The sequence below is a fragment of the Paenibacillus sp. sgz302115 genome (assembly GCF_056120445.1).
In genome coordinates, this window is sequence record NZ_JBVYOK010000019.1 from 1 (window position 1) to 109,941 (window position 109,941).

The 109,941-nt window shown below is 52.6% G+C and carries 89 protein-coding genes, 1 riboswitch and 1 other annotated feature; of the genes, 16 read left to right on the forward strand and 73 right to left on the reverse strand.

Translation table 11 applies throughout. The features are described 5' to 3' along the window. The coding region (locus AC0LWN_RS25665) for a hypothetical protein (RefSeq protein WP_474670405.1) at positions 1-204 on the forward strand (204 nt) is incomplete at its 5' end. On the opposite strand, the gene AC0LWN_RS25670 is transcribed toward AC0LWN_RS25665, so the two are convergent. The 10 genes from AC0LWN_RS25670 to AC0LWN_RS25715 all read right to left on the reverse strand — a co-directional run bounded on the left by AC0LWN_RS25670 (position 201) and on the right by AC0LWN_RS25715 (position 12,249). Beyond that, the gene (locus AC0LWN_RS25670) at positions 201-1,523 is read right to left on the reverse strand and encodes an amidohydrolase family protein (RefSeq protein WP_474670407.1); all 1,323 of its coding nucleotides are present in this window, start codon (positions 1,521-1,523) and stop codon (positions 201-203) included. The two genes, AC0LWN_RS25665 and AC0LWN_RS25670, sit on opposite strands and share 4 nt — an antisense overlap. A 12-nt stretch (positions 1,524-1,535) precedes the next feature. After that, positions 1,536-2,957: a Zn-dependent hydrolase gene (locus tag AC0LWN_RS25675; RefSeq protein WP_474670409.1), complete on the reverse strand. Its 1,422-nt coding sequence runs from the start codon at positions 2,955-2,957 to the stop codon at positions 1,536-1,538. Continuing rightward, on the reverse strand, positions 2,954-4,231 hold the full coding sequence (hutI, locus tag AC0LWN_RS25680) for an imidazolonepropionase (RefSeq protein ID WP_474670411.1): 1,278 nt from the start codon (positions 4,229-4,231) through the stop codon (positions 2,954-2,956). The genes AC0LWN_RS25675 and hutI overlap by 4 nt, the downstream gene beginning before the upstream one ends. Before the next feature lies 1 nt (position 4,232). After that, the gene (hutU, locus tag AC0LWN_RS25685; RefSeq protein WP_474670413.1) at positions 4,233-5,912 is read right to left on the reverse strand and encodes a urocanate hydratase; all 1,680 of its coding nucleotides are present in this window, start codon (positions 5,910-5,912) and stop codon (positions 4,233-4,235) included. A gap of 230 nt (positions 5,913-6,142) precedes the next feature. Beyond that, entirely contained in the window at positions 6,143-7,696 is a 1,554-nt protein-coding gene (gene hutH / locus AC0LWN_RS25690) for a histidine ammonia-lyase (protein ID WP_474670415.1), read from the reverse strand. Between the two features lie 126 nt (positions 7,697-7,822). Next, positions 7,823-8,284, reverse strand: coding sequence for a histidine utilization transcription antiterminator HutP (gene hutP, locus AC0LWN_RS25695; RefSeq protein ID WP_474670417.1), 462 nt, complete (start codon positions 8,282-8,284; stop codon positions 7,823-7,825). A gap of 238 nt (positions 8,285-8,522) precedes the next feature. Beyond that, positions 8,523-9,542, reverse strand: coding sequence for a TolB-like translocation protein (locus AC0LWN_RS25700; RefSeq protein ID WP_474670419.1), 1,020 nt, complete (start codon positions 9,540-9,542; stop codon positions 8,523-8,525). A gap of 108 nt (positions 9,543-9,650) precedes the next feature. Beyond that, positions 9,651-10,604 (reverse strand): peptide-methionine (S)-S-oxide reductase MsrA, encoded by a 954-nt coding sequence (gene msrA, locus AC0LWN_RS25705; RefSeq protein WP_474670557.1) that lies wholly within the window; start codon positions 10,602-10,604, stop codon positions 9,651-9,653. Between the two features lie 29 nt (positions 10,605-10,633). Next, positions 10,634-11,920: a cellulase-like family protein gene (locus AC0LWN_RS25710; protein ID WP_474670421.1), complete on the reverse strand. Its 1,287-nt coding sequence runs from the start codon at positions 11,918-11,920 to the stop codon at positions 10,634-10,636. Positions 11,921-12,063: 143 nt separating this feature from the next. Then, on the reverse strand, positions 12,064-12,249 hold the full coding sequence (locus tag AC0LWN_RS25715; protein WP_474670423.1) for a hypothetical protein: 186 nt from the start codon (positions 12,247-12,249) through the stop codon (positions 12,064-12,066). Between the two features lie 173 nt (positions 12,250-12,422). Between AC0LWN_RS25715 and AC0LWN_RS25720 the strand changes: the two genes are divergently transcribed. Next, positions 12,423-12,830, forward strand: coding sequence for a hypothetical protein (locus tag AC0LWN_RS25720; protein ID WP_474670425.1), 408 nt, complete (start codon positions 12,423-12,425; stop codon positions 12,828-12,830). 2 nt (positions 12,831-12,832) lie between these two features. Next, entirely contained in the window at positions 12,833-14,119 is a 1,287-nt protein-coding gene (locus tag AC0LWN_RS25725) for an ammonium transporter (RefSeq protein ID WP_474670427.1), read from the forward strand. A gap of 59 nt (positions 14,120-14,178) precedes the next feature. Here AC0LWN_RS25725 and AC0LWN_RS25730 read toward each other — a convergent pair whose 3' ends face one another. The 9 genes from AC0LWN_RS25730 to AC0LWN_RS25770 form a co-directional block, all read right to left on the reverse strand. Continuing rightward, positions 14,179-14,739: a hypothetical protein gene (locus AC0LWN_RS25730; RefSeq protein ID WP_474670429.1), complete on the reverse strand. Its 561-nt coding sequence runs from the start codon at positions 14,737-14,739 to the stop codon at positions 14,179-14,181. A gap of 35 nt (positions 14,740-14,774) precedes the next feature. Beyond that, positions 14,775-15,371 (reverse strand): DUF1643 domain-containing protein, encoded by a 597-nt coding sequence (locus tag AC0LWN_RS25735; RefSeq protein ID WP_474670431.1) that lies wholly within the window; start codon positions 15,369-15,371, stop codon positions 14,775-14,777. A 127-nt stretch (positions 15,372-15,498) separates the two neighbouring features. Further along, entirely contained in the window at positions 15,499-17,130 is a 1,632-nt protein-coding gene (groL, locus tag AC0LWN_RS25740) for a chaperonin GroEL (protein WP_474670433.1), read from the reverse strand. Positions 17,131-17,255: 125 nt separating this feature from the next. Continuing rightward, positions 17,256-17,537: a co-chaperone GroES gene (gene groES, locus AC0LWN_RS25745; protein WP_019913211.1), complete on the reverse strand. Its 282-nt coding sequence runs from the start codon at positions 17,535-17,537 to the stop codon at positions 17,256-17,258. A 291-nt stretch (positions 17,538-17,828) separates the two neighbouring features. After that, positions 17,829-18,602: a twin-arginine translocase subunit TatC gene (gene tatC, locus AC0LWN_RS25750; protein ID WP_474670435.1), complete on the reverse strand. Its 774-nt coding sequence runs from the start codon at positions 18,600-18,602 to the stop codon at positions 17,829-17,831. 122 nt (positions 18,603-18,724) lie between these two features. Further along, positions 18,725-18,967 (reverse strand): twin-arginine translocase TatA/TatE family subunit, encoded by a 243-nt coding sequence (gene tatA, locus AC0LWN_RS25755; protein ID WP_474670437.1) that lies wholly within the window; start codon positions 18,965-18,967, stop codon positions 18,725-18,727. Positions 18,968-19,101: 134 nt separating this feature from the next. Next, positions 19,102-19,587 carry a MogA/MoaB family molybdenum cofactor biosynthesis protein gene (locus tag AC0LWN_RS25760; protein WP_458966111.1) on the reverse strand — a complete coding sequence of 162 codons (486 nt, stop codon included), beginning with the start codon at positions 19,585-19,587 and terminating at the stop codon, positions 19,102-19,104. Positions 19,588-19,674: 87 nt separating this feature from the next. Further along, complete coding sequence (gene moaC, locus AC0LWN_RS25765; RefSeq protein ID WP_474670439.1) at positions 19,675-20,148, reverse strand: cyclic pyranopterin monophosphate synthase MoaC; 474 nt, start codon at positions 20,146-20,148, stop codon at positions 19,675-19,677. Beyond that, a complete protein-coding gene (locus AC0LWN_RS25770) occupies positions 20,148-20,786 on the reverse strand; it encodes a 5-formyltetrahydrofolate cyclo-ligase (RefSeq protein ID WP_474670441.1) in 639 nt (212 codons plus the stop codon). The genes moaC and AC0LWN_RS25770 overlap by 1 nt, the downstream gene beginning before the upstream one ends. 345 nt (positions 20,787-21,131) lie before the next feature. Here AC0LWN_RS25770 and AC0LWN_RS25775 point away from each other — a divergent pair, with 345 nt between their 5' ends. Then, positions 21,132-23,087 carry an ABC-F family ATP-binding cassette domain-containing protein gene (locus AC0LWN_RS25775; protein ID WP_474670443.1) on the forward strand — a complete coding sequence of 652 codons (1,956 nt, stop codon included), beginning with the start codon at positions 21,132-21,134 and terminating at the stop codon, positions 23,085-23,087. Between the two features lie 544 nt (positions 23,088-23,631). Here AC0LWN_RS25775 and AC0LWN_RS25780 read toward each other — a convergent pair. The 8 genes from AC0LWN_RS25780 to AC0LWN_RS25815 form a co-directional block, all read right to left on the reverse strand. After that, on the reverse strand, positions 23,632-25,188 hold the full coding sequence (locus AC0LWN_RS25780; RefSeq protein ID WP_474670445.1) for a 2-isopropylmalate synthase: 1,557 nt from the start codon (positions 25,186-25,188) through the stop codon (positions 23,632-23,634). Between the two features lie 234 nt (positions 25,189-25,422). Then, positions 25,423-25,713: a binding site (T-box leader), on the reverse strand. A gap of 436 nt (positions 25,714-26,149) precedes the next feature. Beyond that, on the reverse strand, positions 26,150-27,199 hold the full coding sequence (gene tsaD, locus AC0LWN_RS25785) for a tRNA (adenosine(37)-N6)-threonylcarbamoyltransferase complex transferase subunit TsaD (RefSeq protein WP_474670447.1): 1,050 nt from the start codon (positions 27,197-27,199) through the stop codon (positions 26,150-26,152). After that, positions 27,196-27,720 carry a ribosomal protein S18-alanine N-acetyltransferase gene (gene rimI / locus AC0LWN_RS25790; RefSeq protein WP_474670449.1) on the reverse strand — a complete coding sequence of 175 codons (525 nt, stop codon included), beginning with the start codon at positions 27,718-27,720 and terminating at the stop codon, positions 27,196-27,198. Before rimI ends, tsaD begins: the two co-directional genes overlap by 4 nt. Further along, entirely contained in the window at positions 27,717-28,550 is an 834-nt protein-coding gene (gene tsaB, locus AC0LWN_RS25795) for a tRNA (adenosine(37)-N6)-threonylcarbamoyltransferase complex dimerization subunit type 1 TsaB (protein ID WP_474670451.1), read from the reverse strand. The genes rimI and tsaB overlap by 4 nt, the downstream gene beginning before the upstream one ends. Next, positions 28,534-29,037: a tRNA (adenosine(37)-N6)-threonylcarbamoyltransferase complex ATPase subunit type 1 TsaE gene (gene tsaE / locus AC0LWN_RS25800; RefSeq protein WP_474670453.1), complete on the reverse strand. Its 504-nt coding sequence runs from the start codon at positions 29,035-29,037 to the stop codon at positions 28,534-28,536. Before tsaE ends, tsaB begins: the two co-directional genes overlap by 17 nt. 311 nt (positions 29,038-29,348) lie before the next feature. Then, complete coding sequence (locus AC0LWN_RS25805) at positions 29,349-30,344, reverse strand: DMT family transporter (RefSeq protein ID WP_474670559.1); 996 nt, start codon at positions 30,342-30,344, stop codon at positions 29,349-29,351. A 462-nt stretch (positions 30,345-30,806) separates the two neighbouring features. Beyond that, positions 30,807-30,992 (reverse strand): H-type small acid-soluble spore protein, encoded by a 186-nt coding sequence (locus AC0LWN_RS25810; protein WP_019913235.1) that lies wholly within the window; start codon positions 30,990-30,992, stop codon positions 30,807-30,809. A 236-nt stretch (positions 30,993-31,228) separates the two neighbouring features. Beyond that, a complete protein-coding gene (locus AC0LWN_RS25815) occupies positions 31,229-31,402 on the reverse strand; it encodes a hypothetical protein (protein ID WP_474670455.1) in 174 nt (57 codons plus the stop codon). 166 nt (positions 31,403-31,568) lie between these two features. Here AC0LWN_RS25815 and ku point away from each other — a divergent pair, with 166 nt between their 5' ends. Then, positions 31,569-32,543 (forward strand): non-homologous end joining protein Ku, encoded by a 975-nt coding sequence (ku, locus tag AC0LWN_RS25820; protein WP_474670457.1) that lies wholly within the window; start codon positions 31,569-31,571, stop codon positions 32,541-32,543. 409 nt (positions 32,544-32,952) lie between these two features. Here the strand turns inward: ku and AC0LWN_RS25825 are convergent, their stop codons facing one another. The 5 genes from AC0LWN_RS25825 to AC0LWN_RS25845 are packed head-to-tail and all read right to left on the reverse strand — an operon-like array spanning position 32,953 to position 39,623. Next, a complete protein-coding gene (locus AC0LWN_RS25825; protein WP_474670459.1) occupies positions 32,953-34,710 on the reverse strand; it encodes an alpha/beta hydrolase in 1,758 nt (585 codons plus the stop codon). Between the two features lie 47 nt (positions 34,711-34,757). Then, positions 34,758-35,804, reverse strand: coding sequence for a FecCD family ABC transporter permease (locus AC0LWN_RS25830; RefSeq protein WP_474670461.1), 1,047 nt, complete (start codon positions 35,802-35,804; stop codon positions 34,758-34,760). Then, positions 35,801-36,844: a FecCD family ABC transporter permease gene (locus tag AC0LWN_RS25835; RefSeq protein ID WP_474670463.1), complete on the reverse strand. Its 1,044-nt coding sequence runs from the start codon at positions 36,842-36,844 to the stop codon at positions 35,801-35,803. Before AC0LWN_RS25835 ends, AC0LWN_RS25830 begins: the two co-directional genes overlap by 4 nt. 22 nt (positions 36,845-36,866) lie before the next feature. Next, complete coding sequence (locus AC0LWN_RS25840) at positions 36,867-37,886, reverse strand: ABC transporter substrate-binding protein (RefSeq protein WP_474670465.1); 1,020 nt, start codon at positions 37,884-37,886, stop codon at positions 36,867-36,869. 42 nt (positions 37,887-37,928) lie between these two features. Then, entirely contained in the window at positions 37,929-39,623 is a 1,695-nt protein-coding gene (locus tag AC0LWN_RS25845; RefSeq protein ID WP_474670467.1) for a helix-turn-helix domain-containing protein, read from the reverse strand. A gap of 154 nt (positions 39,624-39,777) precedes the next feature. Here AC0LWN_RS25845 and AC0LWN_RS25850 point away from each other — a divergent pair, with 154 nt between their 5' ends. Next, positions 39,778-40,782: an ATP-dependent DNA ligase gene (locus AC0LWN_RS25850; protein ID WP_474670469.1), complete on the forward strand. Its 1,005-nt coding sequence runs from the start codon at positions 39,778-39,780 to the stop codon at positions 40,780-40,782. Beyond that, positions 40,749-41,633: a non-homologous end-joining DNA ligase gene (gene ligD, locus AC0LWN_RS25855; RefSeq protein ID WP_474670471.1), complete on the forward strand. Its 885-nt coding sequence runs from the start codon at positions 40,749-40,751 to the stop codon at positions 41,631-41,633. Before AC0LWN_RS25850 ends, ligD begins: the two co-directional genes overlap by 34 nt. A 195-nt stretch (positions 41,634-41,828) precedes the next feature. Here ligD and AC0LWN_RS25860 read toward each other — a convergent pair whose 3' ends face one another. Then, positions 41,829-42,656 (reverse strand): YitT family protein, encoded by an 828-nt coding sequence (locus AC0LWN_RS25860; RefSeq protein WP_474670561.1) that lies wholly within the window; start codon positions 42,654-42,656, stop codon positions 41,829-41,831. Positions 42,657-42,858: 202 nt separating this feature from the next. After that, positions 42,859-44,289 carry a cardiolipin synthase gene (gene cls, locus AC0LWN_RS25865; protein ID WP_474670473.1) on the reverse strand — a complete coding sequence of 477 codons (1,431 nt, stop codon included), beginning with the start codon at positions 44,287-44,289 and terminating at the stop codon, positions 42,859-42,861. Positions 44,290-44,491: 202 nt separating this feature from the next. Here cls and AC0LWN_RS25870 point away from each other — a divergent pair, with 202 nt between their 5' ends. Continuing rightward, the gene (locus tag AC0LWN_RS25870; protein ID WP_474670475.1) at positions 44,492-45,697 is read left to right on the forward strand and encodes a peptidoglycan DD-metalloendopeptidase family protein; all 1,206 of its coding nucleotides are present in this window, start codon (positions 44,492-44,494) and stop codon (positions 45,695-45,697) included. 48 nt (positions 45,698-45,745) lie between these two features. Further along, complete coding sequence (locus tag AC0LWN_RS25875) at positions 45,746-46,195, forward strand: bactofilin family protein (protein ID WP_474670477.1); 450 nt, start codon at positions 45,746-45,748, stop codon at positions 46,193-46,195. A 15-nt stretch (positions 46,196-46,210) separates the two neighbouring features. On the opposite strand, the gene AC0LWN_RS25880 is transcribed toward AC0LWN_RS25875, so the two are convergent. From AC0LWN_RS25880 to AC0LWN_RS25900, 5 genes are all read right to left on the reverse strand, one after another. Next, positions 46,211-46,996 (reverse strand): ABC transporter permease, encoded by a 786-nt coding sequence (locus AC0LWN_RS25880; RefSeq protein WP_474670479.1) that lies wholly within the window; start codon positions 46,994-46,996, stop codon positions 46,211-46,213. Next, positions 46,989-47,915, reverse strand: coding sequence for an ABC transporter ATP-binding protein (locus tag AC0LWN_RS25885; protein ID WP_474670481.1), 927 nt, complete (start codon positions 47,913-47,915; stop codon positions 46,989-46,991). The genes AC0LWN_RS25880 and AC0LWN_RS25885 overlap by 8 nt, the downstream gene beginning before the upstream one ends. A gap of 359 nt (positions 47,916-48,274) precedes the next feature. Beyond that, positions 48,275-52,870: a glutamate synthase large subunit gene (gene gltB, locus AC0LWN_RS25890; RefSeq protein WP_474670483.1), complete on the reverse strand. Its 4,596-nt coding sequence runs from the start codon at positions 52,868-52,870 to the stop codon at positions 48,275-48,277. 382 nt (positions 52,871-53,252) lie between these two features. Beyond that, on the reverse strand, positions 53,253-55,607 hold the full coding sequence (locus AC0LWN_RS25895; protein WP_474670485.1) for a YhgE/Pip family protein: 2,355 nt from the start codon (positions 55,605-55,607) through the stop codon (positions 53,253-53,255). Between the two features lie 181 nt (positions 55,608-55,788). Continuing rightward, entirely contained in the window at positions 55,789-56,364 is a 576-nt protein-coding gene (locus tag AC0LWN_RS25900; protein WP_458966131.1) for a TetR/AcrR family transcriptional regulator, read from the reverse strand. A gap of 258 nt (positions 56,365-56,622) precedes the next feature. Here AC0LWN_RS25900 and AC0LWN_RS25905 point away from each other — a divergent pair, with 258 nt between their 5' ends. Next, positions 56,623-57,819, forward strand: coding sequence for an MGDG synthase family glycosyltransferase (locus AC0LWN_RS25905; RefSeq protein WP_474670487.1), 1,197 nt, complete (start codon positions 56,623-56,625; stop codon positions 57,817-57,819). 326 nt (positions 57,820-58,145) lie between these two features. Here AC0LWN_RS25905 and AC0LWN_RS25910 read toward each other — a convergent pair whose 3' ends face one another. Both AC0LWN_RS25910 and thpR read right to left on the reverse strand, forming a co-directional pair. Next, entirely contained in the window at positions 58,146-59,045 is a 900-nt protein-coding gene (locus AC0LWN_RS25910; protein WP_474670489.1) for a cell wall hydrolase, read from the reverse strand. Positions 59,046-59,123: 78 nt separating this feature from the next. Continuing rightward, positions 59,124-59,732, reverse strand: coding sequence for an RNA 2',3'-cyclic phosphodiesterase (thpR, locus tag AC0LWN_RS25915; RefSeq protein ID WP_474670491.1), 609 nt, complete (start codon positions 59,730-59,732; stop codon positions 59,124-59,126). A gap of 232 nt (positions 59,733-59,964) precedes the next feature. Between thpR and AC0LWN_RS25920 the strand changes: the two genes are divergently transcribed. Next, positions 59,965-60,921: a D-2-hydroxyacid dehydrogenase gene (locus AC0LWN_RS25920; RefSeq protein WP_474670493.1), complete on the forward strand. Its 957-nt coding sequence runs from the start codon at positions 59,965-59,967 to the stop codon at positions 60,919-60,921. Positions 60,922-61,853: 932 nt separating this feature from the next. Here AC0LWN_RS25920 and AC0LWN_RS25925 read toward each other — a convergent pair. The 3 genes from AC0LWN_RS25925 to AC0LWN_RS25935 all read right to left on the reverse strand — a co-directional run bounded on the left by AC0LWN_RS25925 (position 61,854) and on the right by AC0LWN_RS25935 (position 70,505). Continuing rightward, positions 61,854-63,629 carry a methyl-accepting chemotaxis protein gene (locus tag AC0LWN_RS25925; protein WP_474670495.1) on the reverse strand — a complete coding sequence of 592 codons (1,776 nt, stop codon included), beginning with the start codon at positions 63,627-63,629 and terminating at the stop codon, positions 61,854-61,856. A gap of 269 nt (positions 63,630-63,898) precedes the next feature. Further along, positions 63,899-68,695: a glycosyl hydrolase gene (locus AC0LWN_RS25930; RefSeq protein WP_474670497.1), complete on the reverse strand. Its 4,797-nt coding sequence runs from the start codon at positions 68,693-68,695 to the stop codon at positions 63,899-63,901. 400 nt (positions 68,696-69,095) lie between these two features. Further along, entirely contained in the window at positions 69,096-70,505 is a 1,410-nt protein-coding gene (locus tag AC0LWN_RS25935) for a deoxyguanosinetriphosphate triphosphohydrolase family protein (RefSeq protein WP_474670499.1), read from the reverse strand. Positions 70,506-70,679: 174 nt separating this feature from the next. Here AC0LWN_RS25935 and AC0LWN_RS25940 point away from each other — a divergent pair, with 174 nt between their 5' ends. Both AC0LWN_RS25940 and AC0LWN_RS25945 read left to right on the forward strand, forming a co-directional pair. Further along, positions 70,680-71,435, forward strand: a complete 756-nt coding sequence (locus AC0LWN_RS25940; protein WP_474670501.1) for a polysaccharide deacetylase family protein — start codon at positions 70,680-70,682, stop codon at positions 71,433-71,435. A gap of 143 nt (positions 71,436-71,578) precedes the next feature. Continuing rightward, positions 71,579-72,559, forward strand: a complete 981-nt coding sequence (locus AC0LWN_RS25945) for a helix-turn-helix transcriptional regulator (protein WP_474670503.1) — start codon at positions 71,579-71,581, stop codon at positions 72,557-72,559. A 104-nt stretch (positions 72,560-72,663) separates the two neighbouring features. Here AC0LWN_RS25945 and modB read toward each other — a convergent pair whose 3' ends face one another. The 10 genes from modB to AC0LWN_RS25995 all read right to left on the reverse strand — a co-directional run bounded on the left by modB (position 72,664) and on the right by AC0LWN_RS25995 (position 83,267). Next, positions 72,664-73,320 carry a molybdate ABC transporter permease subunit gene (modB, locus tag AC0LWN_RS25950; RefSeq protein ID WP_474670563.1) on the reverse strand — a complete coding sequence of 219 codons (657 nt, stop codon included), beginning with the start codon at positions 73,318-73,320 and terminating at the stop codon, positions 72,664-72,666. Positions 73,321-73,518: 198 nt separating this feature from the next. Next, positions 73,519-74,298, reverse strand: a complete 780-nt coding sequence (gene modA / locus AC0LWN_RS25955) for a molybdate ABC transporter substrate-binding protein (protein ID WP_474670505.1) — start codon at positions 74,296-74,298, stop codon at positions 73,519-73,521. Between the two features lie 212 nt (positions 74,299-74,510). Continuing rightward, a complete protein-coding gene (gene nikC, locus AC0LWN_RS25960; RefSeq protein ID WP_474670507.1) occupies positions 74,511-75,404 on the reverse strand; it encodes a nickel transporter permease in 894 nt (297 codons plus the stop codon). Between the two features lie 11 nt (positions 75,405-75,415). After that, the gene (locus AC0LWN_RS25965) at positions 75,416-76,420 is read right to left on the reverse strand and encodes an ABC transporter permease (RefSeq protein WP_474670509.1); all 1,005 of its coding nucleotides are present in this window, start codon (positions 76,418-76,420) and stop codon (positions 75,416-75,418) included. 79 nt (positions 76,421-76,499) lie between these two features. After that, positions 76,500-78,164, reverse strand: a complete 1,665-nt coding sequence (locus tag AC0LWN_RS25970) for an ABC transporter substrate-binding protein (RefSeq protein ID WP_474670511.1) — start codon at positions 78,162-78,164, stop codon at positions 76,500-76,502. 121 nt (positions 78,165-78,285) lie between these two features. After that, on the reverse strand, positions 78,286-79,278 hold the full coding sequence (locus AC0LWN_RS25975; RefSeq protein ID WP_474670513.1) for an ABC transporter ATP-binding protein: 993 nt from the start codon (positions 79,276-79,278) through the stop codon (positions 78,286-78,288). After that, positions 79,275-80,264 carry an ABC transporter ATP-binding protein gene (locus AC0LWN_RS25980; RefSeq protein WP_474670515.1) on the reverse strand — a complete coding sequence of 330 codons (990 nt, stop codon included), beginning with the start codon at positions 80,262-80,264 and terminating at the stop codon, positions 79,275-79,277. The genes AC0LWN_RS25975 and AC0LWN_RS25980 overlap by 4 nt, the downstream gene beginning before the upstream one ends. A 251-nt stretch (positions 80,265-80,515) precedes the next feature. Continuing rightward, the gene (locus AC0LWN_RS25985; RefSeq protein WP_474670517.1) at positions 80,516-81,481 is read right to left on the reverse strand and encodes a helix-turn-helix transcriptional regulator; all 966 of its coding nucleotides are present in this window, start codon (positions 81,479-81,481) and stop codon (positions 80,516-80,518) included. 228 nt (positions 81,482-81,709) lie between these two features. Then, the gene (locus AC0LWN_RS25990) at positions 81,710-82,396 is read right to left on the reverse strand and encodes a hypothetical protein (RefSeq protein WP_474670519.1); all 687 of its coding nucleotides are present in this window, start codon (positions 82,394-82,396) and stop codon (positions 81,710-81,712) included. Positions 82,397-82,577: 181 nt separating this feature from the next. Beyond that, entirely contained in the window at positions 82,578-83,267 is a 690-nt protein-coding gene (locus AC0LWN_RS25995; protein ID WP_474670565.1) for a M50 family metallopeptidase, read from the reverse strand. A gap of 241 nt (positions 83,268-83,508) precedes the next feature. Between AC0LWN_RS25995 and AC0LWN_RS26000 the strand changes: the two genes are divergently transcribed. Next, positions 83,509-83,994 carry a hypothetical protein gene (locus tag AC0LWN_RS26000; protein ID WP_458966149.1) on the forward strand — a complete coding sequence of 162 codons (486 nt, stop codon included), beginning with the start codon at positions 83,509-83,511 and terminating at the stop codon, positions 83,992-83,994. Positions 83,995-84,019: 25 nt separating this feature from the next. Next, positions 84,020-84,724, forward strand: a complete 705-nt coding sequence (locus tag AC0LWN_RS26005; RefSeq protein ID WP_474670521.1) for an AIM24 family protein — start codon at positions 84,020-84,022, stop codon at positions 84,722-84,724. A gap of 100 nt (positions 84,725-84,824) precedes the next feature. Here the strand turns inward: AC0LWN_RS26005 and AC0LWN_RS26010 are convergent, their stop codons facing one another. From AC0LWN_RS26010 to AC0LWN_RS26100, 19 genes are all read right to left on the reverse strand, one after another. Further along, on the reverse strand, positions 84,825-85,280 hold the full coding sequence (locus AC0LWN_RS26010) for a Dps family protein (RefSeq protein WP_474670523.1): 456 nt from the start codon (positions 85,278-85,280) through the stop codon (positions 84,825-84,827). Positions 85,281-85,425: 145 nt separating this feature from the next. Continuing rightward, on the reverse strand, positions 85,426-87,999 hold the full coding sequence (locus tag AC0LWN_RS26015; protein ID WP_474670525.1) for a discoidin domain-containing protein: 2,574 nt from the start codon (positions 87,997-87,999) through the stop codon (positions 85,426-85,428). A gap of 182 nt (positions 88,000-88,181) precedes the next feature. Then, the gene (locus tag AC0LWN_RS26020) at positions 88,182-89,702 is read right to left on the reverse strand and encodes a glycosyl hydrolase (protein ID WP_474670527.1); all 1,521 of its coding nucleotides are present in this window, start codon (positions 89,700-89,702) and stop codon (positions 88,182-88,184) included. Positions 89,703-89,896: 194 nt separating this feature from the next. Continuing rightward, entirely contained in the window at positions 89,897-92,263 is a 2,367-nt protein-coding gene (locus AC0LWN_RS26025) for a PA14 domain-containing protein (RefSeq protein ID WP_474670529.1), read from the reverse strand. 13 nt (positions 92,264-92,276) lie between these two features. Then, positions 92,277-92,356, reverse strand: a riboswitch (cyclic di-GMP riboswitch). A gap of 135 nt (positions 92,357-92,491) precedes the next feature. Further along, positions 92,492-93,865, reverse strand: a complete 1,374-nt coding sequence (locus AC0LWN_RS26030) for a sugar phosphate nucleotidyltransferase (protein WP_474670531.1) — start codon at positions 93,863-93,865, stop codon at positions 92,492-92,494. A 522-nt stretch (positions 93,866-94,387) separates the two neighbouring features. Continuing rightward, positions 94,388-95,728, reverse strand: coding sequence for a UDP-glucose dehydrogenase family protein (locus AC0LWN_RS26035; protein WP_474670533.1), 1,341 nt, complete (start codon positions 95,726-95,728; stop codon positions 94,388-94,390). 4 nt (positions 95,729-95,732) lie between these two features. Beyond that, entirely contained in the window at positions 95,733-96,833 is a 1,101-nt protein-coding gene (locus AC0LWN_RS26040) for a glycosyltransferase (RefSeq protein ID WP_474670535.1), read from the reverse strand. A gap of 99 nt (positions 96,834-96,932) precedes the next feature. Next, a complete protein-coding gene (locus tag AC0LWN_RS26045; protein ID WP_474670537.1) occupies positions 96,933-98,072 on the reverse strand; it encodes a glycosyltransferase family 4 protein in 1,140 nt (379 codons plus the stop codon). Beyond that, positions 98,066-99,259, reverse strand: a complete 1,194-nt coding sequence (locus AC0LWN_RS26050; protein ID WP_474670539.1) for a glycosyltransferase family 4 protein — start codon at positions 99,257-99,259, stop codon at positions 98,066-98,068. Before AC0LWN_RS26050 ends, AC0LWN_RS26045 begins: the two co-directional genes overlap by 7 nt. Next, positions 99,246-100,100, reverse strand: coding sequence for a glycosyltransferase family 2 protein (locus AC0LWN_RS26055; RefSeq protein WP_474670541.1), 855 nt, complete (start codon positions 100,098-100,100; stop codon positions 99,246-99,248). The genes AC0LWN_RS26050 and AC0LWN_RS26055 overlap by 14 nt, the downstream gene beginning before the upstream one ends. A 248-nt stretch (positions 100,101-100,348) precedes the next feature. Further along, positions 100,349-101,734 carry a lipopolysaccharide biosynthesis protein gene (locus AC0LWN_RS26060; protein ID WP_474670543.1) on the reverse strand — a complete coding sequence of 462 codons (1,386 nt, stop codon included), beginning with the start codon at positions 101,732-101,734 and terminating at the stop codon, positions 100,349-100,351. Further along, entirely contained in the window at positions 101,700-103,166 is a 1,467-nt protein-coding gene (locus tag AC0LWN_RS26065) for an O-antigen ligase family protein (protein WP_474670545.1), read from the reverse strand. The genes AC0LWN_RS26060 and AC0LWN_RS26065 overlap by 35 nt, the downstream gene beginning before the upstream one ends. Beyond that, complete coding sequence (locus tag AC0LWN_RS26070) at positions 103,163-103,936, reverse strand: WecB/TagA/CpsF family glycosyltransferase (protein WP_458966163.1); 774 nt, start codon at positions 103,934-103,936, stop codon at positions 103,163-103,165. The genes AC0LWN_RS26065 and AC0LWN_RS26070 overlap by 4 nt, the downstream gene beginning before the upstream one ends. Beyond that, a complete protein-coding gene (locus AC0LWN_RS26075) occupies positions 103,933-105,273 on the reverse strand; it encodes an O-antigen ligase family protein (RefSeq protein ID WP_474670548.1) in 1,341 nt (446 codons plus the stop codon). Before AC0LWN_RS26075 ends, AC0LWN_RS26070 begins: the two co-directional genes overlap by 4 nt. Positions 105,274-105,281: 8 nt before the next feature. Next, positions 105,282-106,217 carry a glycosyltransferase gene (locus tag AC0LWN_RS26080; RefSeq protein ID WP_458966165.1) on the reverse strand — a complete coding sequence of 312 codons (936 nt, stop codon included), beginning with the start codon at positions 106,215-106,217 and terminating at the stop codon, positions 105,282-105,284. A 25-nt stretch (positions 106,218-106,242) separates the two neighbouring features. Further along, positions 106,243-106,935, reverse strand: a complete 693-nt coding sequence (locus tag AC0LWN_RS26085) for a sugar transferase (RefSeq protein WP_458966166.1) — start codon at positions 106,933-106,935, stop codon at positions 106,243-106,245. 88 nt (positions 106,936-107,023) lie between these two features. Continuing rightward, complete coding sequence (gene galU / locus AC0LWN_RS26090; RefSeq protein WP_019913304.1) at positions 107,024-107,911, reverse strand: UTP--glucose-1-phosphate uridylyltransferase GalU; 888 nt, start codon at positions 107,909-107,911, stop codon at positions 107,024-107,026. 81 nt (positions 107,912-107,992) lie between these two features. After that, positions 107,993-108,634: a CpsD/CapB family tyrosine-protein kinase gene (locus tag AC0LWN_RS26095; RefSeq protein ID WP_474670551.1), complete on the reverse strand. Its 642-nt coding sequence runs from the start codon at positions 108,632-108,634 to the stop codon at positions 107,993-107,995. Then, the gene (locus AC0LWN_RS26100) at positions 108,618-109,358 is read right to left on the reverse strand and encodes a YveK family protein (protein WP_474670553.1); all 741 of its coding nucleotides are present in this window, start codon (positions 109,356-109,358) and stop codon (positions 108,618-108,620) included. The genes AC0LWN_RS26095 and AC0LWN_RS26100 overlap by 17 nt, the downstream gene beginning before the upstream one ends. Positions 109,359-109,666: 308 nt before the next feature. Here AC0LWN_RS26100 and AC0LWN_RS26105 point away from each other — a divergent pair, with 308 nt between their 5' ends. Next, on the forward strand, positions 109,667-109,822 hold the full coding sequence (locus tag AC0LWN_RS26105) for a hypothetical protein (RefSeq protein ID WP_474670555.1): 156 nt from the start codon (positions 109,667-109,669) through the stop codon (positions 109,820-109,822). The last annotated feature ends 119 nt before the right edge of the window (positions 109,823-109,941 follow it).

Genomic DNA, 109,941 nt, shown 5'->3' on the forward strand with positions numbered 1-109,941 from the left:
GGCCGTGCTTTTGCCCCCGGCTTCCTTCAGATTCCACCTCGCGATGGACACCCTTGCCCTTGGCTAACGGTAGGCGCTTGCCAGCCCCCGCTCGGGACTTTCACCCTAGAGATGACGCCCATGCTGGGCGTACGCAAAAAACGAAGAAGCGACCCTTACGGTCACTCCTTCGCCTTCTCTTTTAATCTAAGGTCTGAGCCTTAGATCAGGTTATCCCATTTCTCAAACAGCCGGTCCACGCGCCCGCCGATGGCGGACTCGGATACGGTTAGTATTTTCCCCTGCTCAAAAACGATCTTCCCGCCCACAACTACCGTTGTTACGGCTCCGGGCTGCATAGCATAGACCATGTTGGCGAACAGCTCTTTCTTGGGTGCCAGGGAGAGGTCGTGAATGTCCAATGCGGCAAAATCGGCATGCTGTCCGGCCTCAATCGACCCGATCGGCATCCGCAGGATATCACCAGCGCTGGAGGTGCCCATGCGGTAGACCTGTTCTGCGGTGATGCAGGTGCCGTCCAAGCGGCTGACCTTCTGCAAAAGCGCACACATCCGCATCTCCTCATACACGCTGGTCCGGTTGTTGCTGCAGCCGCCGTCCGTTCCGAGTGTCACTCTGACCCCAGCCTGAAGCAGATCCGGTATCCGGGTGACTCCGTCTGCCAGGAACATGTTGCTGGATGGACAATACGCCAGCGAGCCGCGTCTGCGGCCGATCAGCTCAACTTCGGAATTCTCCAGCCACACCAGATGAATCGCGATCATCCGCTCGTCGAGCACACCCAGCGAATCCAGGTAATGCACAGGCCGAAGCCCGTAATCGCGCAAAATCTCCTCTACCTCGAACATCTCCTCGGCCACATGGATGTGGTACGGCGTATCCAGCTCCACCGCCAGCCGGTGACCTGCCTGGATCATCTCGGGGGAAGCCGCATGCGGACTGTGGGGTGCCGGGTGAATGGTGACCATAGGATTCCCTTGATATTTCTTGGCAAGTGACCGCGTACGCTCCACCGCTTCAGGCACCGTCTCCCGGTAAGACAGCGGCGCACCTGCCCAGTCATACATCGTGCGGGCAAAAACAAGGCGGATACCCAGATCGCCCGCCGCCCGAATGACCGCTTCGTCATAAGCAGTGCCGCCGTTATGCACATAAAAGAAGTCACACACCGTCGTCACTCCGTACCGCAGCATTTCCCCAAAGGCAAGCAAAGCCCCGGTATAAATGGCCTCTTCATCCAAAAGCGGCGAATACCGGTACAGCGCCTGATCCCGCCATTCCAGAAAGGGCTTATCGACCGCAATCCCGCGCAGCAGACTCTGGAAGGAATGATTGTGCGAATTGACGGTGCCGGGGACGATGGCTTTGCCCTCCCATGCGATGTGCCGGGCATCCGGGTAACGCTGCATTAATTCTTCGCGGCCGCCCACATCCGTAATTTTCCCGTTTTCCACCAGTAAAGCATAGTCCTGCTTAAACTCCCCCTGCGTGTATACCGCGTCTGCTGAATATAAATCGCGCAATGGCTGATCCTCCTAATGGTTCAATTCTTGGTCCAGTGTGAGAATGGACTGCAGCAATACGTTGCCAGCCTTCTCGATATCCTCTATCCGGCTTTCCTCTTCAGGACAATGGCTTTTGCCGCCCAGGCTGGGTACAAACAGCATTCCCGCTCTGGTCAGAGAAGCCATATGCGTGGCATCGTGACCGGCCATGCTGCCGAGCTTCAGGCTGCTGTAATCCAGCTTCGCCGCCAGTCCGGCGCACAAATCAATGACCAGGGAATCCATCGGCTCAGGGTTTTGATCCAGAATCAGACGCCGTTCCAGGCGCAGGCCACGGCTATCCGCAATGGACAAGGCAAGCTTGCTCCATTTCTCCAGCACCTCCTGGATTTGTGCGCGCTGCTCCCCTCTGATCTCCAGGTGAAATTGGACCTTTTCCGGGATAATATTCGCCGCATTCGGTTCATTGCTGATCCTGCCAATCGTGCCGACAACTTCATCCGCCTGATGGTTCCGGCAAACGGCTTCAAAGGCCAGCATGATTTCGGAAGCACCCATAAGCGCATCCTTGCGGTCACCCATGAGCGTCGTCCCGGCATGATTTGCTTCGCCCACGACAGTAATCTCTTCACGGTAAATGCCCGTTATCGCCGTTACGATCCCTACAGGGATATCGCGGTCAAGCAGCCTTTTTCCTTGTTCTATATGAACCTCGAGAAAAGCTGCCAGCTCCTCCGGCTTCCGCCGCGCAGCCCCGAAATGCTCAGGATCACCGCCCGCCTGGCGCAGCGCCTCCGTGAGCAGCTCGCCCTGAGCATTGCGGACGCCCGCGAGATCCTTCTGCCCTAGCTTCCCCGCCACCGCCCTGCTGCCAAATGTGGACAGGCCGAACGGATTCGGCTCCTCAGCGCTGAAGGACACCAGCTCCAGGGGGTGGCGGGTAATGACCTTGTTTTCCTCCAGTACGGTCATGACCTCCAATGCCAGCAGCACACCCAACGCACCATCATATTTGCCCCCGTTCGGAACGGTATCAATATGGGAACCGAACGCAATCACGGGGAGGGCGACAGCAAAGGAATGGGGAAATGTAGCGCCGCCTGGATTGTCTGATGCCGCTGAGCTGTCCGGAGCACCTGACAAGTCTGGACTACCTTGAGCAGCTAAGCCGTCCGAGGCATCTACGTCCCCTAACCCCTTCCTCACGGCCCAAATGTTTGCCGCTGCGTCTACCCTAACAGCCAAACGCAAACGGAGCAGCTCAGTCTTGAGCCATTCCCGCGCAGCCAGTTCAGCCGCAGTAAACGTGGTCCGGTCCAGTCCGCCTGTAGCCTCATTCAGCCCGAACAGCCCTAACTCCTGGAGGTTGCGCTGAAGCCGGGAAGCATTGATCCGCAGTTCATTCTTCTGTGGCTCATGCTTCCCCAGCCCGTTTTTCTCCAGCTCCTTCATACGAATACCCTCCTTCCGCCCTGAATAACGATTTCTCCCTTTTTGAGCACGGTATCCACTAGATTAACCGCATAGTGATACTGCAAATAGAGATAGTTAGGCGCGTCGAACATCACAAGGTCAGCCTGTTTGCCGGCTTCGATGCTGCCAATAGTGCTGGCCCGGCCAATGGCATGAGCAGCATTGATCGTACACGCAGTCAGCACCTCAGCCGGTGTCATTCGCATCGTCAAGCAGGCCAGATTCATAATAAAAGGCAGCGATTCCGTCGGTGACGAGCCGGGATTCCGGTCCGTCGATAATGCGACTGGCACCCCGGCAGCGATCATCGCCCGGGCATTGGCAGGCTGGGCCATCAGGAAAAAGGCTGTGCCCGGCAGAAGAACAGCGATCACCCCGGCCTCTGACATCCGCTTAATGCCCGCTTCGGAGGCATGCAGCAGATGGTCCGCTGACACGGCTCCAAGCTCGGCAGCCAGCTCCGCTCCCCCGTATGACACTAGCTCGTCGGCGTGGATTTTCGGCTTCAGCCCCCACTTTTGCCCAGCCAGCAGAATGTCCCGGGACTGCTCCACGGTGAACACACCCTCTTCACAGAACACGTCGCAGAACTCGGCCAAACCCTGCCGGGCCACCGCCGGGATCATCTCCTCGATAATGGTTCGGACAAAAGCATCTGGGTTCCCTTTATACTCTACAGGCACAGCATGAGCGCCCATAAACGTTGACACCAAATCTACCGGATGTGAAGCGTTCAGACGCTGCGCTACCCGCAGCTGCTTCAGCTCCTCCTCCAGCCGCAAGCCGTACCCGCTCTTGGCCTCGATGGTCGTTACTCCATATTCGAGAAAGCGGTCCAGCCGTTTCACGGTTTCGGCCATCAGCTGCTCCTCTGACGCTTCACGGGTACGCTCGGTGGAATAGAGAATTCCGCCCCCGGCATTCAAAATATCCATATATTTAGCACCCTGCAGCCGCATATTCAGCTCGAACTCCCTGGAACCGGCAAACACGACATGGGTATGCGGATCAATCAGCCCCGGGGTTATTGTTTTGCCTTCCGCAGACATCACCGTAACTTCCCGGTCCCCGGAATGCTCCGCCACATAACGGCGGGCCTCTTCGCTGCTGCCGACGAAGGTGAAAACTCCATCTTCAATGACGATGCCCCCGTCTTCGATCAGGCCAAGCTCCTCCATCTCCTTGCCTGTCTTTGGCTTCGTACTGGCTCCGCCAAGAGTGGCTATCTGGGCTGCGCTATGAATGTAGATCATGTTACAGCTCCTTTTCCGGGCCGCCCAGCATGGGCATGCGGATTCCCATAGTCTTTGCCGTCTCTACGGCAAGCGGATATCCGGCATCCGCATGACGGACAACACCCATGCCCGGGTCTGAGGTCAGCACCCGCTCCAGTCTGGCTTCCGCCTCTTTCGTTCCGTCCGCTACAACAACCATCCCGGCATGCTGGGAATACCCCATACCCACACCCCCGCCGTGGTGAAGCGATATCCAACTAGCCCCTGCCGCCGTATTGACCATCGCATTCAGGAGCGGCCAGTCGGACACGGCGTCGCTGCCGTCCCGCATAGCTTCAGTCTCCCGGTTCGGAGAGGCCACAGACCCGGCATCCAGATGATCCCTGCCAATTACGATAGGGGCAGACAGCTCCCCGGAAGCCACCATGTCATTGATAATCCGGCCAAATCTTGCCCGTTCGCCATAGCCGAGCCAGCAAATGCGGGCTGGAAGCCCTTGGAAGGAAACCTTCTCCTGAGCGAGGCGTATCCAGCGCTGCAAGCCTTCGTTCTCAGGGAACTCCCGCATAATCGCGGCATCGGTCTTATAAATATCCTCAGGATCGCCAGATAAGGCTACCCAGCGGAACGGCCCCTTCCCTTCGCAAAATTGCGGGCGGATATAAGCCGGCACAAAGCCAGGGAAGTTGAACGCCTGCTTTACGCCTTCATCATAGGCGACCTGACGGATGTTGTTGCCATAGTCGAACGTAACCGCCCCTTTGCTCTGCAGCGCAAGCATGGCTTCGACGTGGCGGGCAATGCTTTTCTTCGCCAAGGCAACGTATTCCAGCGGCTTCTCAGCTCTAAGCTGTCTACCCGTCTCAACGGAATACCCTGTTGGTATATAGCCGTTCAGCGGATCATGGGCCGAGGTCTGATCGGTCAAAATATCCGGCACAAAGCCCTGGGCAAGCATGCGCGGCAGCAGCTCCGCCGCATTGCCGAGGAGGCCGATGGAGAGCGGACGTCCTTCGCTTTTGGCGGCTTCAGCCATTGCTAAGGCTTCTTCCAGCGTCTCAACCAGGACATCGCAATACCGGGATTGAATGCGTTTCTCGATCCGGGTCCGGTCCACATCAATTCCGATGAACACTCCGTCATTCATGGTCACAGCCAGCGGTTGCGCGCCCCCCATTCCGCCAAGTCCGGCACTGAGGGTGATCGTTCCTTTGAGTGTACCGCCGAAATGCTGTCTGGCACATTCTGCAAAGGTTTCATAGGTCCCCTGCACAATCCCCTGCGTACCGATATAAATCCAGCTTCCGGCCGTCATTTGCCCGTACATCATCAGCCCTTTTTGATCCAGCTCGTGAAAAGTCTCCCAGTTCGCCCATGCCGGAACCAGGTTGGAATTCGCGATCAGAACCCGCGGAGCATCCTGATGCGTACGGAAGATGGCCACCGGCTTGCCGGATTGAATCAGCAGCGTCTCATTGTCCTCCAGCGTTTGCAGCGAGTGTACGATAGCATCAAAGCTCTCCCAGTTGCGCGCAGCCTTGCCGATTCCGCCATAGACGACCAATCGCCCGGGGTGCTCCGCCACTTCGGGATCGAGATTGTTCATCAGCATGCGCAGCGCGGCTTCCTGCACCCATCCTTTGGTATTCAGCTGCTTGCCCCTTGGCGCGCGGACGACTCTTGCTTCGTGTAAGCCCATATTCGTTGATCTCCTTTCGGTTAGGTGATGGAAAAGCTGAACTTGCGAACTTCCAATTCGGGTATGGTCGTAACTGCGGTGATGTTTGGACTTCCGGCCGCTGTTGTCTCCAGATTTCTTTGATTTGACTGCTTGCAGCAGTTGAAATCCGGAGACAAAGGCGGACGCTATCGCTCCTACAGTTCCAAAATCCCCTCCGTTACTCCAACCCTTTTGTTAAATTTTCAACCTCAGCTTTTATAAGTATGAAAAGGCACAAGTGCAAATAACTCCTCCAGCACACCCGTTTCCTTCATCCACTCCGCTATGGCGGCGAAATCACCGGAGAGCACCCGGTCCGCGTCTACAAAAGAAACCTGCTCCCGGCAGCGGTCATACAGCCATTTCGTTCCCTGGCCGGGCTGCTGCGGACTTCTGAAGTCGATGGCCTGCGCCCCGCACAGCAGCTCAATCGCCAGCACAGCGTAGGCATTATCCACAATTTGCTTCGCTTTCCGCGCACCAATCGTGCCCATGCTTACATGATCCTCCTGGTTGCCGGAAGAAGGGATGGAATCCACACTGGCGGGATGGGCCAGTGATTTATTCTCCGACACCACAGCCGCCGCCGCATATTGCGCGATCATGAAGCCGGACTGCAGGCCGCCGTTCTTCGCGAGGAAGGGCGGCAAGCCTTCGTTCAGATGCGGATTGACCATCCGTTCAATTCGGCGCTCGGAGATATTCGCCAGCTCCGCTGCGCTGATCGACAAATGGTCCATTGCCAGCGCAATCGGCTGCCCGTGGAAGTTCCCGCCGGAGATAACCTTCTCTTCATCGGCGAAGATAAGCGGGTTATCCGTCGCCGAGTTGATCTCAATCTCCAGCTTTTCCGCAATATAAGCCAGCGCATCGCGGCTCGCGCCATGCACCTGCGGTGTACAGCGCAGCGAGTAGGCATCCTGCACTCTAAGCTCCCCTTGATGGGTCATGAGCCTGCTGCCAGCGGTCAAATGGCGGATATTATCGGCCACCTGCTTCTGCCCTTTATGCGGGCGGACAACATGCGTTGCCGGATCAAAAGCTTCCTTGACCGCACGCAGCGCCTCGCAAGTCAGTGCCGCCGCGCAATCGGCCCAGTTCGCCAGATTGAGCGCATCCCAGCAGGCCAGCGTGCCGACTGCAGTCATCACTTGCGTGCCGTTAATCAGGGCCAGCCCTTCCTTGGCCTCCAGCACGATTGGCGTAAGCCCCGCCTTCGCCAGCGCCCCCGCGCCAGGCATACGCTGGCCCTGGTAATAAGCCTCGCCCTCGCCAATCAGAACAAGCACCATATGCGATAGTGGGGCCAAGTCGCCGCTTGCGCCCAACGAGCCTTTTTCCGGGATCACCGGCACTACGTTCCGATTGAGCATTTCAACCATTAGCTGGATAACCTCCAGACGAATGCCGGAGTAGCCGAGGGACAAGGCATTGATTCTTAATAAAAGAATAGCGCGGACGACATCCTCGGGCAGCGGCGCGCCAATCCCGCAGCTATGGCTACGGATCAGATTGAGCTGCAGCGCCTTCGTATCCTCCGGGGAGATGTACGTATCGCTGAATTTGCCGAAGCCGGTGGTCAGGCCGTACACCACCTTTTTCTCCTGCAGCAGCTTCTCCACATATTTGCGCGTATGATTAACTTTCCGGCAGCTTTCCTCACTTAGATCGACATTTTTGTAATGACGGGCTACCTGGACAACTTCCTCAATCGTTAAGGAATTGCCATGAATGATTACGGAGTGATTGGCTATTTCCAACATGAGCTTCACCTGCTTTACGAGTAATAGAAAAAGCCCATACCCTAATAAGAGGTACCGGCTTCTATATCACTAATAACTAAATTACGGCTTAATCCGTTTAAGGCGCTTCTTCAAAAGCTACTGCCACTAAATGTGATTAAAACCAAAGCCAATGGCTTCATGCTCAAACCCTTTTTTGGGTGCACCGATTGTACCGTAGGCACAGACTGCGATCCACTCGCCTTCATGCGGGCTGTCACCCAGCCTGTTTCCCCTTACAATGGCAAAAGTAAGCCCCACCGTACGCAAAATATCACCGAATTGCACAATTCCGCGGCCTATGCTCTGAATCGTTTCAATGATGGCATGATAGAGCGAGTGAACTTCACGGTAGGAGTTCGCGTCGATAATATGATTGTTCTTGGCCGCCGTCTCAATGGCAGCAATCACCTTGATCATATCCATAGCACCCACCCGGCCAATCGTGTAGCGGAAATCCCGCGAATCCAGCTCCTGCTCGACAACTTTTTTCCATTCATGCTCCTGCAGAACAGCCAGCAGAATGGCTAATTTACCAATTGGAAATGATGATGCCAGAGGTTCCCCCATACCGTAATTCTCCTCGATTCTTGGGCTTGATTTGTGTGATTTGATCCAAAAGCATAAAAAAAATGCAACTGAAACTAGGAAACGCACGTTTCCTGATTTCCCAGCCACATTCTGTTGACTAAAAACTATATATCGCTGAGTAGAATATATACTTGCCGGCCCCTTTTGTCAATCTGACATGTGATCTTATATAACACTGGCCATGAAATAATATATGCCTTAAATGCAGCGATAGGTGCTACTCTTTCACAATCATTAATTTGAGCTCATTATAATGTTCGAACACCAAATACCCTTTTATGCTGCCCAAGTAATAGCTGGCTGACAGGTCGCCGTTCCCGACTTGGCGCAAGCCCGATCCGTCAGGCCGGATGGCGAACAATCCTCCTAAATCCGATTCCTCACTATCCACCGTAAAATAAACCCAGCCATGCAAAATATCCACCGGCTCGATAACCCAATCTTTTACTTTTCGTACCGTCTCTTTGCCCTTGTTATACAAATGCAGATAAGAGTTGCCGCTCTCCTCATCCCGCTCAGTGAACATGAAAATATCAGCATCCCTGTCTCCCAAATAGTCCGAATAGTTAACCTCATATTGGGATACTGATTCCTCGAAATCCTGCTCTGCCTCTTCCGGGTCAATATACTGTTCTCCTGCAGCAGGCCATTTCTGCCGAAGCAGTGGAAAATAAAGATACGGGAGTGACATATCTGCACTGCCAAAATAATAACGGTAGCTTTTATCTCCTGTGTCCATCATTGCCGGGTTGATTCTAACCGCAGGCTTTTTGCCATCCAGCGCCATCCGGTACACACCTGTTTCGGTAGTCATGCTGCCCGTAAAATAATAGATGCTGTCATTTTTGAGGTTAAAACCATCTATTCCCCCTGTAAAGGTTAGACGCGTTACTGCTTTGGAGGGCATCTCCATCTTGTAGATATCACCAGACGGATAATTTGTGTACTTCAAAAAATAGATAGTTTTATCATTTTCAAATAACACATTTTTGTACTCTCCTTTAAGCACCGGATAGGTTTTCACCTGGTCAGGAGTTGCCACTGTCTTATACAGCCCCTGCTGATACTTCGCCCAGTAGATTGTCAGCGGCACCGCAGGATTCGTATAGGCTATCTTACCAACTCTAATGCGCAGCTCCGGGGCATTGCTAAGATCTGAAACTGCTTTGGCGTCCACAGTCAGAACCGGGGAAGCCAGCACGGTAGCCAGTAATAGCAATAGTACCCTTTTGATCATATTCTCTCCACCTTGTCGTTTAGTTGCAGATACTCAAAGCCTGGCTAAAGTATCGTTCAACTACTCATTCGACATAAGGTATTATTTTCCTCCATGTCCATATAACAACTATAGATATCGCCCCAGTCCGTTCGCCTCCAGCTCCGCCTCCGGAATAAAACGCAGCGCGGCGGAGTTCACCCGGTAATGCAACTTGGCCGGCTCCGGCCCATCGAAGAATAAATGCCCAAGGTATGCCCCGCTCAGCCTGCTGCGCAGCGCGGTCCGCACCTCGCCGCCGCTGTAGTCGGCTTCCCGCCGGATCAGCCCTTCGGCAATCGGTGCAGTAAAACTGGGCCAGCCGGTGGCGGAGTCGAATTTGTCTGCCGATCGAAATAACGGGTCGCCGCTGATCACATCGACATAAACGCCTTCACGGAATTCATTCCAGTACGCATTCTCATACGGCGGCTCTGTCGCCTTATGCTGCGTAACCTCATACTGCAGGCGGGTCAGCCGACTCTTCAGGCGTTTTTGATCCTCAGGGCTGTTCCAGTGCTTTTCCAGAAATTCGTCCCGGCCTGAGCCCTTCAGATAGAGCTTATAATCGAGTGGATGGGTCTTATAATAATTCTGGTGCAGGGCTTCCGCAGAATAGAAGGGACCAGCAGAGAGAATCTCCGTCACAATCGGTGCCTTGAATCTTTTACTCGCCTGAAGCGCCGCCTTAGACAACTCCGCCTTCTCCCGCTGCTCCTCACTGTGCACAAAGATCGCCGTCCGGTAGGAATACCCCCGGTCCATAAATTGTCCGCCCCTGTCGGTTGGATCAATAAGCTGCCAGTAAATGTCCAGCAGACGCTCATACGGGAACAGCTCCGGCTCGAATGTAATCTGTACAGCCTCCACATGCCCTGTCGTTTCTGTACCAACTTCCTCATATGTCGGATTCTCCGTGTGCCCGCCCATATACCCGGATACCAACGAGACGATGCCCGGCAGTTCGTCAAAGGGCTTGACCATGCACCAAAAGCAGCCGCCCGCAAAGGTGGCAAGCTCCGTTCTGTTCTGTGTTTCGTTCAGCACGCACAACTCCTTTCAAGGTAACATGGCTACTCTGAGTTCAAAATAAACTGGTTCCACTTACGCTGCCAAGCGATATCCGCCCAGAACGGATGATGCGGCGCACAATTCGAGCACAGGATCATCCCCCAGAAGCCCAGGGACATCCCTTTGCGCAGCGCGTACTCAGCGATAAATTTGCCAACCGGCCCCTCTTCGAAATTGGCATACAGCGGCGTATATCCCAAATAGCCCTCTCCAATAACGATGGGAAGGTTCGTATGCCGCGCAAAGTCTTCAACCTCTTCGAACCTTGTATCTATCTTTTGCAGCATGGCGAGCTTATGTGCCCCGTAACGCTCATACAAAAATAAATCCCACTGCTCCGTATCTGCCCAATCATGCAAGTAGATGAGCTTCAGCCCCACAGGATTGCCCTCCATCCGCCATTCCTGTCCAGGAGGCAGCTTCCACTTTTCAAATGGAGGCGCTTCCGGTCTAAGCAGGGACTTTACGAACCCATTGGGAAAATCCGCATGTTCATCGTTGATCCCCGCCAGATCCATAAGCTCGTCCAGCATCCCTTTCACATAAAGGTGAAAATGGGCCACCTGCATGTTCTGGGCAACGTAGGCTTTCGGGTACGCCTCATTCAATGTGTAGCTGGTGCTGATCAGCACATCCGGGTGCTGTTCACGGAGGAAGGCAATCGCTTCCTCAATATAAGGCTTCATGGCTTCCACAACCTTCGGCGTTGCCGTTTCAGGGATGCCTTTTTCCAGGGCCACTGCGGCCAGTTGTCCGAATTCCACCTCGTTATGCAGCTCGGCATAGGCAATCTGCCCGGAATAGCCATGCTCTTTTACAAACATGATTAGCTGGTTCATAGACCTGGCGAGGGCCATAAACCGCTCCTCCGGCGGAATTGCCGCAAGCTCGTCGCGCAGCTCCGGGTGTGCAAGAAAGCTTGGACTTTGCTGATACTCCCAGGAGGAGAGAATAAGATAACAGCCATGCTCCTTCGCCTGATGAAACAGCTCCAGCAACTGCGCATGTCCGTCAAGCACCGCTCCTCCCTTGCAGTTATACCATCGGGTACGCGCTCCCACTTCTCCCAAATTTCCTAGCTTCAGCAGACCCGGCCTCTTCCCATGCTCCGTAAACAGCATAAACGGCATCGCGCAAATCCGCACGGTATTATAGCCACGCTCCACCGCTTCCTTAAATCTTGCCGCCAGATCATGGTACGGCTCCCCGGGCAGGGTCATCGTATACCAGGAAAAGTCCCACATCGTAATCGTTAATTTACGGGGCAATGCTCTGAATAATGCTTCCATGCCGCTATCGCTCCTGTCATTAAAAAGTTCAAATCTCTGCAACATAACCCTACAGAAGCGGGAGAAAAAGAACAATGGACGATTCACGGCTCGGGATGGACTATGTTCTTGCACTTGTGGTTATTCCGGTTCTGCCTATGCTCCTAGTCCTCAAGCTTGTCCAGTTCAGCTTCCAGTTCAAGCAGCTTGTTATTCGCTTGGTCTAGCAACTCTTGTAGTCCCGCTGCTTTAGCCCGCTTGATCTCTTGCTTGACGTCCTCAATCTGCTCTTCCAGATAGAGAATATCGGAGGCATTTCCTGAGTTACGGGAGATCTGTGAGTAGGTCATAATCATCATCCTTTCTATTAGGAATATTACTTCTTAACAATCATATGCGCTATCCCTGATGATCTTAAAACCGCCAGAAAGCCTGCTGCGGCGCTTGGTTGTAAAAACCTATTGACTTGTATTTGTATTGTCCATATAATCAGTCTATGACTTTTCATGTAAGGAGACCTGACATGATAATTGTGGATGAAGTATACCAAAATGTTGTTTATCGCCTATCTACAGAGGAAATAATACAACTCATTGAACGCCTGAAAGCCAAGAAAGAGGAAGAAATCGAAGCGATTAAAGATAAAATTAACAAGTATGAACAAAAAAGGCAAGCAGAAGAGGCGATGTACCAATCCCTCTCCCCGATCCGCAAATGGTTTGCAGGACATCCGGCGAGCCACCACACAGCCGTAGAATATATAGTTCACGTAAAAGACCGTTTTAAACAAATAGACAGCATTAAAAGAAGCATTCAGGAATTGAATCAGGTCTTGCTGCTTCTGAGTACTCATCCAGCAACGGAAGAGATCCCGCTGTCACCTGAGATCATACGTGAAATCAAATCCATTAGGGGTATGGAGGCACTATAGAAATGAATGTAACGCTGGAGTCGCTGGGCGGAGGACTGGATACGATTTGGGTTGTTTTGAGCGCCGCTATGATTTTGCTGATGGAGGGCGGTTTCGCCTTGCTGGAAGCCGGTTTTGTACGATACAAGAACAGTGTGAACATCATCATGAAGGTGTTCGCCGATATAACCTTAGGAACGCTGATTTTTTATATTTTCGGATTTGGACTCATGTTCGGAAAAGACGCCGGCGGACTGGTGGGCACAAGCGGCTTTCTGCTTGGCGGTGATCTCTCCAATCTCCATTTCACCGTCTCAATCGACACCTTCTGGCTCTTCCAGGCAGCCTTTACCATTGCTGTTATCTCCATCGTGTCGGGCGCGGTTGCCGAGCGGATTAACTTCCGCGCTTACCTGCTGTACATCATTTTAATGACCGGCCTGATCTATCCCTTAGGCGGTCACTGGGCCTGGGGCGGCGGCTGGCTGAATCAGCTTGGTCTGCAGGACTTCGCAGGCTCAGCAGTCATTCATGCGCTTGGCGGATTCTCTGCACTGGCGGCGGCTATCGTCATTGGCCCAAGAAAGGGCAAATTCAATCAGGCCGGGAACAGCACCGTTGCCCTGCCGAGCAACCTGCCGCTGGCTTCCGTCGGCGCCTTCCTTCTCTGGTTCGGCTGGTTTGGCTTTAATGCAGGAAGCACCTTAAGCGCTACCGATGTAAGGATCGGGCACATCGCGATTACCACCATGCTGTCAGCGGCGGCTGGCGGCGGAATCACCCTGATCTACACCTTGTTCCGCTATCAACGCTCGGACGCTCCATCTGTTATTAACGGTTCGCTTGCCGGTCTTGTGGGAATTACCGCCGGTTGCGCGTTCGTCAGTGACGGAGCGGCCATCCTGATCGGCGCTGTGTCCGGCCTGCTCATGATGGCAGCCACCAACTGGCTGGAAGCACGCCGTATCGACGATCCGGTTGGCGCCTTTCCGGTGCATGCCGTGTCCGGCGCTTGGGGAACAGTAGCCGTAGGCTTGTTCGCCACCGATGGAGGACTGTTCTATGGAGGCGGCTGGCATCAGCTCGGCGTACAGCTCCTAGGACTGGTTGTACTGGCTGGCTGGGGATTTGCAACCACCTGGTGTGGTCTGAAGCTGATCGGCAAGTTGGTACACGTCCGTTCAACTGAGGAAGAGGAAGAACTGGGTCTCGATATCAGCTATCACGGCATGATGGCCGCCCACCGTTCTCCTGAATTTATTGAGCTTGAAGATCATTACCTGGCGGATGATGATAGATCTCTTCGTTAGAGGGCTGGAGAGAAAAAATAAATATTATTTAAACGCCCCGTCCAACTTGGGCGGGGCGTTTAAATTTCCACAATATAGAATTTCCTCTCCTCAGTTAGATCAACCCACTCGATTGAATATGTCCCTGAAAGGGATATACACTCTTCATTTTTACCTTGTCCTGTTGGCTTATAAATATCACCTCCGATTATCTTATCCCCCCGGAAATAGTTGTATATTCCATTATTATTCTTACCCACATAAAATGGTTTGTCCGACACAAGTGCAACTGAAGCTGTCTTTATAAATCCTCGATTCTTTAGCTGCTCCATAAATTTTATATCTTTAACAAAGGAATACATTTGCTCAGGATACTGACCATTTAAGGGATGTTTCAACTCTATGGCATATTTCTCGTCCATACTATCTGAAAAGATTGAAATATCAATCTCCTTCTTTATCGTTTGATTATCCTTAGTGAAAAATGATACATTTCGCTCAAACTGGACTTTATAATCAGGCAAAACTCTTCTTAAATAAATTCCTAGCTCATGTTGAAAGCTGAACTCGTTATAGATCGCAACTTGATTAATTAGTACATTCTGAAAAAAAACCTGAATTAATTTTCTTAGATTTAACAACTCGTCTCACCACACTTCTCTTGTCATGTGTCTTCTTAGTATCTAACAAGTTCTTCAAATTCCAACCAGGCATTATTTGTCGCGGGATGGACAGGATATTTCGTATTTGAAGGGTACTTGTATATTTTAGATGCATAACGTTTTAATCTTCTCTCTACCATAGAAATTCTTTGATCATATTCCCTCTTACTTCCCTTAATATTATTTTTCGCTCCCCATCCAACAGCTACTATATCTACTTCGGGACGATATCTTTTAAGATAACTCCTGATAACTTTATCATTTAAACGCCAATCGGAATTTGGCGCAACAATATCAAAAATTGATTGATGCGGGATGTTTGAAAGATAAGTTGCATATAAAGCTGCGAGGTTAAGAATAACAACTTTTGAGAAGCCACGCACATAAAAGTACACACAAACCTTGTTAACAGTCTTATCAGACTTAACTCTACCATTAATAATTTTACCTGCTTCGCTTGGATTTTTAAGTATTACAATAGCAGTGGGACCATCTTCCGGTCTATTTTTGAATGGTACTTCTATTGCGTATCTCCATTTGGATTTTTTCAACTGACATGGATTGGATCTAATATTGCCGATGTCTATGTGTGGGCCAAACCAATATTCCATCTATATCCTTCCTCTCCCGATAAAAAAAGACACCCTAGAGTTTCCTCTAAGATGCCTCTTCTATAAATGTGGTCAAACAGTGCGTCCCTATCGGGAAACCCTTGATGCTACAGGCTTTTCAGCCTTATTACATCATGCCGCCCATTCCACCCATACCGCCCATATCTGGCATGCCGCCGCCTTTTTCAGGCTCTGGCTTGTCAGCGATAACCGCTTCGGTGGTCAGGAACATTGCAGCTACGGAAGCTGCGTTTTGCAGCGCGGAGCGTGTTACCTTGGCAGGGTCAACGATTCCGGCTTCGAACATGTTCACCCATTCGCCGGTAGCAGCGTTGTAGCCGATGCCAACCGCTTCTTTCTTCAGGCGGTCAACGATAACCGAGCCTTCTTCACCAGCATTGGCAGCGATGGTGCGGATTGGCTCTTCCAGTGAGCGCAGCACGATGTTCACACCAGTCTTCTCGTCGCCGGAAGTTTCTACGGCTGCTACTGCGTTATATACGTTGATTAGAGCTGTACCCCCACCGGATACGATACCTTCTTCAACCGCAGCGCGGGTTGCGTTCAGGGCGTCTTCGATGCGCAGCTTACGCTCTTTGAGTTCAGTTTCAGTTGCAGCGCCTACTTTGACAACGGCTACGCCGCCAGCAAGTTTAGCCAGACGCTCCTGCAGTTTTTCTTTGTCGAATTCGGAAGTGGTTTCTTCCAATTGGGAACGGATTTGGCTTACGCGTGCATTGATGTCCGCTTTGTCGCCGCTTCCGTCTACGATTGTAGTGTTTTCTTTGGTTACGCGCACTTGACGGGCGTTACCCAGTTGGTCGATGGAAGTGCTTTTCAGGTCAAGTCCAAGCTTCTCAGTGATCACTTGGCCGCCTGTCAGAGCAGCGATATCCTGCAGCATAGCTTCACGGCGGTCGCCGAAGCCAGGAGCCTTAACAGCAACAGCGTTAAAGGTTCCGCGCAGCTTGTTCACGATCAGCATTGCTTGAGCTTCGCCTTCGATATCTTCAGCGATGATAACGAGCGGACGCGCCTGTTGAACGATCTTCTCAAGCAGTGGCAGGATTTCCTGTGTGCTGCTGATCTTCTTGTCAGTGATCAGGATGTACGGGTTCTCCAGCACAGCTTCCATTTTGTCCGTATCGGTGATCATGTACGGGGAAATGTAGCCGCGGTCGAACTGCATGCCTTCTACCACTTCAAGCTCAGTCAGGAAGCCGCGGGATTCTTCAACAGTGATAACGCCGTCTTTGCCCACTTTTTCCATAGCTTCAGCAATCAGCTTGCCCACTTCTTCGTCAGCAGCGGAGATTGCAGCTACTTGTGCGATGGCTTGGGAATCTTCAATTGGTTTAGCGATGTTTTGCAGTTCAGTTACAGCAGCTCTAACCGCTTTGTCGATCCCTTTGCGGATAACCATTGGGTTAGCGCCTGCAGTTACGTTCTTCAGACCTTCGCGGATCATCGCTTGAGCCAGAACAGTTGCAGTTGTAGTACCGTCACCGGCTACATCGTTGGTTTTGGTTGCTACTTCTTTAACGAGCTGTGCACCCATGTTCTCGAATGCATCTTCAAGCTCGATTTCTTTGGCGATGGTTACACCGTCGTTAGTGATCAGCGGACTGCCGAATTTCTTCTCCAGCACCACGTTGCGGCCTTTTGGTCCAAGTGTAACTTTTACGGCGTTTGCCAAAGCATCAACCCCACGCAGCATTGCGCGGCGGGCATCTTCACTGAATTTAATTTCTTTTGCCATTGTGTAATTAACCTCCTAATAATTTTGTTAGCGTTACTTCCCGAGTGACTTCGTTCAAAGCTCACCTCGAAAGCATCAGCCAATTTTGTAAGTATGTTCGTTATCACTTATGAACGGCTCTTCGATTAGTCGAGAATCGCGTGGATGTCGCTTTCTTTCATAATCAAATATTCTTTGCCTTCGTATTTGATTTCAGTTCCGGCATATTTCGAGAACAGCACACGGTCGCCTTCTTTAACTTCCAGCGGCACACGCACTCCGTCTTTCAGGGCACCGCTGCCTACAGCGATAATTTTGCCTTCTTGCGGCTTCTCTTTGGAGGAGTCCGGAAGCACAATCCCGAAAGCAGTCGTTTGCTCTTGCTCGCTTGGTTCTACCAATACGCGTTCACCTAATGGTTTGATCATGAAAAAATAGCCTCCTTTGAATATGTTGTTTAACTTGAAAACAGAATTGGATACCACAAATTGTAACGGCTTAGCAGCGTTAGCACTCAACACTCTGTAGTGCTAACAACAATTTTTATGATACTCAACTTGAAGCCGGATTTCAAGTCCTTTTGCGTAAAATCATATTTGTTTTTGGGAAAAATCTGGTTTCCGCGCTTGTCCGCCCCATACTCTCTAACATTCTATCCACCAGAGGGCAAAATATGCCCTCCTGCTTCGGCAAGAAACTAACCTGCGGGAATCTTCCCCCTACCGGGACTCCTCTGTCCTGATGTAACGCGCCTCCCGCTCATTGTCCATAGCAAGCTGCTTGCGGTAGACAAAAGCGGACAGGAACACGCTGAATTCATACAAAATCAACAGGGGAATTGTCACCAGAAAATCCGAGATGAAATCAGGCGGCGTAATAACCACAGCGATAAAGACGAGCGTGAAATAAGCATACCGGCGCATTTTACGCAAACGAAGCGGGTTGAGAATTCTCAGCTTGGTCAGGAACATAACAATCAGCGGCAGCTCAAACAGGAGCGCCAGCGGAATGACGAGACTGAACATAAAGCCGAAATACTGGGCAATGCCATAGGTTTCCTCAAGTCCCATGCCCCGGGTGATCGAGATGGTGAACGACAGCGCCATAGGGAACACAATATAATAGGCAAACGCAATGCCGAGTATAAAAAGGACGAACACATAAGGCACGTAACGCAGAGCGGCGCTCCGCTCAACCGGCCGCAGTCCGGGGCTGATGAATGCCCATAATTGATAGACAATAAACGGAACAGAGACCGTCAGCGACACTGCCATAGCGATTTTCATGTACATGCCGATGCCGTCCCAGAAGGAGAACGCATGCAGGACGAAGCCCTGCGCCGTATCAGCACTGATCAGATACAGATAAATGGGCTTAGCGACGAACAGTCCGCCTACCAGCCCGGCCACAAACACAATCAGCACATAGATGATCCTTCTGCGCAGCTCCGTAAGATGATCCACCACTGACATTTCTTCCGCTTCCTGAGACATGACTGACACCACCCTATGGCTTATGTAATAAGGCTAATGAGTTAAGAGCCGTATTCTAAAAAAGAGGCGCCCCCCAGTCTGAAGCAGCACTGAGAGAACGCCCCCGCGTGAAAGGATGTAATTTATTCCGGCAGACGTCTGTCCTGCGGTGGTTCTGCTGCCATCGTCTGCGGGGCTGCCGTCACAGGCGCTTCGCTCTTCTTGGCAGTTTCCGGCTCGCTGATAATTTCACGCGCACCGTCCTTGAATTCACGGAAGGTCCGCCCGACGGCACGGCCAAGCTCAGGAAGCTTGTTCGGACCAAAGAGCAGCAGCGCCAGGATGACCAGCAAAATAATTCCGGGAGCACCAATCCCATTTAGCATTTGTTATTCCTCCTTGTCACTCTGTCCGCTCATTCATGATATCGTTAACAGTAGATTAATAATACCATAACTTATGTCACACATCTATCAGAGATCGCTGACAATTCCTTGTGACATAACGGAAAAGGAGATAGCTATTGGCGGTACTGGCCGGTTACCATCAGCAACGCTTCCGGCAACTGATCCATGATCGCCGCCAAATTCTCATGCACACCCTTCGGCGTGCCGGGCAAATTCACAATCAGCGTTCTTCCGCGAATGCCGCAAATGCCGCGGAACAGCATGACCGCGCGGTTCTTCTGCATAACCGTACTCCGCATGGCCTCGGAGAGCCCGGGAACCTCCCGCTCAATCACACGCCGCGTTGCCTCCGGTGTAACATCACGGATCGCAAGCTCGGTGCCTCCGGTAGTCAGCACCAGATCCGCCTGGAAATAATCCGTCAATTCAATCAGTGCGGCAATAATCTCATCCTGCTCGTCGGGCACGATCCGGTATTCGACAATCTCGCCTCCAAGCTCCTCCTCCACCAGTTCCCGAATAACCTGGGCGCTCGTGTCTTCCCGTTCGCCCCTGGCCCCTTTGTCGCTGGCCGTCAGGATTGCTGTTCTCCACGCCATAGGTTGTCCCTCCCTCTATATGCTATGTATAGACGGCCGCATGATGCGGCCATTAAGCGCCTTCCCGCATAAAGCCTCTTGCTGCTCTCATTCCTCCAGCGCGTAATCTCCACTTTTGCCTCCGCTCTTATGCACAAGCAGCGTCGGGCCGATGATCATATCCTTTTGCAGCGCCTTACACATGTCATATACGGTCAGAGCAGCCGCCGAAACGGCGGTCAGCGCCTCCATCTCCACTCCGGTCTTTCCGGTCGTCTTGACGGTTGCTTCTATATATAGCTGATCTTTGCTGTTATCCCAGAAACGGATATCTATACCGGTAAGCGGCAGCGGATGGCACATCGGAATCCAGTCGGCTGTTTTTTTGGCAGCCATGATTCCGGCGACCTGGGCGACAGCAAGCACATCTCCTTTGCCGATTCTTCCCGCCTTGATAGCCGCAAGCGTTCCCGGGTCCATCTCCACGCTGCTGCGCGCGGAAGCTGATCTATGGGTAACTTCCTTGTCGCTCACGTCTACCATGCGCGCCCGGCCTTGCTCATTGAAATGGCTTAACTCCATCAATTGTTCTCCTTCCGGCAGTGAAATATGCCGTCTTCCGTAATCAGCATATCCATATAAGCATCATGATCATCCATCGGCACTTCAGAAACGAGCTGCCGGCTGAACGCCAGTCCGATCCACACCGGGGACTTCTTAGAAAGCGGAGTGCGCTGCTCCCATGAAGCCCGCAGACGGTCATAATAACCCCGTCCATAGCCAAGCCGGCCACCCTGCAGATCAAAAGCCAGCCCGGGCACAAAAACCACATCCGGCAGCTGGAATTCATCCGGTTCGCGCGAATCTCCGCCTGCTGCTGACGGTTCTAATATACCATAGGCACCCGGCGCCAGCTCCTCCCAGGAACCTACCGCATGAAGGCTCATCGTTCCGGCTGCTGCAATCACACGGGGCAGCAGCACCCCGCGGCCTTGGACCCAAGACTCCGTAATCAGCGGACGGCAGTCCAGCTCGGAGCGGAAAGGCACATAGGCCAGCAGCGAAGCCGCTCCTTCCTTCTCAAGCCATTCCCCGGCATGCCTGCAGGCCAGAGCGGATAAGGCAGCTCTCTCCTCTTGCGGCAGTCTGTCACGGACAGCGGTTCTCTCCGCACGCAGCTCCCGCTTGAGTCCGGCTAACGGCACAGTATTGCCCGTCATTCGCAGCCGCCTCCTCTTCCGTTATATCCTAGCTTATCATAGTTTGTAAACTCAGTTTACCACTCTTCCCCCCGGTTCGCCAAGGTTGTATAAATAACGTTGTTATAGGAAACATATAGCTCTATTTTCCTTCTCGTAAGCATTACAATGTCATAATTATGGCATTACAATGACGTTTTTCCGGCCTTCTATTCCGCGAATAGTGTTCCGCTTGCCCCAGGCTTGGTCTCTGGCTCTTCCCCTCGCGCGGCAAACGCTTTTCATGTAAACTATAGAATAAGGTTTTTTGTACAGCCGGGCGGTAACCGCCACGGTGAAATATGCAAGGGCGGAGGTTTCATCGGTATGCTTCTTCAAGCGACAGGAATTACAAAATCATATGGAATACAGAGTGTGCTGGACGGCATCAGTCTGCAGGTTAACGAAAAGGAACGGGTGGGCCTTGTCGGGGTCAACGGAGCTGGCAAGTCCACCTTTCTGCAGATCCTCGCAGGCGAAATGTCCTTTGACAGCGGACAAATTCATAAATCCAAGGAAACCACCATCGGCTACCTGGCCCAGAACAGCGGGCTGCAGTCGGACAAAACTATTGAAGAGGAGATGCTGGCCGTATTCGCGCCGCTGCTGGAAGCGGAAGCGGAGCTTCGCCAGCTTGAGGCGGACATTGCCGACCCTAAGCTGGCGGATGATCCGAAGCGTTACGAAGATCTGCTGGAGCGCTACGCCAAACGCTCGGATTGGTTCAAGGATCATGGCGGCTATGAAATGAACACCCGGATACGCAGCGTCCTGCACGGCATGGGCTTTGGCGAGTTCCCCCCGGATACGCCTATTTCCACACTGAGCGGGGGACAGAAGACCCGGCTGGCTCTGGCCCGCATTCTGCTTCAGGCCCCCGATCTGCTCATGCTGGATGAGCCGACCAACCATCTCGATATCGAAACACTAACCTGGCTGGAGGATTATCTGCGCAGCTATGCCGGAGGCATCCTGGTTGTCTCCCATGACCGGTATTTTCTCGACCGTCTGGTCACTACAATAGTTGAAATCGAACGCCACCAGTCCCGGCGGTACACAGGCAATTACAGCCGTTATGTGGACCTGAAGGCTGCGGAATATGAAATCCGCCTGAAGCAATATGAGAAGCAGCAGGACGAGATTTCCCGGATGGAGGACTTCGTGCAGCGCAACATCGTACGTGCTTCCACGACCAAACGGGCGCAAAGCCGGCGCAAGGCGCTGGACAAAATGGAGCGCATCGACAAGCCGCTGGGTGATTTGAAAAAAGCCAGCTTCTCCTTTGAGCCGGATTTTATGTCGGGCAAAGAGGTGCTGCAGGTACGGAACGTTGCGGTATCCTTCAGTGAGGACAGAGCACCGCTGTTCCAGAATGCCTCCTTTGAGCTTCGCCGGGGCGAGACAGCTGCTCTGATCGGTCCGAACGGTATCGGCAAATCGACGCTGCTGCAGTGCATGACCGGAACCCGTGAGCCTTCCGTCGGGACTGTAACCTGGGGAACGAAAGTGAAGATCGCCTACTACGATCAGGAGCAGACAAGGCTCAATCCGCGTAATACGGTGCTGGAGGAGCTGTGGAGCGAATATCCGATGCTGGAGGAAGCGCGAATCCGCACGATTCTGGGTAATTTCCTCTTCAGCGGCGAGGATGTTCAGAAGAAGGTTGCGGCATTAAGCGGCGGTGAAAAAGCGCGGGTTGCGCTCTCCAAGCTAATGCTGCGCGGCGCCAATATGCTCATTCTCGATGAGCCTACCAACCACCTGGATCTGGTCAGCCGCGAGGTGCTGGAGTCGGCGCTGATTGATTTTGAAGGTACGCTGCTGTTCATCTCCCATGACCGTTACTTCCTGAACAAAATGGCGGAACGCGTGCTTGAGCTGCACCCTGGCGGGATTGATCAATACCTGGGCAATTACGACGACTATATCGAGAAAAAACAGGAGCTTGAGGCCATTGCTCTGGAGCAAGCCGAGCTTGCCTCTGGCAAAGTATCCAAAACTGCAGAGGTTGAAACCGCAGCGCCGGAAAAAGGAACAGCCCTCTCCTACGAAGCGGACAAACAGGCCAAACGCGAGGAGCGCAACCGTCAGCGGCGAATCTCTGAGCTCGAAGAGAGCATTGCGGGACTGGAAGAGGCCATCGCCAATATTGAGGATGAAATGACCAAACCCGAGGTTTTTCAGGATTATATCGCACTTCAAGCGCATGAAAGCGATCTGAAGCTCAAAAAAGAAGAGCTTGGAAATTTATTTAGCGAATGGGAAAACCTTGCTGACGAATAATGTAAATATGTAAAATAAATATTTTTGAACTGTTCCCGATTTGTTCATATATAGTTATCCACAACTGCATCCACAGTTTTCGTGTATAACTTACTGCTTAAAAAGGCCCCTGCGGCCTTTTTTTATGCGTAAAATCACGCTTTTCCATGTCAAGGACTTTTTATCCACGGAACTATCCACATTATCCACAATTCGCACAAGGAATCGTTTCTTTGTAACCCTGCGTTTCCAGGGTCTTAAAAAATGCCGTTATTGCTGATTTTACACGCTTTTTACACAACGCAGACAGAATATGTGGATAACGTTGTCCACAGCTTGACAAAAGGTGCTGCTGCTCAAAATTCCTGCTTTTTTACGCAAGTGGAAACGGCTACGCCGTCCTTAATAGGACGGTATCCGTTTCAGCGAGAAATATAAGGATAAGTTATAGCGTAAAACATATAAATTCTTATATTTTCAAAAAAACAGCACTTCTCCGAAGGCTGCTAAAAATGGCCGAGTCCTCTCCCGTTCACCTCTGCCGGGCCGAGGACTCGCAAATTATCTATTCTGATTCTGAGACAGCCGAAGCCTCTTCAGCAGAAAGCAATGCCGAATTGCAGGCTGCGATATAAGCGATGCCAGCCGCCATTACTATATCCTGATGAATGGCCGTTCCCCTGAATTTATTCCCTGCCCATTCAACCATAACCGCAGCCTCGGCCTGGGCGTTCTCGCCGCTGCCCAGCGAATGCAGCTCAAGCCCCGCAAAAGCTATCTCCTCGGCAATGCCCTGCCCAATCGCCGATATAATCGCCTCCAGCGGCCCGTCTCCGGTGCTGGTATGCGAGGTTTCTGTGCCGCTTCTCAGATGGCGCACCGTAACGGCGGCGACACGTCGCGGAGCGCTGCCCGCCAGCACCTGAACCTCGCCCAGCTCGTAGACCTGGGCTTCGCGGCCGGTCGTGCTGCTGACCATCCGCAGCAATTCATCATCGCTGACGGCCTTTTGGCGGTCGGCCAGCTCTTTGAATGATTCATACAGCGCATCCACCTCTGCGCCATTCAGGGCAATGCCATACTTCGCCGCCCGGTCCCTCAGTGCATGTCTGCCGGAATGCTTGCCCAGAATGATCATGCTGCGCGGAATGCCCAGCCGCTCCGGGTCCATAATCTCATACGTGCTGCGGTCCTTCAGCAGTCCGTCCTGATGAATCCCCGATTCATGCTGGAACGCGTTCCGGCCGACAACCGGCTTGTTATAGGCAATCGGAAAATGCATCGCCCCGCTGATCATCCGCGAAGTGTCATACAGCTTATCCAGCACAATGCCCGTCTCCGCGCCCAGAGCATCCCCCCGGGTCTCCAGCGCCATCACCAGCTCTTCCAGCGCGCAGTTCCCGGTGCGCTCGCCCACGCCATTGACGGTTACTTCGATTTGGGTCGCGCCACCTTCAATAGCCGCCAGGCTGTTGGCCACGGCAAGACCCAAATCGTTGTGGCAATGGGCGCTGTAGCTCACGCTCTGGCCGCCTCTGGCTCCAAGCCGCACACGGCGGAACATTTCCCCGTATTCCTGCGGGAGCGCATAACCTACCGTATCCGGCAAATTAATGATGGATGCGCCTTCCTCAATAACCGCCTCAACCATCTCGATCAGATCATCTATTCCCGTCCGCGCAGCATCCATGGCGGTGAACTCCACAACCTCGCAGAATTGCCGGGCATAGGCAGTCATCTCACGGGCAGCAGCCACAACTTCAGCCCGGCTCTTGCGCAGCTGATGGCGCAGATGGATATCTGAAGATGAAATGAACAGATGAATGCGCCGCCGCTCCGCATCCCGGGTCGCCCGCACCGCAGCGTCAATATCACCCTTGACCGCGCGGGCAAACCCGCAGATTTCCACGCCCTGCACCTTGCGGGAGATTGTCTCCACTGCGGCAAAATCCCCTGGACTGGATACCGGAAAACCCGGCTCCAGCACATCGACCCCCAGCTCGGCCAGCTTATAGGCCAGGATAATCTTTTGCTCAGGCGTCAGACTGGCACCGGGAGCCTGCTCGCCGTCACGCAGCGTCGTGTCGAAAATCTGAATACGTTTTTTTACCGGAATAATCATGTTACACCCTCCTGCAAGTTATTGTGTGCTTAACTTCTATTCACATCATCACTTCATGTTCCTTGCACAAAGCCGCACGTCGACTTGCGGCCCTGCTGATTCCCCGCCCACTGCTGCCGGCAGCAAGTAGAGAGTGAACGATCTGCAGGCTATGCAGACAGCCTTCACTCTCAACGTTTCTTCAGGTGATGCTCATGAGCATCACCTGAACAACGCAAAAACCCGCCATCTCATGAAAGAGACGGCGGGTTACCCCTCCGCGGTACCACTCTTTTTGACGCATGGCCTTCTGTAACAGCAAAGCTCCAAGCTGCGCCCAGCTCTTCCCCATGTTGCCGCACCGGTTCCATTTGAACCGCCGCGCTTCATGAGGGTCCGTTAACGGGGACATCCGTAGCAGCGTACACCTTGCATTTCAGCTGCTCCGCTCCCGGGCGAGATTCAATGCCTCCGGTGACTGCGTCGCACCACCCCGCAGCTCTCTGTTCACCTTCAGCATCTACTGCTCCCGTTCATTGCGTGTACTCTATACAAATCTACACAAAAAAGCCTGCCGTCTCATTCAAGAGACGACAGGCTGTTAACCTTCGCGGTACCACTCTTGTTGACATCACGGTTCAGCCAGCGCTTAGCTTATGGCGGGTGACATCCACTCTACAGCCATGCAAGGTATGGGAAGCATCGCTTGTTCCTTCACTTACAGGGCTACCCTCTTACGGAGGCAAACCGTAACGGTGTACGAAAGATCCAACCGGCTTAGCTGCCGCTGGCTCAAGCTCCCTCATGAAGGAGCATTCTGCTTCCACCGCTCCGCTCCCGGACGAGTTCAGGTCTCCTTCGACTGCGTTGCACCCACCCGCAGCTCTCTAATCCCGGAGGTTCCTTACTGCTTCCATTCATCGCGTTTGTTCAAATTATAAATAATGATTGAACTGATTATACCCGCCTTCTCCAAAAGCTGTCAATAGGCCGTTACCGACCATTTCTCCAGCGAGAACCCGGGGTCGGCAACCATATCCAGAGGTGTGCCGCCATTATACCGCCATTTCACGTAAGCAGCGGCACCGATCATTGCCGCATTATCGGTGCAGTACACCGGTGGCGGAATAATCAGCTCGATGCCCTCCGCCTCGCAGCGGGCGACCAGCGCTTCGCGCAGCCCTTTGTTCGCGGCAACGCCGCCGCTGAGCAGAAGCTGCTTGGCATTACAGGCCTTGACCGCACGGACGGCCTTCTCGACGAGAACCTCGACAACGGATTCCTGGAAGCCGCGGGCAATTCCGGCCACATCCGGCTCGAGTCCCTTCATCTTGCTCTGGTTAACCACATTCAGCACGGCCGATTTCAGGCCGCTGAAGCTGAAATCATACGAATCCGGCTCCAGCCAGACGCGCGGAAGCGGCACAGCTTCAGCCGCTTCATGGGCCAGCCGGTCCACATGGGGACCGCCCGGATACGGAAACCCAAGCGCCCGGGCTACTTTGTCATAGGCTTCGCCCACAGCATCATCCCGGGTGCGGCCGATAATCCGGAACTCGCCTTCCCGTTCCATGTTGACCAATTCCGTGTGTCCCCCGGACACGACAAGGGTCATGCAGGGATACTGCAGCTCTTTGACCAGCCGGTTGGCATAGATATGTCCGGCAATATGATGTGTGCCGATCAGCGGCTTGCCCCAGGCCAGCGCGAGGCTTTTGGCCGCCACAACACCAACCAGCAGCGCCCCGACCAGACCCGGACCCTGTGTTACCGCAACCGCCGTCAGCTCCTCCGGCTGAACACCGGCCGCTTCCAGCGCCTCCTCTATCACCAGCGTAATGACCTCCACATGCTTGCGGGAAGCCACCTCCGGCACTACGCCGCCGAACGCGCGATGTGTTTCAATCTGGCTGGAGATAATATTCGCGAGCACCTCACTGCCGTCTTTTACAACCGCAACTGAAGTCTCATCACAGCTCGTTTCGATAGCTAATATAAGCACAGGCTGATCTGCGCCCGTTTCTGTCTTCATTTCAAATCCACGCTTCCTTCCATCCTGCCTTGCTCCCCATACTCCGGCAGATCCGCCCACATAATAAGCGCATCCTCACGATTGTCCGAATAATAGCCCTTGCGGGTGCCTGCCGGCCGGAAGCCTTTTTTGCGGTATAAATTCTGGGCTACCTCGTTCGATACCCGTACCTCCAGCGTAATGGACTTCATGCCCAAAAAAGCAGCCGTCCTCATCAGCTCCTCCAGCAGTCGGTCGCCCCATTTGCGTCCCCGGTACGCTGCAAGCAAAGCGATATTCGTCACATGCGCTTCGTCGACAATCGCCCACATTCCCGCATAGCCTATAATACGCCCATGCAGCTCCATCACCATATATTTGGCAAAATGATTATGCGTCAGCTCATTGCGAAAGGCTTCTTCCGTCCAAGGCATCGTGAAGGCTTCCCGCTCAATAATCAGAATTTCGGGAATATCCTCAAGCTTCATCAGGCGGAATACAAGCTCCGCTCCCTGGTCTTTTGCAGGCTCCGATTCCATCATTTGGGGTTCAGGCTCCCTTCACTGCTGCGGCGCAGATTCGCTTCCGCTTCAGACAGCTGAGTATAGTTCGGGATCAAGGCATGCAGATCGTCGCTTCCCGCTTGCAGGCGCTCCTCACCAAGATAACCGACCCAGCGGCCTTCCAGCTCGTAAGGCACGGACTGTACACTGCCTGCATTCATAAGCGGGCGAAGGGACTCCCCGCTGCCGTGAAGCTGGGTCTCTCCGACAAACCAAATGACACGCGGCTTCATGCCCTCAGCCTCTGCCTGCTCCAGCCGATTAGCCAGATCCGGCACCCAGTCGGCCATCAGCCGGATGGCATCGGGCGCAAGCCGCCGGGGCGTCCCTTCCCCGTCCGCAGCGAACAGCGCGGTGTAGGCCTGTCCCCGGCGCGCATCAAGCAGCGGAATAATCCAGTCCGGGCCAGGCCCGGACGTTCCAGACGCTGCCGGTAATCCGCCTGCCGCCTCCTGCGCCCGGGCGGCAGAAAGGCCGCCCCATGCCAGCGCGTGCAGGCTGGACACGCCAGCCACTGGCACCTTCCAGGCCCAGGCCAATGTCTTGGCTGCAGTAACGGCAATGCGTGTACCCGTATACGATCCCGGGCCAACGCCAACGGCAATTCCGCCGATCATCGCGGGAGTAGTAGCGGTAGCCTGCAGTGCCTGCTCAATAATCGGCAGCAGGTGGACGGAATGATTCCGTTCGCCGGAAGCATTAATCTCGTGCAGCAGCTTGCCTTCTTCTGTGATGGCTACCCCAAGGACAGCCGTTGATGTATCCAGCGCCAAAAACCGCTTGCGCGGCTCTTTATTTTGATTCGTCATTATCTTTACCCCACTTCTGGATCAGAGCCCGGCATACCTCACCATAAGGCTCTCCTCTTCCGGTTACCGTAATCAGGCGTTCCTGCGGTCCGGCCGTTGCAAGCTCTATATGCAGATGCCGCTCAGGCATCAACTCCGTAATGATACTGCTCCACTCCACCAGGCAGACGCCCTGCCCGTAGAAATATTCGTCCAGCCCCAGCTCGTCCGCTTCATGAAGCGAGATGCGGTAGACATCCATATGATACAGCGGCAGACGCCCCTCATACTCCTTGATAATTGTAAATGTGGGGCTGCTGACGATCCCCTCCACGCCCAAATGGCGGGCAAAGCTCTGCGAAAACGCCGTCTTCCCTGCGCCCAAATCGCCGTCCAGCCCGATAACCATGCCTGCCGCTGCGGCAGCGGCCAATTCAGCCGCGAGCAGCTCTGTATCCTGCAGGCTATATGAACGGTAAGTGAACACCGTTTCAATGTTATTGTTCAAGCTCCAACTACCACCCTTTTAGATTATTGCTTACCGGATAAACCTTACAAGGTAACAATACTTTCAATTATATCGGTATGGTACTTTTACCGCAACAACTGTGCTCTACTCATTAGGGCAATCGTTTTCGTGGACCATGCGTCCAATATTTCAGGAATAAATGATTTCATAAGCGATAGCTTGTTCATCAGGTAACTGGGGTGGAATTTCTCCACTTCATTCTGCTGAATGACCTCCCCCTAAGGATGGTTAATGGAAAAAATCCACTTAATTCCTCCTGAATTGACTGAATTGATATGACTTTTTCCACTTTATTCTGAAATCGACGAGGCTGAGTTCGCCGTGCTTAATGGGACTGAAATTTCACCCTTGGAACGCTGTGAGAGCATACTATGCAGAACCATGCCAATAACAATCACAGCAATCCCAATCCATGAGAGCAGCGAAGGCACTGGTGAGGATAGAATCAGCATTTCACCTGCCAAAGCGAACAAAACCTCCAGTGACTGCGTAGCCTCCACAGCCGCAAGTCCGCCCATGCTGCTGCGCACCATATCTGTAGCCCGAAAAAAAAGCACCGTAGCCACTATTCCCGAGGATAATGCAACGATAAGCGATTGCCCCGTCTGGGATGAGGAAGGCAAGCCGCTATCTGCGAGGCCGTACAGCCCAACGATCAGCCAGAACGGCAGACTTGCCAGTGTCATGCCGAGAATCCGCTGAAACACGTCCAGCCGGTCGCCGCACAGCTCCATCATTTTGCGGTTTCCAAGCGGATAGGCGAAGGATGCAAGCAGCACCGGAATAATACCCAGCAGCACTTGGCCCGGTTCAAGCTGCCGGGCATGCTCCGCCTGAAGCAGCGCCACACCGGCTAAGATAATCAGGGACAGGCCCAGGCCGTGCAGGGGGATTTTGCCACGTATGTATAGTCTTCCGTTAGGCCCGTCGATCCATTGTCCGAAGAAGGGGGCAAGCAGCGAACCGGAGATAATCGTAATCTGCCAGGTTCCTGCCGTCAGCCAGCCGGGAGCATAAGCAGCCGCAAAACACATCGGGGCATAGAATAGGCCAAAGCCGACTGTTCCCCATAGCAGCCAGGAGGCCGGACGCTCCTTCATAGCGGTCAATAACGGCCTCAGCCTGCCGCGGGCAGCCACAATGGCCAGCAGAAACGGCAGTGTAAACAAGTAGCGCAGCGAAGCACTCCATGCCCAGCTTCCACCCGCCAGCTCCATCTTCCGGTTAAGCACAAAGGTAATAGCAAAAAACAGCGCCGAACAAACGCCGAGTAATATAGGCCGCAGGAGGATCATCTCTTTTCATCATTTTCATAAGTTCAATATAGGGGGCGCACGCTGCGGCCGTCAACCTCTGTGTCAGCTATGCTGGCGACGCCGCAGGAATGGACTCAAAAAAACCGATTGAACGGGTGCGACCCCTCAATCGGTTTTTGCATTCTGCTTACCTGGCGCAGAGCGGTAACGCTAGTTGCACTCTGTACACTTAAATCGAGCGAATAAGGCGATAGAGTGGTTTTAATTGTAGATCATACAGTTAAAAAGTCTCATATTCCCTCGCAGCACTTTATTACCTAAATTTAGCTGCAGCAAATACAATTATAGTCTGATCTACGTAAAAATATCGCTTTTTAATTGCAGGAAGTGCAATTACCTGCCGCTCTGTCTTCCGTTGTCCGGTTCGGTTCCACTTTGTCTGTATATATTCAGCGCCACTGACCTGCTCCAACGCCGTCCCACAAAGACTTCTCAGCTATCCTGCTCTTCCAAGCGCTCGACTCCTACTGTGTGGGTATTGCCTGGCCGGGTGCCCACCTGTACCGTTGCCATCCCATTGTCAGCATCCACATGCTCAATCCATACCGGCTTCCCGTCCAGATGCACGGAAATCATATCCTTGGAGGCGTAAATCGCCTTCGCACGCTGTACGTCCATTTTTTTGAGTCTCCTTAAAGTTTTGTATAGCATAGGCTTCTTTGAAAAGCTTCGTACAAAACTCACTTCGGAAGCATACGCTTAAGTTTTGTGAGCATAGGCTTCCTTGAATAACTTCGTACAAAACTCGCTTCGGAAGCACAGGCTTAAGTTTTGTGAGCATAAGCTTCCTTGAATTGCCTCGTACAAAACTTGCTTCGGAAGCATAGGCTTAAGTTTTGTGGAAGCCCGGTCCCCTATTCTTTTGCCGCAGGCGGCTCGCCGATGGTCGATTCGGCATCAAGCCGCCGGGGATTACCATCCAGCTCATCTTCTTCCGAGGACTTCACAATGTTCTCCCAATCCACAACCTCTGCCGGAATATCCTGTTCCGATAGGGCGTCGATCCAGTCATTCCATCCTTTTTCCATACTGTTCCTCCACTTCGCTTGTGTGCCGCTGCCGGGGGTTTCGCGCAGTCTATCCTTAACAACCCGGACTTATTTTTTCCCAACCTGCGCAAAAAATGCATCAGGCTAGAATAAGCCGGGCCGTCCCATACTAAGCCAAAGTACTTAGATTCAGGAGGCGATAACCATGCATACTGTTTGGAAAGGAGCTATCAGCTTCGGGCTTGTTCATGTCCCGGTCAAAATGTTCTCCGCCACGGAGGACAAGGACATCTCGCTGCGTTACATTCATAAGGAATGCGGCAGTCCGCTGTCGTATGTGCGCAAATGTCCGGTGTGCGACAAGGAAGTGGCCTGGGAGGAGATCGGCAAGGGTTATGAGTATGAGAAGGGAAAGTTTGTTCTGTTCGACAAGGAAGAGCTGGATCAGCTCACCGAGGAGAGCAGCAAGAGCATTACGATTCTGGATTTTGTGGATTTGACGGAGATCGACCCAATTTATTTCCAGAAAACCTATTACCTGTCCCCCGATCAGGCCGGCGCCAATGCCTACCGTCTGCTGATGGAGGCCATGCGCCAGACCGGCAAGATCGGCATCGCCAAAATCTCCATCCGCTCCAAAAGCAGCCTGGCCGCCATCCGCGTGCTGGAGAGCTGCCTGGCGATTGAAACGATTTTTTATCCCGACGAGGTGCGTCCGATAACCCAGGTTCCCGGTCTGCCGGAGCCGGGGATTGTGAATGACAAGGAGCTGGATATGGCCAAGCTGCTGATTTCCCAGCTATCCACACCGTTTGAGCCGGCCAAATATACCGATGACTACCGTCAGCGGATGCTTGATCTGATCTCCCATAAGGTTGCCGGTGAGGAATTCCATATCGCCCCAGCGCGGCAGGAGACCAATGTGATCGACCTGATGGCCGCGCTGCAGGCCAGCATCGAGGCCGTACAGCATATTCCATCAGATCCCGGTCCCGCCGTGTCCGGTGCTGCTGCCAAACCAGCCGCCGCTTCACCATCCCGGAAAAAGACAGCCAAAGCCAAAAAATCTATGCCAACTGCTGACGGAACCGCGGTCATCCACGAAGACACCGGACCGATTCCGGTTATCGCACCCAAAGCGAAACGCCGCACGGCCAAAAGCAAGGAATCCGGCGCTTAGGCAAGGCAATTGCTTACAGACCCCTTCAGGTTACAATAACGGCAGTTCTGCTGTTATTTCTGGTTGAAGCTCCGTTCTTCGTCCAACAACAGCATTACTGCTGTTATTTCAGATTGAAGTACCCAATCTCGCTCCAACAACAGCATTTCTGCAGTTATTTCAGATTGAACTACCCTATCCTGCTCCAATAACGGCAGTTCTGCTGTTATTTCTGGTTGAAGTACCGACTCACGATTCTCCTAGTTCCACCTGTTTTTAGTTCATTTCGTAAGCATTAGCCTTGGCACTTAAGGGGATCAATGGATTTCCCGGATTAAAAGGGGCGGCTTACGCGCACTCTCTAGCAGACATAGACACATGCGGCCAGCCCCACGCACACGCAAGCCCCGGCCCACACCTGCGCATCCCTTTAAATACACAGCTCCGCACCATCTTCTGCGAACACAAAGCGGAGCATCGGGCTGAACATTGGCTGCAGCACCGACATATGGCCTTCGTCTTTGAACTCGGTATAGACCAGCCTGCGGAGTCCGCTTCCCGCGTATGGACGCAAGCGCTCATAGAACGCCTCAGCGTTCTCCAGCATATTGGTATCCGCCGAGCCGATGCCGATCATCAGCGAGCATTCCTGCTCCCCGCTGCGCAGCCGCTCTTCCAGTCCGGGCAGCAGTTCGAACAGCGCCCGTTCCTTCCACCAAAGCGACGGACTGCCCGCGACATAGGTACTGAACAGACGGCTGCGCCGGATCAGGGTATACAGGGTGAAAAAGCCGCCCAGCGAGTGCCCGAACAGCGCTGTCCGGCGCTCATCTACGGCGTATTTGCGGCGGATCAGCGGCATCAGCTCCAGCTCGATGAAGCCCAGAAAAGCGTCCGCCCCGCCGTTCACTGGCCAGGGCGACCCATCAGGTCGCAACCCCTGCTGCAGATCGGGAATGGTAAGATCCCTGAACCGCCGCTCCGCAACAAACGGCCCTGCCGCCGGATAGCCAATGGCGACGATAAGACCGGACGGAAGCCCCCGCGGATGGCGGGTCTGGAGGCGCATCGCGTCATTTAGCGAGGCGAAATAGGCGTTACCGTCCACGGTATAGAGCACCGGGTACCCTTCCGGCGGTGCAGGCTTCAGCGGGATGTGGACGAAGATGCGGTAGGTCAGGCCGTTGTGCAGCGAGGTCATATCCCAGACCTCGGTTCCCGGCAGCGTGCAGGCAGTGACCGTTGAGGTCAGTTCCTCGCCTGCACCAGGCAGCGAAGTAGCTGCCCTGCCGCCTTGTCCCGCCCGGCCCAATCCGCCAGTTCCCTCCGCATGGCCGGTTCCGCCTGCTAATCCTGCACTTGCGGCCCCTATAGCAGCTTGAACGCCTATTCCGCTCCCCCGCACTCCCGCCCCTAGGACTGCACCTGCTCTGGCCCCTGCCTCCTGTCCCTCGGCATCGCCGTACAGCCAGCCTAACGCTTCGGGGAATTGACGGGACATGAACGCCAGATCGTGAGCAGCGCCGTCGATAAGCTCCAGCCGGAGCTGCCGCTCGTCCGGCAGTTGCCCGTGCAGCAGGCGGTATACTTGAAGCGTGCTGCTGACGGCATGCCGCTGAATATTGATCTTGTATACTCCTTCGCGGTTGCCCACAGAGAGATAGATCCGCTGGCCGGACACCGGCAGCGGATTCGCTTCCGAATAGTCGAGCATGCCATCATACCAGATGGAAGGCGACAGCAGCCCGAACCGTCCGAAGGCATCAGGACGGCGGTAGGCGGCGAGCAGCGTCACCAGCCCGCCCAGCGAATAGCCAATCAGCCCTGTGGACTGCGGCTGCGGGTCCGTGCGGAACACGGAATCAATATACGGCTTGATGCCGTCCGCCACTTTATCAAGGTAGGCCGGTCCTCCTCCGCCGAAGTCTGATCTTCCTGCCGTGGCGGCGGGCGAAGGCCAAGGCGTGTATTCATCGTTCCGGGACGGGCTGCTGATTCCGACAATAATCAGTTCAGCCAGAAGCCCCTCACGGAACAGTCTGTACATATAATTCAAGGTGTTCGTCATCAGCGTAGCGCCGTCCTGCAGATACACGGCGGGATAACGCCTTTTCGACAAAGCATAGGAAGGAGGCAGGAACACCGTCAACCGGCGTCCCTGCCATTCCAGCTCTACCACTTCAAACATCGGTTCCCCATCCTCTCATCCTTCATATCTCTTAATCTGCAGCAGCTTCATCGGCTACTTCGACCCTGCGTGCGCAGCAGCCAGACAAAATAAGGCACGCCGACAATCGACAGCACCACGCCCACCGGCAACTGCGACGGCGAGAAAATGGTACGCCCGATAAAATCGCTGACCATGACAAGCGCAGCGCCCAGCAGACCGCTGAGCGGCAGCGACCTCCGGTGCGAGAGGCCGGTCAGGCGCACGGCCATATGCGGGGCGATCAGCCCAACGAAGCCAACGCTGCCGGCCACGGACACTCCGGCGGCAACGAGACCGACACTGGCCATCAACACCATGTTCCGCTCCCTCTCCAGCGGAACGCCAAGCCCAACCAGGCTGGTATCGCCAAGCCACAGCAGATCAAGGACATGCGTTTTGCACAATAAATACGGCAGCACCACCAGCATCCACGGCAGCATGGAGACGATAAACAGCCAGTTGGCCGAATTCAGATTGCCCGACAGCCAGGAGGCGGCCCGCTCAAAGTCATTCGGGTTCATCTTCAGCGAGATGTACATCGTAACGGCGGAAAAGCCGGTCGTAACCGCAATTCCCACCAGAACGAGCCGCTGGGGATCAATTTGCCCCCCGCTGCGCGCCAGAAGAAAGATGATCATAGCCGCCAGGAGTCCGCCTACTACACCGAAGATCGGCATGAGCATAACCGCCAGCGCACCTTCGGTTGGAATCAGCCCTTGCAGGAAGTACATAAACAGCACAACGAACATTCCCGCACCGGCATGAATGCCCAGGATACCCGGGTCCGCGAGCGGATTGCGCGTAAGGCTCTGTACCGAAGAGCCGGCGATTCCGAGCGCCAGCCCCAGCAATGCCCTGAGTACAATCCGGGGCAGCCTGAACTGAAATAGCACCAGGCTAATCTCAGGCTCCGCCGCCCGGCCGAGCAAGCCAAGCACAACTTCTTTGACCGACAGCCGCATCTCACCGGTGGTTAGACCAAGAAGGATAAGCGCCACAATGACGGCAAGCAGGCCCAGCACAATGGCCGGGTAGCCTGAGCCAGGCAGGAAGCGGGCTGCATTTTTCTTCATGCACTTCCCTCCCCTTTCTTGCGCCGGATCAAATACAGAAAGAACGGCACGCCGAACAAAGCCAGCACAACGCCAATCGGCATCTCGAACGGATAGTTCATCCAGCGGGACAGCAAATCGCAGGCGGCAAGGAACAGGCCGCCGAGCACGGCGGACAGCGGTATAATGCGGCGGTAGTCACTGCCGGTGAGCAATCTTGCGATATGCGGAATAATCAGCCCGACGAAGGCGATTTTACCGGCGATAGCTACGGCGATTCCCGTCATCAGCGCGACGGCCACCATCGCCCCGCCCTGAATAAGCCAGACTCTTTGCCCAAGGGAGGCCGATACCTCGTCCCCAAGCGCGAGCACGGAAATAAAACGGGACAGAAACAGCGCCAGCACCAGGCCCGCTATAGCGTAAGGCCAGACCAGGCCGAGCTGGCCCAATTCCATCTGGTAGAGCCTTGCATTGTACCAAAAGCTGATTTTTTGCGGAATATGATAATACATCGCTAGCGCATCCGATATCCCATTCAGGAACATGCCGGTGATAATGCCCAGAATAGCCAAGGTCACCCTTGAGCGGCCATTCGGAATCAGATAAGCCATGCCAAAGACAATGGCCGCACCGAGCGCCGACCCGGCCATCGAAACGAGCAGCAGGCCCGTCCCGCCGATGGACGGCGCATAGACCATGCACAGCGTCACGGCAAACACCGAGCCGTCCGATACTCCAAGCAGGGAGGGTGAAGCCAGATCGTTACGCGTAACCCCCTGCATGATAGCCCCCGATACGGCTAGCAGCATGCCAACGAGCAGCGCCCCGAGAGCCCGGGGCAAACGTGCATGAATAATTATTTGATGGTTCAGATTGCCGGAATCATAATGCAGCAAGGCATCCCGCACATCCATGAGCGAGATGCCTTTGGCTCCATAGAGCACCGAGCAGGCGACAAGCAGCACAGCCGCTGCAGGAAAGCCTGCAAGAATAATGCCGAGCAGCCTGTTCTTGGAGGAGCCTGCAACGGGAAGCATGCCAGAATTGGTGGTGGTCATAGCTTGTACCCCAGCGCAGCCATTAGTTCTGGATTCGTTCCATAAAGGCTTTCAGGAACTGGATTTTGCTGTAGGCGGTGCCGCCCTGCGCCAGAGGATCAACTGCATTGACGAATACTTTTCCATTTTTCACCGCATTCACACTCTTGAAGATCGGATTGCTCTCGATATCCTTCAGCGCCGAAGTGTTGTCCGGATTCTCATCCTCGGAGAACTGGATAAAGAGCACATCGGGGTTGATTGCGGCAAACTGCTCAATCGACAGCGCCTCCTGGGATTTAGCCGCCGCAATGGTCTCAGGCACGGCAAGCCCCAGATCGCTGTATAGCAGCGGGTTGTAGTACAGCTTAGGTCCATAGATGCAAATTGAGCCCTCACGGATACGTACGAGCACTACCTTCTTGTCCTTCAGCTTATCGGCAGCGGCCGACTTCGCTTGCGCCAAATCTTGCTTGTAGGTGTCAATCAATTGGGCCGCCTGCTCCTGCTTGCCGCTAAGCTCGCCCAGCAGCGTCAAATTCGCTTCCCAGTTGGTAGCGACATGTGAATAAGGGATCGTCGTCTGAATCTGTCCAAGCTTGTCCAGTACAGCGGCGTCGAACTTGGTCGTGCCCAGGATGACATCGGGCTTCAGCGACAATATTTTCTCGAAATTCGGGTCTATCTTCTCACCGATGGATTCGGCCTTGTCCGTGATGGAAGCGAACATTGCAGGGAACTTGCCTGCCGAGCTGATTGCACCTACCGGATGAATATCGAGCAGGATGGAATCCTCCATCGCCTCCAATGCACCGGTAATCACGAACCGTTCAACCTTGGCCGGTACTGTATAGTCCTTGCCCAGGTAGCTGATCGTCCGGGTGGCGCTTGCTTCTGGGCTGGCGGTTGCCTCGGCCTCTGCTGAAGGACTTGCCGACGGGCTTGCCGAAGCTGCCACACTGGGCGCCTCCGTACCTGCTGTTTCTGTATTGTTTTTTCCTCCGCATGCTGCCAGTACGACCAGTAGAAACATGCTCAGCATGAGATATACTGTCTTTTTCATATCGTTGACTCCCTCCACTTTGTTGAGAATTATTCTCAATCATTATGAAAGGTTTTGCCCGTTTGCACCATAGACGAAGGGAGGATTCGGCATGGATTTTTTACCGCCAATATGCAGCAGCACGTCTTCGCGAATTCTTTCGAGCGCCACTGGCGAATATTCCCGCCACGGATTAGAGGACAGCAGCCGGAGCCGCTGTTCACGCACAACCCGCAAATTGCTCCATTCGGAAGTGCGCTGCAAGGCATGCCACAGCTCCAGCGTCTCTGAATCCTGCCTGATCAACAGCGCAACATAATCGACATCTTCAGCCTCCAATTGCTCCATGGTCACAGGTGCACCTTCATCCCCGTCTTCCGGGGCCAGATGGGGACGGCGAAGCCCCAATTCGTTATACACATAATCCAGTGTCCCAGGTGAACCGAATCCGAGCAGTTGTCCCCTGATCATCCGCACGAACAGGACAGACGGCGCGCCGGAGCCAGATTTAAGCGTAGCCCGCACTTGCCGGTTCCCGGCCTCAAACTGGCTGATCCAGCGGCCGGCCTCGGCGTTCATACCCAGCAGCCGTGCCAGCTCCAGCAGATTTGTTCTCCACGATCCGGGCGCTTCGGGCAGCAGCTTGACCACACGCGCTACCGCCTGAAGCCGTTCAAGCTCCGCTTCGCTTGTCTCATCCGGGCAGATGATCATATTAGGGGCCGCCTCGGCAATCCGCCGCAGGTTGGGATGCTGCATATCATCCGTTGTGCCGCATTCCAGATGGTATGGAATATCTGCGCCGTAATGCTCAAAGTAATAGCTCGCCCACTTCGGATGCAGCGGTGCCAGGTACGGAAGCTGCTCCAGCGGCAGCAGATAGCCGAGGGTGGACGCGCAGGCATAGGCCGCAAGCTTCTGCTTGCGCTTGTTGACGTAGCCCGACGGGGAGAGGCCGAATTCCTTTTTGAACAGGCGGCTAAAATAGAACTCGTCCTGGTAGCCGACGGCATGCGCAATATCCTTCAGTCTCCGCCCGGAGCTAAGCATCAGCCGCTTCGCCCGGTTCAGGCGCAGGCCGGTTATGTATTCGCGGACGCTCTTTCCGTAGGCCTTCTTGAATTGCTCTGCAAAATGCTTCGGACTCATGGCCGCAAGCTGCGCCAGCCGCTCCACAGTCAGCGGCTCCTCCGGGTGCTCGTCCATATACCGCTTCACCCGCTCCAGCCCGCCGGAATGCCGGGACAGACCTGCGGCAGACGCCGGGACGGCCTCCAGCAGCAGCTCCATCGTGAGCAGCTGCGCGCGCAGCCGCAGCATCGGATTGTCCGACCGCAAGGCTCCGCATATGGAGCGGCAGCTATCCCCGGCCGCGCCGGGCACCGGGTGCACCAGTTCCTCCGGCAGCAGATGCGGGCCATAGTGGGCCGCGGACTTAAGGCTTCCGGGGTGCAGACCCTCCGGCTCATAAAACTCAATGCGAAGCATGGCCACCAGCGGCGGATCGCCCTCTCCGGCCAGCTCAAACGTTGTTCCCGCATAACAGACGTACAGCGTATCCTTTTCCATCGGGATGATCCGGCTACGCTTCTTAAGCTGGCAACTGCCCTCCAGCAGCACAAGTAAAGTTGTATGGGTAGCCATAATCTGAGTCATTGTATACGAAGAGCTTACGCCCGCCAGTTCGGCATACTGCAAATGGAGCGTCCAGCGTCCGGGATCGGACCCATTCATTCGCCGCACTCTAGATAATTCCATAGACGATACACTCCTAACGGATTAAATGAGAATCATTATCATTATACCATTGATCACCGCTCAGCTATTTCCCGATTTTTTAGGCTAAATAATTTATACAGATCAGGAAACCCTTATACATAGCAAAGCAAAAATACATCAGGGAGATTACTCAATGATAAAAGCGGACCTGCAACTAAAGCCCATTTTTCCGTTTGAGCCCATAAGCACATCTACTACACCTGCAGGCGACAATTGGATCACACAGGTAAAATGGGACGGTGTAAGAATGCTGCTCTATTATGACGGCAATGAAGTAAAGCTGTTTAATCGAAAAATGAACGAGCGGACGAGCCAATACCCGGAGTTTCAGGATATCGGGTCATTTTGCAGCGCTGGTTCTGTCATTCTGGACGGTGAAATCATAGCTTTTGAACACGGCAAGCCTTCATTCCATGAAGTCATGAGAAGAGACAGCCTGAGGCAGCAGCAGAGAATTAGACAATCCATAAATCAAGTCCCTATTACCTTTATGATTTTTGATATTTTGTTGTACAACGGCGAATGGGTCACGGATCGGCCCTTATTTTACAGACAACAGTTGCTTGAATCCGTAATCACTGCCCGAAACAACGTACAAATTGTACAAAATTTTCACGATGGAGCAGTCCTTTTCAGCATGATGAAACAATATAGGATGGAGGGGGTAATCTATAAGGATCTTTCCAGTACGTATAGTCTTAATGGCAAGGATGGGCGCTGGAAAAAACACAAGGTGATAAATGATCTGATCGCAGTTGTGGGGGGAGTAACCTTTAGAGATACAATCGTTAACTCTTTGCTGCTGGGGCTTTATGCAGAAAATAAAGATTTGGTATACATCGGCCACGCAGGTGCCGGCAAGTTAACCCAGAAAGACTGGGCAGCCATAACTGAGCATGCAAAAAAAACACAAATACCCGGAAGGCCCTTCATCAATGAACCGGAACGGTCAAAAACAGCGGTCTGGGTTGAGCCCAAGCTTACCGTTAAAGTCGAATACCTTGAGCTAACTCATGGGGGGACTCTTCGCCATCCAAGTATCCAAGCCGTTGTGATTAGGGATAAGAGCGAATGTACTATTGACCAGATAAAGGAGAATACCGTATGCCTCAGACCATCAAAGGCTCCATCACCGTAGAAGGACAAGAGATCACCATAACGAACCCGGAGAAGCTGCTATGGCCCGAACGCGGCATCACCAAACGGATATATCTGCAAAAGCTGGCCGCACTCTCCCCTTATCTGCTGCGTTACTGCCGCGACCGGCTCCTGACGGTGATCCGCTACCCGCACGGCGTTCCCGGCATGTCCTTTTATCAAAAAAATGCGCCGGAGCCGCTCCCGGACTTCGTTCGCACGGCAACGAATGAGGGCATTACCTACATTCTGCTGCAGGGCTTGCCGGAGCTGCTCTGGCTGGGCAATCTCGCGGCGCTGGAATTTCATCCTTCCCTGCATTATGCCGGAAGTGAGCTGCCATGCGAATGGATGATTGATCTGGACCCGTCTATGGAGGTCGAGCCGCGCATTATGGAAGCAGCCGCCGTTGTCGGCGGGGTGCTGAAATCGCTGGGACTGGCCTCTGTGCCGAAGACATCGGGCGCTACCGGTGTGCAAATTATTGTTCCTGTCCGTCCGGGTGTCACCTTTGACGGCCTGCGCAAGATCGGCCACCTGGTCGGCCGGTATGTGACCGAGAAGCGCCCCGACCTGTTCACCCTGGAGCGGCTGAAGAAGAACAGGGGAGATAAAATCTACTTCGACTACCTCCAGCACTATGGCGGCAAAACATTGGCGGCGCCCTATACACCGCGCGCCCGGCCGCTGGCAACCGTGTCCACTCCGCTTCTGTGGGAAGAAGTTGAGCATAACGTCTCGCCCGCCGATTTTCACCTGCTGAATATTGAACAGCGCCTGGGCCGCATGGGCGACCTCATTGCCAAGGTGCCGCCGCAGCCGGTGGAAGCCATCCTCTCCAGACTGCCTTGACTCCTTTCCGCTTCCGCAAAAAGCAATAAGCCCGCAAATGCCTATTCAGGCTGCGGGCTTATCAGGCGTCCACTTTATGGACGGAAGGTATTATATATAAGAATACGGCGAAATGTGCTGAGGACGCCGAATTGATTACTCTGTCGTTCGTAAATATACCTTCCTTCGGTGAGCGCACCTTTCCTGCGGGTGCGGCTAATGGATTGATTTTTTCTTAAAGCGTCCGCCTTTAACATCATGGATATTGCCGATTGCGATAAATGCGTCGGAATCCCAGTCTTCAACAATGGATTTAAGCTTTGCTTCCTCCAGACGGGTAATGACCACAAAAATAACTTTTTTGTTCTCCCCGGAAAAGCCGCCTTCTCCATCCAGATAAGTAACACCGCGTCCAAGACGCTCCGTCAGCGCTTCTCCGATATCACGGTATTTGTCGCTGATAATCCATACTGATTTCGATTGATCGAGACCCTCAAGCGTAATATCAATCATTTTGAAAGCAATGTAATAAGCGATCAATGAGAACATGGCATTGTTCCAGCCGAATACAAAACCTGCGCCGGTAAGAATAAACACGTTGAAGAACATCACTACCTCGCCTACAGAGAACGGAAGCTTCTTGGCAATCAGGATAGCGACAATTTCCGTTCCGTCCAGCGATCCTCCATATCGTACAACCAAACCTACGCCGACACCGAGAATGACGCCCCCGAACACTGCGGCAAGCAGCGGTTCACCTGTTAGCGGGGCTACAGGATGCAGCAGTTGAGTGCCAATGGACATAAGAACTACAGCAAATAAAGTGGATAAAGCAAAGGTTTTACCGATCTGCTTATAGCCGATCACGAGAAACGGGAGGTTAAGCAAGGTCAACAAGATACCAAGAGGAATGTTGAAAATGTGATAAAGCATGATGGAGATACCGGTGATTCCGCCGTCAATCAATTGATTGGGGACGAGGAAAATTTCCAGTGCAACAGACATCAACGCTGCTCCGAGCACAACCATAACGAACCTCTGGATTAATCTGGCCCTCTTAAAAGCTTCAGATTTCTGAGGTTTATTCTGTCCCTCGCCCGAAAAAATTTGCTGGCTTACAGTCAATAGAACTCCCCCTATAAAAAGTATAGTTTCTTCCACACCTTCATTATATCATAAAAAGAGCTTTAAAAAGGCTGGAACATGTTAGAGCCTTCGAAAAACAATGCAAACATCGGATTTCTCGTCATAAAAGCGGCGATAAAAGCTTACAAAGGCTTTGAATCAATTTGACATATCTCCCCCGCTCCTTGAACTTAATCGGATCAATAAACTCACTTTGCTTCAGGTCCTGCTCGAAGCCGTCTGCAAGCCCGGATATCTGCTCCGGACGGAGCAGCACCGCCGTCAGCTCAAAGTTGGAGTAGAAGCTGCGCATATCCAGGTTGGCACTCCCCACCGTAGCCATCAGCCCGTCGATAATCATGACCTTGGCATGCATGAATCCTGCGGTATAGCGGTAAAATTTCACGCCGGCATCCTGCAGGTTCTCTAAGTACGACAATGAGACTGAATACACCAGCCAGTTGTCCGGCTTGGCCGGAATGATGATTCTCACATCCACCCCGCTCAGCACAGCGTTCTTCAGCGCACGGCAAATAGCGGGATCAGGAATAAAATACGGCGATGTGATCCAGATCCGCCGCTTCGCCGCAACGATTGCCGCAAAATACATCTCCTGCGAGGCATCCAGCGCTCCATCCGGCCCGCTTGCAACTACCAATACAGATTCCCGCTCCGTGCAATGATGCGCGGGGAAGAAACGGGGATGGCTCATGCCCTCCCCTGCCGCGAGCCGCCAGTCTTTCATGAAAACATACTGCAGATTATAGACGGCATCTCCCTCCAGACGCAGATGGGTGTCCCGCCAGTACCCCAGCTTCGGATCTTTACCCAGATAGTCATCGCCCACATTCATGCCCCCGGTGAACCCGATCAGTCCGTCGACAACCAGGATTTTGCGGTGGTTGCGGTAATTGAAGCGGCGGTTCAGCAGTGAGGTCAGCGGAGGCAGGAAGAAATGGACCTCCACGCCGTTAATTTTCAGCGTACGAATGAAGCTGCGGCCGAGCTTATGGCTGCCAAGGCCATCGCAGAGCAGACGCACCTTGACTCCCTGGCGGGCCTTGCGGATCATAACCTCTTGAAATTGCTTCCCTATCTCATCATCACGGAAAATATAAAACTCCATATGGATATGCTCACGCGCGGCTTCCATCGCTTCCAGCATATCGTCAAAAGCTTCCCGGCCGCTGGACAGCACCCGGCTCCGGTTACGGCCGGTAATCGGGCTCTCCGACAGCCGTGAGAGCAGATACAGCAGCTCTTTATTATCCGCAAATTGCGGATTTCCGCTCTCATCCGCATTTTTCACAATATGAATTTTACCCGTGACATGGGTACGAATCTCCCGGAACAACGAGAGGCATCTTTTGCCCAGCTTGCGGTTCTGCCAATAGTCCCGGCCGAAGAAATAATAGAACAGCAGCCCTAAGGGCGGGAAGCAAAAGGTGACAAATACCCAGGCCAGCGCCCGTTGCGGACGGCGGAATTCAAGCAGCACGATTGCCGCGATCTGTAGAATAAATAAGCATAGAACAAGCACGAGTATTTTCATGCCGACGCCTCCCCTGAAGGTTTATAGATAATGAAATGTCCGGATTTCGCCATTACTCTCCCTTTATATTCAAGCAAACCGTTGTCATGTTCGTCACAGACGTGGAATACATAGAGTAATAGGACGATTCGGATGAGCCTAAGGAACAATCAAGCTGGAATTAACACAAAGGCGGCTGCGCAAGCCGCAGGAAGGAGAAGCTATGAAGAAACAGCCCGATCATAACCGGATTACACTGCTCGTCGTCCGCGAGGCCGGGCGTCCGGTCAGACAGCTTCAGCTATCCAAGCCGCTCGCCCTGGCTCTGCCGGCCGCAGCTGCCCTTTCTATCTCCAGTCTGGTCACCTCTATGCATTTTCATGCCTCCCGGTCCATTTCCGAGCTTGAAGCCGAAGCAGCCGCACTCTCCCTGAGCAATCTCCGCATGGAAATGAAGGTTGCCGACAAGGATCAGGCCTTGCTGCAGCTTCGCAGCCAGGTAACCGAGCTTTCAGAGGAGGCCGACAGCATCAGAGACAAGCTGAAAAGTGTTAGCGAGCTTGAGCAGCAGTTGCAGTCATTGATTGATAAACAAAACGGCTCCACTTCCTCCGGCAAAGCGAAAACCTCTGCCTCCGGCGCCAAAACCTCTGCAAATAAGCTGTCCGAGGCCTCAGCAATTGTACAGACAGCCGTGTCATCCGGGGCAGCAGACTCACAGGACGCAAGCGGTCCAGTCTTTGCAGCAGCGCCCGCTCCCGCTTCCCCGCTGTCTGCTGTGAACTTCCGCTTAGGTGCGATTAACGCGGCACTGGGCAGCACAGTCTCTCCGCAGGTTGGCGGAGAATACATCGCGGTCTATCAGAATGATCCGCTGGAGCTGGTGCGGGAAACAAAGGATGACTATGAGGAAATCCGCAGCATGCTTGAGGAAATGATGAACAGCATCTCATCGACAATTACAAAAGCCATCAAAGCGAACACCGCCGAGGCCAAGCTCCAGGCCAAAAAAGTGCTGGCAGAAAAAGCCCGGCTGGCCCCGGCCGTTCTCTGGCCTACCTACTCGAAAGTGATCACCTCCAGCTTTGGCTACCGCTCCGATCCCTTCAAAGGCGTATCGGCCTACCACTCCGGCATTGATATTGCCGGCAATATCGGAGATCCTGTATACGCCGCCATGGACGGCGTTATAACCGCTGCCGAGCAAATGGGCGCAAGAGGCAAATACATCATCGTTAAGCATGATAACGGTCTTGAGACCTGGTACATGCATTTGAACGCCATACTCGTCTCTCCCGGACAGGAGGTACGCAAAGGGCAGCAAATCGGCCAGCTCGGCAATACCGGGCGCAGCACAGGCCCTCATCTTCATTTTCAGGTAGTCAAAGGGAACAAGCCGGTGAATCCATTGGGGTATGTGGAGCCGTAAAGGCCACACTCAGGAATGGAACTAATACTTAAAAAGGGGGATTGTATCATGTGGAATAAAAACAAACACCAAACATCTGTCAAGTCTACCGACTCATTGATCGGGCATGGCGGCACGCTGGAGGGTAAAGTGAATTGCGACACCAATCTGCGGATTGAAGGTAATTTCAGCGGGGAAATTCACTGCCGGGGCACAGTGACTGTAGGTGAACAGGGAGCAGTCCGCTCCACCATCAAGGCGCAGGAGATCATTATCGCCGGTAAGGTCTACGGTGATGTCACTGCGGACCGCAGACTTATCATGACAGGAACCGGACAACTGCATGGCAACATTCTGGCCGGTTCCCTGAGCATCATGGAAGGCAGTGTGCTGAACGGCTCTGTAGCCATGACTGAAGAGCCCGCCATGGAACATGCAGGCGGACTTCAGGTAAGCGATAATAAGGACAAGACAGGCAAACGCGGCTCCAAGGCAGAGAGCACCCTGGAAGCAGGCTAACTGCTGCTGCCGTGTTTACGCTGCGACATCTCTTTTACGGAATACGTACCAGGACACCAGCATGAACAGCAGGTAATAGACTGCCAGCACGGCAATGGCGAACCCGAGGCTAACCCCGCCCGGCCCTTTGTCCGTTAACAGATAACCACCCAAATTCATGTGGGGAAAAATGAGATATTTGGCCCACTCATACCGCTCCGGGCTGAAGATGGCGACAAAGATATCTTTGGCAAACATAATGAACAGCGACAGCCCGATCGCAAGTCCGCTTGCACGGAAAACGCTGGAGACCATGAAGGCAATTGCAGCCGTCAGAAACAGCTCAATATAGCTGCAAAGAATGCTCAGAAAAGTATATTTTGCCGGGCTCCATGCCGCTACCATGGACGCATCTGTCCCGGGTGTAGTGGAAAAAATAAGCGCAGACACATAACCGAAAACAATCAGCACAGCAGTGCTCAGCAGGCTGAAGAGTAGCAAGGAAATGTATTTCGACAGCAGTATTTTGGAGCGGCTCCAAGGGCGGATCAGCAGCAGCTTGATCGTTCCCCAAGAAAATTCGCCCGCTACGGAGTCGGAGGCAATAACAACGGTAAAAATGGTGTTCAGAAAAAATGCGATGCTAACGGTCATTTGAAAGCTGCTCCACAGCTCCGCCGTTGACGTATCACCACTGGTATAATAAAACAGTACAGGGAACAGCGCACTCATGACTGCCAAAATGATCAGCATAACCCATGTGCGTACCCGGCTGTAGATTTTGACATTCTCATTATGTATGAGAGCAGCGAAATTACCCAATGCCTTCACCTCCGGTGATTTCCAAGAATTGATCCTCCAGCGACCGGGACAGCGCTTTGATGCCGTAAACCTTGATTCCGCCTGCAACGAGTTTTGCATTCAGCTCGGCTATTTCCTCACGGTCCGCTGCGACCGCAAACCCGCCGTCACTCAGCACCCCGGTCCCAAGCAGTGCAAGCGCAGCCGCAGGATCACTGACCTCGAACAGTGTCTCACCGGTCGGCAGCACTTCAGCGCCTACCGCTTTGAGCTGCTTCACGTCGATCAGCTTGCCATTCTGGATGATCGCCACACTGTCACACATCAGCTCCATCTCGGACAGCAAATGGCTGGAGACGAACACTGTGGTTCCTTCCTCCTGACACAGCCGGCGCAAATAGTCGCGCAGCTCGCGGATCCCCTGAGGATCAAGCCCGTTAGTGGGCTCATCCAGAATCAGCAGCTTCGGACGGTGCAGCAGTGCCTGGGCCACACCCAGCCGCTGGCGCATCCCGAGCGAGTAGGTCTTTACTTTGTCATGAATCCGCTGCCCCAGCCCAACCAGCTCCACTACCTCTTGAATCCGCTGCTTGGTCACACCCGGTACCATACGCGCATACTGAAGCAAATTCTGGTACCCGGTCAGGAACTTGTACATCTCCGGATTCTCTACAATGGCTCCAATGCTCCCAATCGCTTCTTCAAAATGGTCTTTAATGCTGCGGCCACAGATCAGAATATCGCCCTGGCTGATGGAGATCAGCCCCACCATCATACGGATGGTGGTTGTTTTACCTGCACCATTCGGTCCGAGAAATCCGAAGATTTGCCCCGCCGGAATATCCAGCGTCAAGTCGCTAACCAGCGTTTTTGCGCCGATTTTTTTGGTAACCCCCCTGAGGCTTGCTACGGGCGTTACCGCTTCTGCCGTGTTCGGCATTGTCTCACTTCCTTTCATGTAAAAGTGCCTGAAGATCCAAGTTCTCCGTTCGGTGATTAGCCGTAATTGCGGGGAATGTTTGGACTTCCGGCCGCTGTTGTCTGCAGATTTCTTGATTTATACCGCACTTAGCGGTTGAAATCCGCAGACAAAGGCGGTCGCTACCGCTCCTCCAGTTCCAAACTTCCCCTCCATTACTTACACCTCATCTGGCTCCATAAAACTTCAGATCACTTTTATTAGTTTACCACAACTTTCCTTTTTCCTGAAAACCGGGAAAAAATGCAGCAATAGTAAAAGGGACAACCTCCCTCCGGTAAGGAGGGGATGTTGTCCCTTTGTGTATTGAAATTTGCTAGTTAGCCGCCGACACGGGCAAGCTCGCGCATATTTGCTTCGAACGCAGCCATCAGGGCGGCATCACCGGTGAGACCGGTCTGCTCAACCTTGCGGATCTGCTCCATCATCCGTTTGTAATCCTTCGGAATGACACGGACGAACTTCGGCAGAGCATCTTCCCAGGCTTCGAGAACGCTTCTTCCGGCGTTGCTGTCCGTAAGCTCTGCATGACGGGTGATCATACCCTTCAGCTCGGCAATTTCCTCTGCCTCTTCCACGCGCTCCAGAAGAACCATTTCCAGATTGCAGCGTTTGATGAACGAATTATCCGGATCGTATACGTAGGCAATACCGCCCGACATACCTGCCGCAAAGTTGCGTCCGGTTGCGCCAAGCACCACCACACGGCCGCCGGTCATATACTCACAGCCGTGGTCGCCCACGCCTTCAACAACAACATTCGCACCCGAGTTGCGGACGGCGAACCGCTCGCCGGCAATACCACTGATATAAGCTTCACCGCTGGTAGCACCGTAGAACGCCGTGTTCCCGATGATGATATTATCCTCGGCGGCAAAGGTTGCCTTCCCTGACGGCTTGATAATCAGCTTGCCGCCGGACAGCCCTTTGCCGACATAGTCATTGGAGTCGCCTTCGACGGTGATCGTAATCCCCTTCGGTACGAACGCACCCAAGCTCTGTCCGGCTGAACCGGTGAAATGCAGGCGGATCGTATCATCCGGCAGACCTGCCGCACCATACTTGCGTGTCAGCTCGCTGCCCAGAATGGTTCCAACCGCACGGTTGACGTTCGTGATCGGCAGAGAAGCTTCAACCACCTTACCGGATTCCAGTGCCGGTGCAGCAAGCTCCAGCAGTTTCGAAACATCCAGTGTTTCTTCCAGGCCATGATTCTGTCTCTGGCTGTTGAAGCGTGTGCTTCCTTCCGGCATTGCCGGAGTATGCAGCAGGCTGCTGAGATCCACGCCTTTCTTCTTCCAGTGGCTCGAAGCTCTGACAGCATCCAGACAATCGGTGCGGCCAACCATTTCTTGAATGGTGCGGAAGCCAAGCTCTGCCATGATTTCCCGCAGATCCTCCGCCACAAAGGTCATAAAGTTAACGACATGCTGCGGATCACCCGCAAAGTTCTTGCGCAGCTCCGGGTTCTGTGTCGCTACGCCAACCGGACAGGTATCCATTTGACATACCCGCATCATAATGCAGCCTACGGCTACAAGCGGCGCAGTGGCAAATCCGTATTCTTCAGCGCCCAGTAATACGGCAACAGCCAAGTCGCGGCCGCTGAGCATTTTGCCATCTGTTTCCAGTACAACACGGTCACGCAGATTGTTCAGCATCAGCGTCTGATGCGTTTCAGCCAGCCCAAGCTCCCATGGCAGACCGGCATGGCGGATGGAGTTCATCGGCGATGCACCGGTACCGCCATCGTAACCGCTGACCAGGATGATGTCGGCACGGCCTTTGGCAACACCTGCGGCGATGGTTCCGACACCGACTTCAGATACGAGCTTAACGTTAATATTCGCACGCGGATTGGCGTTCTTCAGATCATAGATCAGCTCTGCCAAATCCTCGATAGAGTAAATATCATGATGCGGCGGCGGCGAGATCAGACCCACACCGGCTGTGGAGCCGCGCACTTCGGCTACCCAAGGATACACCTTGCGGCCCGGAAGCTGTCCGCCTTCACCCGGCTTGGCTCCCTGCGCCATCTTGATCTGAATTTCGTCGGCATTCACCAGATAGTTCGAGGTAACCCCGAAACGTCCAGATGCTACCTGCTTAATCGCACTGCGGCGGGAATCGCCGTTGCTGTCCGGAGTAAACCGCGCCGGATCTTCGCCGCCTTCCCCGGTGTTGCTCTTGCCGCCAATGCGGTTCATGGCGATAGCCAGTGTCTCATGGGCTTCCTTGCTGATCGAGCCGAAGGACATAGCTCCAGTCTTGAAGCGTTTCATGATGGATGCAGCCGGCTCAACCTCTTCCAGTGGAATCGGCTGATTGAACGGTTTGAACTGCAGCAAGGAGCGCAATGTCTGTTTCTTCTCGCTTTCGCCCTGAACAAGCGCTGCATACTTCTTGTACATTCCATAATCTCCGCTCCGCACCGATTGCTGAAGCAGATGAATAGTCTGCGGGTTGAACAGATGCTCTTCCCCGTCGCTGCGCCATTGATATTCACCGCCGGAATCCAGCACTTTGTCGTTGCCGTCTTTGTCGGTGAAGGCACGGTTATGGTGAGCAAGAGCTTCCGCCGCCACTTCCTCAAGGCCGATGCCGCCAATGCGGGAAGGCGTCCAGGTAAAGTAACGGTCCACGAATTCCGAGTTCAGACCGACAGCTTCGAAGATCTGTGCGCCGCGGTAGGATTGGATTGTCGAGATGCCCATTTTGGACAGTATTTTAACTACGCTCTTTGTCGCAGCTTTAATATAATTCTTCACGGCCTTCTCATGCGAGATGCCGCGCAGCAGCCCTTGGCCGATCATGTCATCCAGACTTTCGAAAGCCAGATACGGATTGACTGCACTCACGCCATAGCCAAGCAGCAGCGCATAATGATGAACCTCACGCGGTTCGCCGGATTCCAACAAAATGCTGACCTTGGTCCGGGTTCCCGAACGAATCAAATGGTGATGCAGGCTGGACACGGCGAGCAGCGCCGGAATTGCCGCATTCTCGCGGTCTACGCCACGGTCGGACAGGATAAGAATGTTATGTCCCTTAGCCATGACACGGTCAGCCGCTTCGTTCATGCGTTCAAGCGCAATGCGCAGCCCTTCAGTTCCAAGCTCAGCCGGGAACAGAATCGGAAGCGACATCGACTTGAAGCCTGCACGGCGGATGTGGCGGATCTTGGCGAAATCCTCATTCGACAGAATCGGGGAATCCAGCGAGATCTGCCGGCAGCTCTCAGGCTCTGGCTTGAGCAGGTTGCGTTCAGGTCCAATCGTCGTTGCCGTAGATGTAACCAGTTCTTCACGGATAGCATCAATCGGCGGATTCGTTACCTGGGCGAACATTTGTTTAAAGTAGTTGTACAGACGCTGCGGACGGTCCGACAGCACCGCAAGCGGAGCGTCATAGCCCATCGAGCCTACAGCTTCAGCACCGGTGGAAGCCATTGGCTCCAGCACCTTGCGCAGATCCTCAAAGGTATAGCCGAAGGACTGCTGAAGCTGCTGCACATTGTCATGCTTCGGATTCGGAAGCTCCGGCGCATCGGGAAGCTGATCCAGGCCGATCAGATGCTCATCCAGCCAATCACGGTAAGGCTGCTCGGAAGCAATGGCGGCTTTGACCTCTTCGTCGGAAATGATCCGGCCCTGCTTCGTATCCACCAGCAGCATGCGGCCCGGTCTCAGGCGGTCTTTATAGAGAACATTCTCCGCAGGAATATCAAGCACGCCTGCCTCGGAGGACAAAATAATCAGATCATCTTTGGTTACATAATAACGCGCAGGACGCAGTCCGTTACGGTCAAGAATCGCGCCAATCTGGACACCGTCAGTAAAGCCCATTGCGGCTGGTCCGTCCCACGGCTCCATCAGAGTGCTGTGGTATTCATAGAAAGCTTTCTTCTTCTCGTCCATGCTGTCATGGTTGCTCCAAGGCTCAGGAACCATCATCATAGCCACATGCGGCAGAGAACGTCCGCTGAGGTACAGGAATTCGAAGGTATTGTCGAACATCGCGGTGTCGGAGCCGTCCGGATTCACAACCGGCTTGATCTTGCTCAGATCCTCTCCGAACACTTCACTCTTGAACAGCGACTGGCGCGCGTGCATCCAGTTCACATTTCCCCGCAGCGTATTGATTTCACCGTTGTGGATCATGAAGCGGTACGGGTGCGCACGCTCCCAGCTTGGGAACGTGTTGGTACTGAACCGGGAGTGGAGAAGTGCGATGGCCGATTCCAGCTCTTCGTTCTGCAATTCAAGGTAGAACTGTCCCACCTGTGCAGTTGTCAGCATGCCTTTGTATACGATCTTTCGACAGGACATGCTTGGCACATAGAAGGATTCGCCCTCTTCAGCGCCGCCGTAGCGGATCGCCAGTTCGGCGCGTTTGCGGATGATATACAGCTTGCGTTCAAAGGCCATTTCATCCTTGATGCCTTCGGAACGTCCGATGAACACCTGACGGACATAAGGCTTGGCCGCTTTGGCCGTCTTGCCCAGCATTTCGTCAAAGGTAGGCACATCGCGGTAGCCAAGCACCTGCTGGCCTTCCTCGGCGATAATCTCGCTGAGGAGCGATTCATGGCGGTTACGGATCTCCTCGTTGTGAGACAAAAAGATCATGCCCACGCCATAATGTCCCTGCTCCGGCAGCTCAAAGCCAAGCCTGCTGGCTTCACCGGCAAAGAAACGGTGCGGAATCTGCAGCATGATGCCGGCTCCGTCACCCGAGTTTGGTTCGCTTCCCTGGCCTCCCCGATGCTCCATGTTGATGAGCATGGTCAAAGCGTTACTTACAATATCATGGGACGGCTTGCCTTTGATATGGGCGACAAACCCCATTCCGCAGGCATCCTTTTCGAACTGGGGATCATACAGGCCCTGTTTAACGGGCAGTTCAGTGTGTCTCATCGTACGCAACCTTTCTATTATAAAGTAAACGAATTTCCAGGAAAAATTTTCAGTGCAAATTCTTAATAAATATTCAAGGCAGATTGGTTATATCATTTTATCATCGACCTGACATGAGCGCAATTTAAACTTTTTTATGAGCTTGATTAACAAATGCTTTTGCGGCACAGCTTTAGCGAATAAAAGCGTAAAAAATCTTTGTTATGTATAAATATGCACAAATAACGAATAAGCGCTTATTCAATGAAAACGCTTCATTCATTTTCCTGACACAATCATGGTACGTTCCGTCCTGAATTATCGCTGAATAAGATAACAAAAAGAACGCCCCGGAAAAGGAGCGTTCTTTTTGTTATTCCTATGAATATTGAATAACGTTCAATTATAAACTCAAAGCCTGTTCACTCTTCATTTCTACCTGACTGCCCCGTTCACGGGTCATGAAGTATGTGAAGGTCAAGGCCAGGAAGACAATTCCGTAAACAGCCAGCGTTCCGGCATCAGTCCACATTGTGCCGATTTCACCGGTGGAAATCACTGCCTTGAAGCCTCTGACACTGTAAGTCATAGGCAGCAGCGGGTTGAAGAATTTCATCCAGCTCGGAATCAGCTCAAGCGGGAAGGTTCCTGCGCTTGTAGTCAATTGGAAGATCAGAATAACGATAACCACGAACCGTCCCGGCTGATCCATCCAGGTAACGATAGCCTGAATCATCCACATGAAGGCAAGGCCTGTAATGAAGGTAAAGGCGTAGAACAATGGTACGTTCTCTACATTCAGTCCAAGACCGTAAAGCACAATAAGTACAGCCATCAGAGCCTGGAACATACTCATCATCGAGAATGTAAGGGTACGGCTGACGAAGCGGTTGAAGCGGCTGGCCCCAATCACTTCAGAATCGCGCATTGGAATAACGATGGTGCAGATAAGTGCGCCTACGAACAAGCCAAGAGACAGGAAGTATGGTGCAAAACCTGTACCATAGTTAGGTACTGTAGTGTATTCTTTCTCATCAATCTGTACTGGCTGGGCGAACATTGATGCAAGGGCATCGGTCTTCTTCACGGAGCTGGTCTTCGAAGCGGCATCGCCGAGCTTCGATGCCAGCTCGCCGGAGCCGGCCTTCAGGTCATCCAGGCCATCCTTCAGCTTACCTGCTCCATCGCTCAGCTTCTTCGAACCATCCGCTACAGAGCTGAGACCGCTGCTGAGCTTGCCTGCACCGGCCAGCAGCTTAGTGGTTCCTGCTTCCAGCGATTTACCGCCATCGGCCAGCTTCGCGCCGCCTGCCGCAGCTTCATCCAGCTTCGCGCCGAACTGCTTCATGCCTGCGGCAAGCTTGCTGCCGCCGCTTTCCAGCGATCCGGCTCCAGCGAGCAGCTGCTGCTGTCCTGCCAGAAGCTGCGTGCTGCCTGCATTCAGCTTCTGCGCGCCGTCATGCAGCTGGGTTACACCGGCATCGAGTTGCTGTGATCCATCGTGCAGTTGGTTCGCACCCTGAACCAGTTGTGTCTGACCGCTGTGCAGCGCAGAGGCGCCGTCGAGAAGCTGCTGCTGGCTTTGATCCAGTTGCGCAATGCCTTGGGCAACTGAGGTGCTTGCTGCAATCAGCTTCTGTACATCAGGGCTTGCTGCCAGTTGCGGATTCGATTTGGCCAGCTGCTGCAGGCCATCGGCTACCGCTTTGGCTCCCGCGCTAATCTTGGCGCTGCCGTCCTTCGAAGCCTTCAGTCCGGCTTCCAGCTTCGCGCTGCCGTCTTCGGAAGATGTCAATCCCGCAGCCAGCTTCGCGCTGCCGTCCACAACGGACTGCGTACCAGCTTGCAGCTTGGTAGTTCCGTCTACAGCAGACTTCGTACCGGCTTGCAGTGCAGCCGCACCGGCAGCTGTCTTTTGCAGACCGGCATTCAGCTGTTTGCTGCCGTCTGCTGTCTTCGCTACGCCGTCCTGGAGCTGCTTGTGCGCCGCGGACAGTTGTTCAAGTCCTCCGGCAAGCTTGCTGCTGCCGGTCTTGAGTGCTGCAGCACCATTGTTCAGAGCTGTCACACCTTCTGTAAGCGGCGCTGCGCCGTCCAGGAGCTTGCCAGTGCCTTCAGTCAGCACAACCAGGTTATCCTTCAGCTTAAGCGCGCCGTCGTCCAGCTTAGTGGCACCGTCCGCAATTTTGTGGGCACCGTCTCCCGCTTCGCCAAGGCCGCTGGAGATTTCAGTGATTTTGTCAAGAACAGAGTTGGTATAAGCTTCGGTAATTTTGGCAGATACTTTAGTCTTGATATCTTTTACGGCAGTACCGCCGATCTGACCAGCCAGGAAGTTGTAGCCTTCGTTTGGCTCGTAGATGATTTTGGCCGGCTGCGGATTTTCATCCAGCACTGTGGTTGCATTAGCGGAGAAATCCTCCGGAACCACGATAGCCATATAATAAGTTTCGTCTTTCAGACCGGCTTCCGCCTGTGCACGGGTCACGAAATTCCATTTGAACCCGTCGGTCTTCTTAAGCTCCTCTACCAGATCGTTCCCGGCAGTAAGGCTCTTGCCTTCATAGTCGGCACCTTTGTCTTCATTAACAACGGCGACCGGCAGCTCATTCATTTTGCCATACGGGTCCCAGAATGCCTTCAAGAACAATCCGCTGTACAGCACCGGAATGAACAGGACGACAAACATCGGAATCAGTACCTTGGGATTCTTGAACGCTGCGCCCAGGTCCTTGGCAAATACGGATAAAGATTTCATTCTGGTTCTCTCCTTTAGATCATATGCTCTCTTTAAAATGCTATAAATCTTACAAATGCTAGTTTTGTGAAACTTTGCGTAATACCAGGTGACTATTTTCCCCAAGTAGTCAATCGAGAGCAAAGAAAAACTCCTGCCGGAGTCGTGTGAGGCTATCGCCAACCATCAAAACCTTATTACGCTATTGCGCGAGCCCTTCGGCCAGAAACAAATGGAAATAGCTTGTGATTTGTTCTTTCGTCAAAGGCACATGCACTCTGTTGAGCTCGGCTGTCAGCACGATATACAGTCTGAACATCACCAGCGATACTATCTTGGAGTCGCAGGGCTTAACCTCACCATGATCTATCGCATACTCCACCTCCCGCTGCAAATATTCGAGGATCACATTCTCAAGCTTATCGAGACCTTCATTAGCCTGCGGGGTTCCGAAATCACGGCTTTCCTGGGACAACTTGACGAACAGCTCATGTTCACTGCGAAATTCCAGCACGGCATCAAGAACACGGCGCAGATTATCAAAAAAAGGCCGGTCCCGCTTGATCTCACGCTCGGCGATAGACTTTATATCCATCATGACTTCACGCAGGATCTCATCAAACAACTGTTCCTTATTTGCGAAAAAGGTGTAGATCGTTCCTTTGCCGACATTTGCAATCTTGGCGACCTGATCCATTGTTGTTGCTTTGTAGCCGAATAATGAAAATGACTTGGTCGCGGCCTGAAGCACCTGTTGCCTTCGATCCACCACAGCCACCTTTACACTCCCTTTCTTCCGGAAATATCGTTACCACCGCTCATTGACCATTTTACTATTCCGGTCATTTGGTCACAACTCACTTTAACACGTTGCCACTCCGTTTGCAATACTTGGGAGAAATCTTTATTTTTTTCTTTTTGCAGTGTTTTAACTTTCTATTTACGTCTTATTTGTATAATGTGAGAAAAGAAGCAAGTTCCTTAGTATAATAGTAAAAGAAGATTGATCCTATGAAGGAAAGTAGCAGGTGAACTTATGCGAAAGAAAAGAGTACTGCTGTTTTCGGAAGGCTTCGGTACGGGCCATACAGGGGCAGCCTATGCTCTGGCCGAAGGTATAAAGCGGCTCAGTCCGGATGTGCAGTGCCGGGTCATTGAGCTGGGGAAGTTCCTTAATCCTACGGTTGCTCCCTGGATTCTTTCAGCTTACCGCAAAACAGTCAGCAGCCAGCCGAAGCTGGTCGGGATGATGTATAAGACACAATATCACAAATCACTGAACCGGTTGACCAAGATGGCGCTTCACCGGATTTTTTATACACATGCCTCACAGGTTATTGAGCAGCTTAAGCCCGATTTGATTATTTGTACGCATCCAATTCCTGCTGCCGTTATTTCCAGATTGAAGCAGCAAGGGCTGGATGTACCGCTCTACACGCTGATTACGGATTATGACGCGCACGGAAGCTGGGTCAATGCCGAGGTCAACCGCTACCTCGTATCTACATCCCGTGTGAAGTCCATTCTGACCGGACGGGGAATCTGTCCCGAGCAGGTTATGGTCACCGGCATTCCGGTGCATCCGAAATTCTGGGAGCGTTCGAATAAAACGATGCTCCGCAAGGAGCTCGGACTCGCCAACATTCCTACGGTGCTTATTATGGGCGGCGGCTGGGGCCTGATGTTCGGTGAGGATGTCATGAACTCGCTCACGGCCCGGATGGATGAAATCCAGTTGATCTTCTGCATGGGCAGTAATGACAAGCTAGTTGCCAAAATGCGGAGCAATCCGCTGCTGAACCATCCCAACGTGAAGATCCTCGGGTACACCAGTGAAATCAACAAGCTGATGGATGCCTCCGATCTGCTCATTACGAAGCCCGGCGGGATGACCTGCACGGAAGGCCAGGCCAAAGGCATCCCGATGCTTTTTTACAGCGCCATTCCCGGCCAGGAGGAGAAGAACTGCCAATATTTTGTGGAGCTGGGTCTGGCCGAAGAGCTGGATTCAGATGTAGTGAACAAATGGTTCTCGATGCTGCTTCGGGAGTACACCAGTCTTGAAGAGCTGCGCAGACGGCGGCTCGCGCCGGAGCGGCAGCAGCCGAGCCACTGCGCTTCAACCATACTGGAGCTGCTGGGCAAGCCGGCGGGCGGGACAGCAGCAGAGCTGCGCGGCGCACGCGCTGCTGCCCAGGCCCGGAATGAAGAGGCTGTGTATGTCACTCCCTAAATTCTCATATTTAAGCAAAGGGTGTCCAAAGCCATGATAAATGGCCTTAGGACACCCTTTGTTTTGCGTGCACATAATGGTGCAGCCTTGCTGCTATATAAGTTGAACTTAAAATAAATCATAAAAAAGGTAAGAGTGCGGAGGGGAAGTTTGGAACTGGAGGAGCGTCAGCGTCCGCCTTTGTCTGCGGATTTCAACCGCGAACAGCGGTACAATTGAAGAAATCTGCAGACAACAGCGGCCGGAAGTCCAAACATTCCCCGCAGTTACGACCAGTACCCTAATATGAAAATCTAAAGTTCAACTTATATAGTTAACCCGCTGCTTTACTTATAAAAAGTATGATTGCCGATAGTTTTGGCGTACTTCTGGGAATGATGCACGGTAAGGTCCTGGGCAAGCTTCAGCGACAGGAAATAATACGTATCATCGGTAACCGCCTTTATTCCGGAGAGTGCGGCATTTACAGCTCTAATACAATCCGCATTTGGCTTCACACGGTTAAGACGCCCGTTAGCAACAGGACTGAATTGTCTTTTTTGATAAATCACATCATGAATGGTGTCGGGAAAATTGGCTGACCGTAGCCGGTTCAGAACAACGTTGGCGACTGCCACCTTGCCCTGGTACGGTTCACCCTCTGCTTCTGCCATAACGATTTTTCGCAGCAGTAGCAGGTCTTCTTCGGATACAGCGTAGCTCCAGGTGGCTTGACTTCGTTGCGCCTGGCTTAGTAGCTTTGTCCGGGAGAAGAACAATTTTGTGGGGGGATGTTGCTGAATTGCCGTGTTTTTATTATTTACGGTCTGGCTCCCCTTGGCCTCCGCCTGTTTGAGCGCTTGCTGCGCAACGGGCGGGCTTGTCTTCACCACAGCGGCCTTCCGCCGGAGAATATCAGTATGGGATGCTGTGCCCTTCGGCTTCAGGTTATCCGGACTGATCCATTCCACGGGTTGCCGGAATTTCTGGGCTTGTCCCAGATCGGCGGCTGTGGTGTAGAGCATGGGCCTAAATGTATTATTGCTGCTCCTCTGTGAGGATTTCGGTGTTGAAACGGGAATAAGTAAGGCGGCTGCTGCTTGGCCGCTGGACTGAAATTTATCTGTTCGAGCCGAATTTTTCCCTTTTACGATTTCTTCGTTGCCCAGCAAGCTTATCGAAGAAAAACACACTAGAATAACGCCAACGAGCAGCGCAATGCAGCGGTTTTGTTTAAAAATTACCATTATTTACCTCCTGTTTTACGGCACATTCCTATAATATGTAACCGAAAATGGAAGCTTTGAAAACTTAATTGTCGATTTTCATCTGAAAAATGTAAATTTTTCGATCATTTCATACATAGGAATGGCATGCATCCTGGTAGCATACACCAAAAAACCGTCCACCGTCCAGTCCAGCTCCCCTGATTCAGCATCCTTTGACACCCTCTTGGAGGATAAAGATTCCAGTATTTCCATGCTAAAGGGACGCTTATCCCGATATTTCCGGGCTAGTGTAAGATGGGGGTTGTACGCCCTCGCTTCGGGAGTAAATCCTAGTGGGCGGGTCGAGGAAACCACGCTCCGCTGAAGGCTGTTCAGCTTCTCCAATTCTCCGGAAACGCCCGCCCACAGCACTCTTGGGGCTTCAGGACGGCCAAAGACTCCCCACTGCGCAAGCTGCAACTGAAACGGAGAACCAGCCGCAGATACCTTCCTCAAAGCTTCAAGGAGTGCGGGAATCTTCGGTTTGGGTGTGTCTCCAAGAAACTGCAGCGTAATATGATAATCCGCAAAATGTGTCCATTTTGCAAACTTCAGCTCTGAGGACAATGCAGCGCATTCATTCCGCAGCAATTCGCATAGCCTTGCAGGCAGCTTGACCGCAATAAACAGCCGTTCGATGTCAGAACCAGGCAGGGTACGTTCCATTGCAATTTCACCTTTCCAGGCAGATTTGTTATCCTTAATCTTATACAGGTATAAGAACTGAATTGGATTTTCCAAATTGGCTTAAATCGTGACTGTGGAGAATGTTTGGACTTCCAGACGCTTACGCTCCGTAAGTATCCAAACTTCTCCTCCATCACTTCTGCCTTTTTGTAGTTTTTTGTTTCAGCTTATATAACCAGCTCTACTAATAGTATAACGGGAGGGGATCCTCATGACGAAATCTATTGTTTGTCTGCATACTCTTACATCCCGGCAGCAGGAGCTGATCTGTGCCGCCGCTCCAGGTTATACCCTTTCTTTGGCAAATGCCAAGTCTCCTGATTTGAGGCTGCTAGCCGAAGCGGAAATAGTTATTGGCTGGGCCAAAGGAATCAGCGACACACTGCTGAAGCCGGAGTCGCCGCTGCGCTGGCTGCAGTCCTGGTCGGCCGGAATCGAGAAGCTTCCGCTTGAAGGCCTGGAGAAGAAGGGCATCCTGCTGACTAATGCCAGCGGCGTCCACGCCGAGCCGATTGCGGCTGTTATTTTCGGCTTCATGCTGATGTTCACCCGTAACCTGCATACCGCTGTGCGCAACCAGCAGAACTGCCATTGGCATTCAGACGGCAGCGAGAGCGAGCTGACCGGCAAAACCGCCGTCATTGCCGGAACCGGGGCCATCGCCGCTGAAACGGCAAGAATCGCCAAAGCCTTCCGGATGGAAACCATCGGTGTAAGCCGTTCCGGCAGACCGGTCGAAGGTTTCGACAAGGTCTACACAACTGCACTGCTGGCGGATGCCGTAGGCCAGGGGGATTTCATTATCAACACTCTGCCGCTCACCGATGAGACGCGGCAAATTTTCGATGCGGGGATCTTCTCTGCATGCAAGCAAGGCTCGTATTATATTAATATTGGCCGCGGGGCCACAACCCATACAGAGGATTTGATGGCAGCCCTGAACAGCGGACATTTGGCAGGTGCGGGCCTCGATGTGTTCGAGACCGAGCCGCTTCCTAAGGAGCACCCGCTGTGGGGAATGGAACAGGTAATCATCACCCCCCACTGCGCCGGGGCAACGGACCGTTACGCAGACAGGCTGGTTGATATTTTCACAGAAAATATGCAGTCATACCTGCAAACGGGAGTCCCTTCGCGCAATTTGGTTGACTACAGCCGCCAATACTGATTGGCGGTAGTTCCCAAAACATTACTACACAGCACAAAACGGCTACGCCGACCTTCATGGACAACGTAGCCGCTTTAGATTTCAGTTTTGCGTTGCCTGGAGGACCCTTTATGAATCCTTTGGTAATTCCAAGTGGAAAAAGGATCACTAATTTGCTCGAGCACCCTATTCTCCGCAGGTGAAGTGGAAAAAGGTTAACTAATTCAGCTCATTTCGCTCTTGATGAAGGAATATAACCCAAATTAAGTTTCCTTTTTCCACTTAAAACTCACAATGGTTGATTTTAGAGAGAAATAAGTTCCCTTTTTCCAACTAGATAACTTGAACTTAAGAAAGTAGGTAGCTCAGAACTCGCATTCTATTGCAACTCTGCAGCAGATGACCCATAAATCATTCGAAAAACTCAATCTACTGCACTCTGTACATTAGAATCCCTTGGAAAAGCTGTTTTTAACTCTGTATTCCGAAAGTCTATTGCACGAAATACAGCAGAAGGCGATTCGACGCAAAATAATAAGTACTCTATTGCAAGAAGTGCAGTCATGCAAAAAATCCACTATGGTTATCCAACATGAAGACTACGAATTTCAAGTTCAATCTACATAACACTGCTCACCTGCTTCTTCGCCAGCGCTAGTTGGAAAAAGGCGTTCGAATCCGACTGATTTCCACTCATTTGTGTGAATTCGCCGAATTCAAAGAGGAATCATTATCTCCTAAACAACAAAAAAACAGCCTCTGCGCCTGCATTTACTATATAAGCTGAAATAAAGAACAACAAAAGGCAAAGTGACGGAGGAGAAGTTTGGAACTGGAGGAGCGATAGCGACCGGAAGTCCAAACATTCTCTGTAGTCACGACCAATGCCGATTGGGTGTATCTATAGTTCAGTTTATATGTTTTCGTAAATGCAATCGCGAGAGGCTGTTTTCCTACACCTGAAACCGGGTCACGGACTCCTTAAGCTCGGCTAACAAAGTTCCAAGATGCTCAATACCGGCCGCAACCTCACTTATAGTGCTGACCTGTTCAGTGGCAGATGCCGATGTTTCTTCCACGCCCGCCGCCGACTCCTGTGCCAGAGCCGAGATGTGCTGGCTGAATTCATTCATGCTTTCGCTTGCCGCAGTCATCTGCTTCAGATCATTGCCCATCTCCTCAATGGCACCGGCCATTCCAGATACAGACTTGTTGATTTCAGCCAAGGCCGCACCCGTCTCCATGATTTGCCGGCTGCCCTCCTCCGTTTTCTCAACGCCGCTGCGCAACTGCTGGACCATTTCCCTTGAGTCATGCTGGATGCCTTGTGTGATTCCGGTAATCTCCGATACGGTCTGCTGTACCTCCTCCGAAAGCTTGCGCACCTCCTGCGCTACTACGGCGAAGCCACGTCCGCTATCTCCGGCTCTGGCCGCTTCGATGGCTGCATTAATCGCCAGAAGATGTGTCTGCTCGGAAATATTGCGGATCGCACCCACAAGCTGGAATATCCCTTCATTCTTGCGGTTCAGCTCTTCCACTGTTACCATCGACTGAGAGACCACTTCGGCAATCTGGCCCATTTGCGAAACTGAGCTTTGCATCAATTCCTCACCTCTGCTGCCCTTAACCCGGACCTGCTCCGAATGGACTGACAGATCTACACCTCTGCCCGCAAAAGCTTCAATCAGCCTGTTCAGCTCCTCTACAGCTCTGGATGCATCCACGGCCGCTTCCGCCTGGCTTGCCGATGCCTTCGCCAATTCCTCCATCGTAGAAGCAATCTGACTGCCGCCCTCTTTGGTGTAGGACACACTATGCCCCAGATCCTCGCTCTGCTTGGCAATGATCTGTTCGACGCTTCTGATCTGGCTCACAATATCCAGCAGCGTCCGGTTGGTCTCATTCACTGTGCCCGCAAGCAGGCCAATCTCATCCTGATTGGAGATTATGGTATCCTCCGCCGTCAGATCGCCGCCCGATATCCGCTGCAGATGAGCGGTCACCTTCTTGAGCGGATCGATCAGCGTACGCCGGATAAGCATGTTGATCAGCCCGATCACGATCAGCACAAGCACCACAGTTACAATATTCAACGTCATTGAGGTATGAAAAATTGTAACGGACAGGCTGCCCTTGTCAGCCGCCTCCTTCTGGCCGTGCGCTACAAGCTTGTCTAAATCGGTCTGCATGGAGTTGAACGCGGCAATCCCTTTTTTCGAGACCTCCAGAGCCAGTTCCTCATCACCTGAGCTGCTTAGCTTGATCGCCTGGTTGTTAATGGACATAAATTCATCCCATTTGTCGCTGAGTGACTGCAGCTGCTTCTGCTGCTCTGCGTCCCTGATCACAGCCTTATAGCTCTTCACGGTTTCAGCAACCTTGCGGATATATTCATCACGCTCTTTTTCCAGCTTCGCCTTCTCCGTTCCCCCGGTATTGAGAATATGCTGCATACTGATAGACATGATATGTTCTGTGTAGTAATTAACATTATGTATCCGGTTCAATTCGGGAATCGTGCTGTTGATGATATCCCCTGTATTCTTCTGCATGCCGTTCATTTGAATGAGGGAGACTCCGCCTGAAATCATAACCAATATCGCCAAAGCCACGTATCCCGACGCTATCTTAATGCCGATGCTTCTTTTCCCCTTTGCTACAGCACGCTTCATTTTTTCGCTTAATACTCCTCTTGCAGAACCCTTTACTTCAGAATCTTTTTCCACAAGCACTCCCCCTCATTCTTTTACGAAAATATAACATTGCATTTACAATTGTTACTTTTCATTTTCATAAATTGGCACAACAACAGACTACATGTATTATTTCGGCAAATTACACCGGAATATTTATATAGAATCCCCACAGCACGCGGCTTTGGGTGCAGGCTCCAGCCTAAGCAGAAACCGCTGTGCCGCCACCCGGCAACAATATAAAACAGCGATACTCCCTGGGGAATACCGCTGCTTTTGCTAGCTCTCTACTGAAATCTGATTTAGCGTGAAAACTTCACTTCATCAATATACACGGTTGCCGTGCCCGCTGCCGAAGGAGTTACGATCTGAACCCCCAGGGCGTTGGCCTTCTTCAAATCAGCCAGGGTGAACGGCTCGCCTCCGCTGTTCACACTAATGTTATGAATTGTGGAGATATCGCTGAAATCAAGCGTGAACTCGGTAAAATCTTCACCGGAGGCCGCCTGTGCACCGGAATCCAGCCATACGGTGTACCCCCGCAGCTGAAGGAAGAGCTTAGCCTGCACATCTGGATTGTCCGAGACAATTTTCACCTTGGCGCTAAGCTTCGTGAAGGAACTCAGATCCAGATCAGCATATTTTGCAGCCGCCAAAAAGGAATCATCCGCCCACGCGAGGTCCAGCTTCAAGGATTGCTTGCCTTCGGCATACACATCCGTTGATACCGATACCGCCTCATTGTTATTCAGCGCCCAGCCGTCCGTGCCGGTCTCAAATCCGTAATGAACGTCAGGAACGGCTGAAGTAAGTGCAACCTCCTGCAGATACAGCTTGGCGGTTCCGCCGTCACCGGAAATGTCCTCGATCTTAATGCCGATTGTCTTTACTGCGGATAGGTCCACACCTGCCCCTGCTGCAGCTGCCGGTAAAGAAATCGACAAGGTCTTATACCCGCTTGAATCAACAGTAATCGGCGTCCCGCTGTCGCTCCAGGCCCAGCCTGCCCCCGTCTTGATGAACAGCCGCGCTTTGGCGGTGCCGTTCGACAGCTTAACCTTTGCATTAATCGTATCCAGACCGGTAATATTCAGTTTTGCAGGGTCCACAGCAAGCTCGAAGGATTGTTTATAGCTGCCATCGGGATTCTGGCCTGTATTCACCAGATCAAACTGTACGCCGACAGCTTGCTCCCCAGCAACGAATTCGGGAGCCTGAGCGTTGGCGCTGTCTCCATTTGCCGCAGTCCAGCCTTCAATATCCGCAGCACTCTGGAATTGATACAATATTCCGGGTGCATGGACGTTTGGCACTCCGTTATTGCCGCCGGACATATCGGGAAGCGACGAATCGTACACCGCTTTGATATCGTCAAAATACAGCGTGCCCTCATGCGCTTTTGCATCCATCGCATTTACATAGAGATTCAGACTTTGCACTTTCGCCAGCCGCTCTTTGGTAAGCGGACCGGCTGTGCCCCAGCTCATTTCCGTCAAATTCTTGAGGCTCAAAACAATCTTCCCGTTTGTGTCAGGGCTAATAACCGGATAAGCTTCGAAATATCCCCCGTCAATCACCAGTTGAACTACCAGCTTCAGCGGTGCTCCGGTCTGCGCGTAAGAGCTATTGCCATCTGAGGCCACCCACAAGCTGATTGCATTGTAATCGGACCAATCCAAGGAGCCCAGATTTTTTCCTACCCCTGTATAACCCGCATTATTGATATTATAGTGGAGCTTCATTCCATAGCTGCCGGAATACTTCCGGTCATTGCTTAGCGCTACGCTGATATCGTCCCCGCCCGCTTTGGGATATTTGGCCGCAAGCGCATCGTCGCTTGAACCGTAGGACTCAAAATCATCCACCAGCGCGTTGTCGGACACCGGTGCAGAATAGGTATTATATAGAACGATATTGTCCGCATAGATCGGCAGTACACCTTGAGATACAAAACCGCTTCCCACAATGGAAATCGCCAGCCCGGTTGCCGATGCTGATTTCGCCGCATTATCCAGATCCACAGCAACATCAAACTTGTAGTACTGTGCTCCGTCCAGCGTTACTTTCTCCAGAGCAGACAATGCTTTATAACTGGAATCCATCCCATACTTCGTATTCCAATCATCCGGGAGCTGCACAACTCCCCGTACTGAGGCATTACCAGCTTCATTTTGTGCAGTCTCTGGGATCAGCACCGTAAATTTCACCCGGTTGACCTTGGCGAGATTTACGTCCTTCAGTGCCGCAGGCGTAAGCTGCAGCTTCAATTCCTGCCAGGTGTCCGCTGCGGACAGCCCTTCCGTAACCTTGATCGCCAGCTTGCCGTCTCCGGCCAGAACCGCATGCCCGAATTCAGTCTTGATCGTCTCGCCGTTTCCGGCGAGCCCGGACCAGGTTCCATTATTCTGGATTTGCTCCAGATCGGCCGCTGTGTCAAAGGTGATCTCTTTGAGCGGAACCTCGCTGATCTTCACAAATACCGAGACACTTTGCGTGAGCAGCGTATCTCCCGGTCCATACGCTTTTACCGTAATATTGGCAGAAGTGCCGTTCAGGCTGGCGTCAGGCTTCCAAGCTGCGGCATAATAGCCGTCTGCACCAAGCGTCATTTCTGTCTCAACTGCGGAGTCCCCTACCTTGTACGTCACTTTGGAAGGCACAGTATTGGCTACCTTGGCCCGGATAACCGCCGTTGCCTCACTTACCGTGCCAACATTGTTCGGAGTGACAATATGCAGGAACGGTTCTTTGGCTGCTGCGTTTACGGTGAGGCCGTACTTGTTGTCATTCTTTACATCTCCGGCAAAAGCGGAATATGGATCATTATAGAAATTAACGAAGTCTGGAAGCAGCTCATGATCCGCTTTCTTAGGGACATTCTTGTATGGAACGTAAAGGTTATTCCCTTCACCGAAGTTGGCCCAGGTCAGCATGTAGGAGATTTTTGCCGCATCCGGGTCAGCCTTGATTGCATTTAGCACCTTGGTGAACCACTTCAGCTCATTATTTCCGGTGGTCTTCATGCCTGCGGCGCTGTAGCCGTATTCCGACAGGGTAACAATCTTGCCCTTCGCCTGGGCCAGACCGGAAATCATCTTCAGATCCTTAACAAGGCCGCTCAGGAAAGCGTCCGAACCGGCATTGTCCTTGTTGTCATACTGGTCCATACCGAGAATATCCACGTACTGGTCGCCCGGATAGGTCGTCAGATATTCACTCTCATTGCCGTTAAAGGAGCCGTTCGGAGAAAACACGTACAAGAAATTGTGGACTCCCTTAACATCGCGCAAATACTCAACGGTGTATCTGTACAGCTCGGCATATTCGCTCTTGGTGGTTGTAGCTGCGCCCCACCAGAACCATCCCCCGTTCTGCTCATGGAATGGACGGAACAGCACCGGAATCAGGTTGCCGTTATCATCCTTCAGATTATTCGCAAATTTGGCGATCCGGTCGAGATAGGCGTTGAAGGCAGCGTTCTTGTCCCCGCCCGGCAAAACACGCGCGGCCACTGATGCTGTGGCGCCTTTGGTGTTGCTGGTATCGTTGAAGCTGCCGCCGGTGGCAAAATTATATGGATGCGTGCTCAGTGTAACGATGCCGCCCAGCTCATGCGCCTGCTTCATTGCAGCAGTCAGGCCCAGCCGGCTGGCCTCATAGTCTCCACTGACTCCCGGCGGCGCTTCATAGCCGTCCAGGCTGAGAGTATCCCAGCCAAATACCGCCGGATAATCGCCGGTAGCGCTGTACACATCGGAAATCACCTTGCCCGCTTCATCTTTGCCGGCAAAAGATACGGTGGTATCATGCTGGTGCCCGAACATGACTTCTTTGCCGCTCTTCTCACCCAGGTAGGCGAACAGCGATTTTGTTGCCGCTGTAGCGTTAGTGTCAACGATTCGGACCGTAGTCCCCGTCCCGGTTCCCGTTCCTCCGCTTCCGCCAGAGCTGCCGGAATTGTTAGTGACCGCAGCCGTTCCTCCGCCTGCCGTTACGGGCACTCCATCCTTCACCGAGGTAGTCCCTATGCCTAAAGGCTGACCGTTCAGTGTGACTGAAGCGCCGCGAACGTCAAGCCTGCTGATCGTTCCCTTCCCAGTGACAGCAGTACCGGCGGCGCTGCTGCCGATCACTGCCTCTGAAATCACCGTACCCGAACCTACGTCTATAATAGAAGCGCTTTCAACTGTAAGCTGTTTGATCATTGTAGAGCCTTCGGCAGCTAGGCGCACCTTGCCTTCCGGCCGGTTCACGATAACCGATGTTAGCTTGGAATCCTTGACATGAATCGAATTTTCTCCGCCTCCGGCAACATATACAGCACCCTGCACGGTTACGTTCTCCAGAGATGCCTCACCGTTGCCGATTCCAGGGGCCAAATACAAATTGCCCGAAATCACACTGTCCTTGAGGGTGACGCCGGTGTGGTTGACCAGCACATTGCCCTCTACAGCGCCGCCGGTGACGGTTCCGGCTGTGTTATAGTAGCGGCTGACCAGTCTGTCGATGATGCTGACGGTCTCAGCTCTTGTGATCAGATTATCCGGGCGGAAGCTGCCGTCGGGATAACCGTTAAGCATCCCCTTCATCGCCTGAACAGCTTCCTTGGCATAACCGCTGATTGCAGCGCCGTCCGTAAAAGAAACGGCAGCCGCGCCAGCGCCCGGCTTCAGCGAGAATACTTCAGCAAGCAACGTAGCCGCATCCTGGCGGGATAATTGTGTATCCGCTTTCGCTTTATTGTCCGGGAAGCCTTTATAATAACCGGCCTGTCTGGCAATCGACAGATCCTTGGCATACCAGGCTCCCGCAGGAACATCTCCAAAGGACGTTTCCGCCGCCGCGCTGAATCCGAATAACTTATTGATGATACTGACCAGTTCAGCACGTGTAACCTTGTTGTCCGGCTTAAAGGAACCGTCCGGATACCCCTGAATCACACCATTCCCCTGCCACTTTGCAATGCTTTCTTTGGCCCAGTGCGTCCCGGAATTCCCAAGGCTCTCCTCCGCCTTGCCACTCGCCAGTGCGGGTGCAGCCATCGAGACAAGCATAATGCCTGTCAGGAGCAGCGGGAATCCTTTTTTAAATATCTTCATCCGTTCATCCTCCTCCTTTTTTCTGTAAGGGCTTTCAGTTTTACAAAAACATAATAACTACATTGGCAATATTAGCACCTTAACAATAAATAAACAATAACAAAATAATATAAATGTTTAAAAACTCTATAATCTACTGATTCCCCAAAAGTAAAAAAATCAGCACGGTTCGCAATACACCCATATAAAACAAGGGTTATATTCATATTTTTTTTACATATAAATTCATTTCATGATCCGCACGGCTCCAAGAAATAAAACTAACAAAATAATAACAAAATAGAGCAAATGAAGACCAGAATTCAAAATCAAAGACCAGAATTCAAAAAACAAGACTAGAATACACAGAAAAAAACCGTACCTTCAGCAGATACGGTTTGCTCGTAACAGAATAGCGTCTCTAATCCAGATCGTAAATTGAGCCGACCTTCAGTCCATACAGCTCATTATATATTTTCTCGGCAAAAGCATCCGTCATTCCGGCGATATAATCAATTACCATATGCTCCCAGGTCCAGATGGGCTTAGCCTGCCGTTGATCCTTCTCATACCGCTGCAGCCAGTCGCTTGGAATGATTGCCCGCGATGTCTCCGGGTCCAGGAACGCCTCCCATAGCCGCCGCAGAATCCACTCGCTCCGCTTCTGCAGCCGCTGCACGCGCAAATCACGGATCATCGTGACCCAGGCGAAGCTTTTCAGCACACTTACAGTCCGCAGCATGTCCTCATCCTCCTGGCCATCCTTAATGAAGGTGACCTTCTTCCAGTCCCCGTCTTCAATGACGCCAAGACTCGCGACAAAGGTGCTGACCCAGTAGGCTTTGACCTCGCGGCGTGTGCGGGAGTAATCATTCTCGCAGGTCGGCATTTTCTCCTTCCATACCCGCAGGAACGAACTCAGCACCTCTTCAACCTTGGTGTGAATGGCGGCTTCCCTCCACCCGATCCAGAAGGCATCCTCCAGTGTCGTTATTTTCTCCACAATCAGCCGCTGGATATAGTCGTCAAACATAAAGTGCTCATGCACTTCGATTTTGCCGGCTTTAATGCCATCCTCCAGATCATGTGCGGAATAGGCGATATCGTCGCAGAGGTCCATTAGCTGGGCTTCGAGCGTCTTCTTCCCTTCAGGGATTCCCCACTCGCTGCGGATTTCCGAGATGTAATTCCACTCATTCAGATACATGCCCTTCTTAAGCACTGTGCCAGGAAAAGGATATTTGTTAATCCCCAGCAGCACGGCATCCGAGAGATTCAGACCGTCGATATTCTCGCGTTTCTCCAGGAACATGATCAGCCGGAAATTATGGGCATTGCCCTCAAAATGCTCATACTGCCGCCGCATATTCTCGCGAATCGTCTGCTGCTGCACCGGACCTGCGCCAGACTTACGCACCGCTTCCGCTGTTTTCCGCTCCACCAGCTTCTCCAGAATGCCGTCGAGCACCTCTTCCCCCTTGTGGCCGAACGGCGGATGGCCGAAATCATGGGCGATAGCCGCACATTCCACCACCTCAGGATCAATCACAAGCCCCGGATTTTCAGCTTGTCCCGTTTCTACCTCAGGGTAGGAGCGCAGCAGGCTTTTGGCCGCTTCCCGGGCAATTTGCGCCACCTCCAGCGAGTGGGTCAGGCGTGTGCGGTAATAATCGCCGGTGCCTGCGCCGAACACCTGTGATTTGCCTTGCAGCCGGCGGAAGGTCGGCGAATGAATCAATCGCGAATAATCGCGCTCATATGCGGCTCTCGATGTTTCCAGGCGGGTAATCTCCGGATATTGCCGATGTTCTCTTTTCTCAATTAGTGTCATATCCCCTGCCCCTATTCCTTGGTCTGTATTTAGTTATACATTATAAGTCATTTTGCCCGGAACTTTCACTCATAAATACAAATAGGCTCAGCGCTTCCGCCCGGGATGAATATTCTGTCAGGGTCCTTGCGCATTCTATTATGTACATGAATACAGTGGAGTGGATCTGAACCAATGAAAACAGGCTGGAAAATCACCGCCGCAGCAATTGCAGCGTGTACACTTCTACTGGGCTCGCCAGACGCCGTGCTTGGCAGCCCTGGTGTCAAGAACCGTTACTATTACGAGCAGAGGGGCGATATGATCTGGGAAGTGCACACCAACCAGAAGGTGATTGCCCTGACCTTCGACGATGGGCCTGACCCTTCAGAGACCGATCTGATTCTCGATGTACTGCATAAGTACAATGCCAAGTGCACCTTTTTCGCCATTGGCAAACGGATCGCTGCCTATCCCGAGGTTGCCCGCAGGGTAATCTCCGAGGGCCATGAATTGGCCAACCATACCTACAACCACGTCTATTTCAAGAAGCCGATCTCCGCGCAGCAGATTCAGGACGAGCTGGAGCGGACGGAAAATGAAATCGTTAAGATATCCGGCAGGCACAGCAGCCTGTTCAGACCGCCCGGCGGCATGTACGACGAGACGTTGGTTGATGTCTCCAACAGCATGGGGCTGAAGCCGGTGCTGTGGTCCTGGCATCAGGATACCCGCGACTGGAAGCGGCCCGGGGTGTACAGTATCTCCAGCAGAGTGATCCGGGGTGCACACAGTGGAGATATTGTCCTGTTTCACGACCATGTTCACGGACAATCGCAAACCCGGGCGGCGCTGAAAATTATCCTGCCTGAGCTGGAGAAGCAGGGCTTCCGTTTTGTTACTGTCTCCGAGCTGATCCGGTTATCCGACACGCAGCAGGCTAAAAAATAGCAGGCATTGAATTAATTAAGCAGATTTACGCCTCCGCTCCGGCCAAGTTCTTTAATTGCGCCGAAACTCAAAATAAGGTAGTCTTGAGCTATTATGGCTTAATTTTGAGAGCTGCCGCAGTTCATTCTTAGGAGGCTTTATCCATGTCCGAGAATACTTCCTACACAACCGAGGAAATCGCCAGGTTATTGAAAATATCCAAGCTCAAGGTCTATGATCTGATTAAAAAGGGTGAGCTGCCCTCTTACCGAGTCGGCAAGCAGATGCGTGTCGATCATTCCGATCTGGAGGCGTATAAGCAGCATTCCCGCAGCGGAGCCTCCCCCGTTCTGCCGCAGGGAGCCGGCGCGGCTGAACCAGTATCGCCTCCGCCGCTTCAGTTCACCCAATTGCCAGCATATACAGGTAAGGCAGCAGGAGTTAATGTAGTGATTACCGGACAGGATATATCACTGGACATTCTAGCTACCCACCTGGAGCGTAGCGAGTCTCCTGTCCGTCCGCTCCGTTCCTACGCCGGCAGTCTGGACAGCCTGATTGCGATGTATCACGGAGAATCCGACATTGTCAGCACCCATCTGCTGGACGGCGATTCGGGAGAATTTAATCTTCCCTACATCCGCAGACTGCTGGTCGGCTTTTCTTATGTTGTGATACATATGCTGACGCGCAGTGCAGGCTTGTATGTGCAAAAGGGCAACCCGAAAGGCATCCGTGATTGGTCCGACCTGCAGAAGAACGGGATTAGACTGATCAACCGCGAGCGCGGGGCAGGTGCAAGAGTGCTGCTCGACGAGCAGCTTCGCCTGCATGGCATACACTCCGCTCAAATCAGCGGATACACTGCTGAAGAGAACAGCCATTTTGCTGTAGCCGGCAAAGTGGCCCGGGGAGAGGCCGATGTCGGCGTCGGCACAGAAAAAGCCGCCAAAATTATTGACGGCGTTGATTTTATTCCGCTTATTCAGGAAAGGTACGATCTGGTGATACTCAAGAAACCCGAGCACGAGGCGCTAATCGCGACAGTCCTGGATATTCTGCGCTCACCCGCTTTTCAGAATGAGCTTAGCTCCATTCACCCTTACGACCTTAGTGAGTCGGGAACCGTCATTTACGAGACCTGACAGACTGGAATAATTGGATCTCATTCTATGCCGCACCTTCAATATTTGCATAGTAAAAAGCAGGCCCTGGCAGCTCATGCCTGAGACCTGCTTTTTTGCTGTGCTCAAGAACGGCGGTTGACAAACATCAGCATAAGGGCGGAGATCACAATGATAGACAATACCCACATCCATGCCAACGTCATATTGCCGCCATCGACGGCCACATATATTGCGGTAGGCACTGTCTGCGTCCGGCCGGGGATATTCCCCGCCACCATGATTGTCGCCCCGAATTCTCCGAGTCCCCGGGCAAATCCGAGCACATACCCGGCTGCCAGCGAACGGCTGGCAAGTGGCAGCGTCACATAACGCAGCACTTGCAGCTCACTTGCTCCCTGCGCGCGTGCGGCATCCTCCAGATCCTTCTCCACCCCTTCAAACCCGGCCTTCACCGTACGGTATACGAGAGGAAAAGCAACCACCACCGCAGCAATGACCGCCGCTCCCCAGGTGAACAGTATTGTATGCTCTGTGAACTGCTCATACAGCTTGCCAATCCAGCTCCGCCGGCCCAGAATCACCAAAAGCACAAATCCAACCACGGTTGGCGGCAGTACCAGCGGAAGCAGCAGCACCGTTTCAACCAGGCTATAGCCGGGAAACCTCCGGCCCGCCATTGCCTTCGCTGCAATTGTCGCCAGCAGGAATACGATGATGCTGGTTATGACTGAAATCTTGACGGAGAGCCAGACCGGGGCGAAAAAATCAGTCCAATTGATCTCCAACTCTCTTCACTCCGTTTGTTCGGGCTAGTACGTAACTGCGGGGAATGTTTGGACTTCCGGCCGCTGTTGTCTGCAGATTTCTTGATTATTACCGCTCTTCGCGGTGGAAATCCGCAGACAAAGGCGGTCACTACCGTTCCTCCAGTTCCAAACTTCCCCTCCGTTACTTTCGCCCGTTTTATTTACTTTTTATTATTCAGCAAGCTTGAAGCCATAGCTTGTAAAGATATCGCTTGCCACCTTGGTTTTAACATAGTTGTAAAAAGCCTTGGCTTCGGTCAGATGCTTGGAATCCTTAACGATACCTACCGGATAATTGATCGCTTTATGCACGTGAGGCCCTACAGTAAGAGCAATCTTCACTTTATTGGAAGTGAGGGCATCTGTCTTGTAGACGAATCCGGCATCAGCATTCCCTGTTTCCACATAAGAGAGCACCTGGCGGACATCCTTGGCAAATACCAGCTTGCTTTGCAGCGTATCCCATACCTTCTTCGCTGTCAATGACTGCTGGGCATATTGTCCGGCCGGAACCGATTCAGGTTGTCCGACAGCTACTTTCTTGAAAGCTTTATCTGTAAGCTGTGTAATCGTTGAAATGGAGGTTTTGGAATTCGAAGGCACAACCAGCACCAGCTGATTCTTCAAAAGCTCCGAATTGTCGGAAATAAGGCCGCCATCGACCAGAGCCTTCATTTGCTTATCGCCGGCTGAGAAGAACAGGTCCGCCGGAGCGCCTTGCTCAATTTGCTTCTGCAGCGTACCGGACGCGCCATAGTTAAAAACAAGATCAATATCGGGATGCTGCTTCTCATACAGAACGGCAATCTTATCAAGACTGTCCTGCAGACTCGCTGCGGCAGAGACGATAATCTCGGTTTTGCCCGCTGCCTGCACCTGCTTATCCGGTACCACCGACAAGCCCAATGCCAGTACTGCAGTCATTGCAATTACTGCTAATTTCTTGAACATTTTCATTCCTCCCATTTATCTATCATGTATTATTTAGATGCTATTCTAGCATATCTTTTTTTGTTTTACTATTATTTTTAGTTATGTTTGTTTATAATTAGTTATGAATGGTTAATATCAGTAGTTAATATATGTTTATGCTTCTAAAACACAAAAAGCCCTTTAAGCATAAAATGAACGCCTAAAGGACTTTAAGAACTTTATTGAAGAAATCAATTCTTCATCCGGGGATCAAGCACATCGCGCAGGCCGTCTCCCATGAGGTTGAAGCCCAGCACCGTCAGCATGATGGACAGCCCTGGGAACACTACCGTCCAAGGAGCCTTCTGGATGAATTGCCGCGAATCGGAGAGCATCTTGCCCCACTCCGGGTCAGGCGGTTGAGCGCCAAGACCAAGGAAGCCAAGCGCAGCCGCTTCGATAATCGCCGTAGCAATACCGAGCGTCCCCTGCACAATAATCGGCGTCAGGCTATTCGGCAGAATATGGGTGAGCAGAATACGGGTATTGGTCATCCCAATCGCTCTTGCAGCGGTAATATACTCCTCCGATTTCAAAGAGAGCACCTTCGCCCGCACAAGCCGGCCATATGTAGGAATATTTACGATGGCGATTGCGTACAGCGCATTCTGCAAGGAGGGTCCAAGAATAGCCACAATAGCAATAGCGAGCAGAATGCTTGGGAAGGCGAGCAGAATATCGAACAAGCGGGAAATCAGCATATCAATCCATTTACCGTAGAAGCCGGCCAGAATGCCCAGAATTGTTCCTGCTATTATAGAGCCGATTACCGCAAAGAAACCCACCCAGAGCGAGATCCGTGCGCCATATATAATACGGGTGAACATATCTCTTCCAAGATCATCCGTGCCAAACCAATGCTCGGCGGACGGCGCTTTTAGCCGGTTGATTAACTCCTGGTCCTTAAATCCATAAGGCGCAATGAACGGGGCCAGCAAAGCTACCAGCACAAAAAAGACGATAATGCATAGCCCGAGCATGGCTGTCTTGTTCTTGCGAAAAGCCCTCCACGCATCGCGCCAGGGGCCGGATACCCTTTCGGCAGGTGCAGTAGGAGGTGTTGCATTAATGGATGCCTGTCCCATAGGCTCTCCCCTCACTTGTAATTGATGCGCGGATCTATGGCGGCATAGAGCAGATCCACAAGCAGATTAATCAGAACGAAGATAAAGGCAATAATCAGAATCCCCGTCTGGATCACGGGATAGTCCCGGGAACTGATCGCCTCAAATATATACCTTCCCACACCCGGCCAGGCAAAGATCGTCTCTGTCAGTACCGCACCGCCAAGAAGGGCACCTGTCTGAAGACCCACTACAGTCAGTACAGGAATCAGGGCATTCTTCAGCGCGTGCTTATAGACAACAAGAAATTGCGACATGCCTTTGGCTTTTGCCGTGCGGATATAATCCGAATTCATAACCTCCAGCATGCTTGAACGGGTCATCCGGGCAATAATCGCCATCGGAATGGTTCCGAGCGCTATGCTCGGGAGGATCAAGTGCTTGATAACCGTCCACAGCTGCCCCCACTGTCCGGCGATTATCGTGTCAATGACATAAAGATTGGTGATGCTCTCCACCGGATTGCGCTGGTCCATCCTCCCTATGGAAGGAAGCCAATGCAGCTTGAGTGCGAATAGCAGCTGCTCCATCAGTCCGAGCCAGAAGATCGGCATGGATACACCAATAAGCGCAATAATCATCGCGATATAGTCAAACCATGAATTTTGCCGCCATGCGCTTAGAATCCCCGCATTGACGCCTACAATAGTCGCAAACAGCATGCTGGCAGCCGTAAGCTCCAGGGTAGCCGCGAGATAAGGCATAATTTCCTTGGCGATAGGCGTTTTGGTGCGGATCGAGGTTCCCAGATCTCCTTGCAGCAAATCTCCGATATAGTTGAAATACTGCTGCAGCCACGGCTTGTCCAGACCGAGCTGTTCCCGCAGCGCCTGTTTGGACTGCTCCGTTGCTTTTTGACCAAGGATCGTCTCTGCCGGATCGCCCGGAATAGCATGGATAATGGAGAACACGATGATCGTCATTCCGAGCAGAACTGGGATCAATACTGCAACACGTTTTAATAGGTAGGAATTCAAAGTCGGATCACCTTCCAGAGTTCCATAAGCCTTCCTGCCGCCGCAGGCAGCAGCGGCAAAGACAGGCTTATGAAGCATACTATTCGAAGTAAATTTCGCTGTAATATTCCGTACCGGTCGGACCTGGAACAAAACCCTTCAGATTGGCTTTGGCAGCCAGCAGCGGTGTAGTATGCACCAGCGGAATCCAAGGCGCATCCGCTTTGATGATCTCCTGGGCCTTCTTATACAGATCGGAGCGTTTGGTCTGATCCGTTTCCTTCTGCGCGTTGATCAGATACGTATGCAGCTCTTCATTCACATAGAACGTACGGTTGTTGCCTGGAATGGCATCCTTATCCAAAAGAGTGTAGAGGAAGTTATCCGGGTCTCCGTTGTCACCTGTCCAGCCGAGCATGTAGATATCATCTTTTTCTCCGGCTTTGGTGTCATCAAGGTAGGTCGCCCATTCAGGGGATTCAATGACGGTTTTTACGCCGATTTTTTCCCAGTCCGCTTGAATGGCTTCGGCAACCTTCTTACCATCAGGCATATAAGGACGGGATACAGGCATAGCGTACAGCGTCACTGAGTCAGGCAGCCCCTTCGGATATCCGGCTTCGGCCAGCAGCGCCTTGGCTTTGTCCAGATTATATTCATAATCCTTCACAGCATCGTTATAGCCCCACAGGGATGGAGGCATCGGGTTGACTGCCGCAGTAGCCTGGCCCGAGAAGAAGGCATCAATAATAGCTTGCTTGTTCACCGCATAGTTCAGGGCTTGTCTTACTTTTACGTTGTCAAAAGGCTTCTTCTTGAAGTTAAAGCCGAGGTAAGCGACATTGAAAGGCGGACGTTCAATCTTCTGCAGCTCCGTATTGCCTTCAAGCGCGGACAGATCATCCGGGCTTAAATCCTCCATCAGATCAATCTCTCCGTTCTGCAGAGCAGTGAAACGTGCCGAGTTGTCCGGAATCGAACGAACGATGACCTTGTTCAGCTTGGGAAGTCCTTCTTTCCAATAGTTAGGATTCTTGTCCAGGGTGATGGAATCATTATGTTTCCATTCCTTGAAGATAAAAGGCCCGGTACCTACAGGCTCATTCTTGAAGTTTGCTTTTTTCTCTTTGATTGCAGAAGGGCTGGCAATTCCGAAGGAAGTCATCGCGAGGTTTTGCAGGAAAGGCGCCTGCGGCTGGCTCAGTGTAAATTGTACGGTCGTGGCATCAACAGCCTTCACTTCTTTGATCACACGGCTGCCTTCCGGACCGAACATGGAATCGTAGTAGTCAAAAGAGTCGCCTTCAAATTTGAATTCACTTGCCGGATCGCTCCAGCGTGTGAAGTTGAACACTACAGCTTCAGCGTTAAAATCCGTTCCATCATGGAACTTCACACCCGGATGCAGCTTGAAGGTGTAGGTCAGGCCATCAGCAGATACCTCCCAGCTATCCGCAAGGGAAGGCTCAACTTCAGAGGTTCCCGGCTTGTACTCCAGCAGGGAGTCAAATACTTGATGCCCAATCTTCAAGGATTCGCCATCGGTGACAATCGCCGGGTCCAGCGAGGCGGAGTCGCCGCCGCGTCCCAGAATCAAGGTATCCTGCGCTGCCGAAGCTTCAGGCGAGCTCTCCGGCGCAGCGGTCGCTGCTGCATTCGGGCTGGCCGCTCCTTCTGTACCGGCATTGTTTTTGCCTCCGCAGCCGCTCAGTGTTAGAACCGCCCCCAGGGTTACTGCCAGTGCAAGACTACTCCATTTCTTCATTTCAAGAAACACTCCCTTTCTCCATTAAAAGTATTAAAACGTTTATATGGAACTGCGCTAAAGCGCCGCCATATACCAAATCCGCTCCTTGCTTGGCAGTATTAATCCCGGGTTGTGAGCATTAGGCAAGCTGGGGATGGGCTTCCCCGTCATACAGATGACAGGCGGTTAAATGTCCGGACCCGTTCTCCATAAGCGTGGGTCTTGCCTTAAGGCAGACATCCATCACCCGTGGACATCGGGTATGAAACGCACAGCCTGCCGGCGCATTCGCCGGGCTTGGCACTTCACCCTGCAGAATGATCCGCTCCTTGCGGATATCGGGGTCCGGTTCAGGGACTGCCGACAGCAGCGCCTGTGTATACGGATGCTGCGGCTCGGCATAAAGCTTGTTCTTATCGGTTATTTCCACAATTCGTCCCAGATACATAACTGCGACGCTGTCGCAGATATGCTTCACCACACTGAGATCATGGGCAATAAATATGTACGTAAGCCCGAATTCCTGCTGCAAATCCTGCATGAGGTTAATCACCTGCGACTGGATGGATACGTCAAGCGCAGACACAGGCTCATCGGCGATGATCAGCTTGGGCTGCAGCGCGAGCGCTCTGGCAATCCCGATCCGCTGGCGCTGGCCGCCGGAGAATTGATGCGGATAACGCTGCAGATGCGCCTTGGCCAGACCGACGACATCCGCCAGCCTTTCGACTGCGGCCCGCCGCTGCCCGGCGTCGCCTGTACCGTGCACAATCATCGGCTCTTCCAGAATACGCTGCACGGTATTGCGCGGGTCCAGCGAAGAGAAGGGGTCCTGAAAAACAATCTGCATCTCCCGCCGGCGCTTACGCATTTCTTCCATAGACAGCTTGGTGATATCCTGGCCTTCGAACCAAATTTCACCTGCCGTCGGCTCAATCAGACGAAGCAGCGCCCGGCCGGTGGTCGATTTGCCGCAGCCGCTCTCCCCTACGAGGCCAAAGGTCTCCCCTTTGCTTACGCTGAAGGAAATATCATCTACCGCTTTGACAAAACCCTGGGCTGATCTGAGGAATCCCTTATGGATCGGATAATACTTTTTAAGACCCTTGACCTCGAGCAGGCTCTCACTCATACCGCATCCTCCTGTTGATCATCATGCAGCCAGCATCTGCAGCCGTGGCGTTCTTCCTGCAGCGTGAGCTGCGGAAGCGATTGCCGGCATATCTCCATAACATTCGGACAACGCGGCGCGAACCGGCAGCCCTGCATGTCCTTGCTCAGGATAGGCACGTTACCGGGGATCGAATACAGGCGCTCCCGGGTTTCGCCCATTCTTGGCACAGACTCTATCAATCCCCGTGTATACGGGTGCAGCGGGTTCTTGAAAATATCGCGCACACTGCCCTCCTCCACAACCTTGCCCGCATACATCACAGCAACCCGGTGGCACATCTCCGCGATAACACCGAGATCATGGGTGATCAGCATGACAGCAGTCCCCTGTTCTTCGTTCAGCCTGCGGATCAGATCGAGAATCTGCGCCTGGATCGTTACATCGAGTGCCGTAGTCGGCTCGTCGGCAATCAGCAGCCCCGGGCTGCAGGAGATCGACATCGCGATCATAACCCGCTGGCGCATGCCTCCCGACAATTGGTGCGGGTACTCATCAATAATCGCCTCCGCCCGCGGAATCCCTACCTTGCGAAGCATGTCTACCGCGTGCTCCCGCGCGTCCTTTCTGGAGAGGCCGCGGTGCAGGCGTACGGCTTCAATGATCTGCTGGCCCACGGTAAACAGCGGGTTCAGCGAAGTCATCGGCTCCTGAAAAATCATGGATACAGAATTGCCGCGGATCTTCCGCATTTCTTTTTCTTTTAGCGGGACGATATCCTGACCCTTGAGCAAAATACGCCCGCCCACAATTTTACCCGGCGGATCCGGAACAAGCTTCAGGATGGACAGCGAAGTGACGCTTTTGCCGCAGCCCGATTCCCCTACTACCCCCAGAACCTCCCCGGGATTAATGTAGAGATCCACTCCGTCCACCGCAGGAACTTCACCATGGTCAGTGAAAAAATGGGTGTGCAAATCCTCAATTTTCAGAATTGGCTGGATCAAGACGATCCCTCTCTTCTATTAAAAAATTGAACACAGGTCAAATGACAGGAAGAAAAACGCCCGTTTAGGAGAGATAGAATAACCCACACCTGACATTATACGGCAGTATTTTAGGGCCAAACCGGCATTAATGTTATATAATGTATAACACTACTATATAAATCCATAGTAGACAAGGAGAATTTGCCAGAATAAGTAACCCTAGTTGTTTTTGTGAGAATAATGTATGCCTGAATAAAAGAAAAACTGTGCTATTTATATAGCGACAGCCATTTCTCCAGCTGAATTCTCAGCATATCCCGATAGTAGGGCGGCTCCAGAATTTCCGCTTCCTCTTCAAATTTTAAAATCCAACGGACAAAACCGATATCCTGCTCCACAGCTACCTTAAAGTGAAGACAGCGGCCCTGACGGTCTACTTTGCTGGGCTTCACAAACATATCTTCGTTCATGATCCGGTCCATCAGCCGGTCCGAAAATCTGACCTTGAACTCCACCTGCAGGCTGTCCTGATCCAGGGACCATTTCTGCTCCATGAAGGCCTGAAGATCAAACTGCTCCTTGGAAAACCAGAAATTCGTAGGCTTTACACTGGAGAAGCCGTTGATATGAAAGGTGCGGATGATCTCGAACCGATGACAAAAGCCGATTAAATGATAACGATTTTCCAAGGGAACAAGGCAGTAAGGGTCGATTTGGATTCCTTTTTCTTCATAAGCATTTTCACTGTAATCTGCCTGAATGCTGGTCTGCTTCATCACGGCTGCCAGAATTTCTGTCAAAAAAGGCGGCGGCTCACCTTGGGAACCACTCCTCTCCATCCATAACTGTCCGGCTTCTTTGTTTGCAGTTTCCATCTTTTCTTCCCTTTCCGCCTTCTGCTTGTATTCCGCAGCCATTACCTTCTCGTAGGCACCTTCAAAGCTTGGAGGCAGCATGTGCCTGATATCCTTCATAATATCCCGCAGCTTAGAAAAAGCGGCTGATTCTTCGTCCGACCAATCCAGAGGATATAAGGCAAAATTCCCGATAAAAGCATATCCTTTCCCATGCCCCAGATGGGTAATAGGAATATGCATGGCACTGAGCGCATCCATATCCCGGTATATCGTTCTCTCACTGTTGCCGCAGCGTTCCGCCAGTTCACGGGCCAGAATCCCTGGTTTTGCTTGCACTAGCGTAATAATGCGCATCAGCCGGATTAATCGGTCTGTCATATTCAGTTCCCCTTGATTTATGGTAAAATAGACCCATTATTTTTAAATAAATTAGTTATATATATCTATAACCAGGGATGTAATAACCGAGATAAAAAAATATAATAGAACTATTTTACTATATTACCACATTTATAATTTGCACTAACTACAACTAATTCATTGTTTGTCTGTGAAAGATTACAGTTATGTATGCACCGCAAAAGACGCGCTGGTGTTCTATGCCCTCTATCTTGTAGCCGTTGTCCTCCACCACATCTGGCCCGCTGCATCAAGCTGTTTATACACCGATTCTGCTTCTTTCACAAGCTGCATATCTCCGGACCGGGCGGCGAGCAGCAGCAGCTTATCTGCTTGCCGGCGCAGCTTCTCGCTGACCGTCTGAGTCTGGCTTCCTGTCCTCTGCTCCGCCGCTTCTTCCAGCATTTTTTGCATTTTCAGCAGCTCCAGATGCTTCTCTACATAGAAGCAGCAACCCGCAGAGAGCACATCCGTATGATGCGTATATTCCAGTCCAAGCTTTTTCAAAGGAAGCTCGCGGATGCGTTCCACCGGAGGCTGTTTGTATTGCCATTGCAGCCAGAGCGCTTCATGAATTCCCGCCGGCTTCGCCGCCATCGTAAACTCCAGTGCGACATATCTGCGGGCGCCGGAGACTATTTTGCCAAGCTTAAGCAGTATGGACCGCCCTTCCCCGGCCTCCGCAATGCAGCCATAACACCCTGTCACCGTCACATGCCCCTCAAGCCAAACTCTCAGCTCGATCTCGCGGGCCACCACTTTGTGTCTTCGTTTGCGGTTCTCCTCACTTTGCGAGCCACCCTTCCATTCGATAAGTAGAACTATATTTCGGGCTCCTCCTGCAAAAATCCGTTCCTGACTCCATGTAAACATTGGCTGTATACTTGCTTGCATATTTCCACCTCTTTCTTTTTCTGGGTCTTCTATTAATGTACCAATATTGGCGGACAACTCCTTGTCATGGAATATATGTTCGGTCCTATAATATCGACAAAAAAAGAGCCACTCTACTGAAAACGTAGATTGCCTCTTTATGAAAGGTAGCATTTTGTCTGAAATTGACGAAAATTTTCCATTATTTATAACTTGTCGTATGTTGTCGCCCCCGCTCTCCCTTGAAAAAAAATCCCAGCGCCCACTTGGCGCACAGCAGCGCAAACAGGAGAAACAGCAATGCCCATACAATAGCCGGCAGCGGTGTGAGCCTCGCCAGATTTGCCGCATCTCCGGCCATGGAAGGCGTAAACGCTGCAGCCTTTACTAGAAAAAGCGCCCCCATAACCGACTCCTCCAGGGTCAAAAAGGCCAGAAACAGGTAATAATACTTACCCGCCTTGGGCCAGACAAACATCATAACGATGTTCAGGGCAATAAAGCCGCTGAGCCAAATCATCCCGAAGCCGCCCCGCACATACAGCAGCAGCATAACCAGCGCTACACCGGTAGCAAGCATTAGCCCCCAGGCATACCGGCCTTTGGAATATAAATAGAACAGCAGCAGTGAGAATAAGGAAGCCAGCAGGTAACCTGCCAGCGAGACCAGAATTGCTCTTCCTCCTGCGGCTATTGCCGAATAGGTCACTCCGCTATGATCGGCGTACAGTTCAATGCGCAGCACACTTCCTGAGAGCAGCAGCGTTACCAGCGCATGGCCAAATTCGTGGAACATCGTATCCAGATTACGGAACAAGGAAGAGAACGGGATCAATCGGGTCAATAAGGCGGAACCCGCCAGAAACAGCAGTGTTGAGAGCCATTTATTTATAGCATTCAGCCCCTTTCCGTTCAAAGTATACGTTAATTTAGAGTGAAATAGTAGAGAAACAGAAACCTTCAGGGGTTTTGTACTGTATTACACTTAGTTTATAGCTGCTGACGCTGCTTCCCGAAAAATATATTGCAATTCGCCAAATTGCGACAATGTAGTGTGTCGTTGGCCGTCCTAATAGCTGGTGTGCTATGCTAAAATAAGAAGGAAAACTAGCCTATACCTGGTGGTGATATAAATGAAGCAAAAAATGATAATGAAACAAAAAGTAAAACGCACCTGCGTGAAGCTGATCGCTTCGGCTCTGCTGCTCCTTGGGTTGTCCGCGATTCTTCCCGCCCCTGCGGCAAAGGCTAACTATCTCAATGATATATATAATGGATTGCAAAATTTCTCGGAGCTGCCCGGTGAAGTCACCAAGCTGCAGGAGAGCTACCAGAAAACAACGGAAGAGCTTCAGCAGACTAAGGAAGAGCTGGGGCAGACATTGCAGCAGATGCAGAATTACCAGGCTCAGAATGCGGCGCTGCAGGAGCAGAACCGCCAGCTCAGCCAGGTGGTCGATGAACTGAAGAATGACCGGACGGCGCGGGAGAAATATTATAATCGCATCAAAATTACCGTAATTACCGGGCTTGCCCTAATATTAGGTTACTTCCTGCTGATCCGGCTGCTGCGCTTCGGGATGCGCCACCGTTCCAGAAGGGGCGACCGTCTGCATTAAGTATGTACGTTAGGGGGAGTGAACTATGAACGTTGATATTCAGGATGAAGGGGACAGCGGTAGCGGACAGGCCATTGCGTTCACCGTTGAAGAGAATGAAGAAATTCATGTGCTGCACCCGCAGCAAATTATCGCCTATCAGGGGCCTTCCTCAGGCCGGGCGGACCGGCTGATGGATGTCAAAGGCATGTACCGCAAGCGCAAGCTGATCCGCTCGGACATGACAGGCCCCTGCCGCTTCGTCGCCGCGCTGCCTCCCGGCTACCGGGTCAAGACACTGCATCTCGACGGAAAAAGCGATCTGCTCTATGATTTCAGACATCTTTTCTTCTACAGCAAAGGAATTACAATGCAGACCAGAGTGCTCAGCATGAAGAACATGCTGGTAACGCGTGACATCATTAAGGTCAAATTCTCCGGGCCAGGCAGCATTGGCATTCTGACCGAAGGAACGGTATGCGAAGCCGAGCTTCATCCCTTCGATCCGCTCTATGTGGATGCCGGCAGCATTATTGCCTATCCCGAAAATGCCAAGCTTGAGCTCACCGTCTACGGCAACCATTTGGCCAGCCAGCATATGAGCTATCATTGGAAAATGACTGGTCACGGTCCCGTAATGTTCCAGGCTGGCCGCCAGAACCGGCGCTTCGAGCGCGACAACAATGACGACGGCATTATCAAGCGGTTCCTGCGCGAGGTTATCCCGTTCGGCGGGATATTTATTAAGTAGCTGTGATCAAGGTATGGAAAAAGAGCGCCCGCGGACTCCCCGCGTGGCGCTCTCTTTAAGTGAAACTATAGCAATAATTAAGCGTGCAGCGCACTCTGCATTAAGCCAGATAAGCATTCAGCATCCAGGAATGCTTCTCTACACTGGTTCTGATTCCAATAAGCAGGTCGGCAGTAGGCTGATCACTCAGTTCTTCCGCGGCTGTAATTGTAGCTTTCAGTTCTTCGACCACAACAGCAAAATCCTTAACCAGCTCTGCAACCATCTCCCGGGCTGTTTCGCCTCCGGTGGCTTCCTGAAGGCTTGAGAGGGCCAAATATTGCTTCATAGTCGAGGCTGGTTGTCCGCCGATTGCGAGCAGGCGTTCAGCCAGATCATCCACATAAGCAGCAGCTTCGTTATACAGCTCTTCAAATTTGGCATGCAGTGTGAAGAATTGTGTTCCGCTCACATACCAGTGATAGTGATGCAGCTTCACTCCCAGCAGGGTCCAGTTTGCGGTCTGGCGGTTCAAAGCAGCGTGCAAATCAGTCTGGTTCTTTACTTGTGTACTCATTCAAAAAACCTCCTATAGATTATATTTAAATTTTTATATTTAGACTCGTTCTAAATCTATATTTAATTTAACACATTTTCACGGGTTTTGCAACAGCAAAAACCTCAGCGGCTCTATACACCCGCTGAGGTTTTTCTGACAATCTCTAATCTCTTGAATACACTTGCAGTTCATGAATGGACCAGTAGTTGCCTCCTGCGCCGGTCTGCATAATTCTGATATACCGTGTTTTGACCGGCGGGAATTCAATCCGGGTCATTTCCAGCTTTCCTTTGCCGGAAACAACCTGCTTCCAGTTGCTTGCATCATTCGAAACAGACAGCTCATATCCCCGAGGATAATCATAGGCGGATAAGGTATTGTTCAGCTCGACAGCTTCAACGGAGTACTCTTTTCCTAAGTCAATTTGGAAGTATTCACCTGAGGCCTGATGTTTGCCGGTATCCCAACGCGTGCGCCGGTCTCCGTCAATGGCACTCAGAGGATTGGAGGCTTCCGTATTCACATTGGACGATACCTTCCATTCCGCACGGTCCAGCGGAACAAGTCCGGTGGCTGTAATCTGTGTCTTCTCTGACATTACGCCAGAGCCTGACACTCTAACCGCATAAGTATACAGTGTGCCTTCCTGCAAATTCCGGTCGATGTACTCGGTCCCCCGTACACCTGTTGCGACAACCTTCAGGCTGCCGCCCGGGCCATCGGCACGAAGCACTTCATAGCTTGCTCCCGGAGCCTCCAGCCAGCCCAGCTTAACGGCTAAACCTTTGACTGCGGCGGCTGTGAGGCCTTTTGGCGCTATATCCGCCACCTCCGAGGAAGGCTGCAGAATATATTGTACCGCCTCACCGGGTGCCAAGGTTTCTGTGAATTCAAGTGCAGGCGTGGCATTTTTCCCTGTAATATAGCTGCGGGCCGCTTCGTACGTATCGCCGCTGCCGAAACGCTCACCCTCATACACTGTTTTTTCCGGCATATTGACCTTTACACTGACGGTTTGTGGTGTTTTCTCGAAGTTGACGAAATTAACCAGCACCTTGTTCGAGGTTGCCCCGCTTCCTGCCAATGGTTTAAGTGTAGAGGTATCTACCGCACGGACGTAGACCAGCTTGTCTGCCAGAGCATCCTTATTGGTAATTTGATACGTTAGCGGCGCGCCGTGTGTGGCATAGGCCAGATCCAGCCGTCTCATAATGCTGACGCGCGAATCCTCGCCTTGTTTGGTGTAATAGATCTCTGTTTTCGCCGGATCATGCTCTTCCAGATTGAATCCGTATTTGAACAGGCTGAAATTTTTGAAAAAAGCGGCATGCTGCACGAACATATCCACATAGCCGATGTGAGCGCGCATAATCCGGTCGAACACCGCCGCCGTGCGCTCAGAAGCGCCGTATTGGTAGGCATCCACATGCGAGTCGGAGGTTCCGAATTCGGTGGTCAGCATTTTTTTGCCAAGTCCGTCTGCAGCCCCGCCGAAGGTTCTCAGATTCTCCGTAAAGCTGCCTCCGTTACTGAAGATATAAGAATCACCGTAGGAATGCCCGTTGGTCAAATCGGTTACTTCCTCCAGCTCATCCCGCTGCTTGGGATCGCGTTCCCAGCCGTCGGGGTCGCCGCACTGGCGCACGGTGCCCGTCTGATTGCCGCAGGAATCCTTGCTGTAATCCGGCCAATAAGCCCAGCCCGGGGCTACGGTCTTCAGGTGGGGGGCGATGGACTTGCCCTTGGTGTTCAGCCAGTCGGCGATTGCCAGATTCACCGCCTTGGAACGGTTGAACAGGCCCGGCTCGTTGTCCACCTCGTAATATTGGAAGTACGGGCTGTACTGCTCGAAGTAATCGGTCAGCTTCTTCTCCGCAACATCCGGCAGCGAGCCGTCCTCCTTCAGCTTGATGTCACCGGTATACAAATACAAGGCCACCGCCTGCATATTGTAATCCTTCAGCACCTTGTAATAATCCCCCATGTTAGAGCAGGAGCGTCCGACATCACTCGCGCAGCTTGTGCGCATAATATTGCCGCTGTAGGCTACACCGAGCCATTTCATGATATAAGGCAAATGCGTAACCGCACCTTCGTCAAAATAAAACTGCTTATTGTTCACCATAGTTCCGGTCAGCACATAGCTGCCGTGAATAGGCTCTTTGATCGGACTCTGCAGCTCTTCCAGGCTAAGGTCATCCCAGGTCCACCAATTGTATTTATCCTCCATATCGGAAGAATAGATGCCCCGGGCGGTCTGCAGCTTCAGCTCATTGGTACCGACCAGTAGCTGCTCCTTCGGAATGTACAGCTCATAGGTTTTGCGGAATTTGTACTTGCTGTCCGTCCCGGAGACACCGGCGATTTGAATAATGCCTGACAGCTGCCGGTTCGAAAATACGCTCATCTGCGGAACGGATTTGTAGGCATCCAGGATGCTTACGCGAAATAAGACTCCGTTCGCCGGAAGCTTATCCAGCTTGTACGTAATCCTAAGTTCAGGATTCGTATCGCCTCTTAGCCCCGAAGGGATGCTCTGAAGCGTTGCCGCCTTCAGCGTGGAAGAAGCGACATTGATAACCTCCTTCGCTCCCGAAGAGCCGGCGTCCGTAAATTCCGCGTCTGAGCCGTCATGCTGTCCGAGCTGCCATAATATTGTTCCCTTCGGCAGCTCAGGCCCAGTATCACCCGCTGCAGACAATTTGGACATGTCTACCTCCACTTCGCCCTGTTTCATCCCGTCATCTCCGAAGAATGAGACGGACAACAGAAGCAAGATGGTGAGTGCTGCAAATCTAAGTACTAGCCGAAGAGGCTTTCGGATGTTTGGTTTTGTCCTAGTCGTCATTCCCATGTCCTCACTTTCTTCCGGGGTGTCTGTTCTCTGGCTCTGTTAGGCCTCACTGCTGCTTCGATTGTTCATGGAAAGGTTAGTGCGTTCTGGGGAATGACCGTCAGCTTCTGGCTCGGACTCTTCCACATTAGGCGGATGTTTGCATCACCACGGTTCTCGTAATACTCAACCTTAATATCATACGAGGTTCCTGCTGCAAGCAGGATGTCTCCCTCACGGCTGATGCCGCTTTGCTTTCTCCAACTGTCGATGATCAGCTTGCCGCCGATCCATACGCGGACACCGTCATCCGAAGATGCAATGAAGGTATACTTTTCACTGTAGACCGGCTTGATTTTGCCCGTCCAGCGAACAGAGAAGGAATCTTTGCCGATGCCTGCCGCCGGAGAGTCTCCGTGCCAATTGAAATCAATCTTCTTGTCATTACGGGTCAGCACCGCAGGCCCTGCCAGGTCCGCGTTGTTGAAATACTGTCCGGTTAAGCCGTTTTTTAAGATCGGGGGTGTATTGATTGGTGTACTGACGGGTTTACCTTGGGTCGCTATATAATCGGCTCTGGACACGGTGCGTGTATTGCTCATGAAGCTTTTAATGGTCTGCAGATTATTGTTTTCGGTCAGCATTTTCCCCCATGTCATCATATATACCCATTTGCTCTGGGTTTGAGACAATGTAACAGGGTCTGGAAGCTCTCCGCTCTCGCCGATGCCGATGGGTTTGCCGTTCGCCAGCGTAAGCAAGCTTTCATAATAAGACTGCTTGAAATCATTGTTATAAATATCCGCTGCCAGCACGTCAACCTTACCCGCCCCGGGATAGTAGGGTTCATAGGAATCTGACCATTCATTGGGCGCATTCGGGTTCCATACCCACAGCAGATTGTTCAGCTTATGCTTGTTCACCAAACGGTCGTAGGCTATATTCCAAAGCTCGGCAAAATTATCCTTCTGCCCCCACCAGAACCAGTTCCCGTTCATTTCATGATAAGGCCGCCACAGAACCGGAACTCCGGCATCGCGCAACTGCCCCAGGTAGAAGGCAACTTCATCAAGCTCAGCTATCAGACTCTTGTACTGCGGGGTTCCCGGCGTAACATAAGCATCAAACTTCTCCTGGCTCAGGTTCATACGCACATTGGCCCACTCGGGTGAGGTTCCGGGCAGACTCTGGTGGAAGGTCATCGCCACGATGCCGCCGCCCTTATACCATCTAATCGCACTGTCTACAACAGCCTGGCGCTGCCGGGCAATGGTTCCCGCAGGCTGGTTGTTAACTGCCCCAAGCTCATAGCCATGGAGTACCGCGTACTCCCCGCTGATATTTTTAAGCGCGTTGCTATACTCATCAGGACTCTCCAGATAATCATGCTGGCCGGAAACGATGCCCTTGCCGCTAAGCTTGGCGAGATAATCCAGAAGACTTGCGGCTTCCTTGGAAGCAGCAGAATTAACAGGCGCGTTCGGCTCTGCGGAAACTAGCTCATTCCCGGATACAGGGAGACTCCGGGCCTCTGTCCAAGGCACTAAAGAAAGACTAAGGATAACAATAAAAATCGTAAATAACCGGTACTTGCGAAAAGTGTTCAATGTAATCTCCTTTCTCCAGCCGCATCTGCCATGAATGCTCTCCTGGTGCAGGCGATACTTCCTGCGGCAAATGCCGGCTATAGCTTAGTAGCCCTGCTGGTAAGCAGGGCCACTAAGAGTGGGCTTTATAGGATTTAATATTGTAACGACTTAACCAGTATCGGCGTTCGGTGATGAATTAAGCAGTAATTCACTTAGGAAGCGGAAGGAAGAAAAAGTGCGTTCGCCGGGACCGTCCCTTTAATCTGACTCGGACTTTCCCACATCAGCCGTGCTTTTGCATCCCCTTGATTCTCGTAATACTCCACTTTGAGTTCATACAGCTGCCCGGCTTGCAGGCTTATGCTTCCTGTACGTTCGGTTCCGCTCTGCTTCGTCCAACTGTCAATCACAAGGGTTCCATTGACCCAAACGCGTACACCATCATCTGTTGTCGTGTAAAAAGAATAAGTCTCACTGTACAGCGGCTTAATCTTCCCGCTCCAGCGGACAGAGAAGAAATCATTGCTGATTGCAGCGTCCGGCGAGCCCAGACGCCAGTTGAAATCAAGCACCGCATCGTTGCGCACCAATGCCGGAGTACCCGACAGCTGCATATTATTGAAGTATTCCGCCTGCAGTCCGTTCGCAGCCGGAGCTGGCGCACTGAGGACGGGCGGCGTTGGCGCTGCTGTCGGAACCGGTACTGTAGTTGGTGCTGGCGCTGCTGTTGGTGTCGATACTGGTGTTGCTGTTGCCGTCGGTACTGGTGTTGGTGTTGCTGTTGGTACTGGTGTTGATATTACCGTTGGTGTCGATACTGGTGTTGGTACTGCTGTCGTTGCCGGTACTGGTGCTGCCGGTGCCTCCGCACCCATCTCCGATGAAGATGTGCTTTCACTGGCAGCCGGCGTATTTACAAACAAGGCACTGGCCGGAACCGTTACCTTCGCCTGGCTTGGGCTTTGCCACATCAGGCGGATATTGGCATCGCCCGCGTTCTCGTAATATTCAACCTTGATATCGTATAGTTGACCCGCCTTTAAGGCGATGCTTCCGGTCCGTTCGGTTCCGCTCTGCTTCATCCAACTGTCGATTACGGGTGTGCCGTCAATATAGACGCGGATACCATCATCCGAGGTGGTATAGAATTGATAAGTCTCACTGTAAGAAGGCTTGATCTTGCCGGTCCAGCGGATGGAGAAGGCATCCACACCGAGCGCCGGGTCAGGTGCAGCCTGACGCCAGTTAAAGTTGACCGCCGCATCGTTGCGTACCAGGACAGGCGTACCTGAAAGTGTCATGTTCTTGAAGTACTCACCCTGAAGACCATTCAAGACTGGCGCTGGCGCTTGTGCCGCATCATCGCTGTACGGCGTTGGCGTCGGCTTTACAGTAGGTGCTGGCGTTGGTGTTGCCGTTGGTGTTGCCGTTGGCTTCGGTGTTAGTGTTGGTGTCGGCGTCGGTGTTGGTGTCGGCGTCGGTGTTGGTGTCGGCGTCGGTGTTGGTGTCGGCGTCGGTGTTGCTGTCGGTGCTGGCGTCAGTGTCAGTCCCGCTTTGTATTTGTCACGGGTCAATGTATATTTGTCATTCATGAAGCTTTTAATAGTATCGGTACTGTTGTTCTCGTAGAGCATTTTGCCCCAGCTCATCATGTATACCCAGTTTTTCTGGGATAGCTGCAGCTTTGCCGTGCTTGGCATTTGACCATTTTCACCGATAGCAATAGGTTTGCCGTTAGCAAGGCTCAGCAGGCTGTCATGATAAATATTCATATAATCATTATCATATATGTCTGCCGCAAGAACATCTACCTTGTCAGCGCCCGGATAAGTCAGGGCATAAGGGTCGGACCAGGCATTCGGGGCATTCGGGTTCCATACCCACAGCAGGTTGTTTAATTTATGAACGCCTACAAAGCGGTCATACATAATATTCCATAGTTTGGGGAAGTTATTTTTCTTACCCCACCAGAACCAGTTGCCGTTCATTTCATGATAAGGTCTCCAGAGTACTGGAACACCTGCATCCCGCAAGCTTTTGAGCGAGACCGCTACTTTGTCCAGATCGGCGATCAGGCTGTTGTATTGAGTGGTTCCCGGTGTTACATACTTATCGAAGTCCGCTTGGCTCAAAGTCTTCTGGACGTTAGCCCATTGATATGAAGTGCCGGGCAATTGCTCATGGAAGGTCATAGCGACGATTCCGCCATTTTTATACCAGTTGATCGCGCTGTTCACTACATTCCGGCGCTGCGTGGCTGCAGTGCTCTCCGATTGGCCGCTGATCACGCCCAGCTCATAGCCGTGAAGGGCAGCAAATTGTCCGCTTGTTCCCTTAAGCTTGTTGCTGAATTCATCGGGACTCTCCAGGTAGTCATGCTGTCCGGTGATGATGCCTTTTCCTGTAATGGAATAGAGATCGCTAAGCAGCTTGACCGCCCCCGGGGAGGCGTCGGGATTGACCGGAGCTGAAGGACTTGCGGCAGCCTTCGCGGATACAGGCGCAATCCCTAATGCAGTCATAAACAGGGCAATGGACAAAACAGCACTCAAAAAACGAAAATTACGGTAAGTTGTCATCATTCTTCTTCCTTTCGGTAGCCAGGCTGCCACTCTTTCGAAGGCCCTATAGCTTTGCGTCCCTACCTTTCGATAGGTTTGCCTTTTTCGTTTTGAAGGAATAATCCCTCTTACCGTAAGTATCGTCTCTAGCATTTTATAGTTTAGAGTAAAAATGAAATTTTCTTAATAAATGGTTCTTAATACCTGTTTTGGATTTGTAACAATTGGGTAAATAGATTAATTCGCCTATGAAATGAACTGATGCAGGGCGATATCCTCCCAGTCCAGAGTAATGCGAATATTGTCCTCCTCCACCAGCTCCGAGCCGGTCTGGACTTCAATAAACTCCACATCCGTCAGAGCCAGAATCGCATGTTTGGTGCCTTCCGGTATGCGGACTACGTCCCCTGCTTTCACATTATGCTTCTGCTCATTCAGCACAATGCTCGCCTCACCGCTGACGATGGTCCAGATTTCACTGCGCTTGTGGTGGAGCTGATAGCTGATATTTTTACCCTTGGATATGAAAATCCGCTTGGTCAGCACCTCATTGCCCTCATCATATTTCACGTAATCAATAACCTTGTAGTGGCCCCAGCGGCGTTCCTCGTACATCGGTCTTTGTTCAAAAGACTTCAGCACTTCCTTGATGCGCGGGCTTTCCGCTTTATGGGTTACCAGGATGCCATCCGGGCTGGCAGCGACAATCAGGTCCTTGGCTCCAATTACAGTAATTGGAATATCAAGCTCGTTGATCAGGCTGGTTCCTTCGGAATCGGCGGTCACAAAACCTTTGCCCACATGGTTGCTGCTCATTTCTTCGGTCAGCGTATTCCACGTGCCCAGGTCCTTCCAGAATCCGGCGTAGGGCTGTACGACAATATTCTCTTCCTTCTCTACCACTTCGTAGTCAAAGCTGATGGAGGACAGCAATTTATACTGCTTCTGCAGCTCCTCATAGTTCAGAGGCAACCCTTTCCGCTGCAGAATATCAAGCAGATATCCAAGCCGGAAAGCGAATACGCCGCAGTTCCACAGTGCGCCGCGGCTGATCAGCTCCTCGGCCAGGACACGGTCCGGCTTCTCCTGGAAGTGGCTTACCTGCATATAGCCGCTTGCCCCCGCCTGATCGCCGGTAGGAATGATGTAACCGTATTTCTCCGAAGCAAGCTCAGGAACAACGCCCATCAGCGCTAGATTCGCGCCGCTCTCCTGCATGGTTGCCTCAAGCTGGATTACCGTGTCAAAAAATGAAGTCTCCACATACGGATCAACCGGAAGAATAGCCACGGTCTCACTTGGAGACACCCCGCTCATCGAATACAGATAGGCAGCCGTCAGGGCGATGGCCGGAAAGGTGTCGCGGCGTTCAGGCTCCACAATGATTGGTACCTCTGCGCCGAGCTGGCTCTGAATCATCTCCACCTGGCTGCGGCCGGTAGCCAGGTAGGAGGATTCCGCCATTCCTGTCTCCTGCAGTTGTCTCCATACACGCTGTACCATAGATTCCGGTTCACCGGCCGGGCTTTCCAGTACCTTCAGAAATTGCTTCGAACGTGAATCGTTGGACAAAGGCCAGAGCCGTTTACCAGAACCGCCTGATAGAAGTACCAGTTTCATTAGTGAACCCTCCCATTTATATGTTGTCGCGAAAATATTGGATTGTTATTGTGGGCTTCGATGTGTGAAGAAGCTTAAAACCGGGCTGTTGCGGGAGTCACTGCAAGGAATGTTTGGACTTTCGGCCGGCTGTTGTCTCCAGATTTCCTGATTTAAACCGCTGATAGCGGTAGAAATCCGGAGACAACGGCGGACGCTACGCTCCTACAGTTCCAAAATTCCTCTCCGTTCCTTCCCTTAACAGCCTATTTGCTCGCTTCACCCGGAGGCGAAGCTCACTTCTAAAGATCCGGGCATTGCCGCTTGCTTGGCGGCAGGTTTGGGCTTTCGGCCGCTGATAGCGGTAGAAAGCCGCAGACAGCGTATGCTTCCGAAGCTGTTAAGAACGCTTGTTGTACTAAGCGCCCTGTTTGCATCAAACCTTAGCTCACTTCACCCGCAGGCGAAGCTCCCTGCTAAAGATTCGAGCATTGCCGCTTGTTGGGCGGCAGCTAGGGGCAAGAGCGTCAAAGAGATGAGCGCTTAGACCGCGCCGGCTACGCTGGGGGAGTAGCCGCTCAGGCCTCCCATTTGCGGACGGCCGACGGAGTGGTACTCAAGGCCCGTGCCTTCGATCTGCTCCTTGGAGTAGACGTTGCGGCCGTCGATCAGCACCTGGCGGCGCATGCTCTCCGCGAGGCGGTGCAGATCAATTTCCTTGAACATGCTCCAGTCGGTCAGCAGGCAGACGGCATCGCTGCCTTCGGCTGCTTCTTCGGGAAGCCCGCACCAGCGGAGCTGCGGATGATCGTATTGCTGTCTGAAGTTATCAGCAGCAATCGGATCATACAGCTTCACCGTAGCGCCTTCGCCCACCAGCACCTCAATGATTTCGCGGGCCGGAGCCTCGCGGACATCATCGGTATTCGGCTTGAAGGCCAGCCCCCAGATGCCGATAACCCCCCCCCGCAGGCTGCCAAGGGATTCATGCAGCTTCGAGATAATCATGAAGCGCTGGTCTTTGTTCACCTCGACTACCGATTTCAGCAGCTTGAACTCGTAATCCACGTTGCCGGCGATCTGGATCAGCGCATTGGTGTCCTTCGGGAAACAGGAGCCTCCATAACCGATGCCGGCCTGCAGGAAGGATGAGCCGATTCTGCGGTCCATTCCCATGCCTTCCGCTACCTTGGTTACATCGGCTCCCACTTTTTCGCAAATGTTGGCAATCTCATTAATGAAGGAAATCTTCGTCGCCAGAAAGGCGTTGGAAGCATATTTGATCATTTCCGCACTGCGGATATCCGTTACGAACACATTTTCCGTGAAGCCCTGGTGAAGCTGGCGCATGGTTGGCTCAAGCTGCGGATTATCCAGTCCGATGACAATCCGGTCGGGATGAAGTGTATCGCGGATGGCCGAGCCCTCGCGGAGGAATTCCGGAGCGGAGACGATATCGAAGGGATGGTTCGTGTGGGAAGCGATAATGCTGCGGATTTTCTCATTGGTGCCAACGGGAACCGTCGACTTGGTCATGATGATTTTGTAGCCTTCCATCGCTTGCGCGATTTCTATCGCTGCACCTTCGATATAGCTTAAATTTGCTTCACCGCTCGGAAGAGAAGGCGTGCCTACCGCCAGGATGACGATATCGGAGTTTCGGACCGATTCCTGAAGATCGGAGGAGAAGCTCAGCCTTCCTTCGCGCAGGTTCATTTCAATCAGCGCTTCAATTCCCGGCTCATAGATGGGAGATTCCATCCGTTTCAGCTTGCTGATCTTCTCCTCATCCTTATCCACGCAAATCACATGATTCCCATTCAGTGTAAAACATACGCCAGATACAAGACCGACATAGCCGGTACCGATTACTGTCAGCTTCATACAATCATTCTCCCTTTAGAAAATTGACGTAGGCCTGTTCCACGTACTGCTTGAACTGAACCATAAACGCCTGTTCATCGAATTTACGCGCATGTTCCATAATCTGCCCAATGTCCCACGCATAGGACTCCACTTCATTTATGGCTTGCAGCAAATCATCAACTTCCTGACGCTGGAAAAATACGCCGTTGACGTAAGGTACGATGGTATCCAGCGCCCCTCCGGCCTGATAAGCGATAACCGGTCTTCCAGCGGCATTCGCCTCCAGCGGCGTGATGCCGAAGTCCTCTTCTCCCGGAAAAATAAACGCCCGGCACTGCGACATCAGCCCTGTAACCTCCGCATCCCCCAGCCGGCCCAGAAACGATACATTGTCTTTGGCCATGCCCTCCAGACGCTTGCGGTCCGGCCCGTCACCGACGATGTACAGCTTCAGTCCGTTCCTGTTGAAGGCCTCCACTGCCAGGTCAATCCGCTTGTAGGAGACTAGCCGGGATACGATCAGGTAGTAGTCACCGATGGAGGGTGAACTGCTGAAGCGGGCCGTATTGATCGGCGGGAAAATCACATCCGCATCCCGGTGGTAATAGTTCTGAATCCGCGTCTTCACGACGGAGGAGTTCGCGACGAACTGGTTAACATTTTTGGAAGTCCGCTGGTCCCAGGTCTTGAGCCGCTGCATGTAGACCTTGAGCAGCCTTTTGAACAGCCCGGAATTCGATTGCCGCTCCATGTACGTGTCATAATCCCAGGCGAACCGCATTGGCGTATGACAGTAGCACAGATGAAATGTAGATTCGGGCACCTGTATGCTTTTCATAAAAGCACTGCTGGAGCTCAGGACGATATCGTACCCGCGAAAGTCCAAATCACGGATGGCCATGGGATAAAGCGGCAGCACCCCTTTAAAGTTGGTCTTCACTCCCGGAATTTTTTGCAGCCAGGAGGCCCGGATATCCGCATCTTTGAGGTTCTCAGTCAGGCCGCTTCCGTTAAAAACCGTCGTGAAGATCGGAGCTTCCGGGTACATGTGGTGGAATACCTCTACTACCCTTTCCGCCCCACCCATCTGGATTAAATAATCGTGCGCTATCGCAATTTTCATGTGAATCATCCTCAAAGTTTTATGGAGCAGATCATCAAGCAGTAAAGCATGGATGCCTCGGTTCCTGATCGAGCCTTAAGCTAATGTCCCAGAGGAGTCTCAGGTCGCCGCCAGCAGGCCTTTGTAGTAGTCGACGATGTCCTTGACTGTATTCTCAATGACAAAATGCTCTTTCACCCGTTTCATTCCACTGTCCGCCATCCGTCTGCGCTCTTCGGGATGGTTCAGCATCCAAGTGATGGATTCTGCAAGTATGGCAGCGCCTCCAGGCTGGATAAGCAGCCCCGTTTCTCCGGGAACCACAATCTCTACCGGCCCGCCTTCATTGGAGGCGATCACCGGAAGTCCGGCCGCCATGCCTTCGACGATGACCTGGCCGAACGGCTCAGGGGTAATCGACGTGTGAATCAGCAAGTCCGCTTTGCTCATGAGTCCTTGTATATCATCCACATGACCCAGCAGGCTGACATTACTCAGATCATCCTGCCGCATCTGCTGAATTAATTGGTTTTTGTATTCCTCTTCCCCGAACAGGGCATCTCCGGCCAGCCAGAACTTCACCCGGCTGTCGTTCTTAAAAGCTTTGGCGGCTTCCAGCACGACATGCTGGCCTTTCCAGTGTGCAAGCCGGCCCACCAGCAGGACGTTGAAATCCTTCTGGTCCCGCTTTACGATGCCTTCACCGATGGCTTTGGCAAAAGCAGAGTAGACAACCAGCGTCTTCTTCGTGCGGGGCAGCTCCAGCGCCTTCAGGGTAGAATGGGAATTCGCGATGACGCCGTTCGGGAGCAGGCGTGACAGCAGCCGGATCGCCTTGGCGACAACCGGCTTAAGGTACGGGGCACCGATGTGATCCCGGATATGCCAGATCAGCGGCACGCCGGCCTTCTTGGCGGCAACAGCTCCATAAAATGCCGACTTCAGGGAGTTGGTGTGTACGCAGTCCACCTTCTCCTCCTTGAGCAGCGGAGCCAGCTTGCGCCCGTAAGCCAGCAGCCCCAGCGCGGCGGCCGGAGCGCCAAGATTGACGGTATTCCGTCCGCGGCTGCGGATGCTCTCATCTAGCGGAATAATGCGGACATCAATGCCTTTCTCCCGCAGGCGGTCGGCAAGTGCTCCTTCCTCGGCGAGGATCACGAGCGGCTTAATCTGTTCACCAATATTGGTAAGAATGTTGAACAGGGCTACTTCTCCGCCGCTCCATTTGGCGGTGTGATCAATATAAGCAACTTTTAGCATCCTGAGGCCACACCCTTTCCAAGAGTTTCAAGGAATACGGATTCCACCTGTTCCCCCACATGCTGCCAGGTGTATTTCTCAAGCACATGGTTTCTGCACTCATCCCGGCCCGGCAGCAGCTTGCGGTTGCTCAGCATGTGGATCATGCCTTCCGCCATATCATCGCTGGATGAGCCCTTGAACAGCAGCTCCGGCCGGAAGCCCTGGAGAATTTCTTTATTGCCGCCGACCGGAGTAGCCATTACCGGAAGTCCGGAGGCGAGTGCCTCAACGGTGATCAGTCCGAAGCCTTCCAGTGCCTGGGACGGAACCACGAACATATCCGCCGCCTGATAATAGGAGGCCAGCTCATGATCGGGAATATAACCGAGCAGCCTTACCTTGTTGCCGAGGCCGTAATCGGCAATTTTCTCTTCCAGCTCTCCGCGCAGCGGACCTTTGCCCCCGATCAGCAGAATCGCATTCGGGAAACGCTCGGATACTTGCTTCCAAGCCTCCAGCAGCTGCAGCAGCCCCATCCGGTTCATCAGGCGCCGGACTGTCAGCACTGTCGTTGCCCCTTCAGGCAAATTGAGGATCCGCCGGACTGCCAGCCGGTTTGCGGCAGGCACGAACCGGTCCACATTGGCTGCCCCCGGGATTACAATAATCTTGTGCAGCGGAACTCCATGCAGGCTGTGCAGCATATCGCGGAAGTATTCGCTGAGCACGATGAATTTGTCTGCAAGCTTGTAGGCTTTATGTTCAATGGACTTCGCAATCGCCGTCTTGACGCGGTGCTTGATGCCCTGACCTTCGATCTTCATCTCTTCATTCCAGGGTCCATGAAAGGTCGTAATTACCGGAATTCCGCGTTTCTTGGCTTCTATCGCCGGTCCGACGCCGTAAGGGGCAAAGTGGGAATAGAGGATATCAATCCGTCCGCTGCCATTTCCCATGAGATCCGCCGCCTTGCGCTGAAAAGCATCCCTGCGCTTCCAGATCGTCTGCTTCGGATCGCCGGCGTTATGAATGATCAGTTCCTTTGGAGTAGAAGGCGTCTCCTGACTGCAGATCAGTGCATGCACCCGGTTGCGGGAGGAAAGCTGCTCACACACAGATTTAAAATAGGTGTTAAGCCCGCCCGGCTGTAACGAAGGCCAGCTAAGGCCGGTCGTCATAATGTTCAATCCATCATTGTACGGCATAGCTTCGCTCCCCTTTCTTCTCCTTCTCGGCTTGGCCCAGTGCGTTATGCCGGGCCAGCTTGCCGGAGCTGTTCAATTCGTAAAGCTTGAAGCCAACCATGAATTCGTACATCACCCAGAATACTGATACCGCAAAACCTGAAATGCCTTTCTTGAACAGGCCGTGCAAAAAATATTTCTGCAGGAAACGCGCCGGCGGGCGGATCAGCAAACGGCTGATCTTAAAAGGCTTACCGCTGGCATAAGCGCTTTGCGCTTCCAGATCGGTGTATTTGTTGAAGCGGGCCACATGGTCGTTGATGCTACGGAAGCCCTGATGCCAGAGGATTCCGTTCAGACGAACCGTCTTCTCCTCCTCCACCTCAGGCATTTCATGCACCAGGCTGTTGCGGATGCCATACTGCTTGCGGTTATAGAGGCGCACCAGATATTCACCCTTATCGAGCCATCTGCCCAGAAAATCACCGATCCGGTACAGCGAGTAAGCTACAGCGCTGTCTGTCAGACCCGGCTTGCGTTCAAGAATGTCCTTCGCCAGCTCATCGCTGACAACTTCATCGGTATCAATCAGAAAGACCCAATCATGGACGGCGCGTTCCACTCCGAATTCTCTTTGCTTCGCATATCCGGGCCAGGGGTTGACGTACACCCGGCAGTCCAAGCTTTCGGCGAGCTGCACCGTCCCGTCTTTGCTCCCTCCGTCGATTACAACCACCTCGTCGGCGAATAGTCGGCAGGACTGAATTGCTTTGGATATTCGAACTTCGTCATCCTGAGCAATGATGACAGCCGAGATCGGGTAGCTGCCCGGTCTGCCAAGCACGCTTGTCACTGAATCCATGAAGGTATCCTCCTCTTTCTGTCCGGTGCTCGTCGTCGTTCCCAGGAATGTTTGGGCTTCCGATCGCTGTTGTCTTCCGATTTCTTTGATTAGAACCACAATTTGCGGTTGAAATCGGAAGACAAAGGCGAACGCTAACGCTTCTACAGCTCCAAACTTCCTTTCCACTCCTCTGACACCGTCCATTTGTCTTTTAAGCAAAACCTTAGCTCGCGAGTTGCACTGCTCGCTTAACCGCTATAATTGCTTTAACTGCTTGTATCCATAGGTTTTTTGCGGATGTAGGAATTCATCGTTGTCTTCATCCACTGAATGTCCTCCCCGTTAATGAACAGGCGGGGCAGCTTGACCTTCAGGTTGAATCTGATATTAAGAATAATGAACAGGAAGCGCAGCACCCCAGAGGAGAGCATCGCCACCCCTGCTCCAAGCAATCCGAACTTCGGCACCAGCAGGAAGAGCAGCGGGATTACCAGCAGCAGCCCCACACCCTGAAGGATCGAGACAAATTTCGGTTTACCAAGTGCCATGAATACCTGGGCCAGAATCATTGTGCCTCCGCTGATCGTCACTTCCAGCAGCAGCAGGCGGAACACCGTCAGTGCGGTGTTGAAATCCTTGCCGTACAGCAGCGGAATGACGAACGGCGCGACCAGCATCAGGAACAGTGAACCCAGCAGGGTGCAGGTTGTGCTGATCCGAAAGGCTTTGAAGGTAAGGGCAACCGCCTGATCCTTGGACAGCTCGGAGGCTTTCGGGAAGAGCACCACGGTGATCGAGTTCGAGAAGAAGTTGACCATCCGCGAGAGGCTCACCGCCACCGCATAGAGCCCCAGATCCGCTGGCCGCAGCAGGCCGGCGATGATAATCTGGTCGATATAGTAGGAGAACTGTCCGAGCAGATCATTTCCGTAGGAACCCAGCCCGTAGGTGAACAGTCTTTTGAAATTCAGGTATGCGTCCTTCATCTTCACCTTGTAGGTGCGGAGCAGCGAAATCGTCATCCAGATGAAGAGCGGCACCGACGGCGCCAGATAAGCCAAGGCCGTTGTAAAAGGATTCATCGAATGGGTAACGATCAGAATTCCGATGACTGCCAGCGTCAGCAGCGGAATCAGATACCGCAGCCAGTTGAAAGTTTTGTAATCGCCCCTGAACTGAAAAGCCGCATTGTTGACCTGTGACACCACGATCAGCGGACACAGGATCATCGACCATTGCGCGAACAGGACTACACTCGGGCTGAAGGATTTCAGCCAGTACGGAAGGACCACAATCCCGACGACCATGGCCGCGATTCCGAATCCAAGTGCGATCAGCAGGGCTACCCGGTAGAGCACTCCTGCTTCGTCAGGATTCTTTTTGGCGTTGTAGATCAGCGCCGAAGGAATGCCGAAGCTCATGCTGAACGCCAGAAACTGCGACCAGTTCACCATAGCTGTCTGCTCCCCGCGTCCGGTTGGCCCCAGATAGCGGGCGGTCAGAACACCTGTCAGCATATTAACCAGCAGGATCAGCACGCTGACGAACATGGTCTTTACTGCGGCTGAACTGTTGTCCTTACTCTTCGTAAATCTTCGCAGCGAGGACCAGACGGTGCTAGTGGGAAGTGATTTCGCGTTCGATGGCTGCATGTGGTGTTCCCTTCTTTCTGCTCTCAATAATCTCTTTAGCGCCAAGGCCGAGGCCAATCAGCATCCAGACTAGGTAACCCTTAAGTCCGGGGAACCCATTGTCCGATACCAGGCTGGCCACGGCTCCCATCCATGCTGCCAGCGACAGCCGGGCATAAGGCTGGAGGCTGTCTTTGCTGGTGACCCGAACTACAATCTGCTTAATCACTGCACCCAGAGCGCCGAAGAAGAACAACGCGCCCAGAACTCCGAAGGTCAGCAGCAATGCAATAAAACCGTTGTCCATATTGCCGTATTCTCCAAGCTCACCGCCATTCCCGAGCTTCGTGCCCTGTCCGACGCTGCCTATTCCCTGGCCGACCGGATTCGCGGCGACCATCGGCAGCATGTTCTGCCAGAGATTCAGGCGCTCATTATAGGAATGGTCTTCCTCTACGGAGGTCAATGTCTCCATCCGGGCCACCAGCCCTTCAGCACCGGGCAGCTTGGGGACGATCCAGAAGAGCGCGGCAGCGACAAAAACAAGCTGGAGCAGCGTCTTCCATTTGCCCTTGGACGGCGAGGAGGCGATGTATACGAGCAGCATCACCAGCATCACCAGCCAAGCGGAACGGACCAGGGTGGTGAGCAGGCAGATGACTACGAGCAGTACGCCGATCCAGCGCAGCGTGCCTTGCCATTTTTTCTCCAGAATCATCGGCACCAGAGCAAAAACCAGGAAGGTCGCTGCCGGCCCCGGAGAATTCAAGGTGGAGAATACCCGAATCTCCAGCGGATAAGGTGTTCCGATGGACATCATATCGGCGTTCCGCATCCAGAAGGCATCCCATGGCGGAACGGTCAGGTATTGGATGATGCCGTACACGGCGACGAGGACCGCGATGTTCGCAAAAGCATACAGCAGCCGGTCAATATCCTTCGGCTTAAAGCGGGTTACGGCGAAGAACGGAATCAGCAGCAGCGGCACGATGTAATTCGCCAGGTCGTACACGGAGCCGATGCCGTTCTTGGCCAGCCCGATCAGCGATCCGTAAGCCAGCGCTACCGCGAACAGCATAATAATCCGGGTGGAGGATTTGCGGATGCGGTGAATCTCTTTCAGCACCGGTATCGCCAGTGCAGCTCCCGTGAGCAGCGGCGCCAGACTGAGCAGTGATACGGAATGATAGACCCCTTCCGCCCAATCGGCGATTCGCCGCAGCTCCGGAGCAACCGCCCAGACCAGCAGGGTATAGGCGATTAGCAGCCGCGGCTTCAGCAGTGCCAGCAGGAAGGCCGGGAACAGAATTCCCGCCAGGATAATCCCCTGCAGACTGTTAGAAGCGCTGAGCTTCGCACTGGCAAATCCGATCATCAGCGGAAGACCAAGACATATACCGCAGATTAACATCATCGCCCCGGCTGATTTCATGGACGGAAGACTTACATTCATTCCAGCCTGCCTCCCTTTGCTTTATCCCGCTTGCGCAGCTCCTTGAGCAGCAGCACCAGGAATTGGGCGTCATCGACAAGATATCTTTTCCATAACCGCCCCGGTTCCTGACTGAGCCGCCAGAACCATTCCAGGCCTGTTCTCTGCATAAAATTCGGCGCCCGTTTCACCGAGCCTGACAGAAAGTCAAAGGTCGCTCCTACACCAATGGAGATCGGCGCCCGATAAGTGTTGTAATGCCGGTAAATCCACTTCTCCTGCTTCGGCGCTCCCACGCCTACGAACACAATATCCGGCTGACTTTCGGTCAGCATTTCGATAATGCGCTTGTTCTCTTCATCGTTGTGCTCAAAGCCGTAGGAAGGAGAATAGCAGCCGACAATGTTCATGCCCGGATAGGCCGCCTTAAGGTTCTTGGTCGCCCGTTCCGGCACACCCTCCGCCGAGCCCAGAAAGAACAACCGGTACTTCCTTTGCTCGAAGGCATTGCCTAGGCGGCTGAAGAGATCAGCTCCCGACACCTTTTGCTTCAGCGGCTTGCCCAGCATCTTCGAAGCCCAGATCAGCGGCATACCATCCGCCACTACGGCGCCTGCTTCGGAATAGACCGTCCTGAATTCTTTGTCCTTGCGAAGCTTGATTACGTGATCGACGTTGCAGGTCAGGATGTAGGATTGCGTCCGTTCCTGAATCGTTTTGTCAATGTAATCAAGCAAATCCATGAAATCATAGTTATCGAAATTGACATCGAACATGTTCACTTGGTTCATCGTATCACTTCTTTTTGTGGGGAATCGGTGGACTGTGAAGAACGATACAGGCAGTTCAGGTACCAACAGAACGGAATGATGGATTGGACCGTCGACAGCGTGTTATCGGAAAAAGAATAAATCAGAAACGCTGCTAAAAAGAGCAGGTAATAAGGTCTGACCGGCGGTGCTAAAGCTCTGTACACCAGCAGAAATACGGCAAGTAGAGAAATCAGCAGCAGTATGGCTCCGATATACCCGCCATCATAGTAAAAGCGGATATACTCATTATGCGGAACTACAAACCCTTTATAGAGCGTCCCGTCATTCGCCACCGTAACAGCTCCAAGTCCTCTGCCCGACCACGGAGAATCCGCCGCCTTGTTCAGGAAATACTCCCAGGCTTCCGCCCGGCCCGACAGGTCAACGCCCGTCTCCGTCGAGCGTTCGAAGGAACGCTTCTTGATGTTATCGAGCTGTAAATACACGGCTGAGAAAATCAGGATCACCGAGCACAGGAGCGGAATCAGATATTGGGTTCTGCCCTTCAAATACTGCCGCGAAATATCGTAAAAATAATAAAGGACCATCAAGATCAGTGCGAGTACCGGTCCCCGTGTCCCTGTTCCAATGAGAATCAGGAAATTCAGGGCCAGCATGATGTAGAAAAAGCGGATATGCTGCGGACTTCGCTTAATCTCGATAAAAGCAATCCCTACGCCCATAAAGGCCAGCATTGCCAGATGCGCCGGAATATTCGCTCCCTGAATCCGCACGGCTCCGGTGAACTCGACATCCAGAAAATTGTGCAGATGCGCCACCTGCAGCATGATTCCGGCCAGCACACTCACCAGCGGCAGCATGGTGATAATACGGATTTGCCGCTCGGCCACTTCTTTCTTCCAGTTGATCAAGAGGAAAACGAAGGGCAGAGAGAGCCCGATAAAAGCTTTGATGGCAATAGATCCGCTCATCTCCGGCAGCCAGATGGAGAAGCCGAAGGTGATAAAGACCAGCGCCACCATTGCCCACAGGGGCGGGCTGAGACGGAACTTCAGTCCGTTCACCAGAATGCAGGGAACCAGCAGCATCAGGATTACCAGCTTGTAGAACGATAGAATTTCAATGCCGAACATGCTGCCGTCATACAGAAAGTTGATGGAAATCGCCGTCGTCAGCAGAACGAAATAGCTGATGAGCTCAGGACGTGAGATCGAGACCACCAGCAAAAGTATCAGAAGTACGGCAGCTACCGCTAGCATCGGCTGGTAGATGACCGCCGTTCCCAGGAGCAATGCGGACAAGAGGTAGAGCATTCCGTATGGTAATATTTTGGAGCCCCACGCAAAATTCGTCATTGTCACCCTCACCCCGCTGCAGATTCCCTCTTCCGGTTCCAGATCATATGAAGAGTTCCGCGAATACTCTCCAGCCGGCATTTGTTCAGGAGCTTTCTTCCCTGGCTTCTGGAGAGGATGGAATCTGCCAGTATATACATGACTTTAGCCGCCGTCTTCCCCAGCAGGAGCAGATTCCCCTTCACGCCTTCGCTTTTCATGGCGTTGGATATGCCCTGGCTGTAATATCTTTTCATAATCCAATCTTCAGTCAGCCGGTTAGCCGGCACGAAATGATCGACAGCCATCTGCGGATGATAGAGGATTGAATGTCCTTCACTTTCCAGTTGATTGAACAGCCAGGTCTCTTCGCCGGAGAGAAGTGAATCCCCTTTTCTTCCCAGCTCCAGAGGAAACAGGCTGATGTCGAAGGCTACCTTGCGCATTGCCATGTTGGCGCCGCAGGGATGAAGCCGCTTCGGATATTCCTTGATCCGGTTGCCCAGATCCACAATCGTGTAAGGAAGCTCGAAGGGCTTAATCAGCCATTCCGGGCGTTTGCTTTCGAAGATCGGAGCAATTTTGCCGCCCATAGCCATAACCTCAGGTCTTTGTTCAAAGGTGCTTACAATTGTTGTAATCCAATTCCGGCAAGGAATCGCATCATCATCGAGAAAAGCGATAAGCGGCGATTTGGAAGCCAGAATTCCTGAATTCCGGGCGGCCGATAATCCCTGTATCGGCTCCAGAAGGTAACGGATATCCATATCTGCACCGTGATCATCTATGAACCGCCTGATAGCGGCTGCCGTATCATCCTTGGAGCGGTTATCCACCACAATGACTTCGGCCTGATCCAGATTCTCCAGCGGCAACAGCGACTGCAGCGTCTTAACCAGCAAGGCTGATCTGTTGTAGGTACAGATGATTATGGAAATCTTAGGAACGTCTCCGTATACAAGCATCGGCTTTCACCCAATTTCCATTTTATTAATACGCATCTTTGGACCCGAGCAGCATCAGTCCGGTTTTGGCAATAATTTTGAGATCCAGCATCGTGCTCCGGATATGAATGTACGTCAGATCGAGCTGCACCATTTCGTCAAAGCCGACGCTGTTTCTGGCATTTACCTGCCAGTAGCCGGTGCAGCCCGGAGTGACCATAAGCCGCTGCTTGTCATATTCCGTATACTGCGCCACCTCTTCCACCAGCGGAGGACGGGGGCCGACCAGGCTCATATTGCCAACCAGTACATTCCAGAGCTGAGGCAGCTCATCAATACTCGTCTTGCGCAGGAATCTTCCGATACGTGTGATGCGCGGATCATTTTTGATCTTGAACATCGCGCCGCTGACCTCGTTGTAGGCCATCAGGTTCGCTTTCAGCTCCTCGGCATTGGAGACCATGGATCTGAATTTATACATTGGAAACAGCTTCTCACCCTTGCCAACCCGGGTCTGGCGGAAGAACACCTTTCCTTTCGGGTCTTCCAGCTTGATCAGGATAGCAACCACCGCGAACAGCGGCAGCAGCACGAGAAGGCCAAGAGCGGAGAAAAAAATGTCGATAATCCGCTTCATCACCAGATAGGAATCCATTTCTTTGCTTCCTTCATTGGCATGTAGCATGTAAAGTTTCGGCAGGACGGCCTCATAGTCTTCCGGCAGTTTTTGCATGCTCATTTCTTCTCAGTCCTCCTAAAAGTTTTGTGAGCATAAGCTCCCAAGAATCACCTCGAGCAAAACTCGCTTCGAAAGCATACGCCCGGTTTTAGCTATTCAGAGTTAGTCCCTCTTTGCTGAGCCAGTCCGCCATTGCGTCCATTACCTGGTACTTAAGATCCTCGCTTTGCAGTGCAAATTCCAGTGTGGTCAAAATATAACCAAGGCGCTCGCCGACATCATATCTCGTACCGTCAAAGTTATAAGCGTATACCCGCTCGCTCTGGTTCAGCTTCTGGATCGCATCGGTAAGCTGAATCTCGCCGCCTGCGCCCTTTTCCTGAAGATCCAGGTACTTGAAAATCTTCGGAGTGAACACGTACCGTCCCATAATCGCCAGGTTCGAAGGAGCGGTTCCCAGCGGAGGTTTTTCGACAAAATTATTAACCCGGTAGAGCCGTCCGTCCTGCAGATCCGGTTCGATAATGCCGTAACGGTTGGTGAATTCATCGGGAATTTCCTGTACGCCGATCACTGAATTCTGTGTGTCCTCGTACTGGTCGATCAACTGCTTCAGGCACGGAACCTTGCCGGTTACGATGTCGTCACCGAGCATAACGCCGAAGGGCTCGTCTCCGATAAAACGTCTGGCGCACCATACCGCATGGCCGAGGCCTTTGGGTTCTTTTTGCCGGATGTAGTGAATTTCTACCTTGGAGGAACGCTGAACCTCTTTCAGCAGCTCCAGCTTGCCGTCTTCCAGCAGTCTGGATTCCAGCTCAAAAGCATTGTCAAAATGATCTTCAATCGCCCGCTTGCCTTTACCTGTAACGATGATAATGTCCTCAATGCCGGAAGCGATCGCTTCCTCCACGATATATTGAATGGTGGGTTTGTTGATGATCGGAAGCATTTCCTTAGGCATTGCTTTCGTCGCGGGAAGGAAGCGCGTTCCTAGTCCAGCAGCAGGGATAATCACCTTTTTAACCTTCTTCATCGCACTTACCTCCTAAAAAAGTTTTGTAAGCATATGTGCTCCACTCGAATCTCTTCGTACAAAACTTGCTTTTCGGAAGCACTATTTGGTCTGATTCATGGCAATGCCCAGAATCTTGACACCCGTCTGCTCCATTAGCCCTTTTAGCTTTTTCAGTGACTCGCGTTTCGTTTTTCCGTGTCTCGCAACGATGATCAGACCGTCTGCCAGCGGAGCCAGAATGCGCGCATCGCTATATTCTACCGCTTGGGGAGAATCCAGAAGAATCAAGTCGAAGCTTGCTTTCAGCTCCTCCAGCAGAGCAGCTATTTTGTCGCTGCCCAGCAGATCCGGCGGACTGACCTTGGTAATTCCAGCCGGGATTACGGCAAGATTCGCCAGATTTCCGTACACGGCGATATCCTTCGCCTCTTCGATGCCGCTGAGATATGCGGCGAGACCGTGGCTGCCCTCTACCTCGAACACGGTGTGCAGTCCCGGATGTCTCAGGTTGCAGTCCACAACGGCTACCTTCTTGCCATCCTGAACAAAGGAAACTGCAAGATTAGACAAAATCGTTGTTTTTCCTTCTCCGCCTTCAGAGGAGGTGAAGAGCAGCACCTGCCCCCCGCTTCCCTTCAGCAATCCCAACTGGCGAATGTAGGTACGCAGTGAGCGGAAGGATTCGGAGATATGCGAGGAAGGATTCAGGTCTGCAATCAGACTTTTATTCAGCCGTAACATAAGCGCCCTCCCCTACTCTTGCTTTAGCATTTGCTGCCTTGCCCAGATCACGCTTGCGGATCGAAGGAATGCTGGCAATAACGGGCAGCCCCAGATCGAATTCCGCTTCCTTCTCCGTCCGAAGTGTGCCGTTGAGGGTTTCCAGCAGCAGGATGATTCCAACAGCCGCCATCAGCGAGACTACAAAGCTGATGAGGATATTCATCGTGGAACCGCCGTTTACCGGCTGGGGAACATCGGCAGGATCAGCAGGCGTCAGGAACGTCACATTGTCCAGATTCATCAGCGCCGGGAGGCTGCGGATGAACGTCTGCGAAACTGCGTTTACTATAGTTGCCGCTTTCGTGTAGCTCTCGTCCTGTACGCTCAGGTTGATGACCTGGCTTTTGTCCGAAGACTTGATTTGCAGCTTGGCTGCGAGTTGCTGCTCCGTCAGGTTGAACTCCGGATGCTCTGCTACTACGCGTTTCATAATCGTCGGGGACTTCATGATTTCCTTGTAGCTCTCGATGAGGTTGAGACTGAAGTTCAGATTATTCAGGTTATTGCTCTCGGGGACATTTGCGGCGTTGTTGACGAGCAGTTGTCCGGAGGCTGAGTAGACAGGTACGACGAAGTTTTTGCTGACGTAGAAGGTGGTAGCGCAGGAGATTAATACAAACACCGTGATTAGCCATAACCTCTTCTTTATCAGGTTAATGTAGTCCAAAATCGTCTTTTCCACAGTAACCCTCCTTCCGCATTAGTTGCATTCTGAAAGCAATCATGAAAATTTCAGATATCTTGCTTTTATTCTAGCAATCCGATGAATTTCCCACATGGGTCATACCATTACTTTAATCTTCACTTTCGAGTGAGGCGTTTCGCTCCATATGAGGGGGGCGATGGTATACTTTAGTACCATATGGCTGTAAAAAAATAGCTATTCGTGTCACGAATAGCTACGTTTGGTGTCATTTCAACGCATTTTTCTTGTTCAGATAATGTTCAGATTACTCTGCTAGTCTGATTTCAATTCGCGGTTTCGGCTATTTGGGGCGACGTAAAACCAGCCGCCAGGGACGCAACAACGGCATTTCTGCCGTTGTTTCCGGGCAGCCTGCCCCCGGCGGACCCAACAACGGCACTTCTGCCGTTGTTCCCGGGCATTCCGCCCGCGGCGGCTCCAACAACGGCATTTCCGGCTAGGCCCCCTAATTCCGGAGTCTGCCCTATCAAAACTTAAGTTCTTGTAGGATTGCTCTTTCTTTCAAAGTGTAAGGTGAAAAAGACTGCGGTCCTCTAGCTTCATGACCCACTGAGAAAAG

What these genes read in the sequence shown, in the direction of transcription:
- AC0LWN_RS25675 (WP_474670409.1), bottom strand. Translation starts at nt 2,957, where the DNA reads ATGAAGGAGCTGGAGAAAAACGGGCTGGGGAAGCATGAGCCACAGAAG.
- hutI (WP_474670411.1), bottom strand. Translation starts at nt 4,231, where the DNA reads ATGATCTACATTCATAGCGCAGCCCAGATAGCCACTCTTGGCGGAGCC.
- hutU (WP_474670413.1), bottom strand. Translation starts at nt 5,912, where the DNA reads ATGGGCTTACACGAAGCAAGAGTCGTCCGCGCGCCAAGGGGCAAGCAG.
- hutH (WP_474670415.1), bottom strand. Translation starts at nt 7,696, where the DNA reads ATGTTGGAAATAGCCAATCACTCCGTAATCATTCATGGCAATTCCTTA.
- hutP (WP_474670417.1), bottom strand. Translation starts at nt 8,284, where the DNA reads ATGGGGGAACCTCTGGCATCATCATTTCCAATTGGTAAATTAGCCATT.
- AC0LWN_RS25700 (WP_474670419.1), bottom strand. Translation starts at nt 9,542, where the DNA reads ATGATCAAAAGGGTACTATTGCTATTACTGGCTACCGTGCTGGCTTCC.
- AC0LWN_RS25710 (WP_474670421.1), bottom strand. Translation starts at nt 11,920, where the DNA reads ATGGAAGCATTATTCAGAGCATTGCCCCGTAAATTAACGATTACGATG.
- AC0LWN_RS25715 (WP_474670423.1), bottom strand. Translation starts at nt 12,249, where the DNA reads ATGACCTACTCACAGATCTCCCGTAACTCAGGAAATGCCTCCGATATT.
- AC0LWN_RS25720 (WP_474670425.1), top strand. Translation starts at nt 12,423, where the DNA reads ATGATAATTGTGGATGAAGTATACCAAAATGTTGTTTATCGCCTATCT.
- AC0LWN_RS25725 (WP_474670427.1), top strand. Translation starts at nt 12,833, where the DNA reads ATGAATGTAACGCTGGAGTCGCTGGGCGGAGGACTGGATACGATTTGG.
- AC0LWN_RS25735 (WP_474670431.1), bottom strand. Translation starts at nt 15,371, where the DNA reads ATGGAATATTGGTTTGGCCCACACATAGACATCGGCAATATTAGATCC.
- groL (WP_474670433.1), bottom strand. Translation starts at nt 17,130, where the DNA reads ATGGCAAAAGAAATTAAATTCAGTGAAGATGCCCGCCGCGCAATGCTG.
- groES (WP_019913211.1), bottom strand. Translation starts at nt 17,537, where the DNA reads ATGATCAAACCATTAGGTGAACGCGTATTGGTAGAACCAAGCGAGCAA.
- tatC (WP_474670435.1), bottom strand. Translation starts at nt 18,602, where the DNA reads ATGTCTCAGGAAGCGGAAGAAATGTCAGTGGTGGATCATCTTACGGAG.
- tatA (WP_474670437.1), bottom strand. Translation starts at nt 18,967, where the DNA reads ATGCTAAATGGGATTGGTGCTCCCGGAATTATTTTGCTGGTCATCCTG.
- AC0LWN_RS25760 (WP_458966111.1), bottom strand. Translation starts at nt 19,587, where the DNA reads ATGGCGTGGAGAACAGCAATCCTGACGGCCAGCGACAAAGGGGCCAGG.
- moaC (WP_474670439.1), bottom strand. Translation starts at nt 20,148, where the DNA reads ATGGAGTTAAGCCATTTCAATGAGCAAGGCCGGGCGCGCATGGTAGAC.
- AC0LWN_RS25770 (WP_474670441.1), bottom strand. Translation starts at nt 20,786, where the DNA reads ATGACGGGCAATACTGTGCCGTTAGCCGGACTCAAGCGGGAGCTGCGT.
- AC0LWN_RS25775 (WP_474670443.1), top strand. Translation starts at nt 21,132, where the DNA reads ATGCTTCTTCAAGCGACAGGAATTACAAAATCATATGGAATACAGAGT.
- AC0LWN_RS25780 (WP_474670445.1), bottom strand. Translation starts at nt 25,188, where the DNA reads ATGATTATTCCGGTAAAAAAACGTATTCAGATTTTCGACACGACGCTG.
- tsaD (WP_474670447.1), bottom strand. Translation starts at nt 27,199, where the DNA reads ATGAAGACAGAAACGGGCGCAGATCAGCCTGTGCTTATATTAGCTATC.
- rimI (WP_474670449.1), bottom strand. Translation starts at nt 27,720, where the DNA reads ATGATGGAATCGGAGCCTGCAAAAGACCAGGGAGCGGAGCTTGTATTC.
- tsaB (WP_474670451.1), bottom strand. Translation starts at nt 28,550, where the DNA reads ATGACGAATCAAAATAAAGAGCCGCGCAAGCGGTTTTTGGCGCTGGAT.
- AC0LWN_RS25810 (WP_019913235.1), bottom strand. Translation starts at nt 30,992, where the DNA reads ATGGACGTACAGCGTGCGAAGGCGATTTACGCCTCCAAGGATATGATT.
- AC0LWN_RS25815 (WP_474670455.1), bottom strand. Translation starts at nt 31,402, where the DNA reads ATGGAAAAAGGATGGAATGACTGGATCGACGCCCTATCGGAACAGGAT.
- ku (WP_474670457.1), top strand. Translation starts at nt 31,569, where the DNA reads ATGCATACTGTTTGGAAAGGAGCTATCAGCTTCGGGCTTGTTCATGTC.
- AC0LWN_RS25825 (WP_474670459.1), bottom strand. Translation starts at nt 34,710, where the DNA reads ATGTTTGAAGTGGTAGAGCTGGAATGGCAGGGACGCCGGTTGACGGTG.
- AC0LWN_RS25830 (WP_474670461.1), bottom strand. Translation starts at nt 35,804, where the DNA reads ATGAAGAAAAATGCAGCCCGCTTCCTGCCTGGCTCAGGCTACCCGGCC.
- AC0LWN_RS25835 (WP_474670463.1), bottom strand. Translation starts at nt 36,844, where the DNA reads ATGACCACCACCAATTCTGGCATGCTTCCCGTTGCAGGCTCCTCCAAG.
- AC0LWN_RS25840 (WP_474670465.1), bottom strand. Translation starts at nt 37,886, where the DNA reads ATGAAAAAGACAGTATATCTCATGCTGAGCATGTTTCTACTGGTCGTA.
- AC0LWN_RS25845 (WP_474670467.1), bottom strand. Translation starts at nt 39,623, where the DNA reads ATGGAATTATCTAGAGTGCGGCGAATGAATGGGTCCGATCCCGGACGC.
- AC0LWN_RS25850 (WP_474670469.1), top strand. Translation starts at nt 39,778, where the DNA reads ATGATAAAAGCGGACCTGCAACTAAAGCCCATTTTTCCGTTTGAGCCC.
- ligD (WP_474670471.1), top strand. Translation starts at nt 40,749, where the DNA reads ATGCCTCAGACCATCAAAGGCTCCATCACCGTAGAAGGACAAGAGATC.
- cls (WP_474670473.1), bottom strand. Translation starts at nt 44,289, where the DNA reads ATGAAAATACTCGTGCTTGTTCTATGCTTATTTATTCTACAGATCGCG.
- AC0LWN_RS25870 (WP_474670475.1), top strand. Translation starts at nt 44,492, where the DNA reads ATGAAGAAACAGCCCGATCATAACCGGATTACACTGCTCGTCGTCCGC.
- AC0LWN_RS25875 (WP_474670477.1), top strand. Translation starts at nt 45,746, where the DNA reads ATGTGGAATAAAAACAAACACCAAACATCTGTCAAGTCTACCGACTCA.
- AC0LWN_RS25885 (WP_474670481.1), bottom strand. Translation starts at nt 47,915, where the DNA reads ATGCCGAACACGGCAGAAGCGGTAACGCCCGTAGCAAGCCTCAGGGGG.
- gltB (WP_474670483.1), bottom strand. Translation starts at nt 52,870, where the DNA reads ATGAGACACACTGAACTGCCCGTTAAACAGGGCCTGTATGATCCCCAG.
- AC0LWN_RS25895 (WP_474670485.1), bottom strand. Translation starts at nt 55,607, where the DNA reads ATGAAATCTTTATCCGTATTTGCCAAGGACCTGGGCGCAGCGTTCAAG.
- AC0LWN_RS25905 (WP_474670487.1), top strand. Translation starts at nt 56,623, where the DNA reads ATGCGAAAGAAAAGAGTACTGCTGTTTTCGGAAGGCTTCGGTACGGGC.
- AC0LWN_RS25910 (WP_474670489.1), bottom strand. Translation starts at nt 59,045, where the DNA reads ATGGTAATTTTTAAACAAAACCGCTGCATTGCGCTGCTCGTTGGCGTT.
- thpR (WP_474670491.1), bottom strand. Translation starts at nt 59,732, where the DNA reads ATGGAACGTACCCTGCCTGGTTCTGACATCGAACGGCTGTTTATTGCG.
- AC0LWN_RS25920 (WP_474670493.1), top strand. Translation starts at nt 59,965, where the DNA reads ATGACGAAATCTATTGTTTGTCTGCATACTCTTACATCCCGGCAGCAG.
- AC0LWN_RS25930 (WP_474670497.1), bottom strand. Translation starts at nt 68,695, where the DNA reads ATGAAGATATTTAAAAAAGGATTCCCGCTGCTCCTGACAGGCATTATG.
- AC0LWN_RS25935 (WP_474670499.1), bottom strand. Translation starts at nt 70,505, where the DNA reads ATGACACTAATTGAGAAAAGAGAACATCGGCAATATCCGGAGATTACC.
- AC0LWN_RS25940 (WP_474670501.1), top strand. Translation starts at nt 70,680, where the DNA reads ATGAAAACAGGCTGGAAAATCACCGCCGCAGCAATTGCAGCGTGTACA.
- AC0LWN_RS25945 (WP_474670503.1), top strand. Translation starts at nt 71,579, where the DNA reads ATGTCCGAGAATACTTCCTACACAACCGAGGAAATCGCCAGGTTATTG.
- modA (WP_474670505.1), bottom strand. Translation starts at nt 74,298, where the DNA reads ATGTTCAAGAAATTAGCAGTAATTGCAATGACTGCAGTACTGGCATTG.
- nikC (WP_474670507.1), bottom strand. Translation starts at nt 75,404, where the DNA reads ATGGGACAGGCATCCATTAATGCAACACCTCCTACTGCACCTGCCGAA.
- AC0LWN_RS25970 (WP_474670511.1), bottom strand. Translation starts at nt 78,164, where the DNA reads ATGAAGAAATGGAGTAGTCTTGCACTGGCAGTAACCCTGGGGGCGGTT.
- AC0LWN_RS25975 (WP_474670513.1), bottom strand. Translation starts at nt 79,278, where the DNA reads ATGAGTGAGAGCCTGCTCGAGGTCAAGGGTCTTAAAAAGTATTATCCG.
- AC0LWN_RS25985 (WP_474670517.1), bottom strand. Translation starts at nt 81,481, where the DNA reads ATGACAGACCGATTAATCCGGCTGATGCGCATTATTACGCTAGTGCAA.
- AC0LWN_RS25990 (WP_474670519.1), bottom strand. Translation starts at nt 82,396, where the DNA reads ATGCAAGCAAGTATACAGCCAATGTTTACATGGAGTCAGGAACGGATT.
- AC0LWN_RS26000 (WP_458966149.1), top strand. Translation starts at nt 83,509, where the DNA reads ATGAAGCAAAAAATGATAATGAAACAAAAAGTAAAACGCACCTGCGTG.
- AC0LWN_RS26005 (WP_474670521.1), top strand. Translation starts at nt 84,020, where the DNA reads ATGAACGTTGATATTCAGGATGAAGGGGACAGCGGTAGCGGACAGGCC.
- AC0LWN_RS26010 (WP_474670523.1), bottom strand. Translation starts at nt 85,280, where the DNA reads ATGAGTACACAAGTAAAGAACCAGACTGATTTGCACGCTGCTTTGAAC.
- AC0LWN_RS26015 (WP_474670525.1), bottom strand. Translation starts at nt 87,999, where the DNA reads ATGAAACAGGGCGAAGTGGAGGTAGACATGTCCAAATTGTCTGCAGCG.
- AC0LWN_RS26025 (WP_474670529.1), bottom strand. Translation starts at nt 92,263, where the DNA reads ATGACAACTTACCGTAATTTTCGTTTTTTGAGTGCTGTTTTGTCCATT.
- AC0LWN_RS26030 (WP_474670531.1), bottom strand. Translation starts at nt 93,865, where the DNA reads ATGAAACTGGTACTTCTATCAGGCGGTTCTGGTAAACGGCTCTGGCCT.
- AC0LWN_RS26035 (WP_474670533.1), bottom strand. Translation starts at nt 95,728, where the DNA reads ATGAAGCTGACAGTAATCGGTACCGGCTATGTCGGTCTTGTATCTGGC.
- AC0LWN_RS26040 (WP_474670535.1), bottom strand. Translation starts at nt 96,833, where the DNA reads ATGAAAATTGCGATAGCGCACGATTATTTAATCCAGATGGGTGGGGCG.
- AC0LWN_RS26045 (WP_474670537.1), bottom strand. Translation starts at nt 98,072, where the DNA reads ATGCTAAAAGTTGCTTATATTGATCACACCGCCAAATGGAGCGGCGGA.
- AC0LWN_RS26050 (WP_474670539.1), bottom strand. Translation starts at nt 99,259, where the DNA reads ATGCCGTACAATGATGGATTGAACATTATGACGACCGGCCTTAGCTGG.
- AC0LWN_RS26055 (WP_474670541.1), bottom strand. Translation starts at nt 100,100, where the DNA reads ATGGATTCAGTGACAAGCGTGCTTGGCAGACCGGGCAGCTACCCGATC.
- AC0LWN_RS26060 (WP_474670543.1), bottom strand. Translation starts at nt 101,734, where the DNA reads ATGCAGCCATCGAACGCGAAATCACTTCCCACTAGCACCGTCTGGTCC.
- AC0LWN_RS26065 (WP_474670545.1), bottom strand. Translation starts at nt 103,166, where the DNA reads ATGAATGTAAGTCTTCCGTCCATGAAATCAGCCGGGGCGATGATGTTA.
- AC0LWN_RS26070 (WP_458966163.1), bottom strand. Translation starts at nt 103,936, where the DNA reads ATGAACCAAGTGAACATGTTCGATGTCAATTTCGATAACTATGATTTC.
- AC0LWN_RS26075 (WP_474670548.1), bottom strand. Translation starts at nt 105,273, where the DNA reads ATGACGAATTTTGCGTGGGGCTCCAAAATATTACCATACGGAATGCTC.
- AC0LWN_RS26080 (WP_458966165.1), bottom strand. Translation starts at nt 106,217, where the DNA reads ATGCTTGTATACGGAGACGTTCCTAAGATTTCCATAATCATCTGTACC.
- AC0LWN_RS26085 (WP_458966166.1), bottom strand. Translation starts at nt 106,935, where the DNA reads ATGAGCATGCAAAAACTGCCGGAAGACTATGAGGCCGTCCTGCCGAAA.
- galU (WP_019913304.1), bottom strand. Translation starts at nt 107,911, where the DNA reads ATGAAGAAGGTTAAAAAGGTGATTATCCCTGCTGCTGGACTAGGAACG.
- AC0LWN_RS26095 (WP_474670551.1), bottom strand. Translation starts at nt 108,634, where the DNA reads ATGTTACGGCTGAATAAAAGTCTGATTGCAGACCTGAATCCTTCCTCG.